Annotated in this window: 86 protein-coding genes and 1 pseudogene; 27 read left to right on the top strand and 60 right to left on the bottom strand. The window is 72.1% G+C overall.

Annotated elements, in window-relative coordinates:
- Positions 1-261: 261 nt before the first annotated feature.
- Complete coding sequence (locus I5Q34_RS12030) at positions 262-723, bottom strand: EamA/RhaT family transporter (RefSeq protein WP_199892189.1); 462 nt, start codon at positions 721-723, stop codon at positions 262-264.
- A 60-nt stretch (positions 724-783) separates the two neighbouring features.
- Positions 784-1,116 (bottom strand): SH3 domain-containing protein, encoded by a 333-nt coding sequence (locus I5Q34_RS12025; RefSeq protein WP_199892188.1) that lies wholly within the window; start codon positions 1,114-1,116, stop codon positions 784-786.
- Positions 1,117-1,281: 165 nt separating this feature from the next.
- On the opposite strand from I5Q34_RS12025, the gene I5Q34_RS12020 reads away from it, so the two are divergent.
- Entirely contained in the window at positions 1,282-3,441 is a 2,160-nt protein-coding gene (locus tag I5Q34_RS12020; protein ID WP_199892187.1) for a PQQ-binding-like beta-propeller repeat protein, read from the top strand.
- A gap of 191 nt (positions 3,442-3,632) precedes the next feature.
- Here the strand turns inward: I5Q34_RS12020 and ilvD are convergent, their stop codons facing one another.
- The 4 genes from ilvD to I5Q34_RS12000 all read right to left on the bottom strand — a co-directional run bounded on the left by ilvD (position 3,633) and on the right by I5Q34_RS12000 (position 7,982).
- On the bottom strand, positions 3,633-5,483 hold the full coding sequence (ilvD, locus tag I5Q34_RS12015; protein ID WP_199892186.1) for a dihydroxy-acid dehydratase: 1,851 nt from the start codon (positions 5,481-5,483) through the stop codon (positions 3,633-3,635).
- Between the two features lie 128 nt (positions 5,484-5,611).
- Entirely contained in the window at positions 5,612-6,220 is a 609-nt protein-coding gene (locus I5Q34_RS12010; RefSeq protein WP_199892185.1) for a TetR/AcrR family transcriptional regulator, read from the bottom strand.
- Positions 6,217-7,041, bottom strand: coding sequence for a sugar phosphate isomerase/epimerase (locus I5Q34_RS12005; protein WP_199892184.1), 825 nt, complete (start codon positions 7,039-7,041; stop codon positions 6,217-6,219). The genes I5Q34_RS12010 and I5Q34_RS12005 overlap by 4 nt, the downstream gene beginning before the upstream one ends.
- A 23-nt stretch (positions 7,042-7,064) precedes the next feature.
- Positions 7,065-7,982, bottom strand: a complete 918-nt coding sequence (locus tag I5Q34_RS12000) for a Ppx/GppA phosphatase family protein (RefSeq protein WP_199892183.1) — start codon at positions 7,980-7,982, stop codon at positions 7,065-7,067.
- Positions 7,983-8,027: 45 nt separating this feature from the next.
- Here I5Q34_RS12000 and I5Q34_RS11995 point away from each other — a divergent pair, with 45 nt between their 5' ends.
- The gene (locus I5Q34_RS11995; protein WP_199892182.1) at positions 8,028-8,840 is read left to right on the top strand and encodes a hypothetical protein; all 813 of its coding nucleotides are present in this window, start codon (positions 8,028-8,030) and stop codon (positions 8,838-8,840) included.
- 216 nt (positions 8,841-9,056) lie between these two features.
- Here I5Q34_RS11995 and I5Q34_RS11990 read toward each other — a convergent pair whose 3' ends face one another.
- The gene (locus I5Q34_RS11990; RefSeq protein ID WP_199892181.1) at positions 9,057-10,166 is read right to left on the bottom strand and encodes a BACON domain-containing protein; all 1,110 of its coding nucleotides are present in this window, start codon (positions 10,164-10,166) and stop codon (positions 9,057-9,059) included.
- 183 nt (positions 10,167-10,349) lie between these two features.
- Here I5Q34_RS11990 and radA point away from each other — a divergent pair, with 183 nt between their 5' ends.
- Together radA and disA are read left to right on the top strand one after the other, a co-directional pair.
- Entirely contained in the window at positions 10,350-11,816 is a 1,467-nt protein-coding gene (gene radA, locus I5Q34_RS11985; RefSeq protein ID WP_199892180.1) for a DNA repair protein RadA, read from the top strand.
- A gap of 120 nt (positions 11,817-11,936) precedes the next feature.
- Positions 11,937-13,070, top strand: coding sequence for a DNA integrity scanning diadenylate cyclase DisA (gene disA, locus I5Q34_RS11980; RefSeq protein ID WP_199892179.1), 1,134 nt, complete (start codon positions 11,937-11,939; stop codon positions 13,068-13,070).
- A gap of 88 nt (positions 13,071-13,158) precedes the next feature.
- Here disA and I5Q34_RS11975 read toward each other — a convergent pair whose 3' ends face one another.
- Both I5Q34_RS11975 and I5Q34_RS11970 read right to left on the bottom strand, forming a co-directional pair.
- Positions 13,159-14,001 (bottom strand): hypothetical protein, encoded by an 843-nt coding sequence (locus I5Q34_RS11975; protein WP_199892178.1) that lies wholly within the window; start codon positions 13,999-14,001, stop codon positions 13,159-13,161.
- A gap of 117 nt (positions 14,002-14,118) precedes the next feature.
- The gene (locus tag I5Q34_RS11970; protein WP_234428732.1) at positions 14,119-14,661 is read right to left on the bottom strand and encodes a pyridoxamine 5'-phosphate oxidase; all 543 of its coding nucleotides are present in this window, start codon (positions 14,659-14,661) and stop codon (positions 14,119-14,121) included.
- A gap of 664 nt (positions 14,662-15,325) precedes the next feature.
- On the opposite strand from I5Q34_RS11970, the gene I5Q34_RS11965 reads away from it, so the two are divergent.
- The 5 genes from I5Q34_RS11965 to cseC all read left to right on the top strand — a co-directional run bounded on the left by I5Q34_RS11965 (position 15,326) and on the right by cseC (position 19,730).
- Positions 15,326-16,228, top strand: a complete 903-nt coding sequence (locus I5Q34_RS11965; RefSeq protein ID WP_199892177.1) for an A/G-specific adenine glycosylase — start codon at positions 15,326-15,328, stop codon at positions 16,226-16,228.
- A 211-nt stretch (positions 16,229-16,439) separates the two neighbouring features.
- Positions 16,440-17,003: a SigE family RNA polymerase sigma factor gene (locus I5Q34_RS11960; RefSeq protein ID WP_199892176.1), complete on the top strand. Its 564-nt coding sequence runs from the start codon at positions 16,440-16,442 to the stop codon at positions 17,001-17,003.
- Positions 16,991-17,689 (top strand): hypothetical protein, encoded by a 699-nt coding sequence (locus tag I5Q34_RS11955; RefSeq protein ID WP_199892175.1) that lies wholly within the window; start codon positions 16,991-16,993, stop codon positions 17,687-17,689. The genes I5Q34_RS11960 and I5Q34_RS11955 overlap by 13 nt, the downstream gene beginning before the upstream one ends.
- 7 nt (positions 17,690-17,696) lie before the next feature.
- On the top strand, positions 17,697-18,401 hold the full coding sequence (gene cseB / locus I5Q34_RS11950; protein ID WP_199892174.1) for a two-component system response regulator CseB: 705 nt from the start codon (positions 17,697-17,699) through the stop codon (positions 18,399-18,401).
- A gap of 33 nt (positions 18,402-18,434) precedes the next feature.
- A complete protein-coding gene (gene cseC / locus I5Q34_RS11945) occupies positions 18,435-19,730 on the top strand; it encodes a two-component system sensor histidine kinase CseC (protein ID WP_199892173.1) in 1,296 nt (431 codons plus the stop codon).
- A gap of 12 nt (positions 19,731-19,742) precedes the next feature.
- Here the strand turns inward: cseC and I5Q34_RS11940 are convergent, their stop codons facing one another.
- From I5Q34_RS11940 to I5Q34_RS11930, 3 genes are read right to left on the bottom strand one after another with little or no spacing between them, the layout of a single operon-like run.
- Complete coding sequence (locus I5Q34_RS11940; RefSeq protein ID WP_199892172.1) at positions 19,743-20,204, bottom strand: VOC family protein; 462 nt, start codon at positions 20,202-20,204, stop codon at positions 19,743-19,745.
- Positions 20,205-20,261: 57 nt separating this feature from the next.
- Positions 20,262-20,696, bottom strand: a complete 435-nt coding sequence (locus I5Q34_RS11935; RefSeq protein ID WP_199892171.1) for a helix-turn-helix transcriptional regulator — start codon at positions 20,694-20,696, stop codon at positions 20,262-20,264.
- 25 nt (positions 20,697-20,721) lie between these two features.
- Entirely contained in the window at positions 20,722-21,423 is a 702-nt protein-coding gene (locus I5Q34_RS11930; protein WP_199892170.1) for a M23 family metallopeptidase, read from the bottom strand.
- 318 nt (positions 21,424-21,741) lie between these two features.
- Here I5Q34_RS11930 and I5Q34_RS11925 point away from each other — a divergent pair, with 318 nt between their 5' ends.
- On the top strand, positions 21,742-22,086 hold the full coding sequence (locus I5Q34_RS11925; protein WP_199892169.1) for a trypco2 family protein: 345 nt from the start codon (positions 21,742-21,744) through the stop codon (positions 22,084-22,086).
- A complete protein-coding gene (locus I5Q34_RS11920) occupies positions 22,083-24,455 on the top strand; it encodes a serine protease (RefSeq protein ID WP_199892168.1) in 2,373 nt (790 codons plus the stop codon). The genes I5Q34_RS11925 and I5Q34_RS11920 overlap by 4 nt, the downstream gene beginning before the upstream one ends.
- A gap of 111 nt (positions 24,456-24,566) precedes the next feature.
- Here I5Q34_RS11920 and I5Q34_RS11915 read toward each other — a convergent pair whose 3' ends face one another.
- Genes I5Q34_RS11915 through I5Q34_RS11900 form a run of 4 tightly spaced genes read right to left on the bottom strand, consistent with a single transcriptional unit; the run spans position 24,567 to position 30,418 of the window.
- A complete protein-coding gene (locus tag I5Q34_RS11915; RefSeq protein WP_199892167.1) occupies positions 24,567-25,061 on the bottom strand; it encodes a hypothetical protein in 495 nt (164 codons plus the stop codon).
- A gap of 16 nt (positions 25,062-25,077) precedes the next feature.
- Entirely contained in the window at positions 25,078-27,237 is a 2,160-nt protein-coding gene (locus I5Q34_RS11910; protein WP_199892166.1) for a site-specific integrase, read from the bottom strand.
- Positions 27,234-28,970: a hypothetical protein gene (locus I5Q34_RS11905; RefSeq protein ID WP_199892165.1), complete on the bottom strand. Its 1,737-nt coding sequence runs from the start codon at positions 28,968-28,970 to the stop codon at positions 27,234-27,236. The genes I5Q34_RS11910 and I5Q34_RS11905 overlap by 4 nt, the downstream gene beginning before the upstream one ends.
- The gene (locus I5Q34_RS11900; protein WP_234428865.1) at positions 28,970-30,418 is read right to left on the bottom strand and encodes a site-specific integrase; all 1,449 of its coding nucleotides are present in this window, start codon (positions 30,416-30,418) and stop codon (positions 28,970-28,972) included. Before I5Q34_RS11900 ends, I5Q34_RS11905 begins: the two co-directional genes overlap by 1 nt.
- Before the next feature lie 81 nt (positions 30,419-30,499).
- On the opposite strand from I5Q34_RS11900, the gene I5Q34_RS11895 reads away from it, so the two are divergent.
- Positions 30,500-31,417: a hypothetical protein gene (locus I5Q34_RS11895; RefSeq protein ID WP_199892163.1), complete on the top strand. Its 918-nt coding sequence runs from the start codon at positions 30,500-30,502 to the stop codon at positions 31,415-31,417.
- A 62-nt stretch (positions 31,418-31,479) separates the two neighbouring features.
- On the opposite strand, the gene I5Q34_RS11890 is transcribed toward I5Q34_RS11895, so the two are convergent.
- Positions 31,480-34,005 (bottom strand): ATP-dependent Clp protease ATP-binding subunit, encoded by a 2,526-nt coding sequence (locus tag I5Q34_RS11890; protein WP_199892162.1) that lies wholly within the window; start codon positions 34,003-34,005, stop codon positions 31,480-31,482.
- 500 nt (positions 34,006-34,505) lie between these two features.
- Here I5Q34_RS11890 and I5Q34_RS11885 point away from each other — a divergent pair, with 500 nt between their 5' ends.
- Positions 34,506-35,213 (top strand): SCO3374 family protein, encoded by a 708-nt coding sequence (locus I5Q34_RS11885; protein ID WP_234428731.1) that lies wholly within the window; start codon positions 34,506-34,508, stop codon positions 35,211-35,213.
- Here the strand turns inward: I5Q34_RS11885 and I5Q34_RS11880 are convergent.
- From I5Q34_RS11880 to I5Q34_RS11835, 10 genes are all read right to left on the bottom strand, one after another.
- A complete protein-coding gene (locus I5Q34_RS11880) occupies positions 35,152-35,484 on the bottom strand; it encodes an Lsr2 family protein (protein ID WP_199892161.1) in 333 nt (110 codons plus the stop codon). The genes I5Q34_RS11885 and I5Q34_RS11880 overlap by 62 nt on opposite strands.
- A gap of 174 nt (positions 35,485-35,658) precedes the next feature.
- A complete protein-coding gene (locus I5Q34_RS11875) occupies positions 35,659-36,195 on the bottom strand; it encodes an amino-acid N-acetyltransferase (RefSeq protein ID WP_199892160.1) in 537 nt (178 codons plus the stop codon).
- 9 nt (positions 36,196-36,204) lie between these two features.
- The gene (locus I5Q34_RS11870) at positions 36,205-36,600 is read right to left on the bottom strand and encodes a BlaI/MecI/CopY family transcriptional regulator (protein ID WP_199892159.1); all 396 of its coding nucleotides are present in this window, start codon (positions 36,598-36,600) and stop codon (positions 36,205-36,207) included.
- 133 nt (positions 36,601-36,733) lie between these two features.
- Entirely contained in the window at positions 36,734-36,913 is a 180-nt protein-coding gene (locus tag I5Q34_RS11865) for a hypothetical protein (RefSeq protein ID WP_199892158.1), read from the bottom strand.
- Positions 36,914-36,960: 47 nt separating this feature from the next.
- Positions 36,961-37,608, bottom strand: coding sequence for a hypothetical protein (locus I5Q34_RS11860; protein WP_234428729.1), 648 nt, complete (start codon positions 37,606-37,608; stop codon positions 36,961-36,963).
- A gap of 696 nt (positions 37,609-38,304) precedes the next feature.
- A complete protein-coding gene (locus I5Q34_RS11855) occupies positions 38,305-39,102 on the bottom strand; it encodes a type III pantothenate kinase (protein ID WP_199892157.1) in 798 nt (265 codons plus the stop codon).
- Positions 39,102-40,112 (bottom strand): carboxylating nicotinate-nucleotide diphosphorylase, encoded by a 1,011-nt coding sequence (gene nadC / locus I5Q34_RS11850; RefSeq protein ID WP_199892156.1) that lies wholly within the window; start codon positions 40,110-40,112, stop codon positions 39,102-39,104. Before nadC ends, I5Q34_RS11855 begins: the two co-directional genes overlap by 1 nt.
- Positions 40,109-41,794 carry an L-aspartate oxidase gene (locus I5Q34_RS11845; protein WP_199892155.1) on the bottom strand — a complete coding sequence of 562 codons (1,686 nt, stop codon included), beginning with the start codon at positions 41,792-41,794 and terminating at the stop codon, positions 40,109-40,111. Before I5Q34_RS11845 ends, nadC begins: the two co-directional genes overlap by 4 nt.
- A complete protein-coding gene (panC, locus tag I5Q34_RS11840; RefSeq protein ID WP_199892914.1) occupies positions 41,791-42,672 on the bottom strand; it encodes a pantoate--beta-alanine ligase in 882 nt (293 codons plus the stop codon). The genes I5Q34_RS11845 and panC overlap by 4 nt, the downstream gene beginning before the upstream one ends.
- Before the next feature lie 11 nt (positions 42,673-42,683).
- Positions 42,684-43,613 (bottom strand): Rossmann-like and DUF2520 domain-containing protein, encoded by a 930-nt coding sequence (locus I5Q34_RS11835; protein WP_199892154.1) that lies wholly within the window; start codon positions 43,611-43,613, stop codon positions 42,684-42,686.
- Positions 43,614-44,128: 515 nt separating this feature from the next.
- On the opposite strand from I5Q34_RS11835, the gene I5Q34_RS11830 reads away from it, so the two are divergent.
- Positions 44,129-45,244, top strand: a complete 1,116-nt coding sequence (locus tag I5Q34_RS11830; protein WP_199892153.1) for a DUF5937 family protein — start codon at positions 44,129-44,131, stop codon at positions 45,242-45,244.
- Between the two features lie 15 nt (positions 45,245-45,259).
- Here the strand turns inward: I5Q34_RS11830 and I5Q34_RS11825 are convergent, their stop codons facing one another.
- Positions 45,260-45,862, bottom strand: coding sequence for a short chain dehydrogenase (locus I5Q34_RS11825; RefSeq protein ID WP_199892152.1), 603 nt, complete (start codon positions 45,860-45,862; stop codon positions 45,260-45,262).
- 112 nt (positions 45,863-45,974) lie between these two features.
- Between I5Q34_RS11825 and I5Q34_RS11820 the strand changes: the two genes are divergently transcribed.
- A complete protein-coding gene (locus I5Q34_RS11820; protein ID WP_199892151.1) occupies positions 45,975-46,868 on the top strand; it encodes a LysR family transcriptional regulator in 894 nt (297 codons plus the stop codon).
- Positions 46,869-47,209: 341 nt separating this feature from the next.
- Here the strand turns inward: I5Q34_RS11820 and I5Q34_RS11815 are convergent, their stop codons facing one another.
- A complete protein-coding gene (locus I5Q34_RS11815; RefSeq protein WP_199892150.1) occupies positions 47,210-47,884 on the bottom strand; it encodes a response regulator transcription factor in 675 nt (224 codons plus the stop codon).
- A gap of 68 nt (positions 47,885-47,952) precedes the next feature.
- The gene (locus I5Q34_RS11810) at positions 47,953-49,158 is read right to left on the bottom strand and encodes a sensor histidine kinase (RefSeq protein WP_199892149.1); all 1,206 of its coding nucleotides are present in this window, start codon (positions 49,156-49,158) and stop codon (positions 47,953-47,955) included.
- A gap of 133 nt (positions 49,159-49,291) precedes the next feature.
- Between I5Q34_RS11810 and I5Q34_RS11805 the strand changes: the two genes are divergently transcribed.
- Both I5Q34_RS11805 and I5Q34_RS11800 read left to right on the top strand, forming a co-directional pair.
- Positions 49,292-50,311: an SAM-dependent methyltransferase gene (locus I5Q34_RS11805; RefSeq protein WP_199892148.1), complete on the top strand. Its 1,020-nt coding sequence runs from the start codon at positions 49,292-49,294 to the stop codon at positions 50,309-50,311.
- Positions 50,308-51,450, top strand: coding sequence for an NADH-quinone oxidoreductase subunit D (locus I5Q34_RS11800; protein WP_199892147.1), 1,143 nt, complete (start codon positions 50,308-50,310; stop codon positions 51,448-51,450). The genes I5Q34_RS11805 and I5Q34_RS11800 overlap by 4 nt, the downstream gene beginning before the upstream one ends.
- A 579-nt stretch (positions 51,451-52,029) precedes the next feature.
- Here the strand turns inward: I5Q34_RS11800 and I5Q34_RS11795 are convergent.
- From I5Q34_RS11795 to I5Q34_RS11780, 4 genes are all read right to left on the bottom strand, one after another.
- Complete coding sequence (locus I5Q34_RS11795; RefSeq protein WP_199892146.1) at positions 52,030-53,100, bottom strand: hypothetical protein; 1,071 nt, start codon at positions 53,098-53,100, stop codon at positions 52,030-52,032.
- A gap of 75 nt (positions 53,101-53,175) precedes the next feature.
- Entirely contained in the window at positions 53,176-54,150 is a 975-nt protein-coding gene (locus I5Q34_RS11790; protein ID WP_199892145.1) for an ABC transporter substrate-binding protein, read from the bottom strand.
- The gene (locus tag I5Q34_RS11785) at positions 54,147-54,902 is read right to left on the bottom strand and encodes an ABC transporter permease (protein ID WP_199892913.1); all 756 of its coding nucleotides are present in this window, start codon (positions 54,900-54,902) and stop codon (positions 54,147-54,149) included. The genes I5Q34_RS11790 and I5Q34_RS11785 overlap by 4 nt, the downstream gene beginning before the upstream one ends.
- Positions 54,902-55,594, bottom strand: coding sequence for an ABC transporter permease (locus I5Q34_RS11780; RefSeq protein ID WP_199892144.1), 693 nt, complete (start codon positions 55,592-55,594; stop codon positions 54,902-54,904). The genes I5Q34_RS11785 and I5Q34_RS11780 overlap by 1 nt, the downstream gene beginning before the upstream one ends.
- Before the next feature lie 141 nt (positions 55,595-55,735).
- Here I5Q34_RS11780 and I5Q34_RS11775 point away from each other — a divergent pair, with 141 nt between their 5' ends.
- A complete protein-coding gene (locus tag I5Q34_RS11775; RefSeq protein ID WP_199892143.1) occupies positions 55,736-56,908 on the top strand; it encodes an ABC transporter ATP-binding protein in 1,173 nt (390 codons plus the stop codon).
- 317 nt (positions 56,909-57,225) lie between these two features.
- On the opposite strand, the gene I5Q34_RS11770 is transcribed toward I5Q34_RS11775, so the two are convergent.
- The 6 genes from I5Q34_RS11770 to I5Q34_RS11745 all read right to left on the bottom strand — a co-directional run bounded on the left by I5Q34_RS11770 (position 57,226) and on the right by I5Q34_RS11745 (position 62,356).
- Positions 57,226-57,720 carry a DUF3180 domain-containing protein gene (locus tag I5Q34_RS11770; protein WP_199892912.1) on the bottom strand — a complete coding sequence of 165 codons (495 nt, stop codon included), beginning with the start codon at positions 57,718-57,720 and terminating at the stop codon, positions 57,226-57,228.
- 68 nt (positions 57,721-57,788) lie between these two features.
- Entirely contained in the window at positions 57,789-58,382 is a 594-nt protein-coding gene (folK, locus tag I5Q34_RS11765; RefSeq protein WP_199892142.1) for a 2-amino-4-hydroxy-6-hydroxymethyldihydropteridine diphosphokinase, read from the bottom strand.
- Complete coding sequence (gene folB, locus I5Q34_RS11760) at positions 58,379-58,738, bottom strand: dihydroneopterin aldolase (protein ID WP_277965552.1); 360 nt, start codon at positions 58,736-58,738, stop codon at positions 58,379-58,381. Before folB ends, folK begins: the two co-directional genes overlap by 4 nt.
- A 280-nt stretch (positions 58,739-59,018) precedes the next feature.
- The gene (locus I5Q34_RS11755) at positions 59,019-59,519 is read right to left on the bottom strand and encodes a nuclear transport factor 2 family protein (protein WP_199892140.1); all 501 of its coding nucleotides are present in this window, start codon (positions 59,517-59,519) and stop codon (positions 59,019-59,021) included.
- A complete protein-coding gene (gene folP, locus I5Q34_RS11750; protein WP_199892139.1) occupies positions 59,516-60,397 on the bottom strand; it encodes a dihydropteroate synthase in 882 nt (293 codons plus the stop codon). The genes I5Q34_RS11755 and folP overlap by 4 nt, the downstream gene beginning before the upstream one ends.
- Before the next feature lie 108 nt (positions 60,398-60,505).
- Entirely contained in the window at positions 60,506-62,356 is a 1,851-nt protein-coding gene (locus tag I5Q34_RS11745) for a phosphatidylglycerol lysyltransferase domain-containing protein (RefSeq protein WP_199892138.1), read from the bottom strand.
- A 171-nt stretch (positions 62,357-62,527) separates the two neighbouring features.
- Between I5Q34_RS11745 and I5Q34_RS11740 the strand changes: the two genes are divergently transcribed.
- On the top strand, positions 62,528-63,640 hold the full coding sequence (locus tag I5Q34_RS11740) for an esterase family protein (protein WP_199892137.1): 1,113 nt from the start codon (positions 62,528-62,530) through the stop codon (positions 63,638-63,640).
- 13 nt (positions 63,641-63,653) lie between these two features.
- Here the strand turns inward: I5Q34_RS11740 and folE are convergent, their stop codons facing one another.
- The 6 genes from folE to dacB form a co-directional block, all read right to left on the bottom strand.
- Positions 63,654-64,262: a GTP cyclohydrolase I FolE gene (gene folE, locus I5Q34_RS11735; RefSeq protein WP_199892136.1), complete on the bottom strand. Its 609-nt coding sequence runs from the start codon at positions 64,260-64,262 to the stop codon at positions 63,654-63,656.
- A gap of 180 nt (positions 64,263-64,442) precedes the next feature.
- Complete coding sequence (gene ftsH, locus I5Q34_RS11730; RefSeq protein WP_199892911.1) at positions 64,443-66,443, bottom strand: ATP-dependent zinc metalloprotease FtsH; 2,001 nt, start codon at positions 66,441-66,443, stop codon at positions 64,443-64,445.
- Between the two features lie 281 nt (positions 66,444-66,724).
- Positions 66,725-67,264, bottom strand: coding sequence for a hypoxanthine phosphoribosyltransferase (gene hpt, locus I5Q34_RS11725; RefSeq protein ID WP_199892910.1), 540 nt, complete (start codon positions 67,262-67,264; stop codon positions 66,725-66,727).
- A gap of 119 nt (positions 67,265-67,383) precedes the next feature.
- The gene (gene tilS, locus I5Q34_RS11720; protein ID WP_199892135.1) at positions 67,384-68,400 is read right to left on the bottom strand and encodes a tRNA lysidine(34) synthetase TilS; all 1,017 of its coding nucleotides are present in this window, start codon (positions 68,398-68,400) and stop codon (positions 67,384-67,386) included.
- Positions 68,401-68,596: 196 nt separating this feature from the next.
- Positions 68,597-69,730, bottom strand: coding sequence for a zinc-dependent metalloprotease (locus I5Q34_RS11715; RefSeq protein WP_199892134.1), 1,134 nt, complete (start codon positions 69,728-69,730; stop codon positions 68,597-68,599).
- A 229-nt stretch (positions 69,731-69,959) separates the two neighbouring features.
- Positions 69,960-71,399 carry a D-alanyl-D-alanine carboxypeptidase/D-alanyl-D-alanine-endopeptidase gene (gene dacB, locus I5Q34_RS11710; RefSeq protein WP_199892133.1) on the bottom strand — a complete coding sequence of 480 codons (1,440 nt, stop codon included), beginning with the start codon at positions 71,397-71,399 and terminating at the stop codon, positions 69,960-69,962.
- Positions 71,400-71,485: 86 nt separating this feature from the next.
- On the opposite strand from dacB, the gene I5Q34_RS11705 reads away from it, so the two are divergent.
- Positions 71,486-71,983, top strand: coding sequence for an inorganic diphosphatase (locus I5Q34_RS11705; protein WP_049716339.1), 498 nt, complete (start codon positions 71,486-71,488; stop codon positions 71,981-71,983).
- 27 nt (positions 71,984-72,010) lie between these two features.
- Here the strand turns inward: I5Q34_RS11705 and I5Q34_RS11700 are convergent, their stop codons facing one another.
- Both I5Q34_RS11700 and I5Q34_RS11695 read right to left on the bottom strand, forming a co-directional pair.
- Entirely contained in the window at positions 72,011-73,714 is a 1,704-nt protein-coding gene (locus tag I5Q34_RS11700) for a threonine/serine exporter family protein (RefSeq protein WP_199892132.1), read from the bottom strand.
- 85 nt (positions 73,715-73,799) lie between these two features.
- Positions 73,800-74,642 carry a VTT domain-containing protein gene (locus tag I5Q34_RS11695; protein WP_199892131.1) on the bottom strand — a complete coding sequence of 281 codons (843 nt, stop codon included), beginning with the start codon at positions 74,640-74,642 and terminating at the stop codon, positions 73,800-73,802.
- A gap of 229 nt (positions 74,643-74,871) precedes the next feature.
- Here I5Q34_RS11695 and I5Q34_RS11690 point away from each other — a divergent pair, with 229 nt between their 5' ends.
- From I5Q34_RS11690 to I5Q34_RS11680, 3 genes are all read left to right on the top strand, one after another.
- Entirely contained in the window at positions 74,872-75,240 is a 369-nt protein-coding gene (locus tag I5Q34_RS11690) for a YbjQ family protein (RefSeq protein WP_199892130.1), read from the top strand.
- Positions 75,241-75,636: 396 nt separating this feature from the next.
- A complete protein-coding gene (locus tag I5Q34_RS11685; protein WP_199892129.1) occupies positions 75,637-76,671 on the top strand; it encodes an ABC transporter ATP-binding protein in 1,035 nt (344 codons plus the stop codon).
- Positions 76,668-77,645, top strand: a complete 978-nt coding sequence (locus I5Q34_RS11680) for an ABC transporter ATP-binding protein (protein WP_199892128.1) — start codon at positions 76,668-76,670, stop codon at positions 77,643-77,645. The genes I5Q34_RS11685 and I5Q34_RS11680 overlap by 4 nt, the downstream gene beginning before the upstream one ends.
- On the opposite strand, the gene I5Q34_RS11675 is transcribed toward I5Q34_RS11680, so the two are convergent.
- On the bottom strand, positions 77,630-78,520 hold the full coding sequence (locus I5Q34_RS11675; RefSeq protein WP_234428726.1) for a hypothetical protein: 891 nt from the start codon (positions 78,518-78,520) through the stop codon (positions 77,630-77,632). The two genes, I5Q34_RS11680 and I5Q34_RS11675, sit on opposite strands and share 16 nt — an antisense overlap.
- A 330-nt stretch (positions 78,521-78,850) precedes the next feature.
- Between I5Q34_RS11675 and I5Q34_RS11670 the strand changes: the two genes are divergently transcribed.
- Both I5Q34_RS11670 and I5Q34_RS11665 read left to right on the top strand, forming a co-directional pair.
- A complete protein-coding gene (locus tag I5Q34_RS11670; protein ID WP_199892127.1) occupies positions 78,851-79,441 on the top strand; it encodes a DUF6232 family protein in 591 nt (196 codons plus the stop codon).
- Positions 79,441-79,776, top strand: a complete 336-nt coding sequence (locus tag I5Q34_RS11665) for a hypothetical protein (RefSeq protein ID WP_199892126.1) — start codon at positions 79,441-79,443, stop codon at positions 79,774-79,776. Before I5Q34_RS11670 ends, I5Q34_RS11665 begins: the two co-directional genes overlap by 1 nt.
- A gap of 13 nt (positions 79,777-79,789) precedes the next feature.
- On the opposite strand, the gene I5Q34_RS11660 is transcribed toward I5Q34_RS11665, so the two are convergent.
- The 4 genes and pseudogenes from I5Q34_RS11660 to I5Q34_RS11645 form a co-directional block, all read right to left on the bottom strand.
- Positions 79,790-80,797 carry a hypothetical protein gene (locus tag I5Q34_RS11660; RefSeq protein WP_199892125.1) on the bottom strand — a complete coding sequence of 336 codons (1,008 nt, stop codon included), beginning with the start codon at positions 80,795-80,797 and terminating at the stop codon, positions 79,790-79,792.
- On the bottom strand, positions 80,794-81,351 hold the full coding sequence (locus I5Q34_RS11655) for an RNA polymerase sigma factor (RefSeq protein ID WP_199892124.1): 558 nt from the start codon (positions 81,349-81,351) through the stop codon (positions 80,794-80,796). Before I5Q34_RS11655 ends, I5Q34_RS11660 begins: the two co-directional genes overlap by 4 nt.
- A 130-nt stretch (positions 81,352-81,481) precedes the next feature.
- Positions 81,482-82,555: an ABC transporter ATP-binding protein gene (locus I5Q34_RS11650; RefSeq protein WP_199892123.1), complete on the bottom strand. Its 1,074-nt coding sequence runs from the start codon at positions 82,553-82,555 to the stop codon at positions 81,482-81,484.
- A pseudogene (locus I5Q34_RS11645) lies at positions 82,552-83,118 on the bottom strand (ABC transporter ATP-binding protein); the annotation flags it as partial. The gene I5Q34_RS11650 and the pseudogene I5Q34_RS11645, both read right to left, overlap by 4 nt.
- 93 nt (positions 83,119-83,211) lie before the next feature.
- Between I5Q34_RS11645 and I5Q34_RS11640 the strand changes: the two are divergent.
- A complete protein-coding gene (locus I5Q34_RS11640; protein ID WP_199892122.1) occupies positions 83,212-84,627 on the top strand; it encodes a glutamate decarboxylase in 1,416 nt (471 codons plus the stop codon).
- A gap of 11 nt (positions 84,628-84,638) precedes the next feature.
- Here I5Q34_RS11640 and I5Q34_RS11635 read toward each other — a convergent pair whose 3' ends face one another.
- The 4 genes from I5Q34_RS11635 to I5Q34_RS11620 form a co-directional block, all read right to left on the bottom strand.
- Positions 84,639-85,235 (bottom strand): PadR family transcriptional regulator, encoded by a 597-nt coding sequence (locus I5Q34_RS11635; RefSeq protein WP_199892121.1) that lies wholly within the window; start codon positions 85,233-85,235, stop codon positions 84,639-84,641.
- Positions 85,236-85,285: 50 nt separating this feature from the next.
- Entirely contained in the window at positions 85,286-85,825 is a 540-nt protein-coding gene (locus I5Q34_RS11630; protein ID WP_199892120.1) for a DinB family protein, read from the bottom strand.
- Between the two features lie 91 nt (positions 85,826-85,916).
- Entirely contained in the window at positions 85,917-87,383 is a 1,467-nt protein-coding gene (locus I5Q34_RS11625) for an aldehyde dehydrogenase family protein (protein WP_199892119.1), read from the bottom strand.
- Positions 87,384-87,465: 82 nt separating this feature from the next.
- Positions 87,466-88,329 (bottom strand): helix-turn-helix transcriptional regulator, encoded by an 864-nt coding sequence (locus tag I5Q34_RS11620; protein ID WP_199892118.1) that lies wholly within the window; start codon positions 88,327-88,329, stop codon positions 87,466-87,468.
- 319 nt (positions 88,330-88,648) lie between these two features.
- On the opposite strand from I5Q34_RS11620, the gene I5Q34_RS11615 reads away from it, so the two are divergent.
- Positions 88,649-89,137 carry an ATP-binding protein gene (locus I5Q34_RS11615; RefSeq protein WP_199892117.1) on the top strand — a complete coding sequence of 163 codons (489 nt, stop codon included), beginning with the start codon at positions 88,649-88,651 and terminating at the stop codon, positions 89,135-89,137.
- 57 nt (positions 89,138-89,194) lie between these two features.
- Here I5Q34_RS11615 and I5Q34_RS11610 read toward each other — a convergent pair whose 3' ends face one another.
- From I5Q34_RS11610 to I5Q34_RS11600, 3 genes are all read right to left on the bottom strand, one after another.
- Positions 89,195-89,434 (bottom strand): DUF397 domain-containing protein, encoded by a 240-nt coding sequence (locus I5Q34_RS11610; protein ID WP_199892908.1) that lies wholly within the window; start codon positions 89,432-89,434, stop codon positions 89,195-89,197.
- Between the two features lie 171 nt (positions 89,435-89,605).
- On the bottom strand, positions 89,606-90,460 hold the full coding sequence (locus I5Q34_RS11605; RefSeq protein ID WP_307811668.1) for an NAD(P)-binding domain-containing protein: 855 nt from the start codon (positions 90,458-90,460) through the stop codon (positions 89,606-89,608).
- Between the two features lie 37 nt (positions 90,461-90,497).
- Positions 90,498-92,051: an FAD-dependent monooxygenase gene (locus I5Q34_RS11600; RefSeq protein WP_199892115.1), complete on the bottom strand. Its 1,554-nt coding sequence runs from the start codon at positions 92,049-92,051 to the stop codon at positions 90,498-90,500.
- Positions 92,052-92,452: the final 401 nt, after the last annotated feature.

Here is a 92,452-nt window from a genome sequence, read left to right as displayed (position 1 = left end):
GATCCGTTTTCCGTTCCGTTTCCGGCCCGGATCCTGAATCCGATCCCCGTTGGAGGGGGTTTGTTTCGCGCCTTCCGGCGTGATCACTACTTTAGCGGATTTCCCCCGCGACTCCCAATCGGAGTCCGGAACCGAATTCCGGCATGCCGAAATCCATCCCGTTCAAGGGCCGTGCAGTAGTGAATCCCGCCGAGCTGGCGTGAAGTGCCGCCCCGGCTTCCTCGCGGAGGCCGTGGCAACTCGAAGAACTCTACACGAGGTTCAGGGGTGCTCACGCCCACCCCCTCGTCCCCGCTCGTACTCCCGCCGCCGCAGCTGCTCCCCCGGCGCCTCCTGGAGCGCGCGCAGGGACCAGGCGAGGAAGACGCCGACGAAGCCGACGGCCATCAGCCCGGCCACCGACCGCTCCGCGTCTTCCTCCCGCGCCGGGCCGGGGCGCCGGACGAAGCCCTCCCAGGTGCGGCGGAAGGCCAGCGCCGTACAGATGGTCACGGCCCCGACGACGAGGATGTTCACCAGGCCGCCGACCTTGGCGATGGCCAGGCCCTCGTAGCCGAGGCGCAGGAGGAGCCCGCCCGCGACGGCGGCCGCCAGGCCGCCCGCGGCGACACAGGCGCGGCGCAGGGCGTAGCCACCGTCGTGCTCGACCCAGGTCGTACCGAAGAAACGGATCGGCTCCGGAGGGATCGGCTCCGGAGCCGGGCGGCGTCGTTCTCCACTCATGTGCCGATTATCGACAGCGATGTCCCCTTATCGAGGTCAACGATGTCCCTTTATGGGGGGTCAGGAGCAGCGTCCCGCCACGAAGCCGCCGCTGCCGGTCTTCACATAGGAGTCGGACACGTACTGCCCCGGGCCGATGTTGTCCCAGATGTCCGTGGTGCCACAGGGACCGGAGACGGTCTCGCCCCGGGTCTGGCAGCGGATCTGGACCCGGGAGCCCTTCGGGAGGACCCGGACCAGTGCGCTGCGGGTGCTGGGACCGCTGCGCACGTTGACCTGATAGCCGGAGGCGATGGCGTACGAGCCGAGGGCGACTGCCGCCTGTGGTGCCGCCACTCCTTCCGCCATGCTCTCCGCCGCGCCGGTCCCGTCGAGGATCTCTTCAGTGGTCATGGAGCGTCTTCCCCCGTTCCAAAACGACCGTCAGCTGCCTGTTGTTGACGGCTGAATGACATGCGCAGGCTAGCAAGGCCCGGCACGCCCTCCCGGGGATCGGGCGCCCCATCGACTAGGCTCCGCACGCCGCCTATGCGGCCGAGAGGACAACGGGGGTGGGGAATGCCGCCGCTGCGCGACACCGGGAGCGGACTGGGCGCGGAGGATCCCGAGTACGCCGGTCGGTACCGCCTGGAAGGACGTCTCGGCTCGGGCGGCATGGGCGTCGTGCACCTGGCGTACTCGCCGTCGGGTCTTCGGCTGGCGGTCAAGGTGGTGCACGCCGAGTACGCGGCGGATCCGGAGTTCAGGGCGCGGTTCCGGCAGGAGGTGGCGGCCGCCCGGCGGGTGAGCGGGGCGTTCACCGCTCCGGTCGTGGACGCGGACCCGGACTGCGAGCGGCCGTGGATGGCCACGCTGTGCATCGCGGGCCCCACCCTCGCCTCGTACATCAAGGAGCATGGCCCGCTCACCCCGGACGAGGTCCGGCGGCTGGCCGCGGGGCTGGCGGAGGCGCTGCGCGACATCCACCGCGCGGGGGTCGTGCACCGGGACCTCAAGCCCAGCAACGTCCTGCTCGCCGACGACGGTCCGAAGGTCATCGACTTCGGCATCTCCCGCCCGTACGACAGCGAGTTGCGGACCGAGACGGGGAAGCTGGTCGGCACCCCGCCGTTCATGGCGCCGGAGCAGTTCCAGCGGCCGCGCGAGGTCGGGCCGGCGGCGGACGTGTTCGCGCTGGCCTCGCTGCTGGTCCACGCGGCGACGGGGCGGGGGCCGTTCGAGTCCGACAGCCCGTACCTGGTCGCGTACCAAGTGGTGCACGACGAGCCGGAGCTGGCGGGGGTGCCCGCCGATCTGGTGCCGCTGCTGCGGGACTGCCTGGCCAAGGAGCCGGCGGACCGGCCGACGCCGGACGCGATCATGTCCCGGCTGCCGGCGCTGGCGGAGCACGAGCGGCCGACGGTGCCGCGGCTGCCGGACGTGTCGTACGCGCCGCAGCCGCGTCCGGTTCTCCGGCAGCGGTCCGCCGACACCCCCGTGACCCACTCCCGGTCCGCCCCCGACGGGCCGGCCGCCCCGCGGGCCCGGTGGCGGCGCACCTCGTGGTTCGCCGTCGGCGCGCTCGTCGTGGCGGCGCTCGGCGTGGGCGCCGGCTGGGCGGTGAAGCGGGCCGACTCCCGCGGCGAGCCGCTGCAGACGCGGGCCTCCTCGTCCGCGGGGGCGTCGTGGCGGCCCTGGCAGGCCTCCCTCGGCAAAGGCCGGACGGGCCGTTGCTCCTACGCCGAGGGCGGCCTCTTCTGCTCGGCGCCCGGGCTGCTCGCGGTCCGCATCGACGCCCTCGACGGCCGGGTGCTCTGGCGGCGCGCGGCGGCGCCGGTCCGGAAGGGCGGTGCCGTGCCGCCGGGCGTGCCCGTCGTCAGCGGGGGCCTGGTGCACGCCCTGTCGGCGGACGGCCGTGAACTGCTGGCCCTCGACGCCGCCTCGGGCAGGCCGCGCCGGACCCTGGACGTCTCGCGCTACCCGGGGCGGGTCTTCCCCGCGGACGACGACACGATCCTGCTGGCCGCCGGGGACGGCACCATGACCGCGCTGGACGCGCGGAGCGGCCGGGAGCGGTGGCGGAACCGGATCCCCGGGTTCCGTTCCCCCGTCCTCTCCTCGTACGGCACGGGCCCCGTCTACGCCGTCGAACTGGCGGCGGACGACCGGCACACGCGGGTGGCGGCCGTCGAACCGGGCACCGGGCGCGTGCTCTGGCAGTGGACGGCGGCCGGGAACCTGCGGGCGGTGGGCGCCCGTACGGACGGCGGGCTGCACCTGACCGCGACCGACCGGGACAACCGGGTGACCGCCGTCGTCAGTTACGACCCGGCGGCGCGGCGGGAGCGCCGGGTTCCGCTGGACGTGCCGCTGTACACGACGAGCGCGGTGGCGCGCGGCGACGCGGTCTATCTGCTGGCCGGGGACGGCGGGCTGACGGCCGTGGACACGGAGCGGGGGCGGCGGCTGTGGAAGCTGGAGACCTCGGTGTCCAACGCGTCGGCGCCGGTGGCGGACCGGCGCCGGGTGTACTTCTCGGCGGCGGACGGCCGGTTGATAGCGGTGGACGCGGGGCGCGGGTCGTTGCTCGGGCAGACGCGGCCGCGGCCGGCGGGACCGGACCGGGGGTTCGCGGGGGAGGTGCCGGCGCCGGTGGTGGCGCGGGGGCGGGTCTTCGGGTCGGCGCCGGACGGGACGGTGTTCGGGGTGGCGGTGTGGGACGCGGACCGCTGGCGGTGAGTTTTCTCCCCGCCCCGCCCTTTCACCGTTTCTCCCGGGGCAAGCCCCGGGGCCTGTAACGCGGCTTCGCCGCGTTGACCGGGGGGGGCGCAGGGGGGGCGAAGCCCCCGCACCACCGCGCGGAGCGCGGTGCCGGGCCGAGGGGCGGAGCCCCGCAAGAAACGGTGAAAGGGCGGGGCAGGGAGAAAAACTCACCCCAGCCGCGTCACATCCCGCACCGCCCCCTTGTCCGCGCTCGTCGCCATCGCCGCGTACGCGCGCAGCGCCGCCGAGACCTTGCGGTCCCGGTCCGCGGGGGCGTACACGCCGCCCAGTGCGGCCCGGCGGGATTCCAGCTCCTCCTCCGGCACGAGGAGTTCGATCGAGCGCGCCGGGATGTCGATGCGGATCCGGTCCCCGTCCCGCACCAGCGCGATCGTCCCGCCGGACGCCGCCTCCGGCGACGCGTGGCCGATCGACAGGCCCGAAGTGCCGCCCGAGAAGCGGCCGTCCGTGACCAGGGCGCACGCCTTGCCCAGGCCGCGGCCCTTGAGGAACGAGGTCGGGTAGAGCATCTCCTGCATGCCGGGGCCGCCGCGCGGGCCCTCGTAGCGGATGACGACGACGTCGCCCTCCTTGACCTTCTTCCCGAGGATCTTCTCGACGGCCTCGTCCTGCGACTCGCAGACGACGGCCGGGCCTTCGAAGGTCCAGATCGACTCGTCGACGCCGGCCGTCTTCACGACGCAGCCGTCGACCGCGAGGTTGCCCTTGAGGACGGCCAGCCCGCCGTCCTTCGAGTACGCGTGCTCGACGGAGCGGATGCAGCCCCCGGCCGCGTCGACGTCCAGGCTCTCCCAGCGCTCGGACTGCGAGAAGGCGGTCGCCGAGCGGCGGCAGCCGGGCGCGGCGTGGAACAGCTCGACGGCCTCGGGGGACGGCGAACCGCCGCGCACGTCCCAGGACTTGAGCCACTCGGCGAGCGACGCGGAGTGGACGGTGCGCACGTCCTCGTTGAGCAGGCCGCCCCGGTGGAGCTCGCCGAGGATGGCGGGGATGCCGCCGGCGCGGTGCACGTCCTCCATGTAGTACGTGCCGCCGGGGGCGACGTTGGGGGCGACCTTGGCGAGGCAGGGGACGCGGCGCGAGACGGCGTCGACGTCCTTCAGGTCGTAGTCCAGCTCGGCCTCCTGCGCGGCGGCGAGCAGGTGCAGGATCGTGTTGGTGGAGCCGCCCATGGCGATGTCGAGGGCCATGGCGTTCTCGAAGGCCGCGCGGGTGGCGATGGAGCGCGGCAGGACGGAGTCGTCGTCCTGCTCGTAGTGGCGCTTGGTGATCTCGACGACCGTACGGCCCGCGTTCTCGTAGAGGGCGCGGCGGGCGGTGTGGGTGGCGAGCGTGGAGCCGTTGCCGGGCAGGGCCAGGCCCATGGCCTCGGTCAGGCAGTTCATCGAGTTGGCGGTGAACATGCCGGAGCAGGAGCCGCAGGTGGGGCAGGCGTTCTCCTCGATGCGCAGGACGTCCTCGTCGGAGACGTTCTCGTTCACCGCGTCGACGATCGCGTTGATCAGGTCGAGCTTGCGGACCGTGCCGTCGACGAGGGTGGCCTGGCCGGCCTCCATGGGGCCGCCGGAGACGAAGACGGTGGGGATGTTGAGGCGCATCGCGGCCATCAGCATGCCCGGGGTGATCTTGTCGCAGTTGGAGATGCAGATCAGGGCGTCGGCGCAGTGCGCCTCGACCATGTACTCGACGGAGTCGGCGATCAGGTCGCGGGAGGGCAGCGAGTAGAGCATGCCGCCGTGGCCCATGGCGATGCCGTCGTCGACGGCGATGGTGTTGAACTCGCGGGGGACGGCGCCCGCGGCGCGGATGGCGTCCGAGACGATGCGGCCGACCGGCGCGAGGTGGGTGTGGCCCGGCACGAACTCGGTGAAGGAGTTGGCGACGGCGACGATCGGCTTGCCGATGTCCTCGCTCGCTACACCGGAGGCCCGCATGAGGGCGCGGGCGCCCGCCATGTTGCGGCCGTGGGTGACGGTGCGGGACCTCAGCTGGCGCATGTGCTGCACTCCTCCGGGATGCGGCTGGTCCTTCGAGCCTACGCTCAAGATCCAAGATCCGGACAGGGTTTCCGCGATGCGAGACGAATCCCCGAACGGCTCCCCGAACGGTTCCCCGAACAGCGAGGTCAGCCCGTCAGGTGCGCCTGCACCGCGGCGCCCGCCCGCGCCACCACGTCCTCGAAGCCGACCGACGCCAGCGGCTCCACCTTGATCACGTGGCGGAGCATGGCCACGCCCACCAGCTGCGCCGCGGCCAGCTCGGCGCGCAGCCGGGCGTCGGGGACGCCGAGCAGCCCGGCGATGGGCAGCATCAGCCGCTCGGTGACGAGCTCCCGGAAGACCGCGGCCGCCGTCTCGTTGGCGACGGCCGAGCGGACGATGGCGAGCAGCGGCTCCCGGGTGGCCGGGTCCTCCCAGACGCCGAGGACGAAGCGGGTCAGCCGCTCCCCCACGTCCTCGCGGCCGCCCTCCTGGACGACGTCCGGGGCGGCCAGCGCGGGCGCGAAGCCCAGCTCGACGGAGGCGGCGAAGACCCGTTCCTTGGGGCCGAAGTAGTGGTGGACGAGGGCCGGGTCCACCCCCGCGCCCTTGGCGATGGCGCGGATGGACGCGCCGTCGTAGCCCCGCTCGGCGAACTCGGCCCGGGCGGCGGCGACGATGCGCTCCCGCGCCCCGGGACCGTCGCCGGCCTCGGCGCGGGGCGGGCGGCCGCGCCGGCGCGGCGGCGTGGTCACGAGCGGGCCGCGCCGGTCGGGGAGGCGAGGTGCAGCCGGGTGAAGGCGAGCGCCTCGGCGAGGTCGGCCTCGCGTTCGGCGGCCGACATGGCGCGCCGGGTGTTGACCTCGACGACGACGTGGCCGTCGAAGCCGCTGACGGCGAGCTGTTCCAGCAGCTCGGCGCAGGGCTGTTTGCCCCGGCCGGGGACCAGGTGCTCGTCCTTGTGGGAGCCGTTGCCGTCGGCGAGGTGGACGTGGGCGAGGCGGTCACCCATCCGGGCGATCATGTCGAGCGCCTCCGTCCGGGCGGTGGCGGTGTGCGAGAGGTCCACCGTGAAGTGGCGGTAGTCGTCCTTGGTGACGTCCCAGTCGGGCGCGTAGGCGAGCAGCTCGCGGTCGCGGTAGCGCCAGGGGTACATGTTCTCGACGGCGAAGCGGACGTCCGTCTCGTCGGCCATGCGCCAGATCCCGCGGACGAAGTCGCGGGCGTAGGAGCGCTGCCAGCGGAAGGGCGGGTGGACGACGACGGTGGAGGCGCCGAGCCGCTCGGCCGCCGCGCGCGCCCGCTGGAGCTTGACCCAGGGGTCGGTGGACCAGACCCGCTGGGTGATCAGCAGACAGGGCGCGTGGACCGCCAGGATGGGAATCCGGTGGTAGTCGGAGAGCCGGCGCAGGGCGTCGATGTCCTGACTGACGGGGTCGGTCCACACCATGACCTCGACACCGTCGTAGCCCAGCCGGGCGGCGATCTCGAACGCCGTCGCCGTGGACTCGGGGTAGACCGAGGCGGTGGACAGGGCGACCTTCGCGTCCGGGATCCGCACCACTGGCTCTGTCACGAGGGACAGCGTACGACCGCCCCTCACGCCGCGGGCAGGTGGTCCAGCCGCCGCAGGATGACGCCCTCACGCAGGGCCCAGGGGCAGACCTCGGCCTCGTCCACGCCGAACAGGTCCATCGCGGCCTCGGCGACCAGGGCGCCGGCGAGCAGCTGGGAGGCGCGGCCGGCCGACACGCCGGGCAGCGCGGCGCGCTGCCGCGGGGTCATGGCGGCGAGCCGGGGCACCCACTCCACCAGCGACTTCCGGCGCAGCACGCGCCGGTCGCGCGGGCCCTCGCCGGCGAAGCGGGCGAGCTGTTTGAAGGTCCTGGAGGTGGCGACGGTGCGGTCGGCGGTGCCGACGCGGGCGAAGTCGCCGACCACCCGGGCGATCTCGGCGCGGATGTGGCGGCGCAGGGCGCGGACGTCCTCGGGGCCGGGCATCGGGTCCGGCAGCCGGGCCGCGGTCAGCCGGCCGGCGCCGAGCGGGAGGGAGACGGCGGCGTCGGGCTCCTCGTCCATGCCGTAGGCGATCTCCAGGGAGCCGCCGCCGATGTCGATGACGAGCAGCCGGCCCGCGGACCAGCCGAACCAGCGGCGGGCGGCGAGGAAGGTGAGCCGCGCCTCCGCCTCGCCGCTGAGCACCGGCAGGACGACGCCGGTCTCCGCGCGGATCCGGGCCAGGACGGCGTCCGCGTTGGCCGCCTCGCGGACGGCGGAGGTGGCGAACGGCAGGACCTCCTCGACGCCCTTGTCCTCGGCCGCCTCCAGGGCCTCACCGATCACCCGGACCAGTTGCCCGACGCCCTCGCCGCCGATGCCGCCGGAGCCGTCGAGGAGCTCGGCGAGGCGCAGCTCGGCCTTGTGGGAGTGGGCCGGCAGGGGGCGGGCGCCCGGGTGCGCGTCCACCACCAGCAGATGGACCGTGTTCGAACCCACGTCGAGGACACCGAGTCTCATGCCGTGCACGCTACTGGGGCCCGTGGGGACACATAGGCTTGAGGTGTGGCAAAGACGAAGAAGACGAAGCCCGCCGAGCAGCCGGCCGTTCCCGACGAGGTCGGGCTGGACTTCGCCCGCGCGTGGGTCGAGTTCCCCGACCCGGCCGACGACGAGCAGGTCTTCCGCTGCGACCTGACCTGGCTGACGTCCCGCTGGACCTGTGTCTTCGGCAGCGGCTGCCAGGGCATCAAGGCGGGGCGGGCCGACGACGGCTGCTGCACGCTGGGCGCGCACTTCTCGGACGAGGAGGACGAGGAACGGGTGGCGGGCCACGTGGCCCGGCTGACGCCGGACATCTGGCAGTTCCACGAGGTGGGGACGGATCCCTCCGGGTCCGGCTGGACCCAGCTCGACGAGGACGACGAGCGGCAGACGCGCCGCTGGAAGGGCTCCTGCATCTTCCAGAACCGCCCCGGCTTCGCGGGCGGCGCGGGCTGCGCGCTGCACATCCTGGCGCTGCGGGAGGGCCGCGAGCCGCTGGAGACCAAGCCGGACGTGTGCTGGCAGCTGCCGGTCCGGCGGACGTACGACTGGATCGAGCGGCCCGACGACACCCGGGTGCTCCAGGTCTCGATCGGCGAGTACGACCGGCGGGGCTGGGGCCCGGGCGGCCACGACCTGCACTGGTGGTGCACGTCGGCGCGGTCGGCGCACGGCGCGGGCAAGGCGGTGTACGAGAGCTACCGGGCGGAACTGGTGGAGATGATGGGCCCGGAGGCGTACGCGCGGCTGGTGGAGCTGTGCGAGGAGCGGATGTCCTCGCTGCTGCCGATGGCCCCGCACCCGGCGGATCCGCCGGCGCCGGCGGGCGGGTGAGGAAGCCCCCGGCCCCGCCGTTCCACCGTTTCCTCCGGGGCGAGCCCCGCGCCCGAACGGGGCTCCGCCACGCGATGAGCAGGGGCTCCGCCCCCTGCACCCCCGAAACCGCGCTTCACGCGGTTGTCCTCGAACGCCGGACGGGCCGGACGGCAAAGCCACTTGCTGCGCGCACACGCACGGCCGGGGGCCGCGCCCTCATCAGGAAACGGTGGGTCAGGAAACGGTGAAAGGGCGGGGCTGGGGCAGCCTCACCACCGAACCGCCCGGCATGAGCACCACCCGCCCCCACCCCCACCCCCGCTGCTCCTCCCCGGGCACCGCCGACACCGTCACCGTCGTCGACCGCCCGGTCCGCAGCACCCCGCCCACCCCGCTCAGGCGCAGCCACGACGCGTCCGCCGTCGCCGACCAGCGCACCTCTCCGCCCACTGCCGTGAGCGTGACGAGCGTGACCTCCCCGCGCTGCCGGGCGGTGACCGTCAGGCGGCCGGGGGCGAGGATGTCGCCGGTGTCCTCGAAGGGCGCCGAGGCCCCGTCGGGGACGCCCGCCGGCGCCCCCCGGCACGCGGCCCACAGGGCCAGCACCGGCGCGGCGACGACGGTCGCGACGACGGTGGTCGTGAGGGCCCGGTGCCGCAGCCGGCTCCGCCGGCCCGCGCGGTCCCGGGGCGCCCGGGGCACGCGCGGGAACCCGTCCCGGTCGTAGCGCGGGCCGCTCCCCCCGAGGGCCCGCCGCACGGCCGCGCGCAGTTCCTCGACGGGCGCCCCGACGAGCGGCGGGACCGCGACGGACGTCCCGGGCCAGGAGCCGGCCGTGGCCCGCTCGGCGGTACGGCGGCAGGCGGCGCACTCGTCCACGTGCCGGACGAGCGCCGCGTCCGCGAGGCGCGCGAGCGCCGGGCAGCCGCCCCGCTCCGCGACGGCGCGCGCCACCCGCGCCCGCTCGACCTCGCAGGCGCCGCCGGAGATCAGCGCGCGGGCCGCGCCGGGGTCGAGCCGCAGGACGGCGGCGACCTCGCCGGGCGCGAGCCCGTGCCGCACGGCCAGTTCGAACGCCTCGCGCCGCGCGGGGCGGGCGGCCGGGCCGGGGCACCGGCCCAGCCAGGCCCAGCGGGCCAGGGCGTAGAGCCAGGGCCGCAGGGCCGCGCCCCCGGGCGCGCGGTCGGCGCGCCGTCCGGCCTGGGCGAGGGCCTCGCCGAGGGCCTCGGCGGCGGCCCCGGGGTCGCCGAGGGCGGACAGGCAGTAGGTGAAGAGGCCGTCGAGGTACGGCATCCAGGACTCGCGGATCTCGCCGTCGCGCGGCTCGTGCCTGCTCGTCGTCATCCCGGCGACCGTAGGCCGGGGGCACGACCCATTCGCGCCACTCACCCGCTTTTACCCCGTACGGGGGATGTGCTCCGCACAGCGTCCGCACAGCGTCCGTACGGCATCCCCACCGGCATCCCCACCGGCATCCCCATCGGCGCGCGCCCCCCGCTGTCAGTGGCTACCGCTACGGTGACCCGCATGGCTGCTGCCCGTACCTCCCGCTCGTCCAAGGACCGGCCCTCCTACCGCTGCACGGAGTGCGGCTGGACCACCACCAAGTGGCTCGGCCGCTGCCCCGAGTGCCAGGCGTGGGGCACGGTCGAGGAGTACGGCACGCCCGCCGTGCGCACCACGGCGGCCGGCCGGGTGACGTCCGCCGCCGTGCCCATCGGGCAGGTGGACGGCCGGCAGGCCACGGCCCGCGGCACGGGCGTCCCGGAGCTGGACCGGGTGCTGGGCGGCGGCCTGGTGCCCGGCGCGGTGGTGCTGCTGGCAGGCGAGCCGGGCGTCGGCAAGTCCACGCTCCTGCTGGACGTCGCGGCGAAGGCCGCCTCCGCCGAGCACCGCACGCTGTACGTGACGGGCGAGGAGTCCGCGAGCCAGGTCCGGCTGCGGGCCGACCGCATCGGCGCGCTCTCGGAGCACCTCTACCTGGCGGCGGAGACGGACCTGTCGGCGGTTCTCGGCCACCTCGACGCGGTCAAGCCGTCCCTGCTGATCATGGACTCGGTGCAGACGGTCGCCTCCCCGGAGATCGACGGCGCCCCGGGCGGCATGGCCCAGGTGCGCGAGGTGGCGGGCGCGCTGATCCGCGCCTCCAAGGAGCGCGGGATGTCAACCCTGCTCGTCGGCCACGTCACCAAGGACGGCGCGATCGCCGGCCCCCGCCTGCTGGAGCACCTGGTGGACGTCGTCCTGCACTTCGAGGGCGACCGGCACGCCCGGCTCCGCCTGGTCCGCGGCGTGAAGAACCGCTACGGAGCGACGGACGAGGTCGGCTGCTTCGAGCTGCACGACGAGGGCATCACCGGCCTGGCCGACCCGAGCGGCCTCTTCCTGACCCGCCGGGCCGAGCCCGTCCCGGGCACCTGTCTGACGGTGACCCTGGAGGGCCGCCGCCCGCTGGTCGCGGAGGTCCAGGCGCTGACGGTGGATTCCCAGATCCCCTCGCCCCGGCGCACCACCTCGGGCCTGGAGACCTCCCGGGTCTCGATGATGCTGGCGGTGCTGGAGCAGCGCGGCCGCATCAGCGCCCTGGGCAAGCGCGACATCTACAGCGCCACGGTCGGCGGGGTGAAGCTCTCCGAGCCCGCCGCCGACCTGGCCGTCGCCCTGGCCCTGGCCAGCGCCGCGAGCGACACCCCGCTGCCGAAGAACCTGGTGGCCATCGGCGAGGTGGGTCTGGCGGGCGAGGTCCGGCGGGTCACCGGCGTCCAGCGCCGGCTGGCCGAGGCGCACCGGCTGGGCTTCACCCACGCCCTGGTGCCGGGCGACCCGGGCAAGGTGCCCCCGGGAATGCGGGTGCTGGAGGTCGCCGACATGGCGGATGCGCTGCGCGTACTGCCCCGGAGCAGACGGGGTCAGGGGGGCGGGAGCGGCCGCGCCGAGGAGCGGGACGGGGCCCGGCCGGAGGACGCCCCCCTTCAAGCGGCTCGGCGCCAGTAGACTTTCCCTGGTCCCGCCTCCCGGCACGCGCCGGGGGTGCCCCCAGCACGCGACCGGGTGCGCGAGCGCGCGGGGTGGGCGGTTCGCGGCCACCGTTGACCATGCGACCGGAGGAGTGCAGTGGCAGCCAACGACCGGGCATCGGGCCCCGGCAGGGCCGGGGGCGGCTCCGGTGGCTCCCATGCCGACGCCCTGATGCGCGCTTCGCTGAGCGCCGTCGCGCCCGGCACGGCCCTGCGCGACGGCCTTGAGCGCGTGCTTCGCGGCAACACCGGCGGGCTCATCGTCCTCGGCATGGACAAGACCGTCGACTCGATGTGCACCGGCGGTTTCGTCCTCGACGTCGAGTTCTCCGCGACCAGGCTCCGCGAGCTGTGCAAGCTCGACGGCGCGCTGATCCTCGACAAGGACATCACCAAGATCGTCCGGGCGGGCGTCCAGCTGGTGCCCGACGCGTCGATCCCCACCGAGGAGACCGGCACGCGGCACCGCACCGCGCAGCGGGTCTCGATCCAGTGCGGCTTCCCCGTCGTCTCCGTGAGCCAGTCGATGCGGCTGATCGCGCTGTACGTGGGCGGGGAGCGGCGGGTGCTGGAGGAGTCCGGCGCGATCCTCTCCCGCGCCAACCAGGCGCTGGCCACCCTGGAGCGCTACAAGCTGCGGCTGGACGAGGTCGCGGGCACGCTCTCCGCCCTGGAGATCGAGGACCTGGTCACCGTCCGGGACGTGACGGCGGTCTCGCAGCGCCTGGAGATGGTCCGCCGCATCGCCACGGAGATCGCGGAGTACGTCGTCGAGCTGGGCACCGACGGCCGTCTCCTCTCGCTCCAGCTGGACGAGTTGATCGCCGGCGTGGAGCCGGAGCGCGAGCTGGTCGTGCGGGACTACGTGCCCGAGCCGACCGCCAAGCGCACCCGCACGGTCGCCGAGGCGCTCTCCGAGCTGGATTCGCTCACCCACAGCGAGCTGCTCGAACTGCCCATCGTGGCCCGGGCACTGGGCTACAGCGGCTCCCCGGAGACGCTGGACTCGGCGGTCTCCCCGCGCGGTTACCGGCTGCTGGCCAAGGTGCCGAGGCTGCCCGGCGCGATCATCGAGCGGCTGGTGGACCACTTCGGCGGCCTCCAGAAGCTGCTGGCGGCGAGCGTGGACGACCTCCAGACCGTGGACGGCGTCGGCGAGGCCCGCGCCCGCTCGGTCCGCGAGGGCCTCTCGCGCCTGGCGGAGTCCTCCATCCTCGAGCGGTACGTGTAGTCACACGGCGTAGAAAACATACGGAGAGGGGCCCCACGCGGTGGGGCCCCTCTCCGTATCCCGTCCTCTGCCTCTGTCCAGGACGTCCTCAGCCCTTGTCCAGGACGAACTCCGTCCGCCCGGCGACTCCCGCGACCTTCACCTCGACCCGGTACGCGCCGGCCTGCGCCGGGGCACCCGTGTTCGCGGTGGCGCACTGCGGGGCGCTGCGGGCGCGGTCCCACTCCAGGGTGCGCTTGGTCTCGCCGGAGCCCGGCACCTCGACGAGGACGTCGCCGCGGCCGCGCGGGCAGTCGTCGGACGCCCACACGTGCTGCCCGCCCGAGGGGTCCGTGATCTTCAGGACGGCGGCCGGCGAACCGAGGTTGACCTTGCAGGCGCTGCCGCCGGAGTTCTTGACGACGATCTCGAACTTGGGCCGCTCGCCCGGCTTGTAGGCGGACTTGACGCTGCGCACGGCCACGTGGACCGCGCCTGACGCGCAGTCAGGAACCTTGGTGTCATGGGCCAGGACCGTTCCCGTCCCCGCGCCCAGCGCGCCCGCGGCCGGGCCGGACCCGGAGCCGCCTCCCGCGCTCCCCGAACCACCGCCGGTACCCCCGCCCACGCTCCCGAGGCCACCGACGCTCCCCTGCCCCGGACCGCCGGAGTCCCCGCCGGAGCCACCGCCGGTCCCCGACTCGTCGCGGCCGCCCGGCCGTTGGGTGTAGTGCGGCCCGGACGGCGTCGGACCGGGCGTGATGGTGGCACCTCCCGAGTCCCCGCTCCGGGGGCCGCCGTTCTTGGCGTCGGACGAGGTGTCCTCACCGCCGAGGCTGAGCAGCCACACCGCCAGCACGGCGGCGAGGCCGAGCACGGCAAGCGCAACTCCCCTCCGTCGCCAGTAGATGGACGAGGGAAGCGGCCCGATCGGATTGCGCAGTGATCCCACGCGAAAACTCTACGAGAGATCCCGCCGGGCTCCACCCCGTACCCGCCGTATGAGTGCCTACTTTTCTCATCATCTGCCCGGCGGCGAGGGCCTCCATGCCGTTTGGCCCCGCAAATTTCACGGCCCCTCAGATGCCTCGCACCACTCGCTCTTGTGCCCGAACCCCCGCCCGTTGTCGACGAGTCGGAGCCAACGCGGCCTCAGTTCCCACAGGTCGGCGCGCTCCATCGCCTGCCGCAGCCGCTCGGAGCGCTCGACGTACGGGAAGCGGGACCGGTACGCGTCCCAGGCCGCCGCGCGCTCCGCCCCGTCGAGCCGACGGCAGGCGCCCCGGCCCTGGAGACCGGTGAGCGCGGTCCATTCCTGGCCGTCGCGCTGGGCGGTGAAGGCGACGGGCACGTCACCGGCGAGCAGGGCACGCCCGTGCCGGGTGGCCGGGGAGGTGACAAACACCAGGGAAAGTCCGCCGGTTGTCCCTTCTCCGCCCCCGCCGCCGCCCGCACCGCCGCCCGCACCGCCGCCCGCGACCGCGTAGAACACCGCGCAGGCCTGCGGCCCGTCGGCGTCGACGTAGGCGAGCGTGACCGTGCTGTGCGCGTCGAGCGCCGCGCGAATCTCTTCCGACGGCCCGCTGTCCGCCGCGTTCCGCATCCCGTGCATACCCCCATTCCACCTCCGCCGCCGGGGCCGGGCCGCGGCGGGGGGGTCTGCCCCCGCCCCGCCCTTTCACCGTTTCCTCCGGGGCAAGCCCCGGCCCCGTAACGCGGCTGCGCCGCGCTGACCGGGGGCTCCGCCCCCTGGACCCCTGAAACCGCGCTTCGCGCGGCGCGGAAGCGCGGTGCCGGGCCGAGGGGCGGAGCCCCGGAAGAAACGGTGAAAGTGGGGGTGCCCCCTCCGGGGGAGGGTCCGGGGCAAAATCCCCACCCCCCTCAAGACCGGTGGCAGACGAACCGCCGCCCCCCACTCCCCCCCGTCTCCACGATCGCGCTCGCGCACCCCTCCGGGCACACCGGCGCAGCCGCCGCCGTATTGCGGTACCGCTCCGGCGGGTGCTTGCACGACGAGCAGTACCAGCCCGGCGCCAGGCCGGGGACCGGAGTCATGTCCCACCACAGCGGATGCGCACAGGCCCGGCAGCGGACCAGCGGCGGGGTTTCACGGCGGCCTTCCACGCCCCCATCGTCGCGACGGAGGAGGCGCGGAGGGACGGCGTCCGCCTCCGCTTCACCCGTACGGGAGGCGTCCAGGAACGCCCGCAAGACCCCTTCACGCCCCTTCACGCCCCCTCGCGCCCCCCTCGCGCCCCCGTAGGATCGGCCGTGCCATGACTACGACGCCCACCCCGTCCCCGACGTCCCGCGCCCTCCACGCGCCCGTCATCGCCTGGTTCGACGCGAACGCCCGCGATCTGCCCTGGCGGCACCCGGAAGCGGGGCCCTGGGGCGTGATGGTCAGCGAGTTCATGCTCCAGCAGACGCCGGTCAGCCGGGTCCTGCCGATGTACGAGCAGTGGCTGGCCCGCTGGCCGCGCCCGGCCGGCCTGGCCGCCGAGCCGCCGGGCGAGGCCGTCCGCGCCTGGGGCCGGCTCGGCTACCCGCGCCGCGCCCTGCGGCTGCACGCCGCCGCGACCGCGATCACCGAGCGGCACGGCGGCGAGGTCCCCACCGACCACGCCGAGCTGCTCGCCCTGCCGGGCGTCGGCGAGTACACGGCCGCGGCCGTCGCGTCGTTCGCGTACGGACAGCGGCACGCCGTCCTGGACACCAACGTCCGCCGCGTCCTCGCCCGGGCCGTCACCGGCGTCCAGTACCCGCCGAACGCCACCACCGCCGCCGAGCGCCGGCTCGCCCGCGAGCTGCTGCCCGGCGAGGAGGCGGTGGCCGCCCGCTGGGCGGCGGCGACCATGGAACTGGGCGCGCTGGTCTGCACGGCCCGCGCCCCCGAGTGCGGGCGCTGCCCGATCGCCGCGCGGTGCGCCTGGCGGGCGGCCGGCTCCCCGGCCCATGACGGCCCGCCGCGCCGCGGCCAGACGTACGCGGGCACGGACCGGCAGGTCCGCGGCAAGCTGCTGGCGGTGCTGCGCGAGGCGCACGGCCCCGTGCCGCAGGCGGCGCTGGACGCCGTGTGGGACGAGCCGGTGCAGCGCGCACGGGCGCTGGACGGCCTGGTGGCGGACGGCCTCGTCGAGCCCCTGGAGAACGGCGCGTACCGCCTCCCGCTGACCTAGCAGGCACCCGCCGAACCGGACAGAGCCGCTCTTTCTCCCCTGCTGTTACACAACCTATGGACAGCTGTGCTCCAGCCGCAGGGCTGCTGCACATCACGCCGCAACAGCTCCTCCGTAGCGTCCTCTCCGTGCTGGACGACCGAGTCCGGCACCGGACCGGCAGGCACGGACCGGCAGGCACGGGGACGCAAGCGGAATGGAGGCTGCGAGTATGGCCAGCAGCGGCAAGGTTCTGGACGGCAATGTTCTGGACTTCGAAGAGTACGTTCGCAACCGCCAGGACGCCCTCCTGCGCAGCGCCCGCCGTCTCGTCCCGGACCCCATCGACGCCCAGGACCTGCTCCAGACCGCCCTGGTCCGCACCTACGGCCGGTGGGACGGCATAGCCGACAAGTCGCTTGCCGACGCCTACCTCCGCCGTGTCATGATCAACACTCGTACGGAGTGGTGGCGCGCCCGCAAGCTCGACGAGGTGCCCACCGAGCAGCTCCCCGACGCCAGCGTCGAGGACGGCACGGAGCAGCACGCCGACCGCGCTCTGCTGATGGACATCCTCGGAGTCCTGGCACCCAAGCAGCGCAGCGTCGTGGTGCTGCGACACTGGGAGCAGATGAGCACCGAGGAGACGGCGGAGGCGCTCGGCATGTCGACCGGCACGGTCAAGAGCACCCTGCACCGGGCGCTGGCCAGGCTGCGCCAGGAGCTGGAGAGCCGCGACCTGGACTTCCACGCGCTCGAGCGCAACGAGCGGGGGCAGGAACGGTGCGCGGCCTGACCAAGGCGATCGCCGCACGACGGGCCGCGCGGACGGAGCGTTCCACGGGCCCGGTACGACCGGCATTGATCACGGGTGGTGTGGTCGCGGCGACCGCCGCGACCGCCGGCCTGCTGCTCGCCGGGTGCAGTGCCAGCAGCGAAGGGGTCCGCAAGGAGGGCCCCGCCCAGACCCGGTCCAGCTCCAAGGCCGTCGGCAAGCAGCCGTCGGCCTCGCCGTCCGTCACCCGCGCGAAGGTCGACGCCGCCGCGCTGATCAAGGCGGATCCGAAGATCAGCGACGCGGTGAAGAAGAACTTCAAGCCCTGTGTGAAGGACCAGTACCCGGTCGACGTCATCTACGGCCAGCTGACCGACGGCTCCCGGGACGACGTCGTGGTGAACATCCTGACGTGCGGGGACGCCATCGGCATCGGTTCGTATGTGTACCGTGCAAAGGGCGGCTCGTACGAGAATGTGTTCTCGTCCGAGACGTCGCCCGTCTACGCCGACATCGACCGCGGTGACCTCCAGGTCACGACGCAGATCTACGGTTCCGGCGACGCCGTGGCCGACCCGTCCGGCGAGGACGTGGTGACGTACCACTGGACGGACGGCAAGTTCCGGGAGACCGGACGCACCCACACCGACTTCAGCAAGGTCGGGGGCACGACCACCAAGAGCGAGGGCTCGGGACAGGAGGGCTGAGAGCAGCGTGGCCGATACGCATGTGCTCTTCGTCGAGGACGACGATGTGATCCGCGAGGCGACGCAGCTCGCCCTCGAACGGGACGGCTTCGTCGTCACCGCGGTTCCGGACGGGCTGCTGGGGCTGGAGCGGTTCCGGGCCCAGCGGCCCGACATCGCCCTGCTGGACGTGATGGTCCCCGGCCTGGACGGCGTCAGCCTGTGCCGCCGCATCCGCGACGAGTCCACCGTCCCCGTGATCATGCTGTCCGCGCGCGCGGACAGCATCGACGTGGTGCTCGGCCTGGAGGCCGGCGCCGACGACTACGTCACCAAGCCCTTCGACGGCGCCGTGCTCGTCGCCCGCATCCGGGCCGTGCTGCGCCGCTTCGGCCACGCCGGCGGCGCGGCGGCCGGCGGGGACGCCCCCGAGGCGCTGGGGGCCGGCGGCCTGCTGCGCTTCGGCGACCTGGAGGTCGACACGGAGGGCATGGAGGTCCGCAAGAACGGCGAGCACGTGGCGCTGACCCCCACCGAGATGCGGCTGCTGCTGGAGTTCTCGGCGGCCCCCGGCACGGTGCTGTCCAGGGACCGGCTGCTGGAGCGCGTCTGGGACTACGGCTGGGGCGGCGACACCCGCGTCGTCGACGTCCACGTCCAGCGGCTGCGCGGCAAGATCGGCCAGGACCGGATCGAGACGGTCCGCGGCTTCGGCTACAAACTCAGAGGCTGAGCCTCCTATGACGTCCCCCCACGCCCTCCTCCCATGGTGAAGATCGCCCTCCGCAGCGGACTGCGCTGGAAGGTCAGCCTCGCCATCGCCGGCGTCGGCGCGCTGGTCGCGATCGCGCTCAGCCTCGTCGTGCACAACGCCGCCCGCGCCTCGATGATCAACAGCAGCCGGGACACGATGGACCAGCGCGTCCAGCTCGCCCAGCGCTACTACGAGTCCAACGGCCGCACCGTGCTGCACGCCAAGGTGGACGACCCCGCGCTGCCCAAGCAGCTGCGGGAGGCCGCCGCCATCGGGCAGCGCGCCACCTTCGTCCAGGACAGCGGCCGCACCCCCCAGGTGTGGGCCTCGGTCCCGCTGCGCAACGGCAAGATCCTCTCGATACACCAGCCGTTCCAGGACCGGCTGAAGATCCTCGACGACCTGGACAAGGCCCTGATCATCGGCTCGATCTCGGTGGTCCTGGGCGGCTGCGCGCTGGGCGTCCTCATCGGCGGCCAGCTCTCCCGGCGGCTGCGCAAGGCGTCCGCCGCCGCCCGCAGGGTCGCCGACGGCGACCGGGAGGTGCGCGTCCGCGAGGCCATCGGCGGCCGGGTGCGCGACGAGACCGACGATCTGGCGCGGGCCGTCGACGGCATGGCCCAGGCCCTCCAGGACCGGCTGGAGGCCGAGCGGCGGGTCACCGCGGACATCGCCCACGAGCTGCGCACCCCGGTCACCGGGCTGCTCACCGCCGCCGAGCTGCTTCCCCCGGGCCGGCCCACCGAGCTCGTCCGCGACCGGGCCCAGGCCATGCGGACCCTCGTGGAGGACGTGCTGGAGGTGGCCCGGCTGGACGGCTTCGCCGAGCGGGCCGAGATGCAGGAGATCGAACTGGGCGACTTCGTCCGCCGCCGGGTGCGGGCGTTCTCGCCGGACGCGCGGGTCACGGTGGCCCGCACCGCGTACGTCTCCACGGACCCGCGCCGGCTGGAGCGCATCCTCGGCAACCTGCTGGCCAACGCGGCCAAGCACGGCCGGGGGCCCATCGACGTCACCGTCGAGGGACGGGTGCTGCGCGTCCGCGACCACGGGCCGGGCTTCCCCGAGAACCTGCTGCGCGAGGGCCCGAGCCGGTTCCGCACCGGCAGCGAGGACCGCGCGGGCAAGGGCCACGGCCTGGGCCTGACGATCGCGTCCGGTCAGGCCCGGGTGCTCGGCGCCCGCCTCAGCTTCCGCAACGCGGACCCGGAGGCGGAGGGCGGCGGCGGGGCGATCGCCGTGCTCTGGCTGCCGGAGTCGTCCCCGACGAGCACGGGAACGTTCCCGATCATCCAGGTACCGGACTGACGGCCGTCACGGTCACTTCGGCTCGACGCACTCGCCCCACTCCTTGCCGAAATCCATCCGCTCGCGGTGCTCGGTGAGCGAGAACCAGTTGCCCGAGTCGTCCCGGAAGATCGCCTCGGTGCCGTACGGCCGCTCCTGCGGCTCCTGGAGGAACTCCACGCCCTGGGCCTTGAACGTCTCGTAGTCCCTGCGGACGTCGTCGGTGGCCAGCACGCCGGCGCCCAGCGCCCCCTTGGCGAGGAGCCTGCGCACGGCCTCGGCGGACTCCGGGTCCATGGCGGGCCCGCCCGGCACCATCAGGGCGAGCTCGACGTCGGGCTGACCCTTGCCACCGACGGTGAGCCAGCGCATGCCCTTGTCACCGCCCAGGGTCATGTCGGTGCGGACCTCGAGGCCGAGCTTCTCGGTGTAGAACTCCTTCGCCCGGTCCTGGTCGAGGACCCAGACGGTGGTGATGGCGATGCCCTTGATCATGTCGTGCCTCCGGGGGGCTCGGTCGGTGTCTCCCCGTCACCGTAGGCACGACCGGCATCACCCGGCTTCTCCAGAATTGCGGTCCTTCATCTCCTTCGTCTCGGGGAAGGCACCGCTGTAGAGCAGGGCGTAGCACCCCGGGATGTGACCGGCCCCGCGCGGAGCGTGCGCGGCGCGGTACTCGCTCGGGGTCACCCCGGTCTGCCGCTTGAAGCGGGCGGAGAACGTGCCGAGGCTGCTGAAGCCGACCGTCACGCAGATCTCGGTCACGGAGAGGTTCGCCGTGCGGAGCAGCTCCTGGGCGCGCTCGATGCGGCGACGGCTCAGGTACTGGCCGGGCGTCCGTCCGTACGCGGCCTTGAAGGCGCGGACGAAGTGGTAGCGCGAGTAACCCGCGGCGGCCGCCACCGCGTCGAGATCGAGCGGGGCGGCCCAGTCGCGGTCCATGGCGTCCTTGGCCAGCCGCAGCCTGCGAATGTGCGCGAGGTCCATGGGACCCAGGATGACCCGGGCTGGATCAGAGCTGTCCGCCGCGGGCGCCGAGGAAGGCGACCGGCTCGACGGAGGTGCCGTAGTCCGGCGTCGTACGGATCTCGAAGTGCAGGTGCGGACCGGACGAGTTGCCGGTGGAGCCCGACAGCCCGATCTGCTGGCCGGTGCTCACGGTCTGGCCGACCTGCACGGCGAGGGACGACAGGTGCGCGTACTGCGAGTACGTGTTGTCGTCGTGCTTGATCACGACGGCGTTGCCGTACGCGGCGCCGTCGCCGCCGCCGTTCGCACCGGCCTTGACGACCGTGCCCTTGTGGACGGCCTTCACGGGGGTGCCGGTGGGCACGACCAGGTCCTGACCGCTGTGCTTGTTGGCCCACATGTTGCCGGAGGCGCCGAAGGACTGGCCGATCACGTAACCGTCCACGGGCTTCACCCACGCGTCGGCGGAGAGAACGGTACGGGCCTGCGACCGGCTGGCCCGCTCCTCATCGGCCTTCTTCTTCTCGGCGGCCTGCTTCTCCTTGTCGGCGGCCTGCTTCTGCGTGTCGGCCTGCGCCTTGAGCGAGGCGCCGGACTCGTTCGACAGCGCGGACATCCCGGCGAACCCGTTCGGCACGGCCCCGTCGGCCAGCGCCACGCCCGCGCCCAGTGCCAGCGACGCACCCAGGCCGACGGCCAGAGCGGTGGCGTTGCGGCGGGTACGGAAAGCGGTGCGCTTCGACATAAAGAAAAACCTCCAGGCAGGGAAAGATCCCGGCTGCGGACCGGGATCGCCCTACCTTGATAGCGGCCATTTCGGACATGTCCAAGCGCCCTTTCTACGACCTCCCCTAGTAATCCCGGGTACGGGAATTCACCGCTTCCCCAGCGATTCCCGTCCCGGAATTCCTGCTAATGCGCTTAGTACGTCCGAAGACCCCTGTGTGGCTTGTCACCGGCGGCGCAACGGCGGCGGGACCTCCGCCCCGCCCGGTTCGGGACCAAAGCCCCGGCCCCGCCGGTACGCTCCCGGTCAGCGCACGCACACCGACTGTGAGGGCTGATGACAGACGAATCGTTCTTCGGGGAAATCGAGCTGGCGGAGGCCGTCGAGGCCATCCGCACCGGCCTGACCAGCGCGGCCGCGACCGGCGAGGGCCAGGATCTGGGCTTCGAGGTCGGCGAGATCACGATGGAGTTCGGCATCGAGATGCGACGCGAGGCGAAGGGCTCGGGCAAGGTCCGCGCCTGGGTCGTGGACGCCGGCACGGAGGGCTCGCGCGGCTCGTCCCGCACGCACAAGGTGACGTTCACGCTGACGCCGAAGGATCTGCGGACGGGCGGGGGCTGGAAGGTCGGCAACCAACGCGCGGGCGGAATCTCCAACTTCGGCCCGGGCACGGAATGACGCCTCCGGAACGGGTCGTCGCCGTCCTCGGCGCCCAGCAGGGCAGCGGAGTGCTGCTGACGCCGGAGCTGATCCTGACGAGCGCGCACATCCTGGACGGAGCCTCGCCGACGGAGGCGATCGCTCCGGGAAACCCGGCTCCCGTCCGCTGCCGGACCGTCTGGGCGGGCACGACAAGCCGCCACGACGCGGCGCTCCTGCTCGCCGAGCACCCCCTGATCCCCGAGGGCACCCCGCTGCGCCTGGGCACGGTGTCCACCCAGGAGCCGGTCCCCGGCTGCCAGGCGCTGGGCTGCCCCGACGTGGAACGCTCGGAGACCGGCGAACTGGACCTGGCGCAGATACCGGGCACTCTGACCCCGGTCGCGGCCCGATTACGCGGCCGCTGCGTGCTCCGCCCCGAGCACCACCCGCCGGCTCCCGTGCATGGGGGTTCGCCCTGGTCGGGCCTGTCCGGCGGTCCCGTCTTCGCCGGCCCGCTGCTGGTGGGCGTGGTGGCAGAGGATCCGCAGGGCTGGCAGCACTCGGCCTTGCACACCGTCCCGCTCCAGGAGCTCCTCCGAGCCCCTGGCTTCACCCGGACCCTGCGCGAGCACTGGCCGGACGCGCCAGTCCCCATACCCGTGGCATCCCCACACGTCGACGACTTCCACTACGAGGAGCGGTACGCGAGGGCGATCAAGGCCCGCTACAGCCAGCTGGAGGTCTTCGGCCTGGACGACCTCGGGGAACACGAGAAGCGCTGGGATCTCGACACGGCGTACCTCAGTCTGGAGGGCGAATCCGCCCGCGAGCGCACGGGCCCGCAGCGAGTGGAGGACCTCCTGTCCACCCGCCTGCGCGCGGTGCTCCGCGGCGAGGCGGGCGCCGGCAAGACCACCCTCGTGTGGTGGCTGGCCTCGCACGCCGCGTGCCAGTCCCTCCCGGCGAAGCTGTCCGCCCTGAACGGCCTGGTCCCCTTCATCGTCCCCATGCGCCGCCTGGCCGCCCAGGGCATCACGAGCCCGAGACCGTCCCAACTGCCGACCCTCGCCGGCCTGCTGGAGGACGACCCACCGGACGGCTGGGCGAGCCGCGCACTGGACGCGGGCCGGGTCCTGCTCCTCGTCGACGGCCTGGACGAACTCCCCCGCGCGGACCGGACAGCAGCCCGGCAATGGCTGGACGAGCTCCTCCGCCGGTATCCGAAGACCCGCTGCCTGGTCACGGTCCGCCCCCGCGCCGTCGAGGACGACTGGCTCGACTGGCAGGGCTTCGAGGAGCTTCGCCTGCTGCCGATGAGCGACGCGGACATCGAGGCGTTCGTGAAAACGTGGCACGACGCGGCGCGGCTGCGGTACGCCGACGTCGGCAACCTGGAGCAGGAACTCACCCAGGAGTTCCGCCGCAACGCGACGCTGCGCGACCTGGCCCGCACTCCGCTGCTCTGCGCGGTGATCTGCGCCCTCCACCGCCGCCGCAGCGGTCTGCTCCCCCACTCCCGCTGGTCCCTCTACAAGGCGGCCCTCGCCATGCTGCTGGGCCAGCGCGACGCGCACCGCCGCATCGGCACCCCCGAGGGCATCCGGATCGAGGCCGAGGACGCCCAGCAACTCCTCCAGCGCATCGCGATCTGGCTCGTCCGCAACGGACAGACGGAATTGACGCGCAAACAGGCAGTCCGCCAGATCGAATTGGCGATGCGTGGCCTGCGCCACGTCCAGCGCTACACCGCCGATGCGCTCATGGACCATTTACTGAACCGCAGCGGCCTGCTCCAGGAACGCGCAATGGATTCCATCCAGTTCATTCATCGCACATTCCAGGACTACCTGGCGGCAAAGGAATTCCAGGACTCCGACTGTCTGGACGAACTGCTCCGCCACGCGGCGGAGGAGCAGTGGCAGGACGTCATCCGCCTGGTGATCGGGCACTGCAGCCGGGGGGAGGTGCGACGCGTCGTCGAAGGACTCGTCGCCGTCGACGACACAGCGGAGGACCGCAGTACGCAATGGGCTCTGCGCACCCTGGCGGCCGAGTGCGCGGCAAGCGCGACGTCATTGGACGACGGGGTGCACGACGGGGCATGGGAACGGCTGAAAGATCTGGGAGTACCCGTGGGAAGACAGGAAGTCGGATTCCTGTCCTCACTGGGCCCGGACGTGTTGCGGATCGTCCCCGGACCGGACGGTCTGGACGATGACGCGGCCACGGGTTACGTGCAGGTACTCGGCGCCCTCGGCGAGGCAGCGATACCGCTTCTGCGACGCTATGGACAGCTCCCCTCGAAGGAAGTCCGCACTAAGGTCGCGACGAGATGGCGCACCATGCCCACCGCCCGGACCGTTCTGTTGGCAGAGTCTGTGTCCCTCGGCCCGGTGTCGCTTTGAGCGGCGGCTGAGGGCGTGGTGCCGGGTGTTCTCATCGTGTCGCTTTCCACTGCGGGCATGTGCGGTTCTCGTGATGAAGGTCACCTCCGTGAGGTAGGAGTGGTAGAAACGTCAGCTGCATGAGCCGATAGCGCTGGTAACTGCTCGCCGGGGCAGTGTCATTACTTTCGCGTCGGCCGTGGCCTGTTCGCGCAGACGCTCGATCTCGAGATGCTGGGCGGTGATCCGGGACAGCGCGAGTTGTTTGAACTCCTTGAGTTCGGCGAGTTCGGCCTCGTGCTGGTTGAGGCGCTTCTTGAGAGCTGCGTTGACCTTCTTGAGTCGTTCGATCTGCGCGGTCTTCGGGTCGGGGATCGTTCCGGCCTGGTGAAGGGTCTTGAGGCGTCGGTCGAATTCCTCGGCCAGTTGCTGGTAGGGCCCGGGCCGTAGGGTGCCGTCGCGGTTCTTCTTCGGGTAGAAGGCCGTGCGGGGCACCTCGGCCATGCGAGCGAGGGTCTTCAGGTCGGTGCTGCCGTCGGGCGGCACGTCTCCGCTGAGTAGGCGTTCCATCGCGGCGTGTATGGCTTGCTCGTTGCGGGCCCGGGTCTTTGCGCTGATGCGTGTCATTGAGTGGGTTTCCTTTTCACGTGGTGGAGTCGATGGCGGCGAGGACCGCAAGGTCGCGGGCCAAGTCGGTGTGAAGCCGGGCCTTTTCGGCTTTCTGCCGGCGGGCGATGGAGCCGATGAATGCCTGCTTGGTTTGGGCGCTGGTGGCCCAGACGGGCCGGTGGCAGGGATGGTGGGTGGCCTGGGGGCAGCGCGAGGAATCGCACATGCCCGCCAGGGGCTTCGTCGCATCGGGGGTGCCGGCCAGTTTCAGGCACAGTGCTTTGGACGGGTCGATGAACCAGCAGTAGTTCGCGACCCCGAGGTGCAGGACCTCGGCGCGGGAGGCAAGGAGGTCGCGGACCTGCTGGTCGCTGTCCACGACGACGGAGTCCTCGGCGCTCGTGCGAGCGAGTTGCCCGTCGACGCTGGCGAAGAAGTCGATCAGGTCGCGGGCGCCGGGGCCCGCGGGGAGGTGCCCTTGCTGATAGCGTCGGAACTCGGTGAGGACGAGGTCTTTGTTGCGTTCGTTCTCCTCCGCGTTGACTTCGGCCAGGAACTTGGCCTGGGCGCCGCCCGGACGTGCTGCATACCCTTCGGTTGTGACCACAGACAGGTGCTTGAGCTGCACTTTTGCCGCCAGGAGGCCGCCGGGCCGGTAGGCGATTTCCAGGGCGAGCGTGCGCCTGAGCATCCGTGCGGTCACGGGCCCGTCGGGGATGGGTGCCAGTCCCAGCCGCTGGCCGACGGGTCCGTTCACCCAGTTCCGGAACGTCGTGAAGCGGGTGCGCTCCAGGGGGCCGGTGACCAGCGGGTCACCGATGTCGGTGGCAGGGCCCAGGAGCTGTTCGGCGACCTCGGCCGCGTCGTACGCTTCCTTGACCACGACCCACTCGTCCGCGACGCCGCCCAGCGGCTTGTCCTTGACGACGCGGCTGGCCAGCTTGTAGCGCACCAGTCCCGGCCCGGCTTCCACGGGTGAGACGCGGCAGCCGACGTTCATCTCGCGCAACTCGCTCTGGCGCATCCCGGACAACGCCACGATCACCAGGTGGGCGGCGGTCTTCACCACCTGGGTCAGCGTGCGGAGGTCCCGCTCGGCCAGCGGCAGCGACCAGGGCACCGATCCTTGGCCGTCGGCCCGCTCCATCAACGCGGCATCACGGCAGAAGGGTTCGGCCACCCCGACGTCTTCCACGGCTTTTTCGATGACGGAGCGCATCTGGCCGAGCAGTTGAGGGCTGAAATTGCCCTTTCCTGCCTCGTGGGCGATGGCACGCAGGTTGACTCTGGCCAGCGAGTCCTCTTTGCCCAGCCCCCAGGTCCGGGTCTTCGTCCGGGCGGGAAGGAGATGGAAGGGCCGCCGGTCGGTGACATGGCGGAGTAGTACCTCTTCCAAAGCGGCCGGGTCGGTGAGCGCGGAGGACGGCAGTGATGCCCGGACGGCATCCTGGCGCCACCTGGTCCCCAGCTCGCGCACCAGGTGCGGAGCGAGGGTCTGCACGAGGTAGAGGGCGGCGGCCAGCAGGGGCTGGAACACCTCGTCCGTCACGGGCTGGGTCTTGTTCTCCGCCGGACCGGAGTCCGCGCCGGCAACCTCGTCGGCTGTGTGCCCGGCGAAGGGCCGCAGTCCGTCGCGGTAGCGGTCGGTGGTGAACAGCTCGCCATACTGCACCAGGCCCAGGATCACCGAGGCGACGAGCTTGTGGACGCTCTCACGGTGCGGGGTCTTCGTGCCGTTCGGGCGGTGTGTTGCCCGGTACTGAGCGAACGACGTGCAGTGATGTTCGGTCACCTCGTCCAGGTGCCGGATGCCGCGGGCTGTCAGCCAGTTCAGCCAGCGGACCAGCTCCAGCAGCTCGCGGTAGATCGTGCCGATCGCCTTGATGCTGCGGTTGGCGTGCGGCAGCAGACGCACAGCCTCGTGTCCGGGGGCCATCTGAGCCGCGGCGTACTCCTTGGCCACGGTCTTCCACCGTGGGTTGGTGATCTGGGTGAAGTCCAGGCGCCGAGCGCACTTTGCCAGGTAGGCAGGCATGCCGATGACCTGGGCGAAGTCCCAGATATCGTCCTCGAAGCAAGGACGGGGCGCCCCGGTGGGGAGCGTGAAGCCGGCCAGGCGGCACAGGTCGGCGCCGGCGAACGGTGACGTCGCGGTGGGCGCGGGCAGCGAGCTCGGGCGAGTGAGGGTGGTCATCGGGTGCTTTCCTCCGGCAGCAGCGGGATCTCGTCGTCGCTGTCCGCGACCTCGGCGGCCGCTCGGGCGAGCTGTGCCGGGTCGTACTTGGCCAGGACCTCGTCGATCCGCTGGGCGTAGTGGCCGAAGACGGCCATGAACTGAGCGGCGGGCATCTGCTGCCACTGGCGGGCGAAGAACGCCTTCATCCGCAGCAGATTCACCGCGTGCGCGGGCGTGAACAGCGCAAGCGGACACAGCAGGCAGACCCACGGACGGGCCGGACACGGCTTGCCCTTGGGGCCGTGCACCCCCGCAAGCGGGTCCGCGCAGGACGCCACGAACACGTCGCGCTGCCCGCCGACCAGCTCGGCGATCGCCGCCTCGTCCAGCTCCAACTCGCTGACCAGATGCGGAAACTGATCGGCGAGGTGGGCGATGTCCTGATCACTGAGCACCATCGGCGGGCGGCTCTTGCGCAGCAGGTCACCCTGGGCCTGTTCCACAATCTCCTCGACAGCGTTCTTCTGGGTCGCCGTCATGGCGGACAAGTAGTGATCGCCCTCGACGGCCGGGGAGTGGTTAGGGTCGATGGTGGAACGGCGGCTGCCGAACCATGAGTCCCGGTCGCGGTGCGACTCGAAGGTCGTGCGGATCACGTGGCGGTGCAGCCGGATCACGGCGCCGTTCGCATCGACCACGCCGTGATCGTTCACCCACTGGGCCAGGGTGGTGCGGTAGGGGCGACTGGTCCGCCAGGGACCTCGCCGGTGGGGACCGGAGGCGCTGGGTTCGAACCGCAGCCACAGCCCCTCGCGCAGCTCGGGCGGGCAGTGCACGCGCAGCAGGGCGGAGTGCTCGAGCCAGCGCTCCAGCAGCCGCACGGCCTTCTTCGACAGGGTCAGGCTCTCGTGTGAGGTACGGCCCTTGAGGTAGCGCAGCAGGATGGTGGACTGCCCGGCCCACTCCAGGTCCTCGACGCCCAGGTCGTCGATACCGTCGGGCACGATCCCGGTGTAGACGCCGAACAGCAGCTGGTAGGCGAGCATCACCCGCGGCCCGGGAAACAGAGCCTCCCGCTGGATGTGCACCGGCCCCACCCGGTACCGGGCCTGATGCCTCGTCCAGCCGGCCCGGGCCCCGAGCTCCGCCGGCGTGGCAGGTCCGTCGTGAAGCATCTGCCAGCAGATGTTCTCGTGCGTCCAGCCGTGCACGAACGGATCCTGGCCCATTTCGGCCGCCGTCCGGGCTGCCCGATGAGCTGCCCACGACTCCTTGATGACCCTCCGGCAAGCATCGGCCAGGTTGTTCCAGGCGACCTCGTCATAGGGCTCGTGCGGCTCATATTCGGGATACCTGTTGTAGAGGCGGCCGCCCACGAGTGCCCGTACATCCACAGAGAGCACCCTGGTCTCCCTGTCCAGGGCCGCCAGCAGGCTACGGCTCTCCGCCTCACGTCGGTTGCCGGCCGACCACCACAGCTCCGCGAGCATCGCGCGGGTCAGACCAGCCACACCACCCTGATGGCCGCGCTCGGCAAGCGCCGCGACGAACCAGTCGATGGTGCCCTTGTGCTTCTCCAGCGTGCGGTATGAGTCGCCCCTGCCGTGCGGATGCATCAGGAAGACCAGGCCGGTCAGCAACTCGCGGGTCAGCACGGGGTTGAGGGCATCGTCGACCTTCAGCACCGAGGTGGTGCCCCGGGTAAAGGTGCAGGATACGCGCAGCGGGTTCTCCAGGATCTCCGCGGGCATCAGATATCGTCGTCCTCGTCGAACTCGTCGTCGGCTTCCCGCCCCGCCTCGGCGAGAAGGGCGTGGTCATGGCCCGCGTGCTCGTAGGCGTCGCGGTAGATCCGGGTCGTATCCAGGCGCCGGAGGTAAACCTCCGTGGTCAGGACACTGGAATGGCCAAGCAAATCCCGCAGCACCATGACCGGATCGGTCTTGCTCAAATAGAGCGCCAGCGCCGCGTCCGCGTCGGTATCCTTGACCAGCTTCGCCGCCTGGGCGTAATAGCCGCCGACCAAACGCTCCAGCGTCCTGATCGCGAACGTGTGCCGGCACCGGTGCGGGGCGGTGTGGGGAAACCGCGGCTCGAACCGCTCCCGGATGCGCTGCGAGGTCCGCTTGAAGACGGTGCCCCAGTCCAGGAACGGGCTCCCGTCCGCTTGCAGGGCCAGCAGCATCGAGCCGCCCCCCGGCGCCACCAGCAGCCGGCGCTCGCGCGGAGTCAGCTCAGCCCAGGCCACCCGTTCCCCGTTGACCCGGCCGCCGGCCTCGCCGGCCTCCGTCACCACCAGCGGGTCACCCCAGCGCGACGGCGGCCGCCACGACGACCCCGTCGCTGCCAGCGCGCGCTGCATTCGGATGTACTGGTGTAGTCGGGTCAACGCGTCATACGTCGTCCACGTGGTGCGGAACTTCCGGCCCTTGGTGATCCCGGCCGGCACCGGAAACCGGATCGGCAGTGCCGACCGCCGCCGCGGCAACGCCGGCACCTCGCACGACAGTAGATACGTGAACTCCTGACGCCGCATCCCGTTGGACAGGGCGAACCCGCCCACCGCCGCATTGCGTGCCGTCGTCCGCCCTCGGTAGCAAGGGTCCTCGCTGCCGTCCGGGCACAGCCCTGCCAGCCCCTTCAGGAACAGGTCCTCGAAGTCCTCTTCGAAGTACTTGATCGTCACATGGGGCTTCGGCATCCGGCGCTTGGCCAAGTTCACCGGCTGCATCCGTACCTGGTCGCCGTACATCGTGGCGGCCTGCTTGTACGTGAACGGCACCGCGCTGGCGTACTGCTCGTCCACCGCCCACCCGTACAGGCCCGACAGGATGCTCATGTGCTGGTTCCAGGTGGAGGCCGCGAACCGTGCCTTCACCGGTCCGATCGCACGGTGCACGGCGTACACGCTCAGTCCGCGCTTCAACTGTGCGCGGGTGTCGAAGAGGTGGATGCCCCGTTCGGCCAGGAACACCGTCCAGTCCCGCGCGACTCGGGCATAGGTCTCCCACGACTCCGGTGCCGGACAACCGAGCGCCGGGAGCTCCTGGAGCCACTGGTTGAGCACCGTTGTGGTGCGAGGGCCGGCCGCGTCTTCGAAGCGGAGGTCCTCGTCGATCAGGACCGGCATGCGCTCCGGGACGGTCGGCTGGCTCGAGAGTCCCCAGGACTCCCAGCCGGTCGGTGAGAAGTACGTCATGAACACCTGCGAGACCGTACGTATGCGACTCGGGAAATCGCAACGCGCAAACTCGCAGGTCAGAGGAGGCGGAGCCCTCGAATGAGACACGACCAGTCTGCCGACAGAAGGTTCGCGGAAGAAGTCCTCGCATCGATGCGGCTCGACGATGCGGAGGTATGGCTCTCCCGTCCGGAGCATCTCCGTCACCTTCCCGACCTCGGGCCGATCGCCTCGCTCCAGTTCTCCGGGGATTACAGCGGGGAGGAACTCGGCGCGGCACTGGACAAACGGGTCCTGCGGGAGCTCCTCGTAGCCGCCAACAGCCGACTGACCGATGTCGAATTCCTCCGTGATCACCCGGAGATCGACTCCCTGACCCTCTCGGTTTGTCACAGTCTCAGGGACATGTCCGCTCTGTCGGCCTTACCGCTAACAGCACTGAACCTGTATGCACACGAACTTCCACGGGAAGCGCTGGGCATCCTCACCGGACTCCCTCGGCTCAGCACCCTGTCCCTGGACCTCACACCGCTCGACGGCCGGCTCCCGGAACCGCTCGGCCACGTGACCGAGTTAAATCTCAGCAGCCGTGGTCGCGGAATCCATCTTCAGGGCATCGGCTCATGGACAAGCCTGCACCGCCTGTTCGTCCAGGACAGCTGGGCGGACCTCGCCCCTCTGGGCCAACTGCGCAGCCTGCCGCACCTCACAGATCTTGGACTCTGGGAAAACACCCTGGACGATCTCGTCGACGTCCCCCCACTCCCGAGTATCCGGACAGCGACCCTGATACTCAATCGCCCCATCATCAAATTGCCCGTAGAGCGGCTCTTCCCGGGCCTGAGAGAGGTTTTCGTCTGGGACCAGACATTCCGCGCGGGGGCACTCGACCTACGCGCCCTGCACAGCCTCCCCGACCTCCAGGTGACGGTCCACGGAATCGCTACCCCACCCCGCGTCATGGACGCCGACCGCTTCGGCGACCGTTTGATCGTCAGGTTCACGAACCTCGCATAAGGCTCGGCCCCGGGCCGCCAACGCGACCCGGGGCCGACCCCGAACTGCTCAACTACCAGACGCTACGCGTCCTTCGACAGGTTGGGCCCGGCCCCGCCGGCCGCCTGCTCCACCGGCGGCGTGTCCGGCAGCGCAGCCTTCTCCTCACCGCGGAAGGTGAACTTCTTCTCCTCACCCTCGCCCTCGGTGCCGACGACCACGATGTGGCCCGGGCGCAGCTCGCCGAAGAGGATCTTCTCGGACAGGATGTCCTCGATCTCCCGCTGGATGGTGCGGCGCAGCGGCCGCGCACCCAGGATCGGGTCGTAACCCTTCTTCGCGAGCAGCTGCTTCGCGTCCCCGCTGAGCTCGATGCCCATGTCGCGGTCGCGCAGGCGCTCGTCCACCTTGGCGATCATCAGGTCGACGATCTGGATGATGTCTTCCTGCGACAGCTGGTGGAAGACCACCGTGTCGTCGACACGGTTGAGGAACTCCGGCCGGAAGTGCTGCTTGAGCTCCTCGTTGACCTTGGCCTTCATCCGCTCGTAGCCGGTCTTGACGTCACCCTGCGCCGCGAAGCCCAGGTTGAAGCCCTTGGAGATGTCCCGGGTGCCGAGGTTGGTCGTCATGATGATGACGGTGTTCTTGAAGTCCACGACCCGGCCCTGGGAGTCGGTCAGGCGACCGTCCTCCAGGATCTGCAGCAGCGAGTTGAAGATGTCCGGGTGGGCCTTCTCGACCTCGTCGAAGAGGACGACCGAGAACGGCTTCCGCCGCACCTTCTCGGTGAGCTGGCCGCCCTCCTCGTACCCCACGTATCCGGGCGGGGAACCGAAGAGCCGCGACACCGTGTGCTTCTCGCTGAACTCCGACATGTCGAGGGAGATCAGCGCGTCCTCGTCGCCGAAGAGGAACTCGGCGAGCGTCTTGGACAGTTCGGTCTTGCCGACGCCCGAGGGGCCGGCGAAGATGAACGATCCGCCCGGACGCTTGGGGTCCTTGAGGCCCGCACGGGTGCGCCGGATGGCCTGGGAGAGCGCCTTGATGGCGTCCTTCTGGCCGATGACGCGCTTGTGCAGCTCGTCCTCCATGCGCAGCAGGCGGGAGGACTCCTCCTCGGTCAGCTTGAAGACCGGGATGCCGGTGGCCGTGGCCAGGACCTCGGCGATCAGCTCGCCGTCGACCTCGGCGACGACGTCCATGTCGCCGGCCTTCCACTCCTTCTCCCGCTTGGCCTTGGCGGCCAGCAGCTGCTTCTCCTTGTCGCGGAGGGAAGCGGCCTTCTCGAAGTCCTGCGAGTCGATCGCGGACTCCTTCTCGCGGCGCACGTCGGCGATCTTCTCGTCGAACTCGCGGAGGTCCGGCGGCGCGGTCATCCGGCGGATGCGCATCCGGGAACCGGCCTCGTCGATCAGGTCGATCGCCTTGTCCGGCAGGAAGCGGTCGGAGATGTAGCGGTCGGCGAGGGTCGCGGCCTGGACCAGCGCCTCGTCGGTGATGGAGACGCGGTGGTGGGCCTCGTACCGGTCGCGCAGACCCTTGAGGATCTCGATGGTGTGCGGCAGCGACGGCTCGGCGACCTGGATGGGCTGGAAGCGACGCTCCAGGGCCGCGTCCTTCTCCAGGTGCTTGCGGTACTCGTCGAGCGTCGTGGCACCGATGGTCTGGAGCTCGCCGCGCGCCAGCATCGGCTTCAGGATCGACGCCGCGTCGATGGCGCCCTCGGCGGCACCCGCACCGACCAGCGTGTGGAGCTCGTCGATGAACAGGATGATGTCGCCGCGGGTGCGGATCTCCTTGAGGACCTTCTTCAGGCGCTCCTCGAAGTCACCGCGGTAGCGGGAACCAGCGACCAGCGCGCCCAGGTCGAGGGTGTAGAGGTGCTTGTCCTTGAGGGTCTCGGGCACCTCGCCCTTGACGATGGCCTGGGCCAGCCCCTCGACGACGGCCGTCTTGCCGACGCCGGGCTCGCCGATCAGGACCGGGTTGTTCTTGGTGCGGCGGGACAGCACCTGCATGACCCGCTCGATCTCCTTCTCGCGCCCGATGACCGGGTCGAGCTTGGACTCGCGGGCGGCCTGCGTGAGGTTGCGCCCGAACTGGTCCAGGACGAGCGAGGTCGAGGGCGTGCCCTCGGCCGGGCCGCCGGCGGTGGCGGCCTCCTTGCCCTGGTAACCGGAGAGCAGCTGGATGACCTGCTGCCGCACCCGGTTGAGATCGGCGCCCAGCTTCACGAGGACCTGGGCGGCGACGCCCTCGCCCTCGCGGATCAGGCCGAGCAGGATGTGCTCCGTACCGATGTAGTTGTGGCCGAGCTGAAGGGCCTCGCGGAGCGACAGCTCCAGCACCTTCTTCGCACGGGGGGTGAAGGGAATGTGGCCGGACGGGGCCTGCTGGCCCTGGCCGATGATCTCCTCCACCTGCTGGCGGACCGCCTCGAGCGAAATCCCGAGGCTCTCCAGGGCCTTAGCGGCGACACCCTCACCCTCGTGGATCAGGCCCAGGAGGATGTGCTCGGTGCCGATGTAGTTGTGGTTGAGCATCCGGGCTTCTTCCTGAGCCAGGACGACAACCCGCCGCGCACGGTCGGTGAACCTCTCGAACATCGTTAATCGCTCCTCAGAGCGGTCAGGCAAGTAAGGGGGCGGTCCCCTCCCTGTCCTTCCGCATGCTAGTCCCGCGGGACGGGACAGCTCATTCCAACTGCCGACATCCGTCCGGATCACCCCGCGTCGACGGGGAAACCTGCTGCCGAACAGCCGACAACTCCTCCAACCCGATGGTGGGAGACGATGTTCCCGCAGGCCAGGCATATACGCTCACCACCACTACGCCGATGGCGAACGCACCCCTTGCCCGGTACGCCTCGTCACACCCCGGGATCTTCCCGGCAAATGCCCCCAAAGCCCTGCGGTATCGCCTCTCCCCACGGGGAATGTCCTACCCTCCGGCACGGACACTCCATGCGGCGCGACCCCGCGCACTCCGCTATGGGCGAACACCCTCGCGCCACCGGGAGCGCCTGTGCGCCCCTCAAGCCCTATACGGAGCGTGCCCGGCGCCAGACCCTGCGTAACCTCGCCGGACTGGCTCAGTTGCACCGTTCATGACTGCCGTCCTGCCCGGCCCCCGCGCCCCCCTGGACGCCTCCCCGCGGCCGCCGCAGCAGCCCTCGGCCGGCCTCCGGCCGCCGCAGCCTTCCGCCGGCCTCCGGCCGGACTTGCGCCGCTGGTACGAGGACGAGCTGGGCTGGACCGTGACGGACGGGCCGCCCCCCTGCCTCGCGACCGGGGTGCGCTTCGACGCCCTGGGCATGCCCGCCGCGGCGGGCTTCGCCGTGCTCGGACGCGTCCGCCGGGTGGGACCGGCCGCGCTGGACCGGCGGAGCCGGACGCTCTGGTTCCTGACCGCCACGGGCACCGCGGAGGAGCTGCCGGAGCTGCTCCGCTGGCTGGAGTGGGGCGGGATCACCCTGGACCTCATGGCGCTGGGCCCGGGTGGCCGGATCGTCGCTCCGGCCCCGGTGCGGCCGGCGCGGCCGCGGGCGGAGGACCCGCCCGATCCGCGGGAGGCCGTGTGGGTGCGGCCTCCCCGGCCTGGGTGCGAGCTGGAGCCGACCCTTCCGGTGACCGGCCTCGGGGGCGGCACCGACGCCCCCGATCTCGTACGGCTCGTGAGCGCGGCGGCCACGGAGTGCCACCGGGCCCGGTTGCTGCGCGCCGGACGGTCGCGCAGGGAGCGGCCGACGGGAATCAGCCGTTGGCCTTCTCGTACGCCTCACGGATCTCTGCCGGGACACGGCCCCGGTCGTTGACGTTGTAACCGTTCTCCTTGGCCCACGCGCGGATCTTCGCGGTGTCCGGGCTCCCGGCGGAAGCGGCCCGGCCCCGGGCCCGGCCGGCCGAGCGGCCACCGGTGCGACGGCCGTTCTTCGCGTACGGCTCGAGCAGCCCGCGCAGCTTGTCGGCGTTGGCGGTGGTGAGATCGATCTCGTACGACTTGCCGTCCAGGGCGAACGTCACCGTCTCGTCCGCCTCGCCGCCGTCGAGGTCGTCGACAAGAAGGACCTGAACCTTCTGCGCCACGGGGGGATTCCTTTCATCAGCAGAAAAGGGATTACGGAGGAATAGCAAACCGCCTTTCCCGGGAAAACACAAACCCCCGGGGAAGGTTCAGTCACCGTTCCGCACGGGAACGACGGCTTCCAGGGCGGCACGATAGGGGCGCGATTCGGACATTCGGACATAGAGGCCCGGCCATCACAGATGCAGAAGCATCCGGCTGTTGCCAAGGGTGTTCGGCTTCACCCGTTCGAGACCCAGGAACTCGGCAACACCCTCGTCATAGGAGCGCAGCAGCTCGCTGTAGACATCACCGTCCACCGGGGTCTCACCGATCTCGACGAAGCCGTGGTTCGTGAAGAACTCGACTTCGAAGGTGAGGCAGAAAATGCGCCGCACCCCCAGCCAGCGCGCCGTCTGCAGGAGCTTGTCGAGGAGCGCGTGGCCGACTCCGCCGCCCTTGGCCGCCGGGTCGACGGCCAGCGTGCGGACCTCCGCGAGGTCTTCCCACATCACGTGCAGTGCGCCGCATCCGATGACCGTACCGTCTTCGTCCCGTTCCGCGACCCAGAACTCCTGGATGTCCTCGTAAAGGGTCACGGTGGCTTTGTCGAGCAGGATCCCGTCGCGGGCGTAGGCGTTGATGAGCCGGCGCACGGCCGGCACGTCGGAGGTCCGGGCCCGGCGGACGGTGACGACTTTTGCGGGGCGGGGCCGGTCAGTTGCTGCGGGCATAACCGGACGCTATCGCCCGGCGGGCGGGGCTCCGTCCGCGGGTCCGTCGAGTTGCACGACCCGGATCGCGTCGCGGAGGGCTTCGCGTTGTTCGGCCGACATCATGCCGAAGAAGGCGACGAGAGCGGCCGCGGGGTTGTCGCTGACCGACCACGCTTCGTTCATCAGTGCGGCCGAGTAGGCGGCCCGGTTGGAGACCGCCTCATATCGATAGGCGCGGCCTTCCGCTTCCCGCCGCAGCCAGCCCTTCTGATACAGGTTGTCCATTACGGTCATCACGGTGGTGTAGGCGATCGACCGTTCCTGCTGAAGGTCTTCGAGGACTTCTCGAACAGTGACCGGCCGGTTCCACTCCCACACGCGCGTCATGACGGCGTCTTCCAGATCACCGAGGCGTCGAACCACACGCGAATAATAGTGGGAGATGTCTCGAATGCCGGTTTATCGGGACGCGGCGGCAAGGCGGCGGCGAAAAGGGCGTGCGCCCCGGAAATAGTCTCCGGGTCGCACGCCCTGGGGCGCGGGTTTCCCCTCGGGTTCAGGCCGTGGGGGTCTTGCCTTCCGCCGTGGCAGCCTCGGCACGGGCGAACGCCGCGTCGACGATGGCGTCTTCCTTGCCCTTGTTCGCTCCACCCTGGCTCTTGATGATCGTCATGACCAGCGCGGTGAATGCGACCGCCATCACCACGGGCGGGACCAGCGCGGCGACATAGTCCATGGCCGTCGGCTCCTTCGGTTCTGGAATCGGTTGGCGACCCGTCCAGATTACGCGTGCGCCATCGGCGGGCCTTGCGGGACCCGGCTTCCCGGCGGGGGCGCCGGTTTGCGGCGGGGCGGAAAGACCTCGCCGGGGGTGGGAATGGGGCGGTCGGGCCGGGGCCCGGTGGGCGGCGCGGGCGGCGCCTTGGGCCGCTCGGGCGCGGGCGACGCGCCGGGCTTGGGGGCGGGCTTGGCGCCCGGCTTGGGGGTGTCCGCGGCGCGCTCGCAGCGCCGGAGGAGGGCGCGGCGGCGGACGGTCTCGGCCGGGCCGGCCGGGGCGGCGCACAGGGCGGCGAGGGCGGCCAGGTCCTCGGCGCCGGGCCGGTGGCCGACCGCGAGGGCGTCCTGGAGCCGCGCCAGGTAGCCGGGGGTGGTGCCGGGGAGGGCGGCGCGGTAGCGGGCGAGGTCCGCGCGGAGGAAGGCGCGCAGCCGGGCGGCCTCGCGGGCGGCCTCGTCCACCGCCTGTGCGAGCCGGAGGCACTTCTGCTTCTCGCGGCTTTCGTGCGTTGCGCGGGTCTCGCGGTGCTCATGCATCTCGTGCGTCCCGGTGGGCTCGGTGCGGGGCTGGAGGGCGATGGCGAGGGCACGGCGCAGGACGCGCAGTTCGTCCGCGCTGAACGCCATGCCGCCGCGGGATCCATAGGGCGTTGGCATGGGGCGACTTTAAGTGCTAAACGGACAATTTTCGCCTACCGGTGGTGTGTGGCGCGGCGCGATGTCTTTTCTCCCCGCCCCGCCTTTTTCCCGTTTCCCGGGGCAGGCCCCGGACCCGGTACCGCGTCCGCGCGGTGGGCGGGGCTGCGCCCCCTGCACCCCCGAAGTGCCCTCCGGGCGCTGTCCTCAAGCGCCGGACGGGCTGGTTGTCGCCTCCTCCCCGGGCCGGATCGCGCACCCGGCCCAGGTCTGGGGCCCGAGCTGCACTAGGGCCCGGGCGCGCCATTCAGCCCGTCCGGCGCTTGAGGACGAACGCGGCGGAGCCGCGTTGCAAAGCTCGGCGCTAGCCGCGCTGCGAGGCCCCGGGCGCAGCCCCGAAAAGGGGACCGGGGGCGGGAGCCCCGGCCAGGAGCACAGGGGCGGGAGCCCCGATCAGGGGGCAGGGGGCGCGCGGCCAGGATGCGGGGGCGCAACTCTCGCGCCGGGGCCAGGGGGCTAAGGCCCGCCGGTTGCACGGGATGCAACCCCCGCCAGGATGCAGGGGCCGCAACCCTCGCCGGGGCCAGGGGGCGGAGCCCCCGGTAGGGGTGCTGGGGCGCAGCCCCGCTCACCGCGCGAAGCGCGGTGCCGGGTCCGGGGGCCTGCCCCGGGAAACGGTGAAAGGGCGGGGCGGGGGAGATTCCCCCGGGCGCAGCCCTACGTCCGCGCCACGTTCCGCTCGTACACCAGGCGCAAGCCGACCAGCGTCAGCCACGGCTCATGCTCGTCGATCACCGTCGCCTCGGCGAGGACCAGCGGCGCCAGGCCGCCGGTCGCGATGACGGTGACGTCGTCGGGGTCGTCGGCCAGTTCGCGGGCCATGCGGTTGACGACGCCGTCGACCTGGCCCGCGAAGCCGTGGATGATGCCGGACTGCATCGCCTCGACCGTGTTCTTGCCGATCACGCTCCGCGGACGGGCCAGTTCGATCTTGCGGAGCTGGGCGCCCTTGACGCCCAGCGCCTCGACGGAGATCTCGATGCCGGGCGAGATGACCCCGCCGACGTACTCGCCGCGCGCGCTCACCGCGTCGAACGTCGTCGCCGTGCCGAAGTCGACGACGATGCACGGGCCGCCGTAGAGCTCGACGGCGGCGACCGCGTTGATGATGCGGTCCGCGCCGACCTCCTTGGGGTTGTCCATGAGGATCGGCACGCCGGTCCGGACCCCGGGCTCGACGAGGACGGCGGGCACGTCGCCGTAGTAGCGGCGGGTCACCTCGCGCATCTCGTGCAGCACGGAGGGGACCGTCGAGCAGATGGCGATGCCCCCGATGCCCTCGCCCAGGTCCCCGCCGAGCAGCGGGTGACGGCCCATCAGGCCCTGGAAGAGGACGGCGAGCTCGTCGGCCGTGCGGCGGGCGTCCGTCGAGATGCGCCAGTGCTCGACGATCTCCTCGCCGTCGAAGAGGCCGAGGACGGTCTGGGTGTTGCCGACGTCGATGGTGAGCAGCATCAGCCCTCGGCCCCTTCGCCCTCTTCGCCTTCCCGCAGGTCGAGCCCTATGTCGAGGATCGGCGAGGAGTGGGTGAGCGAGCCGACGGCCAGGTAGTCCACGCCGGTGGCGGCGTAGGCGGGGGCGTTGTCGAGGGTGAGCCGGCCCGAGGACTCCAGCCGGGCCCGGCCGGCGACCAGGGCGACGGCCTCTCGGGTGGCCTCGACGGTGAAGTTGTCGAGCATGATCAGGTCGGCGCCCTCGGCGAGCACCGGCGGGATCTGGTCCAGGCGGTCCACCTCGACCTCGATCGGCAGGTCGGGGAAGCGCTCGCGGACGGCCTTGAACGCCTCGGCCACCCCGCCGGCGGCGACGACGTGGTTGTCCTTGACGAGCGCGGCGTCCGACAGCGACATCCGGTGGTTGACGCCGCCGCCGCAGCGGACCGCGTACTTCTCCAGCGCCCGCAGCCCGGGGGTGGTCTTGCGGGTGTCGCGGACAGCCGCGCCGGTGCCCTCCAGGACGTCGGCCCAGGCGCGGGTGGCGGTGGCGATGCCGGAGAGCCGGCACAGCAGGTTGAGCATGCTGCGCTCGGCGGTCAGCAGGTCGCGGGTGCGGGTGCGGACGGACAGCAGGCGCCGGCCGGCGGCGACCCGGTCGCCGTCCTCGACGTGCCGCTCGACCTCGAAGTCGTCGGTACAGACCACCGAGAGGATCGCCTCGGCGACCCGCAGGCCGGCCACCGTGCCCGCCTCGCGGGCGGTGAAGTCGCCGGTGGCGACGGCGTCCTCGGGGACGGTCGCGACGGAGGTGACGTCCACGCCGCCGTCGAGGTCCTCCTCGACGGCCATGTGCGCGATCTCCTCGACCAGCACCGGGTCCAGCCCGGCCTCGGCCAGCAGCACGGCGAGGGACTCGTCGAGCCCGCACTCGTAGGCGGAGGGCCCCTCGCCGCAGGCGCAGCCGTCGCCGCAGCCCGGTTCGTCGATGAAGGTGCCCAGCCGGTACTGGAGGTTCTCGGGGGTGCTCACGCGGTGCTCCTCGGTGCTGCGGAAGGCGGAAACGCCGGCGGGAAGGCTGCCGTCTCGGTGGTGGAGACCGCAAGCGTACGGTCCGGGCGGAGGGTGACGAGAACGTGCCGTCGCCAGGCGGCATCGTCCCGGTCGGGCCGGTCCTCGCGCCAGTGGCTGCCCCGGGTCTCCTCGCGGTGCAGGGCGGCGGCGACCAGGACGCGGGCGACGAGCAGCAGGTTGGTGGCCTCCCAGGCGTCGGTGCCGGGCTCGACGGCCTTGTCGGCGGTCTCCTCGATCCGGGCCAGCTCGGCGGCGGCGCGCGTGAGGCTCTCCCGGGAGCGGAGCACCCCGGCGCCCGCCGTCATGGCGCGCTGGACGGCGAACCGCGTCTCCGGCGCGACCAGGCGCTCGGTCTCCGCCACCGGGACGCCCTCGCCCGCCGGACGGTGGGACGCGCCGATGTCCGCCGCGATGCGCTCGGCGAAGACCAGGCCCTCCAGGAGCGAGTTGGACGCGAGCCGGTTCGCGCCGTGCACGCCGGTGCACGCGACCTCGCCGCACGCGTACAGGCCGGGGACGGTCGTCCGGCCGCGCAGGTCGGTGCGGACGCCGCCGGACGCGTAGTGCGCGGCCGGGGCGACCGGGATCGGCTCGGTCACCGGGTCGATGCCGTGGGTGCGGCAGGCGGCCAGGATCGTGGGGAAGCGCTCGGCCCACATGGCGGCGCCGAAGTGCCGGGCGTCGAGGTACATGTGCTCGGTGCCGGTCTCCCGCATGCGCCGCATGATGCCCTTGGCGACGATGTCGCGGGGCGCCAGCTCGGCGAGCTCGTGCTGCCCGGCCATGAAGCGCACGCCGTCGGCGTCCACGAGGTGGGCGCCCTCGCCGCGCACGGCCTCCGACACCAGGGGCTGCTGCCCCTCGGCGTCCGGGCCGAGCCACAGCACGGTGGGGTGGAACTGGACGAACTCCAGGTCGGAGACCTCCGCTCCGGCGCGCAGCGCGAGCGCGACGCCGTCGCCGGTGGAGACGGACGGATTGGTGGTCGCGGAGAACACCTGGCCCATGCCGCCGGTGGCCAGGACCACGGCCCCGGCCCGGACGGCGCCGACGCCGTCGTGCTGGCCCTCGCCCATGACGTGCAGCAGGAGGCCGGCGGCCCGGCCGGCGGCGTCCTTGAGGAGGTCGAGGACGAGGGCGTGCTCGATGACCCGGATCCCGGCGTCGCGCACGGCCGCCACCAGCGCCCGGGAGATCTCCGCGCCGGTCGCGTCGCCGCCGGCGTGGGCGATGCGGTGGCGGTGGTGGCCGCCCTCGCGGGTCAGCAGGATCTCGCCGGTCGCGGCGTCGGTGTCGAAGCGGGCGCCGGTGCCGATGAGCCGGCGGACGGCGTCGGGGCCCTCGGTGACGAGCGTCCGCACGGCCTCCTCGTCGCACAGGCCGACGCCGGCGACGAGGGTGTCGTCCAGGTGCTGCTCCGGGGTGTCCCCCTCACCGAGGGCGGCCGCTATGCCGCCCTGGGCCCAGCGGGTGGAGCCGTCGTCCAGGAGGGCCTTGGTGACGACCGCGACGTTCGCGCCGCCCGCGGCGCAGCGCAGCGCGACGGTGAGGCCGGCGACGCCGGAGCCGATGACGACGACGTCGGCGTCGACGGACCAGCCGGGGCCGGGCGCCGCGAGTCGTATGCCGCTGCCGCTCATGACCGCTCCTCCGGGGCGAGGTCCAGCACGATGTTGTCGATGAGGCGGGTGGTGCCCACCTTGGCGGCGACGGCCAGGACGGCCTCGCCGGTGTGGTCGTCGGGGACCTCGGTGAAGTCGGCCGGGTCGACGAGGGCCAGGTAGTCGAGGACGACGGGCGGCTCCGCCGTCGCCGCGGCGTCCAGGACGGCGCGGGCGGCGCGGCGCACGGCGGCCGGGCCCCGCGGGGCGGCGGCCTTCCCGGTGAGGAGCGCGCGGGAGAGCTCCAGAGCGGAGGCCCGGTCGGCGTCCGAGAGGTAGCGGTTGCGGCTGGAGAGCGCCAGGTTGTCGCCCTCGCGGACGGTGGGGACGCCGACGATCTCCACGGGGAAGTTGATGTCGCGCGCCATGCGCCGGATCAGCGCGAGCTGCTGGGCGTCCTTCTGCCCGAAGAGGGCGACGTCGGGCGCGGTGAGGTGGAGCAGCTTGGCGACGACGGTGAGGACGCCGTCGAAGTGCCCGGGGCGGTGGGCGCCTTCGAGGCGCTCGCCCATGGCCCCGGCGGTGACCCGGACCTCGGGCTCGCCGCCCGGGTAGACCTCGGCGACGGAGGGCGCGAAGACGGCGTCCGCGCCGGCCTCCCGTGCGAGCGCGAGGTCGGCCTCCAGGGTGCGCGGGTAGCGGTCGAGGTCCTCGTCCGGGCCGAACTGGAGCGGGTTGACGAAGACGGTGACGACGACCTGCCCGGCCTCCCCGGCGGCCTTCCGGGCCTCGCGGATCAGGGTGGCGTGGCCCTCGTGCAGGGCGCCCATGGTCATCACGACGGCGCGCGGCCCGGCGCCGGTGCCCGGCAGGGCGCGGAGCTCCGCCGCGTCGCCTATGAGCAGCGCGTCGTTCATGAGCTGGTCGGTCACCGGTCTCCTCCGTCCGCGCCGTCCGCGAGGACGACGAGCAGGTCTTCCGCCAGTTCGGCCTTGAGCAGGCCGTTCGCCAGGGCGCGGTCGGCGGTGGTGCGGGCCATCGCCAGATAGCCGGCGACGGCCTGCGGGGCGTGCGCGCGCAGCTCGGCGACGTGGGCGGCCACGGTGCCGGCGTCGCCGCGCGCGACCGGGCCGGTCAGGGCCGCGTCACCGCTGCGCAGGGCGTTGTCGAGGGCGGCCCCGAGCAGGGGGCCGAGCATCCGGGCCGGGTGGGCGACGCCCGCCGTGCCGAGCAGCTCCATGGCCTGGGCGATCAGGGTCACCAGGTGGTTGGAGCCGATGGCCAGGGCCGCGTGGTAGAGCGGCCGGGCGGCCTCCTCGATCCACTCGGGCTCGCCGCCCATCTCGATGACCAGTGCCTCCGCGGCCAGTCGCAGTTCCTCGGGGGCGGTGACGCCGAAGGAGCAGCCGGCCAGCCGCTGGACGTCCACGGAGGTGCCGGTGAAGGTCATGGCGGGGTGCAGGGCGAGCGGCAGGGCCCCGGCCCGGGTGGCGGGGTCGAGGACGGCGGCGCCGTGCCGTCCGGAGGTGTGGACGAGCAGCTGGCCGGGGCGGACGGCCCCGGTCCCGGCGAGCCCGGCGACCAGCCCCGGCAGGACGTCGTCGGGCACGGTGAGCAGGACCAGCTCGGCCCGGGCCAGCACCTCGGCGGGGGTCACGACGGGGACGCCGGGCAGGATGTCGGCGGCCCGGCGCAGCGAGGCGTCGGAGACGCCGGAGACGGCGACGGGCCTGTGCCCGGCGAGGGCGAGCGAGGCGGCGAGGACGGGGCCGACGCGGCCGGCGCCGACGACGCCGACGGTGAGCCGGGCGGGGCGGTCCTGCGGGCTCGTCTGCCCGGAGGTGTGTTGTGCGTTCACGCGGCGGGATGCCTTCCGTTCCAGTCCGCGGGGGTACCGGACGATTCCGCTGTCATGCTACGCGCTCGGGGCGGGGGTGCTCCGGGGGCGGAACGGGCTCGCGCCCGGGGGAGGGTCCGGGGCAGAAAAACGAGTCGGCACCCGACTGCGGCCCGTCACCGGCAGCGCCCGGCCTCCGGCACCCGAGCCGGGACCGCACCCGGAACCGGAGCCGGATCCGGAGTCGGAGTCGGAGTCGGAGCCACCACAGACCGTCGCCGCCGAACCACCCTCCCCGCCAAAACCCGCCGAAACTCCCGCCACCCACGAACCTCCCGAACCACCCGCACCTCATCCGTCCCCGGCGCAGGCGGCACCGGCACCCCCTGCTGCAGGGCGCGGTAACTGTCGAGCATGTGCTGCTGAGTCGCGTTCATGCCCCCACCGTGCGCCGTGCCCGCCCCCCGAAGCCCGTGGATTGACGAGGACCGTCAAATGATCAACACCCCCGTCACGGCACGCCCAGAATGGGGCACATGAGCGTGACGATCGACATCGCGGGCCTGCCGCCCGAACGTGTCCTGTTCGCCGCGTCGCCCCTGGCCGAGCTGGGTCATGCCCTGCACGTGCTCGCCGAGCCCTCGCACCACCCCGGGCTCCACGGCTGGGTGACCGCGACGGCCACGGGGCTGAAGCCCGACCTCGCCGACCGGCTCTGCGAGGCGGACTCCCTGTGGGGGCCGGTCATCTCCGACGTGTTCACGCCGCTCGCGTGCCTGCCCTCGGCCGACGGCAGGCCCGGCGCCACGCTCGCGGAGGAACTGGACATGCTCGACCGGCTGGACGACGAGCGGTACGTCGAGGCAGCCCTCGACGTCTCCTGTTCCGGCTACTACACCTCCGTCGGCCCACCGCTGCGCGACGCGCGCTCCCGTGCCGTCGCCCTGGAGCGCGCGGCGGCCCGCGGCCCGCGGGCCGTGGTGTTCGCCCGGCGCCTGCTGGACGACCCGCCGGGCGTCCGGACCTGGCTGCGCCGCCTGTTCGAGGACTGCGAGCAGGCGTTCTTCGGCGACGTCTGGCGCCGGGTGGGCGTCCAGCTCGCCACCGACGCCCGGCACAAGACGGAGGTGCTGCGCCGCCGGGGGCTGCGCGAGGCGCTGGCCGAGGTGTCGCCCGCGGTGTCGGTGGACGACCGCGGGACCCTCATCACCGTGGACAAGCTGACCTCCGGCCGGGCCACGGCACTGGCCCCCGAGGTCGGCCCCGGCCTCACGCTCGTCCCCTCGTCCCTGGGCTGGCCGCACCTGCTCGTGCTGTCCGCGCCGGGCTGGCGGCCGATGATCCACTACCCGGTCGGGATGCCCGAACTGCCGGACCCGGCCTCGCTGGACCTCCTCAAGCTGCGCATGGAGGCCCTGGCCCACCCGATGCGCCTGCGCATGTGCCGCTGGCTGGCGCGCAGCGCCTGCACCACCGGCGAGCTGGCCACCGAGCACGGCATCAGCGCGCCGGAGGCGTCCCGGCACCTCGCCGTACTGAAGAAGGCCGGGCTGCTCACCACCCGGCGCCGCGGCCGGTACGTGCTCCACCAGCTGGACCTGACGGTGGTGGCCCGCCTGGGCAGCGACTTCCTGGAGGGCGTCCTGCGCTAGGCCGCCGCGCGGCCGTCAGTGGCCGACCTTGTACACCCGTCCCGTGTGCCGCCCCTCGATCGAGCGGACGTACGCGGCCGCCGCCGACGCCGCCGGGACGGGCTCCACGCCCGGGAAGACCGCGCCGTACGCCTCCGCCGACTCGGTCAGCATCGTCGGGCTGACCGCGTTGACGCGCAGCGGCGCGAGCTCGATCGCGGCGGCGCGGACGAACGCCTCCACCGCGCCGTTGGCGGCCGACGCCGCCGCCCCGGCGACCACGGGATCCTCCGTGAGCACCCCGGTGACCAGGGTGAAGGAACCGTTCGGCACGAGGTGCCGGGCCCCCTGGCGGACCAGCTCCAGCTGGCTCAGCGCCTTGGTCCGCAGCGTCGCCGCGATGTCGTCCGCCGTCAGCTCGGCCAGCGGCTTGAAGACCGCGTCCCCGCCCGCGACGGCGACCGCGTCCAGGCCCGTGACCCGCTCGTAGAGGCGGCCGACGGCCTCCGGGTCGGAGACGTCGAGCCGGAGGTCGCCGCTGATGCGGCCGACGGTGACGAGTTCGTGGCCGCGCGCGTCCAGCGCCTTGGCGACCGCGCTGCCGAGGGTGCCGGCCGCGCCGACGAGGAGGATCTTCATGGAAGGACCTTTCTGTGGTTTCTCCGGGGTTTCCCCGGGAGACGCTTCCGACCGTACGGAGCCCGGCCCTCCCCCGGAAATGCCGTCTGGTCAGGCACTATGCTCCGCACGCATGGATGTGGAACTGCGCCACCTCAAGGCCCTCGTCGCCATCGCCGAGCGGGGCACCATCACCGCCGCGGCCGGCGCGCTGCACATGACCCAGCCCGCCCTCTCCCGCACCCTGGCCCAGCTGGAGAACCGGGTCGGGGTACGGCTGGTGGACCGCTCGTCCCGGCGGCTGGCCCTCACCCCCGCCGGGCGGACCCTGCACGACCACGGCCGGGCGATCCTCTCCCACCTCGACGCGGCGCTCGCCGACACCGCCGCCGTCTCCCGGCCGCTGCGCATCGGCTACAGCTGCGCGGTCCTGGGCCGGCTCACGGTCCCGCTGCTGCGGTCCTGGCGGCGCGAGCACCCGCACGTCCCGCTGGAACTGCGGCGGCACGACAACCGCAGCGCCGGGCTGGCCTCCGGGGACGCGGACGTGGCGGTGGTCCGCGCGCTCCCCGGCGACCCGCGCATCAGGACCGAGGCCCTGTACTGGGAAGAACGCCTCGCCGCCCTCCCCGACGACCACCCCCTCGCCGGCCGCGACCGGATCGTCCTCGCCGACCTGGCCGACGAGACGCTCGCGCTCTGCTCCGACCTGAGCTCCGCGAGTCCCGAACTGTGGCCCCCGGAGCGGCGGCCGCGGCGCGTGGTGGAGTTGCGGAACGTGGACGAATGGCTCGGCGCCGTCTGCACCGGCGAGGCGATCGGGGTCACATCGATGGGCACGGTCGAGAGCCATGCGCATCCCGGCGTGCGCTACGTCCCGGTCGCCGACGCACCGGCGGTGACGGTGTACCTCGCATACCCCGTGCACCCCACGCACCCCGGTACGGAGGACTTCCTGGCGGCGGTGCGGGTGCTGGCCGGGGGCGGTGACATGACCAACTCCCCCTGCCGGACTCCCCGTTCATGACCACGCCATGACCACACCCGTTAAACCGGCCGTGCCCCTCGGCCTGCTGGACGGGTTTTCTCCCCGCCCCCGCCCTTTCACCGTTTCTCCCGGGGCAGGCCCCGGGCCCGTTGACGCGGCTTCGCCGCGTTGAACCGGGTCGTCGCCCCCAGCCAGGCTGGATTGCGTACCGGCCTTGAAACGCGGCCCGGTAAATGCGGCCCGGGCGCACAATTCAGCCCGTCCGGCGCTTGAGGACAATGCGGCGAAGCCGCATTGCGGGGGCCGGGGCGAAGCCCTGGAAGCGGGTTACGAAGGGGCGCAGCCCCTGCGGAAACGGCGAAAGGGCGGGACGGGGGCCACTACAACCCACCCCCACCCGCCCGCACCAGCCCACTCTCATAAGCCATCACCACCACCTGCACCCGGTCCCGAAGCCCCAGCTTCGTCAGGATCCGCCCCACATGCGTCTTCACCGTCGCCTCCGACAGCACCAGCCGCCCCGCGATCTCCCCGTTCGACAGCCCCTGCGCCACCAGCAGCATCACCTCCCGCTCCCGGTCCGTCAGCCGCCCGATCTGTGCGTCGGCCGGTGTCGGGGCGGTGCCCGGCAGCATCGGGGTGAAGCGGTCCAGGAGGCGGCGCGTCGTGCTCGGGGCCACCACCGCGTCACCGCTGTGGACGGCGCGGATCGCGCCCAGCAGCTCGGCCGGCGGCACGTCCTTGAGCATGAAACCGCTCGCGCCGACCTTCAGCGCCGAGAAGGCGTACTCGTCCAGGTCGAAGGTGGTCAGGATGAGCACCTTCGGCGCGTTCTCCTGGGCGCAGATGCGCCGCGTCGCCTCGACCCCGTCCAGCCGCGGCATGCGGACGTCCATCAGCACCACGTCCACCGCCGTCGCGCCCAGCACCTCCAGCGCCTCCGCGCCGTCACCGGCCTCGGCGACGACCTCCATGTCGGGCTGGGCGGCCAGCACCATGCGGAAGCCGGTGCGCAGGAGCGCCTGGTCATCGACGAGCATCACACGGATCGCCATGCAAGAGTCCCTTTCCGAAAAGCTCACGAGAACGAGAAGTTCACCAGAAGACCGGTAGAAGCCGGCGCTCAGCGCCCGGGCTTGGCAGGCAGCAGCACACTGATCCGGAAGCCGCCGCCCGGCCGCGGCCCCGCGTCCAGCGTGCCCCCGACCATGCCGACGCGCTCGCGCATCCCGATGAGGCCGTGCCCCATCCCGTCCGCCCCGCCCGACTCGTAGAGCTCGTGCTGCGCGCCCCGCCCGTCGTCCTCGACGAGCAGCCCGAGCCCGTCGTCGAAATAGGTGAGCCGCACGCTGGCGCCGACGTCCGGCCCGCCGTGCTTGCGGGCGTTGGTGAGCGCCTCCTGGACGATCCGGTAGGCGGTCAGCTCCACACCGCTGGGCAGCGGACGGGCGCTGCCCTCGATCTTGTAATCGACCGGCAGCCCCGCCCCCCGCACCTGCTCGACGAGCTCCTCGATCTGCTCCACGTCGGGCTGCGGGACGTACTCGCCGCCGGACGGCGCGCCCTCCTCCGAGCGCAGCACACCCAGCAGGCGGCGCATCTCGGCGAGGGCCTGGCGCCCGGTGCCGGAGATCGTCTCCAGCGCCTGCCTGGCCGTCTCGGGCGAGGAGTCCAGGACGTACGCGGCGCCGTCGGCCTGCACGACCATGACCGACACGTTGTGCGCGACGACGTCGTGCAGCTCGCGGGCGATGCGCGCGCGCTCCGCGGCGACCGCCATCTTCGACTGCTGCTCGCGCTCCTTCTCCAGCCGCGTGGCGCGCTCCTCCAGCTGGGCCCAGTAGGCGCGGCGGGTGCGCATCCGGTCGCCGAGGACCCAGGCGAGGAGGAAGGGGAAGGCGGCGAAGGCGAGGCCGAAGAGGGTGTGGACGAGGTCGGCCTGGCCCGGATCCGGCCAGCGCCAGAAGTACAGCACCGGCGCCAGCAGGCCGCCGACCAGCGCGAACCACGAGGCCCAGCGGACCGTGCCGGACGCCACGGTGTAGACGACCACCAGCATCGGGAGGTCGAAGATGTTGCCTTCGATGTTGAAGGCGAGCTGGGCGAGGCCGGTCGCGGTCGCCAGGAGCAGCATCGGCACGGGCGCGCGCCGCCGCAGTGCGAGCACCAGGCACATGACGAGCGAGACCACGACGACACCGGCCTGGTGGAGCGCCGTGGCCGTCGGGTCCTCGGACAACGTCAGGGCGCACAGCCCCAGCAGCAACACGGCCCAGAAGCTGTCCACACCTGTGGGGTGTCTGCGGAGGAAGTCGTAGAGGCGGTGCACGTCACCCAGCGTAGGCACGCGAGCCGCCCGCCGGGGTCCGCCCGGCGATCGATCCCGTCCCGCCCCGCCTACTCCCCAAGGTGGAGGCCCCCGGACCGCCCGGGGCGCTTAGCGTGGGCACATGACATCCGGCATGACTTCCGGCAGGGCGTCCGGGACGCGCACCTGGCGGGCGGCGGCGGAGGCCGCCCTCTACGGGCCCGGCGGCTTCTACCACCGCCCCGAGGGCCCCGCCGGCCACTTCCGTACCTCCGTGCACGCCTCCCCGCTCTACGCGGGCGCGGTGGCCGAACTGCTGCGTCGCGTCGACGCCGCGCTCGGCCACCCCGCCGAGCTGGCCTTCACCGACCTGGGGGCGGGCCGCGGCGAACTGGTCTCCGGCGTCCTGGCGCACTGCCCGCCGGAACTGGCCGCGCGGCTGCGCCCGTACGCCGTCGAGCGCGCCGCCCGCCCGGCCGGGCTCGACGAACGGATCCTGTGGCGGGACGCACCACCCGAAGGGGTGACCGGTCTGCTCTTCGCCAACGAGTGGCTGGACAACGTCCCGCTGGACGTCGTCGAGGCCGACGGCGCGGGGACGCCGCGCCTGGTGCTCGTCCAGGAGGACGGCGAGGAACTGCCCGGCGACCCTGTCTCCGGCGCGGACGCCGACTGGCTGGCCCGCTGGTGGCCGGTCGAGGGCGCCCCGCCCGGCAGCCGGGCCGAGATCGGGCGGACGCGGGACGAGGCGTGGGCCCGGGCGGTCGGCACCCTGCGGGCCGGCCTCGCCGTGGCCGTGGACTACGCGCACGAGCGGGAGTCCCGCCCGCCCTTCGGCACCCTGACCGGCTTCCGCGAGGGCCGCGAAGTGCGGCCCGTACCGGACGGTTCGTGCGACATCACCGCGCACGTGGCGCTCGACGCCTGCGCCGGGCCGGACGCCCGGCTGACGAACCAGCGCGACGCGCTGCGCGCCCTGGGCGTGGACGGCAGCCGCCCGCCGCTCTCCCTCGCCTCGACGGACCCGGCCGCGTACGTCCGGGCCCTGGGCGCCGCCGGCGAGGCGGGCGAGCTGACCGCCCCCGGCGGCCTGGGCGCCTTCGGCTGGCTGCTCCAGCCGGTGGGCCGGGAGTGCGCGGACCTGCTGCCACCGGCTGAGAAACTGTTCCCATGACGGAGACGACGGTCGGCATCGGCGGCGCGGCGGAGAGCACCGACATGGTGCTCAACATCGGCCCTCAGCACCCCTCCACCCACGGGGTGCTGAGGCTGCGCCTCGTCCTCGACGGCGAGCGCGTCCGCAGCGCCGAGCCGGTGATCGGCTACATGCACCGGGGCGCGGAGAAGCTGTTCGAGGCGCGCGACTACCGGCAGATCGTCGTGCTCGCCAACCGCCACGACTGGCTGTCCGCCTTCTCCAACGAGCTGGGCGTCGTCATGGCCGTCGAGCGGATGCTGGGCATGGAGGTGCCCGAGCGCGCGGTGTGGCTGCGCACGCTGCTGGCCGAGCTGAACCGGGTGCTCAACCACCTGATGTTCCTCGGCTCCTACCCGCTGGAGCTGGGCGGCATCACCCCCGTCTTCCACGCCTTCCGCGAGCGCGAGGTGCTCCAGCAGGTGATGGAGGAGGTCTCCGGCGGCCGGATGCACTACATGTTCAACCGCGTCGGCGGCCTGAAGGAGGACCTCCCCGCGGGCTGGCTCGGCCGCGCCCGCACGGCGGTCGCCGAGGTCCGCTCCCGGATGGACGTCCACGACCGGCTGGTCCTCGGCAACGAGATCTTCCGCGGGCGGACGCGCGGCGTCGGCGTCCTGTCCCCGGAGACGGTGCACGCCTACGGCGTGAGCGGCCCCATCGCCCGCGCCTCCGGCGTGGATTTCGACCTGCGCCGCGACGAGCCGTACCTGGCGTACGGGGAGCTCGGCGACGTCCTGAAGGTCGTCACCCGCGAGGAGGGCGACTGCCTCGCCCGCTTCGAGTGCCTGCTGGAGCAGACGCACAACTCGCTGGACCTGGCCGCCGCTTGCCTCGACCGCCTGGCGGACCTCCCGCCGGGCCCCGTCAACCAGCGCCTCCCGAAGGTCCTCAAGGCCCCCGAGGGCGCGACGTACGCCTGGACCGAGAACCCGCTCGGCCTCAACGGCTACTACCTGGTCTCCAAGGGCGAGAAGACCCCGTACCGCCTGAAGCTCCGCTCGGCGTCCTTCAACAACATCCAGGCACTGGTGGAACTGCTGCCGGGGACGCTGGTGGCGGACATGGTGGCGATCCTGGGCTCGCTGTTCTTCGTGGTCGGAGACATCGACAAGTAATCGACAAGTAGCGGTCGGGCAATTTCGTTTCCGACACAGCCGCGTTGCAGACAGGATCCGGGGCGGAGCCCCGATCCGCCCGTCCGGTACTTGAGGACAACCGCGCGGGGGGCGGTTGCGGGGGGGCAGTTGCGGAGGGGCGCGGTTGCGGGGGGCGCGGTTGCGGAGGAGCAGTTGCGGGGGCGGGAGGACGCAGCCTCGCGGTCGGCGGTGCAGGGGCGAAGGCCCGGCGGAGACGCAGGGGCGAAGCCCCGTCAGGGGCCTAGGGGCGGAGCCCCGGGGGCGCAGGGCCTGCGGGAGCGCAGGGGGGGCGGGGCGCCCCGACAGGTGTCCAGGGGCGGGAGCCCCGACAGGTATCCAGGGGCGGAGCCCCGGCGGGGGTGCAGGGCCGGAGCCCTGGCGGGGGTCCAGGGGCGGAGCCCGGCGGGGGTGCAAGGGGCGGAGCCCCCACATCCGCCCGAAGGGCGGACGGGGTCCGGGGCCTCCCCGGGAAACGGTGAAAGTGGGGGTGCCCCCTCTGGGGGAGGGTCCGGGGCATCACCAAAGGCGCCAGCCCCCACCCACCCCTACCCCGCCACCTCAGATCGCGCTGCGCAACTCCGCCACATCGATCTGCTCCGTCTCGTCATGCGCCGTCAGATCGATGACCCGCTCCGCGAGCGCCTCCTCGCCGACGACATCGGCGAGATCCTGCTCCTCGACCGGCTTCGACTCGGGCTTCGGCTCAAGCCCGGACTCCGGCACCGGCACCGACGCCGACGCCGGCTTGACCCGCGCCTTCGCATTCCCGAAGAAGTCGAACCCACCCTGCTGCCGCACAGCCGGCACCGCCGGCTGCCGCACGGGCAACGGCCCGGCCGGCAGCGCCGGACGAGCGGCCGGCACGACCTCGGCAGAGGCCGCAGGCGCCACCGCAGGCACCACCGCAGCCGCAGCCGCAACCCGCGCCGCCGCCACAGGCACAACGGCGACCTCGGCAGAGGTCACACCGTCATCGCCGCCATCTCCCCGCTGCGCGGCCCCGTTCCGCTCCAGATTCCGCAACGCGTCAGCCGCCTTGCGATACGCCTCCGGCCCCACCCGCCGCTCCGCCCGCGCCTGCATCGCGGACTCCAGCGCCTTCGCCACACGCGGCCGCTCCACCTCCACGGAAGCGGACGCATCCCCTTCGGCCCCGCCGACCGAGCTGGCCCCACCGGCCGCGGACTCCAGCACCCGCCGCCCCTCCAGCGCACTCGCCCGCTCCGTCTCCGCGGTCGCGTAACGCCGCAGCAGATCCGCGTGCTCGGTGCGCAGCCGCGCCAACTCCGCCCGCTTGCCGCGCAGCTTGGCCTCCAGCCGGGTGCGGGCCTGGCGGGTCTCCTCCAGGTCCGTCTCCAGCTCGGCCAGGCGCTCGTCGGTCTTCCATTCGTCCCGCGACCGGGCCGCCGTCAGCTGGGCCACCTGCTTGCCGGCGGACCGGTCCCAACGGCGCATCAGGACCGACCCGACCACCGCCGCGGCGGCCGCCCCGGCGGCCAGGCCGCGTATGACGAGCGGTTCACCCACGGTCCAGGCGCCGGCCGCGCAGGCGACGGACGTCGCGGCGACCAGGGAAGGGGGAAGAAGCCGGTGCAGGGAAGTGGAATGGCGGTGGCGTCCTCGTGGCATGGCCAGAAACTTACCGTGCGTCGCCTCGAAAGTGTGACCCGACTGCCAAACCGTTCCCTTGATCTTATGCAGCCCCTACTTCCTCAGCAGTCCCTTGTCCTTGAGATACCGCTCGGCGACATCCGCCGGCTTGAGCCGCTCGGTGTCCACCTTCTTGTTGAGAGTGGTCAGATCTTCCGTGGTCAGCACCCTGTTGAGTTTGCCGAGCGCATCCACGACCTGCTGCGAACCGGCCTTCCGCGCATTCACCACGGGGAGCACGTTGTCGGAGTTCTGCAAGTTCTTGTCGTCCTTGAGCACGACCAGCCCGAACTGCTCCAGCGTGGCGTCCGTCGTGGTGGTCAGGACCATCTGGTCCTTGCCGCTCTTGACCGCCTGCTTGGCCTGGGTGCTGCCCACCTCCAACGGGTCTATGGCGGTGACGTCGATGCCGTACGTCTTCTCCAGCCCCGGCTCGCAGAACGGCCGCCGGCTGCATTCGTCGCCCGCCGCCAGCCTCACCGGAACCTTCGCCCGTCCCAGATCGGAAAGCGACTTGAGCCGGTGTTCCTCGGCAAAGTCCCTGGTCACGGCGAAGGCGTTCTGGTCGACGGCACGGCCCGGGTCGAGCACCTTGAGCCCGCGCGGTTCGGCGAGTTTCCGCAGGGCCTTCACGGTGGCGGCCGGGTCGGCAGAGGCGACCTGCGGGGCGTCCATCCCGTTCCGCTTCTTGTTCAGGAATTCGGCGAGAGTGGCCGCGTACTCCGGGACGACATCGATCTGCCCCTTCTCCAGTGCCGGTTCATACAGCTCACGGGCGTCCACGGTCTTGATCGAGGTGGAATATCCGGCGTCCTTCAACAGCCCCGCGTATATTTCCGCGAGCACCTTCGACTCGGTGAACGAGGCGGATCCGATCACCAGCGATCCCCGGCCGGACTTCGTGGAGCCACCGCCGGACTCCTCCAGGCTGTCGCCGCACCCGGCCAGACCCGCCGTCAGGACGACGGCTCCCGCCAGCCCCAGCGCGGCGCGGACGGCGCGCGCTCGGCGCGGGGTGGTGCTGGTCATGCGGCACTCCATTCGTTCGGGACAGGCGACGTGCTTCCGGCGGCTTCGTCGGATCCGGGGCCGGGCCCGGGGCCGGGGGCCGTGCCGCGGCGTCTCCGCCTGCGGCCCAAGTACCGCTCCAGGGCCACGAACACGCCCTCGACCAGCAGCGCCAGCGCGGCCACCAGCAGCGCCCCGGCGACCACCTGCGCGGTGTCGGTGAGCCGGAAGCCCGCCGTGATGATCCGGCCGAGGCCCCCGCCCCCGACCATCGCGGCGATGGAGACCGTGGCCACCACCTGGACGGCGGCGGAACGCACCCCGGTCATCACCAGCGGCAGCGCCAGTGGCAGTTCGACCCGGCCGATCACCTGCCGGCCCGACATCCCCATGCCCCGGGCCGCCTCGACGACGCCGCGGTCGACCTGGCGCATGCCCACGTAGGCGTTGGTCAGGAGCGGGGGTATCGCGAAGAGCACGAGGGCGAGGACCGTGGGCCACGGCTCGTACGCCCCCAGGGGCCCGAGGGTGAGCAGCACCAGCACCGCGAAGGTGGGCACCGCGCGGCCCGCGTTGGACAGGTTCACCGCGAGCGCTCCGCCGCGGCCCGTGTGGCCCAGCACGACGGCCAGGGGCAGGGCGACGACGCAGGAGATGACCAGGCAGACCGCGGTGAGCTCCAGGTGCTCGGCCAGCCGGTGCCACACCCCGTCGGGGCCGGACCAGTGCGCCCCCGTGGTCAGCCACGTCCAGGTACGGGAGATCACGCCCATCAGGCCACCGCCCTCTTCCGGCCGGTCCGGGTCCATGGCGTCAGCAGCCGCTGGAGGAGGAGCAGCAGCACGTCGGCGACCGCGGCCAGCAGCACGCACAGCACGGACGCGGTGAGGACCTCGGCCTTGAAGATGCTGTGCAGGCCCTCGTAGATCAGGTTGCCCAGGCCGCCGTAGCCGGTGAGCGCGCCGACGGTGGTGAGCGAGACGGTGGTGACCGTGGCGATGCGCACGCCCGCCATCACCGCGGGCAGGGCGAGCGGCAGCTCCACCGCGAACAGCAGCCGCACCGGGCCGTACCCCATGCCCCGGGCCGCCTCCCGGGCCTCCTCGGGCACGGCCGCCAGCCCGGCCAGGATGTTGCGCACGAGGATCGTCAGCGAATAGAGCACCAGGCCGGTGACCACGACCGCCGCGGACAGCCCGAAGACCGGCACGAGCAGCGAGAACATCGCCAGGGACGGAATCGTGTAGAGCACCGTCGTCATCCCGAGCACCGGGCCCGCCGCGCCCCGCCACCGGCGGGCGGCCAGCGCCAGCGGGAAGGCGATCAGCAGGCCGATGAGCACCGACGCCACGGTGATGCCGACGTGCTGGAGCGTCGCGTCGATCAGCTCCTGCCCCCTGGTGCGCACGTACTCCGCGCAGATCCAGTCGTTGCGGATCAGGCAGTTGCCACCCTCCCCCGCCATGTGCGCTCACCTCCCCCTGGGCCTTCACCGACGGTCACCAACGACCCTAACCCCGGCCACTGACAACCGCCTGCGGGCCTCCGCACAGCCGACACACGGCCGGTATCCGGCGAAGCCGGCGCACCCCGCACAATGGACGGCGTGATCCGTTTCGAGCACGTGACCAAGCGCTGGGCCGACGGCACGACCGCGGTGGACGATCTGTCCTTCGAGGTCGCCGAAGGCGAGATCGTCACCCTCGTCGGGCCCTCGGGCTGCGGCAAGACGACCACCATGAAGATGGTCAACCGGCTCGAGGAACCGACGAGCGGCCGGATCCTGCTGGACGGCGAGGACATCGCGCACATCGACCCGGTCGCCCTGCGCCGCCGCATCGGCTACGTGATCCAGCAGGTCGGGCTCTTCCCGCACCGGACCGTGCTCGACAACACCGCGACCGTCCCGCACCTGCTGGGCTGGCCGCGCAAAAAGGCCCGGGCGCGGGCGGCGGAACTGCTGGAACTGGTCGGCCTCGACCCGGCCGTCCACGGCGACCGCTACCCCGACCAGCTCTCCGGCGGGCAGCGCCAGCGCGTCGGCGTCGCGCGGGCGCTCGCCGCGGACCCGCCGGTGCTCCTGATGGACGAGCCGTTCGGCGCGGTGGACCCGGTGGTGCGGGAGCACCTGCAGAACGAGTTCCTGCGGCTCCAGTCGCAGGTGCGCAAGACAGTGCTCTTCGTCACCCACGACATCGAGGAGGCGGTCCGCCTCGGCGACCGGATCGCGGTCTACGGGCAGGGCCGCATCGAGCAGTTCGACGCGCCGGCGGCGGTGCTGGGCACTCCGGCCACGCCGTACGTCGCCGATTTCGTCGGTGCCGACCGCGGTCTGAAGCGGCTGTCCGTCACCCCGATCGAGCGGGGCGACCTGGAGTCCCCGCCCGTCGTCCACCTGGACGACCCGCTCTCCGCGGCGGCGGAGCGGCTCGCGCGGGACGGGGCGCACTGGGCGGTCGTCCTCGACGACGCGGACCGGCTGCACGGGTGGGTCGCGGCGGACACGATCGCCCACGCGGGCGGGGCGGGCACGGTCCGGGACCGGGCCCGGCGCATGGACGCGTGGCTTCCGCTGGGGGCGCCGCTGAAGCAGGCGTTCAGCACGATGCTGCAGCACGACGCGGGGTGGATCGCGGTGCTGGACGGGGAGCGGGACGACCACTTCCTGGGCGTCCTGACCCCCGCGAGCCTGCACGAGGCGCTGCGGCGCTCGATCGGCGCGGACGCGGCGGGCTCGGAGCGGGCGGACGTGAATCTGCGGACGGTGTCGAAGAGGTGAGGACGCCCCGGCCCCGCCGTCCTTTCACCGTTTCCCGGGACGGGGCCCCGGACCCGGGACACCGCGCTCCGCGCGGACGAGCGGGGCTGCGCCCCCTGCACCCCAACCCAGCCCGTCCGGGGGTTGCCCCCTCCGGGGAGTTTGAGGACATGCGGCGAAGCCGCATTGAGGGGGCCCGGAGCGAAGCCCCGAAAGGGGCCCCGGTGGGGGTGCAGGGGGCGAAGCCCCCGCGTCCTGGCGCACGCCGCGCGCCATGGGTGGGGTCGTGCAGGGGCGCAGCCCCACAGAAGAGGTCGGGGCAGGACCGGGGCGCCCCCCTACGCCGCCGCCGAGCCCGTCGGCCCCGACCCCTCGTCCTCGTCCTCCGGCAACTTGCACACCCGCTCCATGAAGAACGCCGCCGCCACCACGCACGCCCCCGCCAGCACCGACGCCCCCGCGTAGATCGCCTGCTCCCGCCGCGCGTCCGACTCCACGCCGTCGAGCAGCAGGAAGACGCCCACCCCGCCGTACGCGCCGGAGACCAGGGCCGCCACCAGGGCGCTCGCCTGGCCGAAAACCACCGCCCGGGCCGCGAGCAGCGGATCGACGCCCTTCGCGCCGGGGCGCCGCTCGCGCTGCGCCCGCAGCCGGGCGCGGATCGAGATCGCCGTCGCGAAGAGCACGACGGCGATGACGGCGAGGACGATCGGCGCGGCGACGGGCACGCCCGGCAGCGTGCCGAAGGCGTTCCACAGCCGGGCACCGGCCCACGACAGCACCCCGGCCGCGATGAACAGGCCGAGCAGCACCCCGATCCGAAGTTGCTTCACCGAGCCGTCGCCCCTCGTCGTCATCGCGTCGTCGTCCCGTCGTCCGTACCTCAGCGCTTGCTCAACGGCTATTCGGGCAGCCGGAGTTCCAGATCCGTCCGGGACCGCACGCCGCCCCGGTCGAGTCCGGCCAGCAGATCGACCACCGGACCGCGCCCCGGAACAACCGCCTCCGGATCCACGTCGTACCACGGAACCAGCACGAAGGCACGTTCGTGCGCGCGCGGGTGCGGCAGCGTCAGCCGCGGGTCGTCGGAGACCACGTCCTGATAGGTGACGATGTCGACGTCGATCGTCCGCGGGCCCCAGCGCTCGTCGCGCACCCGCTCGAACGCCTCCTCGATCGCATGGCCGCGCTCCAGCAGCGAGGCCGGCGGCAGCGTGGTCTTCACCAGCACGACCGCGTTGAAGTACGCGGGCTGGGAGCCCGGCTCCACGCCCCAGGGATCCGTCTCGTAGACCGGGGAGACCGCCTTGACCCGCACGCCTGGGGTGTCCTCCAGGGCGTCGACGGCACCCTGGAGGGTCTCCAGGCGGTTGCCCAGGTTGCTGCCGAGGGACAGCACGGCCCACTGCGGATTGCTCAGCGTGACGTCGGCGGCGTCCACCTGCTCCGTCACGGAGGAGGGCACCGGCTGCACGGTCGGGTCGCTGCTGCTCATACTCGGCTCCGGGTGATCGTGACGGTCACGTCGTCGAAGGGCACGGTGATCGGGGCGTCCGGCTTGTGCACGACGACCTCGACCTCCAGGACGGCGTCGTGCTTGAGGCACTGCTGGGCGATCCGCTCGGCCAGGGTCTCGATGAGGTCGACCGGCTCCCCCTCCACGACGGCCACGACCTCCTCGGCCACCACGCCGTAGTGCACGGTCTTCGTGAGATCGTCGGAGGCCGCGGCGGGCCGGGTGTCCAGGCTCAGCACGAGGTCCACGATGAAGGTCTGGCCCTCTTCGCGTTCTCGGGGGAAGACCCCGTGGTGCCCACGAGCCTTCAGGCCGCGCAGCGCGACACGGTCCACACGAATCACTCCTGCTGGTCGTCGATGGGGCGCCGCCCACGCCGGGGCGGCGACGGGGGAAACGGACTCCCGTCCCGGCCTTCGACCGGGATGCCCAACGTCGAATCTACCTGCGGGCACCGACAGCGCCCGTCCGTGGGTGCCCGTGCCGGGGATCGGCCCGGCGACCGGTCACCGGAGCCCGCCGGTCCGCACGGCCGGTGCACGGCCGGTGCGCGCGCCGCTGTACGTGCACCCATACCCGGCCCGCGAGCGGCTCGAACAAATGGCCACGAATCCGTCAGGCCGCCGCGCCCGGGCCCTCGTCCGGACCGTCCGGACCCTCCTCGCGCTCGTACTCCTCGTCCTCCCGGCCCGCCAGCACCGGCGAGCCGTGGTGCGACCACACCTTCCACTCCGAGCCCACCCGGCGGAACGCGTTGGTCGCCACGACCAGCTGGCCGACCAGCGGCCCCAGCTCGCCCTCGGCCTCCGCCGGAGCCCCGCTGAGGATGTTCTCGGTGCAGGTCACCAGCGCGGTGTCACCGGCCACCGACACCTCGACGTCGGTCAGGAAGAACTGGATGTAGTCGGTGCTCGCCATGATCAGCGCGTACGAGCGGAGCACCTCGCCCCGGCCGCGCAGCACCGGCCAGCCCGGGTGCACGCACGAGACCTCGGTGTCGGGGTCGTCCAGCCACAGCCGGCTCATGGCCTCCGTGTCGCCGCGCTCCACCGCCTCGTACAGAGCCGTGTTGGCCTCCTCGACCCGCTCGGCGTCCGTACGGGGAGCCCCGCTCACACCGCCTCCTCGCCGGCCGAGGCCCGCTCGACGGCGCGCACCACGCGGACCGCGTCCGCGCTCGCGCCCACCTCGTGCACGCGCACCGCCCACGCGCCCTCGCGCGCCGCCAGCGCCGTGACGGCGGCCGTGGCCGCGTCCCGCTCGCGGGCCGGCGGCGGAGCACCGTCCTCGTGGGCGAGCACCCGGCCCAGGAAGCGCTTGCGGGAGGCCGCGACCAGCAGCGGCAGCCCCAGCTCGGACCGGAGCCGGCCGAGCCGCGCGACCAGCTCCAGGTCCTGCTGGGCGTTCTTGGCGAAGCCCAGTCCGGGGTCCACCACGAGCCGGTCGGGCTCGACGCCGCCGGCGACCACCGCGTCCAGCCGGCGCCGCAGCTCGTCGACGACCTCGCCGGTCACGTCCGCGTACACCGCCCGGCTGTTCATGTCCTCGCTGAAGCCGCGCCAGTGCATCACCACGAACGGCACCCGGGCCTGGGCCACCATCGGGATCATCGCCGGGTCCGCGAGCCCGCCGCTGACGTCGTTGACCAGGCCCGCGCCGGCCTCGACGGCCGCCTCCGCGACCGAGGCCCGCATGGTGTCCACGGAGACCACCACGCCCTCCCCGGCCAGCTCGCGGACCACCGGTATCACCCGGCGGCGCTCCTCGGCCTCGTCGACCCGCAGCGCGCCCGGGCGGGTGGACTCGCCGCCCACGTCCACCAGGTCGGCGCCGCCGGCGACGAGGTCCAGACCGCGCTTGACGGCCTCGGCGGTGCCGAACCAGCGGCCCCCGTCCGAGAACGAATCCGGCGTGACGTTGACGACGCCCATCACCGCGCAGCGGTCCCACTCCGGCAGACCGACGGGCCCGATACGGCCGTGCAAGCTCCTCATGCCGACCAGCCTAGGCCGTGCCGGGAGGGCGCCGCCGACCGGCCGACACAGCGCAGGCCCCCGCCGGACCGGGGTCCGACGGGGGCCTGCCACGCAGCTGTCACGACGTCACGCGGCGCGCGTGACCTCGGCCTGCTCCACCGGCTCGCTGTCCATGCCGCTGGACTTCGGCGGGGCGGGGCGGCGGCGCAGCAGCCGCGGCAGCTCCAGGAAGCCCTCGGCCTGCATCATCGCGAAGCCGATGCGCGGCAGGTCGCGGCTGTTGGGGAAGACGATGAAGCGCGGCTCCCAGCGGGGGCGGAACTTCTCGTTGAACTTGTAGAGCGACTCGATCTGGAACCAGCGCGAGAGGAACAGCAGCACCCCGCGCTGGATCCGGACCACCGGACCGGCGCCCAGCTTGCCGCCGCGCTCCAGGGCGGAGCGGAAGAACGCGAAGTTCAGCGACATGCGCTTGATCTTGAGCTCGGGAGCGGCCTGGAGGAAGGCGACGATCAGCAGCTCGTTCATGCCCGGGTCGGCGCTGCGGTCGCGGCGCATCAGCTCCAGGGAGCTGCCGTCCTTGCCCCACGGCACGTAGTGCTGCATGGCCTTCAGATCGCCGAAGGGGGCGTCCTCGCCCTCCTCCGGGTCCTTGTGGGCGGTGGCGATGATCGCGTCCAGGTCCTTGGGGTCGCCGATGCGGCCCAGGGCCATGGAGAAGCCGCGCTCCTCCTCGGTGTCGCGCCAGGCGTTGGACGCCCGCTGGACGACCTCCAGCTCCTCGGGGGAAAGGTCGCCGACGCGGCGCACCTTGGTGGTGTAGCCGTTGCGCTCGATGCGCTTGACCATCTGGCGGACGTTGCGCATGGAGCGGCCGCTCAGGCTGAAGTCGGCGACCTCGACGATGGCCTCGTCGCCCATCTCCAGGGCGTCCAGCCCGGTCTCGCGGGTCCAGACCTCGCCGCCGGTCTCGCTGCAGCCGTTGACGGCGGGGGTCCAGGAGTGGCGCTTGGCCAGCTCCATGAACTTCTCGATGGCGCCCGGCCAGGCCTCGACGTCGCCGATGGGGTCACCGCTGGCGAGCATGACGCCGGAGACGACGCGGTAGGAAACGGCGGCCTTGCCGGAGGGCGAGAAGACGACGCTCTTGTCGCGGCGCAGCGCGAAGTGGCCCAGCGAGTCGCGCTCGCCGTGCTTGGCGAGCAGCTCGCGCAGCCGGTCCTCGTCCTCCTCGGTGAGGACGGCGGCGGGGTACTCGGGGCGGAAGGCCAGGAAGGCGGTGGTGGCCAGGGTCAGCAGGCCGAGGGCGCCCAGCGAGTAGCCGACGACGTAGTCGACGCCGCCGGTGTAGCGGATGGAGCCCTCGAAGCCGAAGAGGCCCCAGATCACGTGCTCGATCTGTTCCAGGACCGGCGGGTCGCCGACCATCTGGTCCGGGTGCGAGCCGACGATCACCCAGCCGAGGCCGACGCTGGCGCAGCTCATCAGGATGAAGTTGGCCACCGCCTTCCAGCGGCTGCGCGGGTCGGGCAGCGCGGTGAAGGCGTTGCGGTGGCGCACCAGGTAGGCGAAGAGCAGCAGCGAGAAGACCGCGCCGGCGATCGAGTGCCGGTAGATCAGGTGGGCGGCGGCCCCGACGGGCAGCACGACGACCGCGGCCCACCAGGCGCGCGACTTGGCGCGCTTGAGGCCGTGGGCCAGCATGAGCAGCAGGATGCCGACGACGATCGAGGCCGCGGCGGCCAGCTGCGTGACGGCGCCGGGCAGCACCTCGGCGAGCGTGTGGATGCGGCTGAAGCGGAACCGGGGGAAGACCCCGGCCGCGATGTCCATCAGTCCGATGACCGCCGCCACCGTGCCGACGACGGCCGGAACACGCTCCGGTCGCGGGCCCTTGGCCATGCGTGCAAACACCGACAGCCACTTCGAACCCGAAGGAACCCCATCGGACTTTTTGCCATCTTCCCTGACAGACATCTCTTCCCGTCGTCCATGTCGAGTGGGCATACGGCATGTGGCCGTACCGCTCCGGACAATGTGCGCCCTGTAGGACGACGGTTTCGGGGCTGAGGTTCCGCCGGGGCCGGGCCCGGAAAGAAGTAACCATTCCGCGATCCGGGCGCCGGGTCGCCCGGCAGAAAGCACCTCATGGGTCTCACCAGCAAGACAGTTCTCCTGCTGGCGGCAGTGCTCGCGGTAGTGCTCTTCGCACTGACCGTCTGGCTCTGGCCGCGTCTGGGCAGGAAGGGCGTGGGCCCCATCATGGGCCGGATCGGCATGCTGGTCGTCACCCAGCTGTCCCTGTTCGCCGCCATCGGCCTCTACGCGAACTACTCGTTCGGCTTCTACGCCTCCTGGGCCGACCTCTTCGGGCAGGAGCAGGACCAGGGCGTCGTCGTCGACCACAGCGCGGGGCAGAAGCAGGTGCAGGTCGTCGGGGTCCAGCAGGTGAACGTGCCGCGCGCCTCGGTGCCGCGCGTGGCGGGCCAGATCGAGAAGGTCAACATCCAGGGACCTGAGTCGAAGATCGCCAGCCCGGCCTTCGTCTACCTGCCGCCGGAGTACTTCCAGCCGGAGTTCGCCAAGCGCACCTTTCCCGCCTCCGTCGTCCTGACCGGCTACCCGGGCACCGCCGAGGCGCTGATCAAGGGCCTGCACTACCCGCAGACCGCGCACAAGCTGGCCAAAGAGAAGAAGATGCAGCCCACCATCCTGGTGATGATGCGGCCGACCGTCGCCCCGCCCCGGGACACCGAGTGCATGGATATACCCGGCGGCCCCCAGACCGAGACCTTCTTCGTCAAGGACCTCCGCAAGGCGCTCTCGCAGCAGTACCGGATCGGCACCGAGGCCAAGAACTGGGGCATGATCGGCGACTCGACCGGCGGCTACTGCGCGCTCAAGCTGGGCATGCGCCACCCGGACGCGTACGGCGCGGTGGCCGCCCTCTCCGGCTACTACAAGGCCCCCCAGGACCCGACGACCGGCTCGCTCTTCGGCGGCAGCAAGAAGCTGGAGCAGGAGAACGACCTGATGTGGCGGCTGAAGAACAAGCCGCTGCCCAAGATCTCGATACTGGTGACCAGCAGCAAGCAGGGCGAGCACAACTACAAGGACACGATGAAGTTCATCGACCTCGCCGCCAAGCACCCCACCCGCGTCTCCTCGATGATCCTGGAGAGCGGCGGCCACAGCTTCAACACCTGGCGCCGGGAGATCCCCGGCACCCTGCAGTGGATCGGCGGCCGCCTCAGCGCCTGAGCCGCAGCCGCCTTCAGCGGCCGGACATGATCAGGCTCATCGCCTCCGCACGCGACGCGGGGTCACGCAGCTGGCCCCGCACGGCGGAGGTGATCGTCTTCGCCCCGGGCTTGCGGATGCCGCGCATGGACATGCACATGTGCTCGCACTCGATCACCACGACGACGCCCCGGGCCTCCAGGATCTCCGACATCGAGTCCGCGATCTGCGTGGTCAGCCGCTCCTGGACCTGCGGCCGGCGGGCGTAGACGTCCACCAGGCGGGCCAGCTTCGACAGCCCGGTGATCTTCCCGCTGATGGCCGGGATGTAGCCGATGTGCGCCACCCCGTGGAACGGCACCAGGTGGTGCTCGCAGGTGCTGTAGACCTCGATGTCGCGGACCAGCACCATCTCGTCGTGCCCCAGGTCGAAGGTCGTGGTCAGCACGTCCTCCGGCTCCTGCCACAGACCGGCGAATATCTCCTTGTACGCGCGGGCCACCCGCGCCGGCGTCTCGCGCAGACCTTCCCGGTCCGGGTCCTCGCCGACCGCGATCAGCAGCTCGCGAACGGCGTTGACGGCCCGCTTCTCGTCGAATTCCCCGATGGAACGCTCGCCGTCCAGGGTGACCGGATCGATCATGGAGTTGCCCTCGTTCTCTCGTGCGTACGCGCTGTGCCGCGGCCGGACGCGCGTACACATGCGCGATGCCGCGCCCCCAGGCTAGAACCTGGGTGACGCGGCATCCATTCCGGGCTCGATCGACTCAGCGGCCCGAAGGGCCTCCACCAGGGGTGGTGGTCGGGAGACGGGCGGGCCCGATCACTCGGGGCGGACGTCCTCCGGGAGCTCCACCGAGTCCACGGCGGTGACGCCGTTGCTGGGGGCCAGCTCCTTGGGGGAGAGCACCGGCGGGCGGCTGGAGGGCGTACGGCGCGAGGAGCCGGTCCAGGCCGGGCGGGCCGGGCGCTTCACGACGTGCTTGAAGATCTCGGCGATCTCCTCCTTGTTCAGCGTCTCCTTCTCCAGGAGCGCCAGCACCAGGTTGTCGAGGATGTCGCGGTTCTCGACGAGGATCTCCCACGCCTCGTTGTGCGCGGTCTCGATCAGCTTCTTGACCTCTTCGTCGACCAGCGCGGCGACCTCTTCCGAGTAGTCGCGCTGGTGCGACATCTCGCGGCCCAGGAAGGGCTCGGAGTTGTCGGAGCCGAACTTGATCGCGCCGAGGCGCTCGGTCATGCCGTACTGGGTGACCATCGCGCGGGCCGTGGCGGTGGCCTTCTCGATGTCGTTGGCCGCGCCCGTGGTCGGGTCGTGGAAGACGAGCTCCTCCGCGGCCCGGCCGCCCAGCATGTAGGCGAGCTGGTCGAGCATCTCGTTGCGCGTGGTCGAGTACTTGTCCTCGTCCGGCAGGACCATGGTGTAGCCGAGCGCACGGCCGCGGGACAGGATGGTGATCTTGTGCACCGGGTCGGAGTTCGGGGAGGCCGCCGCGACCAGGGCGTGACCGCCCTCGTGGTACGCGGTGATCTTCTTTTCCTTGTCCGACATGATCCGGGTCCGCTTCTGCGGTCCGGCCACGACGCGGTCGATCGCCTCGTCCAGCATGTGGTTGTCGATCAGCTTCCGGTCGCTGCGGGCCGTCAGCAGGGCGGCCTCGTTCAGCACGTTCGACAGATCGGCACCGGTGAAGCCGGGGGTGCGCCGGGCGACGGCCGAGAGGTCGACGTCCGGGGCGACCGGCTTGCCCTTCTGGTGGACCTTGAGGATCTCCAGACGGCCCTGCATGTCCGGCCGGTCGACGGCGATCTGCCGGTCGAAGCGGCCCGGGCGCAGCAGCGCGGGGTCGAGGATGTCGGGCCGGTTGGTGGCCGCGATCAGGATGACGCCGCCCTTGACGTCGAAGCCGTCCATCTCGACGAGCAGCTGGTTGAGCGTCTGCTCGCGCTCGTCGTGACCGCCGCCGAGGCCCGCGCCGCGGTGCCGGCCGACGGCGTCGATCTCGTCGACGAAGACGATGGCCGGGGCGTTGGCCTTGGCCTGCTCGAACAGGTCACGGACCCGGGAGGCACCCACACCGACGAACATCTCGACGAAGTCGGAGCCGGAGATCGAGTAGAACGGGACGCCCGCCTCGCCCGCCACGGCGCGCGCGAGCAGCGTCTTGCCGGTGCCGGGCGGGCCGTAGAGCAGCACGCCCTTGGGGATCTTGGCGCCCACGGCCTGGAACTTCGCCGGCTCCTGGAGGAACTCCTTGATCTCGTGGAGCTCCTCGACCGCCTCGTCCGAACCGGCCACGTCGGCGAAGGTCGTCTTCGGGGTGTCCTTGGTGATCAGCTTGGCCTTGGACTTCCCGAAGTTCATCACCCGGGAGCCGCCGCCCTGCATCTGGTTCATCAGGAACAGGAAGACCACGACGATGAGCACGAACGGCAGCAGCGACAGGAGCACCCCGATGAAGGGGTTCTGCTTGGACGTCGCGACGTTGTAGCCCTCGGGCAGGACGTCCTTGTTCTTCTGGTCGACCTCGTCCTGCAGCATCTTGGACAGCTGCACGCCCTGGTCGCCGATGTAGTTGGCCTGGACCTTGCTGCTGCCCTTGACCTTCTCGCCGGCCTTGAGCTCGACCTTGATCTTGTTCTCGTCGCCCGTCGTCAGCTCGGCCGACTTCACCTTGTGGTCACGGATCGCCGCGACGACCTGACTGGTGTCCACCGACTTGTAGCCGCCGGACGAGCCGACGACCTGCATCAACACGACCACGGCGAGGACGGCCAGCACGATCCACATGACCGGCCCACGGAAGTAGCGCTTCACGTCCATCCATACGGGGCGCGAGCGCCCCGTCCCTCCTGCCACAGTGAGGCACGGTGCCCCCGGACGGGGGTGCCTGTGCGTACGGTGTTCTGCTCGACCTTGCAGTACTTGACTCAGAACTGCTTGAAAAGACTGACCTTCGGACGGTACCCCAGCATTGTCACCCGACGACGCCGCAGACGGTCAACAAATCCGTCTTCCCCTCCTCCAACGGCGGAAAACCGCGGAGGGTTCCCAGCGCCCGCCAGGGCCCGGCACGGGGACCGTCCCCCCAGGTCAAGGGCGTATCAGCCGCCGTAGACGTGCGGCGCGAGCGTGCCCACGAAGGGCAGGTTGCGGTACTTCTCCGCGAAGTCCAGACCGTAACCCACGACGAACTCGTTCGGGATGTCGAATCCGACCCACTTCACGTCGATCGCGACCTTGGCCGCCTCCGGCTTGCGCAGCAGGGTGACGACGTTCAGCGACGCCGGCTCGCGGGAGCCGAGGTTCGACAGCAGCCACGAGAGCGTCAGGCCGGAGTCGATGATGTCCTCGACGATCAGGACGTGCTTGCCCTTGATGTCGGTGTCGAGGTCCTTCAGGATGCGCACCACGCCGGAGGACTGGGTGCCCGCGCCGTAGGAGGACACGGCCATCCAGTCCATGGTGACGGAGTTGGACAGCGCGCGCGCCAGGTCCGCCATCACCATCACGGCGCCCTTGAGGACACCGACGATGAGCAGGTCCTTGCCCGCGTACTCCGCGTCGATCTTCGCGGCCAGCTCTGCCAGCTTCGCGTCGATCTCTTCCTTGGTGATGAGCACCGACTTGAGGTCGGTGCCCATGTCCTTGTCGTCCACCCGCGCCACTCTCGTTCGATGGAGGATCGTCCGGCCGTCCGGGCTCCTGTCCGCCCGGTCCGGACCGGCCGGGCCCGGACCGTGATCACTCACGGCCGTTCGAATCAGCCCTGCCGGAGGACCAGTCTGCCACCATGCCGGTGGACCGCGACGCGCCCGGGGAGGTTGATGGCGCGCTGGCCCCGCCAGCCGGTGATCAGCCGGTCGACCTCCTCGATGTGCCGGGCGAAGAGCGAACCGGCCGGGGAGCCGGCCTCGATGGCCGCGCGGCGCAGCACCCGGCGGCGCACCGCGGCGGGCAGCGCGTAGAGCTTGGCGACCTCCAGGGCACCGCTGTCGTCCCGGACGGACGGCTCCACGGCGACGGCCCAGGAGTCCAGCGCGTCGGCGTCGTCGCGGGAGAGCTGGGCGGTCCGGGCCAGGGCCTCGACGACGCCCTTGCCCAGGGCCTTCTCCAGGACGGGCAGTGCTTCGTGGCGGACGCGGGAGCGGGTGTAGGCGGGGTCGACGTTGTGCGGGTCGTCCCAGACGGGGAGCGACTGGACCATGCACGCCTTGCGGGCGGTCTGCCGGTCGAGCCCCAGGAACGGCCTGCGGTAGCGGCCGCCGACGCCGGAGGCCGTGGCCATGCCGGACAGCGAACGGGTGCCGGAGCCGCGGGCGAGTCCCAGGAGCACGGTCTCGGCCTGGTCGTCGCGGGTGTGGCCGAGGAGGACGGCGGCCGCGCCGTACCGCTCGGCGGCCTCGTCGAGCGCCCCGTAGCGGGCGTCGCGGGCGGCGGCTTCGGGGCCACCGTCCCTGCCGACGGTCACCGGGAGCGCCTCGACGGGATCGAGGCCCAGCGCGCGGAGGCGGCCCGCCACTTCGGCGGCGCGGAGGTCGGAGCCCTCCTGGAGGCCGTGGTCGACGGTGACGCCGCCGGCGCGGACACCGAGCCGGGGGGCCTCGAAGGCGAGGGCGGAGGCGAGCGCCATGGAATCGGCGCCGCCGGAACAGGCGGCCAGGACGAGCGGGGAGCGGGGGCCGCCGCTGGGGTCGGGGGGCGGAGCGAGGGTGAGGACGTCGTGGAGTACGCGGCGGACCGCCAGGCGTATCGCGGCGACCGCGGGGTGTGGACCCATGTCCGAGTGTCCAATCGTTCCAACGAGGAGCCAACGGGAAGGGGTTGTGGGGACGTGCGGGCTGCGTCAGTCACGCTGTGTGCGTAGATGGTGACAGAGACGAGCCTTTACCCGAGCATCGCACGCCCACCCCTGGCACACGGTCCCTCGGACGGGTGATTACGGGAGCGTTCATCCGTCAGGGGGCGCGGCGGGGTCACCCGTCGGAGCGTCCGTGCACCCTCGCGACCCAGTCCGCGGGTTTGGCGATCTCGGCCTTGGTCGGGAGCGTGTTCGGCGAGGTCCAGACCCTGTTGAAGCCCTCCATGCCGACCTCGTCGACAACAGCGCGTACGAACCGTTCACCATCACGGTACTGCCGCAGCTTGGCGTCGAGACCCAGCAGTTTCCGCAGCGCCGCGTCCAGCCGGCCCGCGCCGCTGGCCCGCCGTTGCTGGAACTTCTCGCGGATCTCCGCCACCGACGGGACGACCTGCGGGCCCACGCCGTCCATCACGTAGTCGGCGTGCCCCTCCAGGAGGGACATCACGGCCGTCAGCCGGCCGAGGATCTCCCGCTGGGCCGGGGTCTGGACCAGCTCGACGATGCTGCGCCCGCCGCGCGCCTCCTCGTCCTCCGGCGGCCGGCCGCCGGCCAGCGTCTGCAGCGCCTCGCGGAGCCGCTCCAGCAGGGTGGCCGGGTCGACCTCGGTCTCGGCGAGGAACGTCTGGACCTCGCCCTCGATATGGTCGCGCAGCCAGGGGACGGCGGTGAACTGCGTGCGGTGCGTCTCCTCGTGGAGGCACACCCACAGCCTGAAGTCGTGCGGGGCGACGTCCAGTTCGCGCTCCACGTGGACGATGTTCGGGGCCACCAGCAGCAGGCGGCCGCCGCCCTCGGCGGCGCCGGGCAGCTCGCGGGTGGGCGGCGCGAACGTCTCGTACTGGCCCAGCACCCGGGACGCCAGGAACGACAGCAGCATGCCCAGTTCCACGCCGGTCACCTTGCCGCCGACCGCGCCCAGGACGGCGCCGCCGGGCAGGTTGCCCCGGCGGTCCTGCATCTTCTCCAGCAGCGGCCCCAGCACCGCGCGGAAACCGGCGACGTTGGCCCGGATCCAGCCGGCCCGGTCCACGACGAGGACCGGGGTGTCGCCGGCGGGACCGCCCGGCGGGGACATCCGGGTGAAGGACCTGACGTGCTCCTCGGACGACTTGGCGTGCCGCCGCAGTTCGGCGACGACGTCGCGGGCCTCGTCGCGGCTGACGTCGGGCCCCGGCCGCACGAGCCGCGTCGCGGTCGCCACCGCGAGCTTCCAGTCGACCATCTCCGCACCACCGATGCTCGTCATGGCTTCACGGTACGTGTTGCCGGGCGGGTGGCACAGGCGGGGTTTCCTGCCCCGGTCCCGCCCTTTCACCGTTTCTCGCCGCGCTCCGCGCGGGGCAACGCGGCTTCGCCGCGTTGGTCCTCAAACGCCGGACGGGCTGAAATAGCCCGTCCGGCGTTTGAGGACTTCGACCAAAGGGCGAATGGGGTCCGGGGTCTCCCCGGGAAAGGGCGGGACCGGGGCACATCTCCTAGCGCAGCGACCCCGCCCCCACCGCCAGCCGGTCCAGCGCCCGCTGCGCCCCCTCCGCGTCCACCGTCCCGTCCGCCATGAACGCGAACGCGAGCAGCCGCCCGCCGGGCGTGACGACCGTCCCGGCAAGCGTGTTGACGCCGGTCAGCGTGCCCGTCTTGGCGCGCACCAGGCCCCGTCCCTCGGCGGCGTCGGCGTACCGCCCCCGCAACGTCCCGCTGAACCCCGCCACCGGCAACCCCGTCAGCACCGGGCGCAGCTCGGGGGCGCGCGCGTCCGACGCGCGCGCCAGGAGGCGCGCCAGCAGTTCCGCCGAGACCCTGTCGGACCGGTCGAGCCCGCTGCCGTCCGCGACGTGCGCCCCGTCCATCGGCAGGCCGATCCGCGACAACCGCGCCTCGACCGCCCGGGCCGCGCCGTCGAAGCTCGCGGGCCGCCCGTCCGCCAGGGCGGTCTGCCGGGCGAGCGCCTCGGCGATGTCGTTGTCGCTGTTGGTCAGCGCGCGCTCGACCAGCTCGGCCAGCGGCGCGGACGAGACGGCCGCGATCCGGCGTGCGGAGGCCGGCGCGCGCCCCTCCTCGGCAGGACCGTCGACCTGCACTCCTCGCTCCCCCAGCAACTCGGCGAACTTCCGCGCCGCGTCCCCCGCCGGATCGGCCGACCGCGCCGCGGGCCCGTGGTCGGAGTCGTCGAGGCGCCCCTCGTCGATCATGAGGGGACTGACGGGCGCCAGGTTGTCGTTGGGCCCGATCGGGTGCTGCACGGGCCCGGAGTACCGCGAGAGGTCGTACGACAGCCGCGTACGCGCCGTGCCGCGCGCCTTGAGCGCCCGCGCGGTCGCGTCGGCCAGCGCGGGCAGGCTGGCGAACCGCTCGCCGGACGCGGCGGGGTGCGCCGTGAGCGTCGGGTCGCCGCCGCCGACGAGCACGATCCCGTCGTCCCCGAGCATCACCGTGGTCTCGATCCGGTGATCGCCGCCGAGCGCGGCCAGCGCCGCCGCCGACGTGGCCAGCTTGATCGTGGAGGCCGGGGTGAAGGCCGTGCTCTCGTCGGACCCGAACAGCCGCCCGCCCCCGGCGACATCCACGACGGACGCCGAGGCGTGCGCGCCCAGCGCGGGGTCCCTGAGCAACGGCTCCAGCGCGGCGGCCACGTCGGCCGCGGCGGGCGGGCGGCCGCCGGCCGCGGGCCCGGCGAGCACCGGCGCCGCCGGGGGGCGCGCGGGCGCACGACGTGCGGAATGCCCTCGGTCGGCGGCTGCGGCGCGGACCCGTTCGGCCTTACGCTGTCCGCCGTCCCAGGGGCCGGCGACCGCCACCGCGCCCGCGGCGACGACCAGGCCCGTCGCGGTGGAAATCGCGACGAACCGGGCGGTACCGCGCCGCGTCAACGGCACGAGAACACCGCGCACGGCCTGCCACCGTCCGCCTGCGGGCATTACGGACCAGCCCCTTTCGCCACCACACACCTGCGTGGGGGACACTTAATCACCAGACGTATGTGTTGATCATGAAGGAGCCACTCGTGGAGTTCGACGTCACCATCGAGATTCCGAAGGGATCGCGGAACAAGTACGAGGTGGACCACGAGACCGGTCGCATCCGTCTGGACCGCCGTCTCTTCACCTCCACCAGCTACCCCGCCGACTACGGCTTCGTCGAGAACACCCTCGGCGAGGACGGCGACCCGCTGGACGCGCTCGTCATCCTGGACGAGCCCACCTTCCCGGGCTGCCTCATCAAGTGCCGCGCCGTCGGCATGTTCCGTATGACCGACGAGGCGGGCGGCGACGACAAGCTGCTCTGCGTCCCGGCCAACGACCCGCGCGTCGAGCACCTGCGCGACATCCACCACGTGTCCGAGTTCGACCGCCTGGAGATCCAGCACTTCTTCGAGGTCTACAAGGACCTGGAGCCGGGCAAGTCCGTCGAGGGCGCGGAGTGGGTCGGCCGCGCCGAGGCCGAGGCCGAGATCGAGGCCTCGTACAAGCGCCTCGAGGCCGCGGGCGGCTCGCACCACTGAGCCGGATGAACGGGGCGCGCGGCCGAGTCAGAAGCCGCGCGTCCGCTTCGCCGCGCGCCGTGCCACCCCGCCCGGGACGACGAGGAACATCCGCGCTGTCTCGGATCCGAGGTTGACGCCGATCGCGATGGCCAGCGCCAGGGCCGCCGCCTTGGAGAGGCTGGCCATCCCGGTGTTCATGTCGTTCCCGGCGAAGTTCAGCAGCGCGAAGTACACCGCGCTACCGGGCAGCAGCGGCCCGATCGCCGCCGTCACATACGGCAGTGCGGACATGTACCGGTAGCGCGAGAGCAGCTGCCCGAAGAGCCCGACGAGCCCGGCCGCGATGGCCGTGGCGGGCACCGGATCGAGCCCGCCGGTATCGGCGAGCGCCCCGTAGACCACCCAGGCGACTCCGCCGTTGAGGGTGGCGTACAGCACGGTGTGACGTTCCTGCTGGAGCAGGACGGCGAACGCGAAGGCCAGCAGCATGGCCGCGATCGTCTGCGTCACCGGCCGCTCCTGGCGCTCCAGCGCCGCCTCCGGGTTGAGCGTGGTCCCGCCGACCCGCACACCGCCGTAGAGCACGATCAGCACGCCGCTGACGATGCCGACGATCAGATAGCCGACCTCCAGCAGACGCGCCGAGGCAGTGATGTAGAAGCCGGTCAGCCCGTCCTGGACGCCGGCGACCAGCGCCCGCCCGGGGATCAGGGCGAAGAGCCCACCGGTGATCACCGCGGACGCCTGGACGTGCACCACGTCGCCCATGGCGCTGAGCGCCACCCCCATCGCGGCCGGCGGCATCGCCGCCACCACGAACTGGTAGAACTCCGGCAGCCCGCGCGCCGAGGCCAGCCACGCCAGCCGGTCGCCCAGCATGGCGCCGGCCGCGGCCGCGAGGAACACCACGGGCCCGCCGCCCACCAGCAGGCTCGCCGCGCCCGCGAGCAGCCCGGCGGCCAGGGTCAGCGCCCAGCCGGGGTACGGGTGCCGGTTGCGGCGGATCTCCGCGAGGCCGCGGTACGCCTCCTCGAGCGTGAGGCCCTGCGAGGTGATGTCGTGGACGAGCCGGAAGACGGCCGAGAGCCGGGTGTAGTCGGTGCCGCGGCGGCGCACGGTGCGGCTGGCGGTGACCGGGTCGTCCACCAGGGACGGCTGGTAGCTGACCGACAGCAGGGTGAAGGTGACGTTCGGCTCGCAGCGCCCGAGGCCGTACGCGTGCGCGACGCCGTACATCGCCGCCTCGACGTCCTCGGCGCCCTCGCCGCCCGCGAGCAGCAGCTCGCCGATGCGCAGCACGAGGTCCAGGACGCGGGGGACGGCCGGGCCGGTCTCCTCCTCCTTGGCCGGACGCTCCGGCACCGGCCGCTCGCCGACCGGCATCCGGACCATGGTGCGCATCCGGTCCTGCCAGGGCGCGTCCTTGAGCAGGCTGACCTTCGGGATGCCGAGCGGAGGGGTGAGTTCCGACCAGGCGATGCCCTGGGTCGTGGAACCCGAGGGCGGGCCGAAGGCGGATCCCTCCGGGCGCCGGTCCTCGGGCTCGGCCACGCCCTTGGGCACGGCGAACTCCGAGGTCGGATGCTCGTCCTCGGGTACGGGCGGCAGGGGCACGCCCAACGGTGGCGTGAACGCGCTGCGCGCCTCGTCGCTCTGCGGTTTGCGGTCCTCTCCGCCCTCCGGCGGGCCGCCGTCCCGCTGCCGATCACCCACTTCGCGCTCCTCCACGCTCCTGTGCAGGTCAACCATGCCCGATCAGGAGTACGGGTGCCCAGTGGGGGCCGTGGGACGCATGTGAACTCCGGCCGCGTTCCGGCCGCCTTCCGGCCGCGTTCTAGCGGCGGGCGTGCCGCCCTCGCGGCGGGCGCTGCTGCGGGTCCTGCGGCCCGCCGGGGTGCGCGTCCTGCTGCTGCAACGGGTAGGGCTGCACGTCCTGGTAGTGCGGCGGGACCTGGTGGTAGTCGCGCGGCGGCTGCGGCCCGCTGGGCACCCCGTCGGGGGTGCCCGCGGGACCGTTCGTGGTCCCGTTCGCGGGACCGGCCTTCTTCGACTTGGAGCGGGCCCGCAGGAGTTCGATCGCGATCGGCACGACCGAGATCAGCACGATCGCCACCAGCATCATCTCGATGTTGGTCCGGACGAACTCGATCTTGCCGAGCAGGGCGCCCAGCAGCGTCACCCCGGCGCCCCACAGCGCGCCGCCGACGATGTTGAAGATCAGGAAGGACCGGTAGTTCATCCGGCTCACGCCGGCGATGATCGGCGTGAAGGTGCGGATCACCGGGACGAAGCGGGCCAGGACCAGCGACTTCGGCCCGTACTTCTCGAAGAACTCGTGGGCCTTCTCGACGTTCTCCTGCTTGAAGAGCCGGGAGTCGGGGCGCCGGAAGAGCGCCGGCCCCACCTTGCGCCCGAAGAGGTAGCCCGCCTGGTCGCCGAGGACCGCCGCGAGCACGATGAGGAGGCAGACCACCCACAGCGGGTAGTCGTCGAGCTTCCCGGTGGTCACCAGGAGGCCCGTGGTGAACAGCAGGGAGTCGCCCGGCAGGAAGAACCCGATCAGCAGTCCCGACTCGGCGAAGACGATGGCCAGCACACCGAGCAGGCCGAACTGACCGATCAGGTAGTCCGCGTCCAGCCACTGCGGGCCGAGCGCGAGGGTGGTGACGGGGGTCACGGGTGATCAGGCTCCTGGGTCGGGGGCGCAGGCTCGTGCGAGGCCCGGGCACAGGCGGGGGGAGGGTAGTACGTCCTTCCCAAGCTATCAACGTCATCCGACGGCCCCACGGTTCCGCGGATCGCCGGGGACCGTGACGGGGGGAGGGCGCAACCCCGTGTCCCGCCCGTGCGTCCCGCAGGTCGAACGCAAGAATGCGGGAAAACCGAACGACGCGAAGGTGGACGTGATGGGCATCGATGAGTGGGGCGGCGGGCAGCACGAGCAGTCCGATGTGCTCGTGGTCACGACGAACGACGTGCCGGGGTACCGGGTCGAGCGCGTCATCGGCGAGGTCTTCGGCCTCACGGTGCGCTCCCGCCACGTCGGCAGCCAGATCGGCGCGGGTCTGAAGTCGCTGATCGGCGGCGAGCTCAAGGGTCTGACGAAGACCCTGGTCCAGACCCGTAACCAGGCCATGGACCGCCTGGTCGAGCAGGCGCGGGCGCGGGGCGCGAACGCGGTCCTGATGTTCCGCTTCGACGTCACAGAGGCGGCGGACGTCGGGACGGAGGTGTGTGCGTACGGCACGGCGGTGGTGATCGCGCCGCTGGCGTAGCGCGGAGGGGGTGCCGCGGGGGTTTTGCCCCGGTCCCGCCCTTTCACCGTTTCTTCCGGGCTCCGCCCCTCGGCCCGGCACCGCGCTCCGCGCGGTGGTGCGGGGGCTTCGCCCCCTGCGCCCCTTTCGGGGCTCCGCCCCGGACCCCGTGTCGCGGCTTCGCCGCTCGTCCTCAAGCGCCGGACGGGCTGATTCAGCCCGTCTGGGGGCACCCCCTCTGGGGGAGTTTGAGGACAGCGCCCGAAGGGCGCTTCAGGGGTCCAGGGGGCGCAGCCCCCGGTCAACGCGGCGCAGCCGCGTTGCGGCCCCGGGCGGAGCCCGGAAGAAACGGTGAAAGGGAGGGTCCGGGGCATCTCCCAAAAACAGCAACCACAACCAACCCGCACGGAGGCCCACATGACCGCACCCACACCCCCCACCCCCTACCTCTCCCTCCACAACCTCCACATCCACTTCCCCACCGACGACGGCATCGTCAAAGCCGTCAACGGCCTCACCCTCGAACTCCCCCGCCGCAAAACCCTCGGCATCGTCGGCGAATCCGGCTCCGGCAAATCCGTCACCGCCCTCTCCCTCCTCGGCCTCCACGACCCCCGCCCCACCCACACCCGCGTCACCGGCCAAATCATCCTCGACGGAACCGACTTGACCACCGCCCCCGAATCCGTCCTCGAAAAACTCCGCGGCGCCAAGATGGCCATGATCTTCCAGGACTCCCTCACCGCCCTCTCCCCCTACTACACCGTCGGCCGCCAGATCGCCGAGCCGTTCCGCAAGCACACCGGCGCCTCCCGCCGCGACGCCCGGCTCCGGGCGATCGAGATGCTGGAGAAGGTCGGCATCCCCAACCCCGCCCGCCGCGTGGACGACTACCCCCACCAGTTCTCCGGCGGCATGCGCCAGCGCGCCATGATCGCCATGGCCCTCGTCTGCGACCCCGAGCTCCTGATCGCCGACGAACCGACGACCGCCCTCGACGTCACCGTCCAGGCCCAGATCCTCGACCTGCTCAAGGACCTCCAGCAGCAGACCGGTTCGGCGATCGTCCTCATCACCCACGACCTCGGCGTCGTCGCGAACACCGTGGACGACCTCCTGGTCATGTACGCCGGCCGGGCGGTCGAGTACGGACCGGTCCAGGACATCCTGAGCCACCCGAAACACCCGTACACCTGGGGCCTGCTGTCCTCCATGCCCCGCCTCACCTCCGACGTGACCAAGCCGCTCACCCCCATCCCGGGCGCCCCGCCCAGCCTCCTCGACCCGCCCCCGGGCTGCCCGTTCCACCCGCGCTGCGCGTACACCGCCCACGTCGGCGGCGACCGCTGCCGCACCGAGCGCCCGGAACTGCCCGCGGACGGCGGCCGCGGAGCCGCCTGTCACCTCACCGCGGAACGCGCCCGCGCGCTCTCCCGGCAGGTGACGTCATGAGCGACGCCGAACTCGACGAACTCCTCGTCGCCGAGGGCCTGACCAAGCACTTCCCCGTCCGCCGCCGCGCCGGCGCGATCCGCGCCGTGGACGGCGTCGACCTCACCGTCCGCGCCGGCGAGAGCTTCGGGCTCGTCGGCGAGTCCGGCTGCGGCAAGTCCACCACGGGCCGCCTGCTGACCCGGCTCCTGGAGCCGACCGCCGGACGGATCACCTACCGGGGCGAGGACATCACCCACGCCGGCCGCAAGCAGCTCGCCCCGATCCGCTCCCAGATCCAGATGATCTTCCAGGACCCGTACTCGTCACTCAACCCCCGCCAGACCGTGGGCCGGATCATCTCGGGCCCGATGGAGATCAACGGCATCCGCCCGCCCGGCGGCCGCGAGGCCCGCGTCCGGGAGCTGCTGGCCACCGTCGGGCTGAGCCCGGAGCACTACAACCGCTTCCCGCACGAATTCTCCGGCGGCCAGCGCCAGCGCATCGGCATCGCCCGAGCGCTCGCCCTCGAACCGAGGATCATCGTCGCGGACGAGCCGGTCTCGGCCCTTGACGTCTCCATCCAGGCCCAAGTGGTCAACCTGCTGCGGGCGTTGCAGGAAGACCTGGGTATCGCCTTCCTCTTCATCGCCCACGACCTGGCCGTCGTCCGGCACTTCTCGCAGCGCGTGGCCGTGATGTACCTCGGCCGGATCGTCGAGACGGGCGCCCGCGACGACATCTACGGACGCCCCCGCCACCCTTACACCCGCGCCCTGCTCTCCGCCGTCCCGGAGGCGACACCCCCGTCCGAGAGCGGCGAACGCATCCGCCTCACCGGCGACGTCCCCTCGCCCGCCAACCCCCCGTCCGGCTGCCGCTTCCGCACCCGCTGCTGGAAGGCGCGGGAGAAGTGCGCCACCGAGGAACCCCCGCTGACCCGCGCCGACGGCAGCCGGGAGGGCCACCTGTCCGCCTGTCATTTCCCGGAGTAGACGCGCGAGAGGTTCCCTTGTCGGCTGAGGGTCCGCAACTCGTCCATGTAGCCGCTGATGTCACCGCCGACGTCGCGGCAGGAGTCGGCCGGGCGCGGACTCTCGCCCCGGCAGGCACGGCAGACGCCGCCGGGCGTCTCCGCCATGTCCCCGGGCGCGCGGCAGACCGTGCATTCGAGCATCATGAACGGACGACGGACCGGAGGCGCGCTCTCCACGGCCTCGGCCTCGGGGGGCACCTTGTCGACGAGCCGCCGCCGGACGAACCCGGCGGCGTGATGCACCTCGGGCGGCAGCCCGCCCGTCATGGTCCGCACGAACTCCTCGTCCGTGACCCCGCGCTCCAGCCACGGCTCCGCCAGCGGCACGAGGCCCGCGCAGTCGGCGGCGGACAGCGTCACCCGGTGGTCCGCGCGCCCGAGGGAGGCGAGGAGCCGGTACGCGCGGGGCCGCGACGGCTCCGGCTCGGGGACACAGGGCGGGGGATCCTTCGGGACGTCCCCGACCCGTACGGCCTCCCACCACGCGTCGTCGCGCGGCGTCCGTGAGAAGAACGTCCGCGTCACCCAACGCGTACTGCCCTCCTCACTCTTGAGGGGGACGGTGAACCGTCGCAGATGACCGGCCTCGGACAGCCGCCGCAGCGCCGTCAGACAGGCCGCCTGCCCATACGCGGGCAACTGGGCCGCCAACGACTTCCCGTCCATCGCCGCGCCCTCCGGCAGCCGGTCGATGAAGGCGGCGATCGACGCCTCGCGGGGCGGCAGATGAGCGAAGTCGTCCTTGTGGCGGGGCTGTTGCTCGGGCGCGGAGCGCTTTCCGAAGCCGGAACGGGCCATAGGGGGCGTGGGGGCGCTAGGGTAGGCGTAAGCCATCGGGATCGCCTCGACATCCGATCTCGTCGGTCAGACCCCGGTCCTGGTGTTGGTCGCACCGGCCGGGGTCGCTTTGTTGCTGCGCACGCTAGGCCCTGGCGACGCAATGTCGCAAATCAACTACTCAGCGGCAACTCGCCATGGTACACGCGCGACTTGGGGAGGGTGGGTGGGTCTGACGACCACCCATTCCTTCGGGAGCGCTCGGACCCCGACCCCCGGATCCCGGAACTCAAGTACCCGAACGGGCTCCTCAGCTTGCATCCAACTCCCGTTCCACTGCTAATAGTTGTCCACCGAGAAACTGGAACACCAGGAGAACCGCGCCAGATGACAAGTCTCCCCGAGAACGCCCCGCCGTTACCCGCCTGGCCGCCACGGCTCGTCGGCAGCATCGATCTACGGGTCAGCAAGCGGCTGTTGTGGGTCGGCAGGGCCGCCTACCCCCTGCAGAACATCGCCCGGGTGCACACCTTCACCCTCCACCCCAAGCGCAAGGAAGCCACCGTGCGCTTCCTGAAGAACGTCGCCCTCACCCTCGCCGTCGCGATCGCCCTCACGGTCCTCGGCGGCGCGACGGCGCTCGCCAACCGGGAGGCGAGCGAAGGGATCATCTCGTTCGTCTGGTGGGGCGTCATCGCCGCGCTGATCTACTTCCTCGTACAGCTGGTGATGGTCCTGTCGGCCGACTCCCACTACGTCCTGGCCGTCGAGACGAACGGCCGGTCCACGGCCGTGGTCACCAGCGCGAACCCGCACCACCTGGACCGGCTCGTCGGCCAGATCTCCCACGCGATCGAGAACCCGGGCGCCGAGTTCCAGGTGACGGTGGACAGCATCACGATCAACCCGCAGAGCTACTACTTCGGCGACAACGTCAACATGTACGGCGGCACGGGCAACGTGGGGATGGCGAGCTGATGAGCGGCGACAACTATTACTTCGGCGACAACGTCACGATGAAGGGCGGCAGGGGCAACACGGGCATCGTCAGGAACCAGGCGCCCGCCCCCACCCCACCCGCCGTCCAGTCCGCCATCGACGAGCTCCTCCGCCTCGCCGAGGACCTCCGCGACCGCCTCCCACCCGCGACCGCCCGGGCCCTGGACGACTCCCTCCCCGACGTCACCGCCGAGCCCCGGGAACGCCACCGCGCCCTGCTGGCCATTGCAGGCATCGCGGCCACGGCCGGCACGATCGGAGCCCCCGTCCTGGACGCGGTCAACAAGCTCCTGGAGCTGGTGGGCGCGAGGTAGGAGGCTGCGGAGCTCATTTCCCGAACGGCCCGTCGGGCAGCGGGGACGGCTTCGGCACCTCCCAGGCGGGCCCGGTGGACAGGTAGGTGGTGCGCTCCGCGACGTCCCCGGCCCGGAGCCGCACACCCGCCCACTCCCGGGAGCCCCGCGCGGCGTTCGAGGTTTCCAGCATATGGAACGTCCGCGTGTCGACGACCAGCCGGCTGCGCCAGTCGAACGCCGTGTCCAGCTCAACGGCGGTACCGGCACGCCCGGTGCTGTCCTTGGCCCCTTCCGTCACCCGCACCCCGGGAATCCGCGTGAGAATCTTGAACAGCGCCGCGCGCACCGGGGGTTCCGCCGGCGACCGCGCGAGCAGCTCCGCGATGCCGTCGAAGAGACCGTCCCGGGCAAACTCCCCCGTGTCGTTTCCGGCAAGCAGCGACCGGAGCGCCACCGGATCGGTGGGCAACTTCCCAACGTCGTCCCAGTCGAGCGACTTGCCGGGGAGGTCGTACGCCATCTGCTGGGTCTCCGAGGAGAAATCCCCGGTCTCCACGACGGTTCCGTCGTCCTCCTGCACGAGCGCCTTGTTCCGGCCGAACCAGAGCGTCCGGTAGCTCTTCTGCGGCCCCTTCCCCGTCTCGGACGCCGGTTGCCAGGTCATCGTCCGCACCTTCCAGTACGGCGCCGGCCCCGTCCGCTCCCGCACCGCCGTTCGCTCCGTCGCCGGGGAGCCCTGCACGCCCCCGGAGTCCGCCCACGGCTGGAACGCGACGCCCAGCGCGACCACCACGACCGCTGCCGCCGAGACCAGCACGGGCAGGCGCCGCCGCCACGTCCGCACCGGGACGACCGCGGCCACCGGCTCCCGTTCGAGCTCGACCTCCTCCACCGCGTCCTCCCGCGGCCCGCCGGCCGCCGACCGCACCGCGGCCAGCGCCGCCGCGACGACGTCCGGCGAGGGCGGCGCGACCCGGCCCGCGGCCCGCAGCCGGTCCGCGCCGGGGAAGTCGAGGGCGTCCATCTCATTCCCGGTCATGCGAGGTCTCCTGTCAGGGGAAGCGGGGCGGAGGAGCCGAGCGCCGTGCGCAGCCGGGTGCGCGCCCGGTGCAGGCGGGAGCGGGCCGTGCCCGCGGGGACGCCGACGACGGCCGCGGCCTCGGTGGGGCTGAGCTGCTCCCAGGCGACCAGGAGCAGCAACTCCCGCTCCACGGCGGGAAGTACGGCCAGCTCGTCGCGGATCAGCGGCGCGACCGCCGCCGCGTCCAGCCGCTGGTCGACCGCGTGCCACGGGTCGCTGCTCGCCTCGCCCGCGAGGGACACCGCCGACGGCCGGTCCAGCCCGCGCCAGTGCGCGGCGAGCACGTTGCGGGCCACGCCGAAGAGCCACGCCCGCACCGGCCCGCGCGCCGCGTCATAGGTGCCGCGTCCGGCGTAGGCCCGCAGCCACGCCTCGGCCAGCAGGTCGTCCGCGGAGCCCGGGACCCGGCGCGCGAAGTAGCCGTGCAGCGCCGTCGAATGGCGCTCCACGAGCGGTTCGAAGGCCGACGCGTCCGTTCTGGAGCGCGCCAGCAGTTCCTCGTCCGTCGACACGGACCTCCCCTTCCCCGGGCCGCGCCGTCAGCGGCCCCTTCCCCTTCTTGCGCCCGCCCGGCAAAAGCGTTCGCACCCCGCGCCCCGGAAGGCGCACCGACCACGCGGATCGGCCGGTCAGGCAGACTGGTCAGGCCGCCTGGTCAGGCGGCGCCCCGCCCTCGCCCTCCCCGCCCCCGGGCACCGGCCGCTCCCCCGCGAAGTGGCACGCCGACACGTGCGCCGCCGGCCCGCCCTCCTCCCGGAAGCGCTCCGGGACCTCCAGCGGCGGCACCACCTCCGCGCACACCCGCTGCGCCTTCCAGCAGCGGGTGCGGAAGGGGCAGCCCGACGGGGGGTTGGCGGGCGAGGGGACGTCGCCCATGAGCAGGATTCTCTCCCGGCGGCCGCGCGCGGTCGGGTCCGGCACCGGGACGGCGGAGAGCAGCGCCTGCGTGTACGGGTGCGTCGGGTGCTCGTAGATCTGCGCGTCCGTGCCGACCTCGGCCAGCCGCCCGAGGTACATCACCGCGACCCGGTCGGAGATGTGCCGCACCACGGACAGGTCGTGGGCGATGAAGACGTAGGACAGGTCGAACTCGGCCTGGAGCCGTTCCAGCAGGTTGACGACCTGCGCCTGCACCGACACGTCCAGCGCGGACACCGGCTCGTCGGCGACGATCACCTCGGGGCGCAGCGCCAGCCCGCGCGCGATGCTGATGCGCTGCCGCTGGCCGCCGGAGAACTGGTGCGGGTAGCGGTTGATGTGCTCGGGGTTGAGGCCGACGACGTCGAGGAGTTCGCGGACCTTCTGCCGGCGGCTGCCCTTGGGGGCGGCCTCGGGGTGGATCTCGTAGGGCTCGCCGACGATGTCGCCGACGGTCATCCGGGGGTTCAGGGACGTGTACGGGTCCTGGAAGACCATCTGGATGTTGCGGCGCACGGCCTTCAGGGCGCGCCGCGAGAGCCGGGTGATGTCCTCGCCCTTGTAGCGGATCTCCCCGGCGGTGGGCCGCTCCAGGTTGACGAGCAGCCGGGCGAGGGTGGACTTGCCGCAGCCGGATTCGCCGACGATGCCGAGGGTCTCGCCGCGCCGCAGGTCGAAGGAGACGCCGTCGACGGCGCGGACGGCGCCGACCTGCCGGCGGACAAGGACGCCCCGGGTGAGCGGGTAGTGCTTGACGAGGTCGCGGACCTCGATGATCGCCCCGCCGTCAGCCTTCATCCGGGCGCTCCTTCATTCGGCGCTCCTGCGGGGAGGTCATCCAGAGTCTCCTTCCAGAAGTGGCAGGCGCTGGCGCGGCCGGGGGCGACGGGGAAGAGCGGCGGCCGGTCGGTGCGGCAGACGTCCCGGGCGCGGGGGCAGCGGGGGTTGAAGGGGCAGCCGGGCGGGATGTCGGTGAGGCTGGGCGGCAGTCCCTTGATGGCGTGCAGCTGCCGGCCCTTGCGGTCCAGGCGGGGGACGGAGTCGAGCAGGCCGCGGGTGTAGGGGTGGGCGGGGGCGGCGTAGAGCTCGCGGACGGGGGCGGTCTCGACGATCCGTCCCGCGTACATCACCGCGATCCGGTCGGCGACGTCCGCGACGACGCCCAGGTCGTGGGTGATGAGGATGAGCCCCATGTTGAACTCGCGCTGCAACTCCGCGAGCAGATCCATCACTTGGGCCTGGACGGTCACGTCGAGGGCGGTCGTCGGCTCGTCCGCGATGATCAGGTCCGGCTCCAGCGCCAGCGCCATCGCGATCATGATGCGCTGGCGCATGCCGCCCGAGAACTGGTGCGGGTAGTCGGCCCGGGGCTTGCCCCGGAAGAAACGGTGAAAGGGCGGGACCGGGGCAAAACCCCCCGCGTGGCGCCGCCCCGCCCGTGGTACCCGTCCCCCATGCCACTCCACAAAGGCTCGCACCCCCACACCCCCCGACGCGGCTACTCCGTCAACCCCTTCTTCGGCGAAGCCGACCCCGTCGCGGACATGGCCGTCGAGCCCCCTCGTCACTCCCTCCCCGGCAAGCCCATGACGCCCCGTACCGCCTACCAGTTCGTCCACGACGAGCTGATGCTCGACGGGAACTCCCGGCTCAACCTGGCGACCTTCGTCACCACCTGGATGGAGCCGCAGGCCACCGCGCTCATGACCGAGTGCCGGGACAAGAACATGATCGACAAGGACGAGTACCCCCGCACCGCCGAGCTGGAGCGGCGCTGCGTGACGATGCTCGCCGACCTCTGGAACGCCCCCGACCCGGCGAACGCCATCGGCTGCTCGACCACCGGGTCGAGCGAGGCGTGCATGCTCGCCGGCATGGCGTTCAAACGCCGCTGGGCCCGTCGCGACGCAAACCGCCACCCGTCCCCCGGCGCCCGCCCCAACCTCGTCATGGGCACCAACGTCCAGGTCTGCTGGGAGAAGTTCTGCAACTTCTGGGAGGTGGAGGCGCGCCAGGTGCCCATGGAGGGCGACCGCTTCCACCTCGACCCGCAGGCCGCCGCCGAGCTGTGCGACGAGAACACGATCGGCGTCGTCACCGTCCTCGGCTCGACCTTCGACGGATCGTACGAGCCGGTGGCCGAGGTCTGCGCCGCGCTGGACGCGCTCCAGGAGCGGACCGGGCTGGACATCCCGGTCCACGTGGACGGCGCCTCCGGCGCGATGATCGCGCCGTTCCTCGACGAGCGGCTCGTCTGGGACTTCCGGTTGCCGCGGGTGGCCTCGATCAACACCTCGGGGCACAAGTACGGGCTGGTCTACCCGGGCGTGGGCTGGGCGCTGTGGCGGGACAAGGCGGCGCTCCCGGAGGAGCTGGTGTTCCGGGTGAACTACCTGGGCGGTGACATGCCCACCTTCGCGCTCAACTTCTCCCGCCCGGGCGCCCAAGTGGCCGCGCAGTACTACACGTTCCTGCGGCTGGGCCGCGAGGGCTACCGCGCCGTGCAGCGCAACACCCGCGACGTGGCCCGCTCGCTGGCCGAACGCATCGAGGGTCTGGGCGACTTCCGGTTGCTGACGCGCGGCGACGAACTGCCGGTGTTCGCGTTCACGACGGCGGACGACGTGACGTGCTTCGACGTCTTCGACGTGTCGCGCCGGATGCGGGAGCGGGGCTGGCTCGTCCCCGCGTACACCTTCCCGCCGAACCGGGAGGACCTGTCGGTGCTGCGCATCGTCTGCCGGAACGGCTTTTCGCTGGACCTTGCCGACCTGTTCCTTGACGATCTGCGGTCCCTGCTACCGGAGTTGCGCCGCCAGCCCTGCCCGCTGGGCCGCCCGGAGAAGGTGGCCACGGCGTTCCACCACTGACGCCCCCGCGCTCACTCCGGCGCCGACGGGCTCAGCCCCTCCCACGGGTCGCCCTCGCCGGCCATCACATACGCCCCGCCCTCCAGCCGCTCGATGAGCCCACGCGCCCACCGCTCCTCCGCCTCCGACGAGTTGAGCCAGACGCCGGAGATCTCGCCGATGTGCCCCCAGTCCTCCCCGGCACCGGGCGTCCAGTCGCGGTGGATCTCCTCCTGCCACTCCTCCAGCGCCCGCACCCGCCGCCGCAGCAGCGCGACGACCTCGTCCCGGGGCAGGTCGACGAGGAACCCGACGCCCGCCGTCAGCAGGTCGCGCCGCTGCCGGGGTACGGCGAGCGCCTCCCTCAGCAGCCGGAAGAACTCGCCCTTGCCCTCCGGCGTCAGCTCGTACTCGGTGCGCGGCGGACCGCCGGCCCGGCTGGGCTCGGTGTCGTGGGCGACGAGCATCCCCTGCCCGGCCATGGCCTTCAGCGCGTGGTAGATCGATCCGGGCTTGGCGTTGGCCCACCGCCCCGCGCCCCAGAACTCCAGGTCGTTGCGGACCTGGTAGCCGTGGGCACGGCCGTGCTGACGCACCGAGCCCAGCACCAGCAGCCGGATCGCCGACATCTCTCCTCGCTATCTCCCCCCGCGTCGCTGTCTCCCACCGCGCCCCCAGCCTAGGCGCCGGCCTCCGCGACCAGCTCGAAGGCCGTCTTCCCGTCGATCGTCTCGCGGATGATGTCGGCGTGGCCCGCGTGCCGGGCGGTCTCCTCGATCAGGTGGAGCAGCAGCCAGCGCGTGGACACCTGGGCGTCCTTGGGGAACCAGGGCGCCTCCGGCAGCGCGAAGACCCGCTCCATCGGCACCGAGCGCGCGAACCGCTCGGTCTCCGCGGCGACCTCCTCCCAGCGGGCGAGGAGCACCGGAACGGTCTCGTCCGCGTCGGGGTGCCACCCGGCCTCGAAGCGCTTCACCGCCTCCTCGCGGCTGATCTCCGGCTCGTCGCCACGCGCCCGCTCCACCCAGTTGTGCTCCACCTGCACCAGGTGCTTGAGCAGGCCGGCGAGCGACATCGCGCTGGCGCTCGGCCGGGCCCCCGCCTGCTCCTCGGTCAGCCCGAGGACGGCCCGGCGCACGCCGCCGCGCTGGGCGTCGAGGAAGCCGAGCAGGGCGCCGAGCTCGTCGCCGGTGTTCTTCTCGGTCACAAGAGTGGGCATGGGGTCCCGCCGCCTTCCGTCGTCCCTCGCTGACGGATCAACAGTAGGACCCCACTAGGCCAGACTGCGTCCTAGTTGATCAGAACGGGAATCAGAAGGGGAATCTGCTCCGCCCGTGCTGGATCGAGATCCACTTGGTGGTGGTGAACGCGTCCACCATCGCGTCCCCGTTCAGCCGTCCCACCCCCGAGTGCTTCTCGCCGCCGAACGGCACGATCGCCTCGTCGTGCACGGTGCCGTCGTTGACGTGGATCATCCCGGTGTCCACCCGCTTGGCGAAGCGCACGCCCCGCTCCACGTCCCCGGTGTGGACGGCCCCGCTCAGCCCGTACGGCGTGGCGTTGGCGATCCGCAGGGCCTCCTCCTCGCCGGAGAAGGGGATGATCAGCGCGACCGGTCCGAAGATCTCCTGCCCCAGGATCGGCGCGTCCTCGGCCAGCCCGGTCAGCACCGACGGCTCGACCAGCGTGCCGACGGTCCGTCCGTGGACGAGCGCGGTGGCGCCGCCCCGCACGGTCTGCTCCACGAGGGACGTGATCGCCTCCGCCTGACCGGAGTTGATGAGGGGGCCGATGTGGGTCGCGGGGTCACCGGGGTCGCCGGTCCTCAGCGACTTCACCTTGGCGACGAACTTCTCCGTGAACTCCCGCTCCACAGAACGGTCCACGAGCACCCGGTTGGCGGCCATGCAGACCTGCCCCTGGTGGACGAACCGGCTGAACACCGCGGCGTCCACGGCGTAGTCGATATCCGCGTCGTCGAGCACGATCAGCGCGCTGTTGCCGCCGAGTTCCAGGATCGTCCTCTTGAAGTGGGAGGCCGCGACGGTCGCGACGTGCCGGCCGACCTTGTCGGAGCCGGTGAAGGAGAGCACCTTGGGGATCGGGTGCTCGATGAGCGCGTCCCCGATCTCGGCTATGTCGGTGACGACGACGTTGAGCACCCCGGGCGGCAGCCCCGCGTCCTCGAAGACCTTGGCGACGAGCCCGCCTCCGCAGACCGGCGTGTTCTGGTGCGGCTTGAGCACCACCGCGTTGCCCAGCGCGATCGCGGGCGCCGCGGACTTGATCGACAGCAGGAAGGGGAAGTTGAACGGACTGACCACGCCGACGACCCCGACGGGCACCCGGTAGAGCCGGTTCTCCTTGGTGTCGTCCGGAGAGGGCAGGATCCGCCCCTCGGCCCGCAGCGCGAGCTGCACGGACTCGCGCAAGAACTCGCGTACCAGGCCGAGTTCGAAGGCGGCCTTGACCGCGGTGCCTCCGCATTCGGCCATGATCAGCGAGGCCAGCTCCGCCTCGTGGTCGTCGACGATCCGCAGCGCCCGCTCGAAGACCAGCCGGCGGGTGTACGGGTTGGTGTCCGCCCACGGCCGCTGGGCGCGCTCGGCGGCGCGGTACGCCTCGTCGATCTCGGCCACGCTCGCCACGGTGATCGAGGCGAGCTTCTCCCCGTCGTACGGGTTGAAGTCGACGATGTCCCATGAGCCCGAACCGGCCCGCCATCGGCCGTCGATGTACTGCTGAGCGAGATCCGTGAACGCGGAGGAGTAGGACATTCGCCATCCCTGTCTGCCGGAGCGTGGCCAACGGGCGCACGCGGGTTCAGACGTACTGACCGACCGTCATCGTACTGATGTATCAGACAAGTTGAAGCCGCTGCCGGATCAGGTCACGGGTGCGGGATGGCGAGAGGCTGTCGGACCGCAGCCGGCCCATGACCCCCTCGTACTGCGCGACCTCGTCCGCCTTGTCGAGGTAGAGCGCGCCGGTGAGCTGCTCCAGATACACCACGTCCGGCAGGTCCGACTCGGGGAAGCGGAGCACGGTGAAGGCACCGCTCTCCCCCGCGTGACCGCCGTGCCGGAACGGCATCACCTGGAGCGTGACGTTCGGCTGCTCGGAGAGGTCGACGAGGTGCTGGAGCTGCCCGCGCATCACGGAGGCGCTGCCGTACGGGCGGTGCAGCGCGGCCTCGTCGAGGACGGCGTGGAAGACCGGGGCGCGCTCGGAGAACAGCAGCTTCTGCCGCTCCATGCGCAACGAGACCCGGCGCTCGATCTCCGCGGCGTCCGCCTTCGGCTGGCCGCGGACGACGACCGCGTGCGCGTACCCCTCGGTCTGGAGCAGGCCGTGCACGAACTGCACCTCGTAGATCCCGATGTGCGACGCGGCGCCCTCCAGGCCGACGTAGGTCTGGAACCAGCTGGGCAGCACGTCGCCGTAGCTGTGCCACCAGCCGGCCACGTTGGCCTCCCTGGCCAGGCCCAGCAGGGCCGCCCGCTCGGACTCCCGGGTGATGCCGTAGAGCGTCAGCAGGTCCTCGACGTCGCGCGTCTTGAAGCTCACCCTGCCGAGCTCCATCCGGCTGATCTTCGACTCGGACGCACGGATCGAGTAGCCGGCCGCTTCCCGCGTGATCCCCCTGGACTCCCGCAACTTCCGCAGCTGCGATCCCAGGAGTATGCGCCGCACCACGGAACCGCTCGACTCGTTCGTGGTCATCTCCGCGACCTTCCTTCCGGTCTGTTCCGGCCTGTCTGTCCGCCGTGTCGATCAACCTTTCCAGGGGGCGACCCCCGCGGCCCCCGGCGCCGAAGTCTGCCATCTTTGCGCTCCGTTGAGTGCACGGACGGTCACGGATACCGGCCAGAACGGGGAGCACTACTGAAGGGGGCGTAGGAAGAATTGCTCCCCAATCCTCTTCTGCGCCCCCAAATCCACCACGTGCACGTGCATCTGCCCTTGCATCCGCCCTGCGCATTGGGAACCATGGAGCGCGCACACGTGCTCGTCACGTCCACGATTGCCAGGAGTGCCTCGGATGGGTACCGAAGGATCGACTGTGCTCTCCCCCGTCTGGCGAGGGCTGCCCAGGACGGACTCCTCCGCGGTGTCGAACTCCGCCTCCTGTGCCCTGCCACCCCACTTCGAGGCCGTCCGCACCGCACGCCGGTTCACACGGATCACCTTGAACCAGTGGGGAGTTCAGCGGCTCTTCGACGACGTGGCACTGGTCGTCTCCGAGCTCGTGACGAACGCGATGCGCTACGCCGTACCGGTGGACCGGCCGGACGGGGAGTACGAGCCGCCCATACGCCTCCACCTGATGCGGTGGACGACGCGGCTGGTGTGCGCGGTGCGCGATCCGAGCGAGGAGAGCCCGGTCGCCGGCGAGGCGGGCACCGGCGACGAACACGGCCGCGGCCTGCTCCTCGTCGAGAACTTCAGCGACGCCTGGGGCTGGCACCCCCTGGTGGGCGCTCTGCACGGCAAGGTGGTGTGGGCGCTGTTCCGACTGCCGCGCGAATGACGTGGGCTCACGTGACCTACATGACTTACATGACTTACGTGTCTTACGTGTCTTCGGTCAATCCGCGACGAGGTAGTCGAATTCACCGTCCTTGATCCCCAACAGCATGGCCTCGATCTCCGCGGGGGTGTAAATGAGAGCGGGGCCATCCGGGTGGCGGGAGTTGCGAACGGCAACCCCGCCACCCGGCAACTTCGCGAACTCCACGCAGGACCCCTGCGAGTTGGAGTATCTGCTCTTCCGCCAGACGACGCCATCGATGCCCGATGCAGCCATGCCGTTGTGGACGTGTGGCACTGGAGACTCCCGGATCGCCGCAGGGGGGTGCAACTCATCGGGATCATAGCCGCGGTTCACATGCTCCGGCACGAGCAGATGCACGTGCACTGACGGTGTTTGTGCTGCTACGGAAGAGGTTTCGCCGCTTCCGCAGCAGCCGGTACGGGCAGCAGCCGGTACGAAGCGGGGTCACTGCTTCCGCAGATATCCGATCAGCCGCGCGTAACTGTCACCGCCGTGACCGTCCTCGACCGCCTTCCGCACCAGCCTCCGGAAGAGTTCGGGAAACTCGGAGTCGATCCCGCGGAGCTCACTGGCGTGCATGAGGATGTCCATCGTCATCAGATGGAGATCCAGCGGGAAATGCCCGCCCGGAGTCCGGCCGGAATCCACCTGCTCGGCGTAGTCGTTCATGAACGTCCCGACCGTTTTCAACCACCGGCGGGCGACTTCCGTGAACGCGGTGGCCGTCACCCCGCCGGCGGCATCGGCCCCCACGATCGCGGTGCTGTGCAGCCACCCGGTGAGCGTGCCCCACATCAGCCCCAGCAGCGCCGTGTCGTACACGGAGGGCAGCCCCGGGTCGTCCCCCACGTGCACCGGGTCGCCCAGCGCCCGGAGGATGTCGCGGTGGGCGTCGAAGACGGCCCGCGGGCCGGCGTACAACTGCAGGACGTCCGGGCCGCCGATGCCGGCCGGCGTCGTCATCACCACCCCGTCCAGGTAGTCGGCCCCGTACCGCCGGGCCCACGCCGCCGTCTGCCGTCCGTCCCCCGGCGGGCCCGAGGTCAGGTTGACGACGACGCGGCCCGCGAGGTCGCCGGCGAGCGGCTCCAGGACGTCCAGGACCGCGTCGTACGTCGACACGCAGATCACCGTCAGCGGACTCGCGCCCACCGCCCCGGCGGCGGACTCCGCCCCCGTCGCGCCCCGGGCGGTCAGGGCGCCGGCCTTCCCCGGCGTGCGGTTCCAGACCGTGGTCCGGCGCCCGGCCGCCAGGAAGCCGGCCGCTAACGCCGACCCCATAGCTCCCAGCCCGAGCACACTCACTTCAGAATCCACAATTCCCCCCTATTTCGCTTCACTTCGCTTTGAGTTGTACGGACCAGCGGTCGAGATACGCCGTGAGCGCCCGGCGGTCGGCCGCCCGCGCGCGCAGACCGATGTGGCCGTCGGGCCGTACGAGCAGCAGCGTGCCGTCCGGCAGTTCGTCGGTCCGGATGCGGAACAGTCCGACGGGCAGGGCGTAGCGCTCGGTGAGCCGCCGCAGGCCGGCGGTGCCGTCCCCGTCCCCGGTCAGCAGCAGTGACCACCGCTGATACGAGAGCAGACCGTGCAGCCGGCCGCTCCCGGTCTCGCTCCCGACACTCCAGTCGGGCACCCGATCACCGGCCCGGAGCCCGCCCCCACGGGACCGTCCCTCCACCGACAGCGCACTCCCCCGGTGGTTCTTCCCGAAGTCGCTGAGCAGTTCGCTGCCGCGGCGGGTGAAGCGTTGGCTGCGCAGGGCGTGGGGCAGGAGCAGCCGGATCGCGGTCAGCGTCCGCCGGTCCGGGGGGAGTTCGAGGATGTTGCGCCGCATGTGCCGCATGACGCGGAGGGCCGTGCGGCGCTGCTCGTCGTTGTACGTGTCGAGCAGCGCGTCCGGGCACCAGCCGTGGTGGACGGCGGCGAGCTTCCAGCCCAGGTTGTGGGCGCCGAGCAGGCCGGTGTTGAGGCCCCGGCCGCCGATCGGGGCCCACAGATGGGCACTGTCCCCCAGCAGCAGCGCGGGGCCGCTGCGGAAGCGGGCGGCGACGCGGTCGTGGAAGCGGGCGCGGTTGGCCCAGTACGGCTCGGTGGGCCGGAGCCGTACGCCCTTCTCGCCGGTCGCGCGGGAGACCACGTCCTCCATCTCGGCCCGGGTGGGCGGCTCTTGGCGGCTCGGATCCGGGTCCGGGCAGAAGGCGTAGAGACGCGTGGCGCCGGGGACGGGGTCGGCGATGAGGGTGACGCCGTGGTTGATGAAGATCCGGGTGACCTCCGGGCGGTACGGGTGGCTCCAGTCGGGCTCGGCGTTGAGCTGCAGGCACTGCAGATTGACGCGGCGCTCGCCCTCGAAGGGGATGCCCATGGCCCTCCGTACGAGGCTGTGCGAGCCCTCGGCGCCGACGACCCAGCGGCATCCGACGGTCCGGGTCCGGCCGTCGGCCCTCCGAAGCTCGACCTCGGCGCCGCCGTCGTCCGTCCGTACGGCAACGGCCTCCGTCCCCCACTCCACCTCCGGCCCCAACAGCCGCATCCGTTCCCGCAGGATGGCCTCGATCGAGTCCTGCTCGATCCCGAGCGGCCCGGGGAACGCGGTGTCGGCCATCCGCATCTCCTGCGCCCCGGCGCGCTGCCCGGCGACGTGGAACTCCCCCTGGGCGAGGGCCAGTCCCTCCTTCATGAACCCATCGGCGCACCCGAGGTCCCGGAGGGCCTCCAGGGCGCGCTGCCAGACGACGCTGGCGCGGGGTTCCTGCCTGCTGCTGACTCTCTTGTCGACGACGACGGTGTCGATCCCGTACCGCCGCAGCGCGATGGTGAGCGCGAGGCCGGTGGGGCCTGCGCCGATGACGACGACGTCCCGTACATCCCGGTTGGCATGATGCATCGGCGCCTCCCCCTGTTGGGCATGATTGTGGGGTATGGGCAAGGTCACCCTCAATGGCGCGTGTTGGGGGGTTGGGGGATTGTTTCGCCCCGGACCCTCCCCCAGAGGGGGCACCCCCACTTTCACCGTCTCTTCCGGGGCAAGCCCCGGGCCCGTAACGCGACTTCGCCGCGTTGACCGGGGGCTGCGCCCCCTGGACCCCCGCAACCGCGCTGCGCGCGGTTGTCCTCAAGCGCCGGACGGGCTGGATCGGCGCGCCGATCCAGCCCGTCCGGGGGTTGTCCCGTCCGGGGGTTGTCCCGTCCGGGGGTTGTCCCGTCCGGGGGTTGTCCCCTCCGGGAGTTGTCCCCTCCGGGGAGTTTGAGGACGAGCGGCGGAGCCGCGATACGGGGTCCGGGGCG

This window comes from Streptomyces sp. AV19, assembly GCF_015999245.1.
Lineage (GTDB): Bacteria > Actinomycetota > Actinomycetes > Streptomycetales > Streptomycetaceae > Streptomyces.
The sequence above is the reverse complement of the archived record's forward strand: the minus strand, read 5'-3'. Positions and strand labels throughout refer to the sequence as shown.

What these genes read in the sequence shown, in the direction of transcription:
- I5Q34_RS11700 (WP_199892132.1), bottom strand. Translation starts at nt 73,714, where the DNA reads ATGGTTGACCTGCACAGGAGCGTGGAGGAGCGCGAAGTGGGTGATCGG.
- I5Q34_RS11620 (WP_199892118.1), bottom strand. Translation starts at nt 88,329, where the DNA reads ATGACCACGAACGAGTCGAGCGGTTCCGTGGTGCGGCGCATACTCCTG.
- I5Q34_RS11785 (WP_199892913.1), bottom strand. Translation starts at nt 54,902, where the DNA reads ATGGGCGTGATCTCCCGTACCTGGACGTGGCTGACCACGGGGGCGCAC.
- I5Q34_RS11630 (WP_199892120.1), bottom strand. Translation starts at nt 85,825, where the DNA reads ATGCCCACTCTTGTGACCGAGAAGAACACCGGCGACGAGCTCGGCGCC.
- I5Q34_RS12000 (WP_199892183.1), bottom strand. Translation starts at nt 7,982, where the DNA reads ATGAGACTCGGTGTCCTCGACGTGGGTTCGAACACGGTCCATCTGCTG.
- ilvD (WP_199892186.1), bottom strand. Translation starts at nt 5,483, where the DNA reads ATGCGCCAGCTGAGGTCCCGCACCGTCACCCACGGCCGCAACATGGCG.
- I5Q34_RS11910 (WP_199892166.1), bottom strand. Translation starts at nt 27,237, where the DNA reads ATGACCACCCTCACTCGCCCGAGCTCGCTGCCCGCGCCCACCGCGACG.
- I5Q34_RS11805 (WP_199892148.1), top strand. Translation starts at nt 49,292, where the DNA reads ATGACTTCCGGCAGGGCGTCCGGGACGCGCACCTGGCGGGCGGCGGCG.
- I5Q34_RS11640 (WP_199892122.1), top strand. Translation starts at nt 83,212, where the DNA reads ATGCCACTCCACAAAGGCTCGCACCCCCACACCCCCCGACGCGGCTAC.
- I5Q34_RS11900 (WP_234428865.1), bottom strand. Translation starts at nt 30,418, where the DNA reads ATGACGTACTTCTCACCGACCGGCTGGGAGTCCTGGGGACTCTCGAGC.
- I5Q34_RS11905 (WP_199892165.1), bottom strand. Translation starts at nt 28,970, where the DNA reads ATGCCCGCGGAGATCCTGGAGAACCCGCTGCGCGTATCCTGCACCTTT.
- I5Q34_RS11885 (WP_234428731.1), top strand. Translation starts at nt 34,506, where the DNA reads ATGACTGCCGTCCTGCCCGGCCCCCGCGCCCCCCTGGACGCCTCCCCG.
- I5Q34_RS11940 (WP_199892172.1), bottom strand. Translation starts at nt 20,204, where the DNA reads ATGATCAAGGGCATCGCCATCACCACCGTCTGGGTCCTCGACCAGGAC.
- I5Q34_RS11715 (WP_199892134.1), bottom strand. Translation starts at nt 69,730, where the DNA reads ATGACGAGCATCGGTGGTGCGGAGATGGTCGACTGGAAGCTCGCGGTG.
- I5Q34_RS11825 (WP_199892152.1), bottom strand. Translation starts at nt 45,862, where the DNA reads ATGAAGATCCTCCTCGTCGGCGCGGCCGGCACCCTCGGCAGCGCGGTC.
- tilS (WP_199892135.1), bottom strand. Translation starts at nt 68,400, where the DNA reads ATGGGTCCACACCCCGCGGTCGCCGCGATACGCCTGGCGGTCCGCCGC.
- I5Q34_RS12020 (WP_199892187.1), top strand. Translation starts at nt 1,282, where the DNA reads ATGCCGCCGCTGCGCGACACCGGGAGCGGACTGGGCGCGGAGGATCCC.
- I5Q34_RS11790 (WP_199892145.1), bottom strand. Translation starts at nt 54,150, where the DNA reads ATGACCAGCACCACCCCGCGCCGAGCGCGCGCCGTCCGCGCCGCGCTG.
- I5Q34_RS11800 (WP_199892147.1), top strand. Translation starts at nt 50,308, where the DNA reads ATGACGGAGACGACGGTCGGCATCGGCGGCGCGGCGGAGAGCACCGAC.
- I5Q34_RS11625 (WP_199892119.1), bottom strand. Translation starts at nt 87,383, where the DNA reads ATGTCCTACTCCTCCGCGTTCACGGATCTCGCTCAGCAGTACATCGAC.
- I5Q34_RS11855 (WP_199892157.1), bottom strand. Translation starts at nt 39,102, where the DNA reads ATGCTGCTCACCATCGACGTCGGCAACACCCAGACCGTCCTCGGCCTC.
- I5Q34_RS11675 (WP_234428726.1), bottom strand. Translation starts at nt 78,520, where the DNA reads ATGGCTTACGCCTACCCTAGCGCCCCCACGCCCCCTATGGCCCGTTCC.
- I5Q34_RS11740 (WP_199892137.1), top strand. Translation starts at nt 62,528, where the DNA reads ATGGGTCTCACCAGCAAGACAGTTCTCCTGCTGGCGGCAGTGCTCGCG.
- I5Q34_RS11845 (WP_199892155.1), bottom strand. Translation starts at nt 41,794, where the DNA reads ATGAGCGGCAGCGGCATACGACTCGCGGCGCCCGGCCCCGGCTGGTCC.
- folK (WP_199892142.1), bottom strand. Translation starts at nt 58,382, where the DNA reads ATGAGCAGCAGCGACCCGACCGTGCAGCCGGTGCCCTCCTCCGTGACG.
- I5Q34_RS11650 (WP_199892123.1), bottom strand. Translation starts at nt 82,555, where the DNA reads ATGAAGGCTGACGGCGGGGCGATCATCGAGGTCCGCGACCTCGTCAAG.
- I5Q34_RS12030 (WP_199892189.1), bottom strand. Translation starts at nt 723, where the DNA reads ATGAGTGGAGAACGACGCCGCCCGGCTCCGGAGCCGATCCCTCCGGAG.
- I5Q34_RS11680 (WP_199892128.1), top strand. Translation starts at nt 76,668, where the DNA reads ATGAGCGACGCCGAACTCGACGAACTCCTCGTCGCCGAGGGCCTGACC.
- I5Q34_RS11890 (WP_199892162.1), bottom strand. Translation starts at nt 34,005, where the DNA reads ATGTTCGAGAGGTTCACCGACCGTGCGCGGCGGGTTGTCGTCCTGGCT.
- I5Q34_RS11635 (WP_199892121.1), bottom strand. Translation starts at nt 85,235, where the DNA reads ATGTCGGCGATCCGGCTGCTGGTGCTGGGCTCGGTGCGTCAGCACGGC.
- I5Q34_RS11600 (WP_199892115.1), bottom strand. Translation starts at nt 92,051, where the DNA reads ATGCATCATGCCAACCGGGATGTACGGGACGTCGTCGTCATCGGCGCA.
- panC (WP_199892914.1), bottom strand. Translation starts at nt 42,672, where the DNA reads ATGAACGACGCGCTGCTCATAGGCGACGCGGCGGAGCTCCGCGCCCTG.
- I5Q34_RS11860 (WP_234428729.1), bottom strand. Translation starts at nt 37,608, where the DNA reads ATGCCAACGCCCTATGGATCCCGCGGCGGCATGGCGTTCAGCGCGGAC.
- I5Q34_RS11970 (WP_234428732.1), bottom strand. Translation starts at nt 14,661, where the DNA reads ATGCACGGGATGCGGAACGCGGCGGACAGCGGGCCGTCGGAAGAGATT.
- I5Q34_RS11920 (WP_199892168.1), top strand. Translation starts at nt 22,083, where the DNA reads ATGACGCCTCCGGAACGGGTCGTCGCCGTCCTCGGCGCCCAGCAGGGC.
- I5Q34_RS11690 (WP_199892130.1), top strand. Translation starts at nt 74,872, where the DNA reads ATGGGCATCGATGAGTGGGGCGGCGGGCAGCACGAGCAGTCCGATGTG.
- I5Q34_RS12025 (WP_199892188.1), bottom strand. Translation starts at nt 1,116, where the DNA reads ATGACCACTGAAGAGATCCTCGACGGGACCGGCGCGGCGGAGAGCATG.
- I5Q34_RS11935 (WP_199892171.1), bottom strand. Translation starts at nt 20,696, where the DNA reads ATGGACCTCGCGCACATTCGCAGGCTGCGGCTGGCCAAGGACGCCATG.
- I5Q34_RS11780 (WP_199892144.1), bottom strand. Translation starts at nt 55,594, where the DNA reads ATGGCGGGGGAGGGTGGCAACTGCCTGATCCGCAACGACTGGATCTGC.
- I5Q34_RS11930 (WP_199892170.1), bottom strand. Translation starts at nt 21,423, where the DNA reads ATGTCGAAGCGCACCGCTTTCCGTACCCGCCGCAACGCCACCGCTCTG.
- folP (WP_199892139.1), bottom strand. Translation starts at nt 60,397, where the DNA reads ATGAGGAGCTTGCACGGCCGTATCGGGCCCGTCGGTCTGCCGGAGTGG.
- I5Q34_RS11665 (WP_199892126.1), top strand. Translation starts at nt 79,441, where the DNA reads ATGAGCGGCGACAACTATTACTTCGGCGACAACGTCACGATGAAGGGC.
- dacB (WP_199892133.1), bottom strand. Translation starts at nt 71,399, where the DNA reads ATGCCCGCAGGCGGACGGTGGCAGGCCGTGCGCGGTGTTCTCGTGCCG.
- I5Q34_RS11660 (WP_199892125.1), bottom strand. Translation starts at nt 80,797, where the DNA reads ATGACCGGGAATGAGATGGACGCCCTCGACTTCCCCGGCGCGGACCGG.
- I5Q34_RS11830 (WP_199892153.1), top strand. Translation starts at nt 44,129, where the DNA reads ATGAGCGTGACGATCGACATCGCGGGCCTGCCGCCCGAACGTGTCCTG.
- I5Q34_RS11925 (WP_199892169.1), top strand. Translation starts at nt 21,742, where the DNA reads ATGACAGACGAATCGTTCTTCGGGGAAATCGAGCTGGCGGAGGCCGTC.
- I5Q34_RS11990 (WP_199892181.1), bottom strand. Translation starts at nt 10,166, where the DNA reads ATGACGACGAGCAGGCACGAGCCGCGCGACGGCGAGATCCGCGAGTCC.
- I5Q34_RS11795 (WP_199892146.1), bottom strand. Translation starts at nt 53,100, where the DNA reads ATGCCACGAGGACGCCACCGCCATTCCACTTCCCTGCACCGGCTTCTT.
- I5Q34_RS11915 (WP_199892167.1), bottom strand. Translation starts at nt 25,061, where the DNA reads ATGACACGCATCAGCGCAAAGACCCGGGCCCGCAACGAGCAAGCCATA.
- I5Q34_RS11965 (WP_199892177.1), top strand. Translation starts at nt 15,326, where the DNA reads ATGACTACGACGCCCACCCCGTCCCCGACGTCCCGCGCCCTCCACGCG.
- I5Q34_RS11865 (WP_199892158.1), bottom strand. Translation starts at nt 36,913, where the DNA reads ATGGACTATGTCGCCGCGCTGGTCCCGCCCGTGGTGATGGCGGTCGCA.
- folE (WP_199892136.1), bottom strand. Translation starts at nt 64,262, where the DNA reads ATGATCGATCCGGTCACCCTGGACGGCGAGCGTTCCATCGGGGAATTC.
- hpt (WP_199892910.1), bottom strand. Translation starts at nt 67,264, where the DNA reads ATGGGCACCGACCTCAAGTCGGTGCTCATCACCAAGGAAGAGATCGAC.
- radA (WP_199892180.1), top strand. Translation starts at nt 10,350, where the DNA reads ATGGCTGCTGCCCGTACCTCCCGCTCGTCCAAGGACCGGCCCTCCTAC.
- cseC (WP_199892173.1), top strand. Translation starts at nt 18,435, where the DNA reads ATGGTGAAGATCGCCCTCCGCAGCGGACTGCGCTGGAAGGTCAGCCTC.
- I5Q34_RS11615 (WP_199892117.1), top strand. Translation starts at nt 88,649, where the DNA reads ATGGGTACCGAAGGATCGACTGTGCTCTCCCCCGTCTGGCGAGGGCTG.
- I5Q34_RS11875 (WP_199892160.1), bottom strand. Translation starts at nt 36,195, where the DNA reads ATGCCCGCAGCAACTGACCGGCCCCGCCCCGCAAAAGTCGTCACCGTC.
- I5Q34_RS11820 (WP_199892151.1), top strand. Translation starts at nt 45,975, where the DNA reads ATGGATGTGGAACTGCGCCACCTCAAGGCCCTCGTCGCCATCGCCGAG.
- I5Q34_RS11685 (WP_199892129.1), top strand. Translation starts at nt 75,637, where the DNA reads ATGACCGCACCCACACCCCCCACCCCCTACCTCTCCCTCCACAACCTC.
- I5Q34_RS11895 (WP_199892163.1), top strand. Translation starts at nt 30,500, where the DNA reads ATGAGACACGACCAGTCTGCCGACAGAAGGTTCGCGGAAGAAGTCCTC.
- I5Q34_RS11745 (WP_199892138.1), bottom strand. Translation starts at nt 62,356, where the DNA reads ATGTCTGTCAGGGAAGATGGCAAAAAGTCCGATGGGGTTCCTTCGGGT.
- I5Q34_RS11670 (WP_199892127.1), top strand. Translation starts at nt 78,851, where the DNA reads ATGACAAGTCTCCCCGAGAACGCCCCGCCGTTACCCGCCTGGCCGCCA.
- I5Q34_RS11960 (WP_199892176.1), top strand. Translation starts at nt 16,440, where the DNA reads ATGGCCAGCAGCGGCAAGGTTCTGGACGGCAATGTTCTGGACTTCGAA.
- I5Q34_RS11815 (WP_199892150.1), bottom strand. Translation starts at nt 47,884, where the DNA reads ATGGCGATCCGTGTGATGCTCGTCGATGACCAGGCGCTCCTGCGCACC.
- ftsH (WP_199892911.1), bottom strand. Translation starts at nt 66,443, where the DNA reads ATGGACGTGAAGCGCTACTTCCGTGGGCCGGTCATGTGGATCGTGCTG.